Genomic DNA, 106564 nt, shown 5'->3' on the forward strand with positions numbered 1-106564 from the left:
GCCCTGTGCACCGCCTACGGTGAGGGCGCCATGGCCGACTGGAGCGCCCTGCACCTGCAGCAGGACCTGCACGCACCGCCCGGTGTGGCCGCGGCGGCGTACGCGCTGTTCGCCCTGGCCATGACGGCGGGCCGGCTGACCGGGGCCCGCCTGCTGGAGCGGTGGGGGCAGACGCGCACGCTGGTCGCGGGAGGGACCGCAGCTGCGGCGGGCATGCTCCTCGGGGCACTCGCCCCGAACGCCTGGCTCGCCCTGGCGGGCTTCGGGGCGGCCGGACTGGGACTGGCCAACATCTTCCCCGTGGCGGTCGGCCGGGCCGGGGAGCTGGCGGGCCCCGGCGGCGTGGCGACGGCGTCCACCCTGGGGTACGGCGGCATGCTCGTCGGACCGCCCGCGATCGGCTTCCTGGCGGAGTGGTCGACGCTGCCGACGGCCCTGACCACGGTGGCCGTCCTGGCCGCCGGCGCGGCGGTGCTGGCGTACGCCACGCGGAACGCCTCGGCGGCACCCGCCGCACGGGCACCGGAGGACGCGACGCGGCGGGGAGGCGCTGCACCCGTCGCCGCGGGCGCACCGGGGGCGACGGGGCCCTAGCCTCGCGCTTTCGTGAAGCGGGCTGTCCGGCGGATCATGTGCGGAGCCAGAGGCGGATTGCTGCTGCGGTGACGGTTTCCGTGGAGGACGCAGGCCGACGCGCGTGGCCCGCGCACGACCGGTCGCTCTGCTACCGGCTCACCGTCGCCGACGGGTGCCGGTTCAAGGCGCCGGCTGTTCACGCCGGGCTCCGGCGCCACCGGGGGACCACCCCCGGTGCTCTTCGTTCCGCCGTCAGGGGACTGGATCGCGGTCGCCTGGTCACGGTCCCGGACCAGCGGCCACGTCAGCGCCTCGCTCCGGTAGCACCCGGTCTCCCGCGTTCCGTCGCAGGCCAGCGCCCCGAGGAAGCCGGTCCGGCGAGGAAGGCGCTGCCCGCCTCGATGACGCAGAACGCGTTGCCGTCCGGGGCAGCGGGCACCACATGCCCGTCTTCCGGGAGTTGGCCCCCATCGATGTGCCTCGCGCCGGGTTCCGGCGCCCCGGCCACCGTGCGCCGCCGGTCGCGTCGGGGCCGTCGGCACCATGCCCTAACGCACGGCGGCCACGACCGGCGCCGCCGCCCCCGGTGGGGGCCGCGAGGTCACGGCACGAGCGTCCGTCCGGGGGAACACGGCGTCCGTTCAGCGTCGATGTCGGTGGTGCTGAATACGATCAGGGGATGCGAGCTTCAGGAACATTCACCGTTGCCGACTTCACGCCTGCGCAGGTACCCGGCCCGCAGATCGAGACCGCGGTGCCCGTGGGGGTGTCCACGATGGAGAAGAAGTTCGACGGTGAGGTGGCCGGGCGTTCGACGACGCTGTTCACCGCTGCCTTCGACCAGTCCACGGCCACGGGCACGTACCTCGCGATGGAGTCCTTCGAAGGGACCCTCCGCGACCGGGCGGGCTCCTTCAACTTCGCTCACGCCGCGACCACCCTGGGCGACGGCGGCCGTACGGACGAGTTCTTCGTCGTCGCTCCGGGCAGCGGTACGGGTGAACTGGCCGGGATCTCCGGCACCGGGGGCATGAAGGTCGAGGCAGACGGCACGCACCGGATCTGGTTCGACTACGAACTCGGCCACTAGCGCTGCACGTCGGGCACCCGTGGTGCGCGGCCGAAGTCGCCCGCCGGCCTCGTCTGGCGGCGCGGGCGCTTCGCACTCGACGGGCCGTTCGGGATATGCCCGAACGGCCTTCGCGTACCGAGGAGACCGTGCGCTTCGCCGAAGGGTCGCCAGCGTGCGGACCACCCCGACCGGAGCGGACGGGTCCCGGGAGCACCTGGTGCGCCGGGTCCCGCGAGAGCGAGCACCCGTTCTGCGCCGTCGTGCGGACGGGTGGCGGCGCGGCGGCGCTGATGCGGGGGCTCGGTCCCGACCCGATGCCCGGGTCCCGTCCTGCCGCGGCCGGTTCCGGTTCGACGGCGGCCCGGCGCGGCCCGGCGGCCCTCCCGGCGCCGCCGGTCGTCGGGCGGGCAGCGACCGGTGTCCGCACGGACCGGCCGTGCCCGTCCGCGGCGTCCGCGGCGCTCCGGCGCCGGGGAGCACCCGCCGGTGGGCCGGCGGGAGGCGGCGCCCGGGGGGCGTCAGTCGGGGGGCGCCACCGGTTCGAGCAGGCCGATCTCCGCACCGAGGCGCCCGGCGGCGTGGGCGAAGAACGCGTCGCGCTCCTCGACGAGCCGGTGGAACTGGCCGAAGAGCTCGAACGAGATCAGGCCGAAGAGCTGGGCCCAGGCGGCGACGAGGGCGCTGACGACGGCGGGCGGCAGGTCGGGGGCGAGTTCGCCGCCGATCCTGCGGGCCTCGGCCGAGAGCGCGCCGGGCAGCCGCGGCCGGGCCAGGCCCTCGCCCCGGTGGGCGTCCTGCGCGACAGCGATCAGGACGCGGCCGACCCGTGACGCGGGTCCGATGGTGTCGGCAGGGGCGGAGTACCCGGGCACGGGGGACCCGTAGATGAGGGCGTACTCGTGGGGATGCGCGAGGGCCCAGCGGCGGACGGCCGCGCAGACGGCGGTCCAGCGCCGCAGCTGGAGGCCCCGCGGCGACCCCTCGGGGGCGGCGGGCTCCGTGCGCAGGTCCTCCGCGGCCTGCTCCGCCGCGGCGCCGATCGCGTCGTAGGCGTCGATGATCAGTGCGGTGAGGAGGTCGTCGCGGCTCGGGAAGTAGCGGTAGAGGGCAGAGGAGACCATGCCCAGTTCGCGGGCGACGGCTCGCAGGGACAGCTTGGCGGCGCCCTCATCGGCGAGTCGCCTGCGCGCCTCCTCCTTGATGGCTGCGGTCACTTCGATACGGGCCCGCTCCCGGGCCCCGCGGACGGTGGTCATGCGAGACAGGTTCTCACGTTTCAGAGCAATGACCCAAAAAGAGAGCACCGCTCTTGCTTTGGAGCACTCGACTCGTGCACACTGCTCACAAGCGAGAGCACTGCTCTCGAATCGGAGCAGATCGAGGTGGCCCACCCATGTCGCAGCAGCAGCCGTACTACCGCGAGGCCGGAGCCGTCGCCCGCCGCTTCAACCGGGCCGTCGGCTGGCTGGCACGCCGTGGGATCAGCCTCCTCGGCACCGCCGAGCTCTCGGTCCGGGGCCGCAGGAGCGGCGCCATGCAGCGCGTCCCCGTCAACCAGCACGTCCACGAGGGCGTCCCGTACCTGGTGTCGGCCCGGGGGCATTCCCAGTGGGTCCGCAACATGCGTGCCGCGGGCGGGGGCGAACTCCGCGTCGGCCGCACGGTCCGCAGCTTCACCGCCGTGGAGGTGGGCGACGACGAGAAGCCCGCGATCCTGCGCGCCTACCTGAAGAAGTGGGGCTGGGAGGTCGAGCAGTACTTCCAGGGCGTCACGGCGGACGCGTCCGACGAGGAACTGCGTGCGGCCGCGCCCGACCACCCGGTCTTCCGGCTCACGGTCAGGGGGTGAGGCACCACCGGGCGGCCTCGACGCCACCGGGCGCCCGCGGCCCGGCCGGGCGGCAGGGCGGGGCGGGGCGCGCCGACCGGCACCCCGGCCCGGCGCGGCGTGGCGGCCCACCCGGCGCCGACCCGGCCGGTGACGCGGGAAGACCCCTGTGGACGGCCGACCGCGGAAGGGGACGGCCGCGGAGGGGAGGGACCGGGAGGCCGCACGTGCCGCGCGGCCGATCACCCGGCCCGCGGACCCGCGTCCGGCGTCACGGCCGGCCCTGACGCTCCCGGCGCCCCCGGCGGTGCGGGGGCACACGGGTCGGCCGCCCCGCACCCCCGCCCCTTCGTTCGACCGCGCCCGGCATGGACGGGGCCAGGGGCCACGGTCATCACGGCGCGGGGAGCGGGGGCGGGCCGCCCTCCGGGGCCCGCACGGCCTCCGCACGGCAGGCCACCGCGCGGAGGCCGGGACCCCGAGCCCAACGACGGGTCCGCCACCGCGTGCACGGGCCACCTGACGCCCTGCGCCCCCGACGGCAGGACAGGGACCGTCAGGCGGCGGCTCCGTCCCGCGGTTCACTGCCGTTCCCTGCCGTTCCCTGCGGTTCCCTGCGGACCGCCGCGGGGGCCGCCTGCCCAGGTCGTGACCCGCGCGGGACGGCACCCCTATCCGCGCCTGCCCTCCAGCAGGTCCAGGGCGCGCCGCGCCAGGGGACGGGTACGCACCAGGCCCGCGAGCGTGGTCGTACCGCGGGTGATGTCCGCGAAGGCCGTCCAGGCCGGCCGGAAGCCGGTGAGCACCGCGTGCAGCAGCCCCGGCCGGCGTTCGAAGAGGGCCAGCATCCGCCGCCCCACGGCCATCTCCACCCCGAGCCCCGCCTTGATCGCGAAGGCGTAGTTGAGCGCCTGGCGGCGCGCGTCGACGGCGTCGTGCGCCTCCGCGATGCGGACCGCCCACTCCCCCGCGAGACGCCCCGATCGCAGGGCGAAGGAGATGCCCTCCCTGGTCCAGGGCTCCAGCAGCCCCGCGGCGTCGCCGCAGACCAGCACCCGGCCCCGCGAGAGCGGGGAGTCGTCGCTGCGGCAGCGCGTCAGATGCCCCGAGGAGACGGACGGTTCGAAGCCCGCGAGGCCCAGACGCGCCACGAAGTCCTCCAGGTAGCGCTTGGTCGCGGCGCCCTCGCCGCGGGCCGAGATCACGCCGACCGTCAGGGTGCGCCCCTTGGGGAACACCCAGCCGTAACTGCCCGGCAGCGGCCCCCAGTCGATGAGGACCCGGCCGGCCCAGTCCTCCGCGACGGTCTCGGGGACGGGGATCTCCCACTCGAGGCCCAGGTCCACCTGGTCGAGCTTCACCCCCACGTGGGCGCCTATGCGGCTGGCGCTGCCGTCCGCACCGACCACGGCCCGCGCCAGGACCCTCTCCTCGCTCTCCTTGCCCTCTCCGGCCGGGGCCAGCACCACGGCGACCGTCCGGCGGTCCGGCACGCCCGGCCCGTGCTGCTCCACCCGGGAGACGGCGACGCCCGTGCGGACGACGGCCCCCGCCTTCTCCGCGTGCTGGACGAGCTGCGCGTCGAACTCCGGCCGGTTGATCAGGCCGAAGAGCATCCGCCGCGAGCGCCTGGTGCGCGCCATGCGGCCGCCGAGCGAGAAGGTGACGGCATGGACCCTGTCCTGGAGCGGCAGTTCGAAGCCGGGCGGGAGGCTGTCGCGGGAGGGGCCGATGATGCCTCCGCCGCAGGTCTTGTACCGGGGCAGTTCGGCCTTCTCCAGCAGCAGGACCCGCCGTCCGGCCACCGCCGCCGCATAGGCGGCCGACGCTCCCGCCGGGCCCGCGCCGACCACGACGACGTCCCACACCGAGCTGTCGTCAAGCTCATCTGCCGCCGCTGCTCCGGTGGCATCGTTCTCGCTGCTCACGATGTACTTCTGCTCCCGATCCGACCTGTGGCCCTAGCTCTCGACGGCATCCTACGGCGCGGTACTCCCCTACCCCCTGTGGGAGGATCGACCACACATTCGCTGTACACACATCGCACAACGTCGCACCCACAAGGAGCGTGCCCATGACCGCGAACCCGATCGCCGAGACCGTCGCCTCCCTGATGCCCCGCGCCCGCGCGGAGCTCGCCGAGCTGGTGGCCTTCGAGTCGGTCGCGGACGAGGCGGTGGCCCCGCGCAGCGAGTGCGAGGCAGCCGCCCGCTGGGTGGCGGACGCCCTGCGTGCGGAGGACTTCCGGGAGGTGGCCCTGCTGGACACCCCGGACGGCTCCCAGTCGGTCTACGGCGTGCTGCCGGGCCCGGCGGGCGCCCCGACGGTGCTCCTCTACGCCCACTACGACGTCCAGCCCAAGCTCAACGAGGCGGCGTGGCTCAGCCCGCCGTTCGAGCTGACCGAGCGCGACGGGCGCTGGTACGGGCGGGGCGCGGCGGACTGCAAGGGCGGGTTCATCATGCACCTGCTGGCCCTGCGTGCGCTGAAGGCGAACGGCGGGGTGCCGGTGACGGTCAAGGTGATCGTGGAGGGGTCCGAGGAGCAGGGCACCGGAGGACTGGAGCGCTACGCCGAGGCGCACCCGGAGCTGCTGGCGGCGGACGCGATCGTCATCGGCGACACCGGCAACTTCCGGGTGGGCCTGCCGACGGTGACCGCGACGCTGCGCGGCATGACCATGATCCGCGTCCAGGTCGACACCCTGGAGGGCAACCTGCACTCCGGGCAGTTCGGGGGCGCGGCGCCCGACGCGCTCGCGGCGCTGATCCGCGTACTGGACTCGCTGCGGGACGAACACGGCTCGACGGTGGTCGACGGCCTGCCGGCGCGTGCGGAGTGGGACGGTCTGCAGTACCCGGAGGAGGACTTCCGGCGGGACGCCCGTGTGCTGGACGGTGTCGCCCTGCCGGGCTCCGGCACGGTCGCCGACCGGATCTGGGCACGGCCCGCGGTGACCGTGGTCGGGATCGACTGCCACCCGGTGGCGGGCGCGACGCCGTCGATCCCGGCCACCGCCCGTGCGCAGATCAGCCTGCGCGTGCCGCCGGGCCAGGACGCCGCCGAGGCCACCGAGCTGCTGTACGCCCACATCGAGAAGCACACCCCGTGGAACGCCCGGGTGACGATGGAGCAGGTGGGCCAGGGGCAGGCGTTCCAGGCGGACGTCACGAGCCCGGCGTACACCTCGATGGCCGAGGCCATGCGGGTGGCGTACCCGGGTGAGGAGATGCAGAGCTCCGGCATGGGCGGCTCGATCCCGCTGTGCAGCACGCTGGCCGCGTTGTACCCGCAGGCGGAGATCCTGCTGATCGGGCTGAGTGAGCCGGAGGCCCAGATCCACGCGGTGAACGAGAGCGTGTCCCCCGGGGAGCTGGAGCGGCTGTCGGTCGCGGAGGCGCTGTTCCTGGGCAACTACGCCCGTTCGCGGCACGCCTGACACCCCGTGGGCCCACCCGTGACGGGAGCGCGGGCAGGCGGGCGCGCCGCCGGGAGGGCCCGGCACGGGCCGTGCGCCCGGGGGCCGCGCTCCCTGGGGCCCGTCGGGCCTGCGCCGGTCTCGGGGCCCGCACCGGCGCACGGTGCGGGGCCCCGTACGGGGCCGGACAGGGCCGGACGGGGGCGCGCCGGGGCCTACCCCGGAAGGACGTCCTTCAGGAACACGATGCCGTCGCCGCCGGCCAGGCGGGACGGGTCGAGCGGGGCGTAGCCGAACCAGGGCGAGCTCCGGGGCTGGAGCCGGGCGGGGTCGAGGGCCGCGGTGAGCCGCGGGGTGCCGACCAGGCAGCAGTCCTCCGGGAGCGCGTAGAGCAGTCCTTCGAGGGTGTCCGGCGGCGGGGCGTCCACACCCCGGTGGCGGATCGTGCCGAGGGCCGTCGCGAGGAAGGCGTACTGCTCGCCGAGCCGGGCGCTCACGAGCGCACCGGCGCTCCACCACTCCAGGGGCCTTCCGCCCATGCGCATGCTGCTCCCGTCCCGCTGGAGATGGGAGTTGTGGGCGTGGACGAGCGCAGGGCCCCGGGCCGCGAGGGCGAGGAGGTTGCGCGCCATCATGCGGTCCCGCAGGCCGACCAGCCGCGTCATCCGGGCGGGTGAGGTGTCGGCCATCCAGTGGTGGTAGCGCAGCAGGCCGGTGGCGGTGCGGCCGTACAGCCGCGCCCGCTCCCAGTCCTCGCGGGAGGTGACCGCGAGCAGGTGCGGCGTCTGCTCGTCGAGCAGCGCCACCAGGTCGTCGGCGAGCACCTGGAGACGGACGGCCTCGGGCGAACGGCCCACGGACCGGGCGGGGTCGGTCATCGCCGCGGGCTCGGTCCACCGCTCGTCGGGGCCGGGCAGGGAGGCGAGTTCCTCGCCGGTGCAGGGGAGCAGATCCGCCCCCACATGGGCGGCGAGGTAGCCGTGGAGTGCGGCGAGGGCCCACCCGGGGCTCGCGGCCCCGGTGATCTCCAGGGGTCCGTCGATGCCGGCGAAGCGGACCCGTTCGGGGGCGGGGCGGCCGTCGTTGTGGGCCCGCATCCAGCGAACGAGGTCCCGGTTGGCCGCACAGGCCCCCCAGCCGTGGCTGAAACCGTGTTCCATGGCCCGGTCCAGGGTGCCGGTCCCCGTGGTGACGTAGTCGTCCACGAGGAGACCGCGCAGGCAGTCGCTCTCGACGGCGACCGTCCGGTAGCCCTCCTCCTCGACGAGGTGCCGGAAGAGCTCGTTGCGCAGGTGGAGCAGCGCCTCCTCACCGTGGGTGGGCTCGCCCAGGGCGAGCAGCCGCGGCCGTACGGGGAGCAGCCCCAGGGCCGCGGTCGCCTCGAAGGCATGGACGAGGTGTTCGACGCCAATGACCATGCCTCAACGGTATCGTTGAACATTCGGTTGAGACTTTCTCCGTAAGAGCGGCGGCTTCATGGGGCGAAACCTTCAAACGGGCCGACGGCTCAGGCCGATCGATCTGGCGCGTGGTCACGGCCTGTCCACGCAGGCGGTCAGGAACTACGAGGAGGCCGGAGTCCTTCCGGCCGCCGCCCGCACGGCCCACGGCCACCGGATCTACACCCCGCTGCACGCGGCGGCGCTGCGCGCGTTCCTCGCCCTGCTGCCGGGCCACGGGCACCCCGCCGCGGCGTCGATCATGCGGGCCGTCCACCGGGGCGCGAACGACGAGGCGTTCCGGCTGATCGACGAAGGGCACGCCCGGCTGCTGGAGGACCGCAGGACCCTGGAGGCCGTGGAGAGGGCGCTGCGCGACCTGGCGCCCTCCGGGGGCGGTGCCCGGGGCCGTGCCGGTGGACCGCCCGGGCAGGGGGGTGTGTTCATCGGGCCGCTGGCCGGGAGCCTCGGTGTGCGGCCGGCGACGCTGCGCGCATGGGAGCGCGCCGGGCTGGTGCAGCCCCGCCGGGAGCCGCGGACGGGCTACCGCGTCTACGACGAGGCCGACGTGCGCGACGTCCGGCTCGCCCACCAACTCCGCCGGGGCGGCTACCTGCTGGAGCAGATCGCACCCCTGATCGCCCGGGTGCGGACGGCCGGGGGCCTGGAGCCGCTCAGGGGTGCGCTGGACGACTGGCGCGCCCGCCTCGCGGACCGGGGACGGGCGCTGCTGGCCGGGGCCGCCGGGCTGGAGGCGTACCTGCGCGAGCGCGGATGAGTGCCGCCGGCCCCCGGGGCGGCCGCTCGGCGGCCCGGCCGGGGCGGGGCTCAGCCCACCGGGACACCCGCCTCCAGGTTGAACACGATGCCCTGCTCGCGGGCCCGCAGGGCCCAGCGCAGACGCTCGTAGCGCCCGGGCGGGAGGAGATCGGCGGCCTCGTCCTCGCCGACGAAGCGCCAGGCGCGCAGTTCCGGCCCGGGGAGCCGGACGCGTGCGGCCTCCGGGGCCGGGAGCAGTCCGCCGTCGAAGAGGAGCCGCAGGCCGCCGAAGCGGGGCGGGACCGGCGCTTCCCAGTCGAGCACCAGCAGGCGCGGGGGCCGGGGCAGTTCGATGCCGAGTTCCTCCGCCACCTCGCGCACCCCCGCGCGGGCGGGCGCCTCGCCGCGCTCCACGACGCCGCCGGGGAACTCCCAACCGGGCTTGTACGTCGGGTCCACGAGCAGCACGCGGCCCGCCTCGTCGAAGAGCAGGACCCCGGCCGCGACGGTCTCGGCGGTGGGTTCGGGCGTCTGGACGATGTCGCAGGGTGCGGCGCGCCCGGTGCTGACCGCCTGCGCGATGCGCTCCGCGGCCTGGCGTGGCGAGATCCGGCCGTTGTCCACGACGTGCGCGTCGGCGGTCAGCCAGGGCAGCGCCGCCCGGTAGGGCTCGATGTGGTCGTAGGACCACTGGCGGATCCGCTGCTCCCCGTCGGGGGCGCCGGATACGTCGCGTGCGGCGATCCGCGCACGCAGGATCGTTTCATCAGGTGCCAGGAGCACATGCCGCACCGTGATCCGGCGGGCGGCGAGCGCGCCGAACACCTCGTCGCGGTACTCCTGCCTCAGCAGGGTCATCGGGACCAGGAGGACGCCGCCCAGCTCGGCGAGCAGCGCGGCCGCCGTGTCGACCACCAGGCGGCGCCAGATGGGCAGCTCCTGGACGTCGGCGACTTCCTCCCACCGCTTCTCGGGCAGCAGGTGCCGCAGGGCACCACCGACGAGTTCCGGGTCGAACAACGTGCTGTTCGGGATCAGATCGATCAGTTCGCGCGCGGTGCTGGTCTTGCCCGCTCCGAATGAACCGTTGATCCAGACGATCACGAGTCCCCCTCATCACTAGCCCGTACCGGCCCGTAGTGGTTGCCCGCACCACCCTGCCACGGAAACCCGCCATCGGAACCGGATGGCCGGACCGTGGCCGAGTGTGGCCGGGAGCGGCGCGCGCCGCCGCTTCCCGTGACACCCGGGGCGCGGCGTCGTTGAGCGGGAGAGACAAGGGGGTGCGCCCATGCGCCGCACGGTGTTGGAGAAGTTCCCGGCGGGTGACCCGCGGGGAAGCCGGCAGGCAGAGGAGTACGCCCGGCACCGCCGGAGCGAGGGCCTGGCGGCGGAGGTGGTGATGGACCTGGACTCCGACGCCTTCCTCGTCGTCGTCCCGCAGCAGCAGACCGGGGAGCGCCCCTGGTGAGACCGGCCGGCGCGCTGGCTCCCGCAGCACGCGGCCGGTCCGGTCCGGCCCCCGCCCCGGCACCCCGCTGCGGTCCGCCGCGCCAACGCCCCCGCCGGGACGCCGCCTCAGCGGGGGCAGGCGTGCCCGTCGCTGCGGTGCCCCATCCACACGGTCACGTCGCAGACCCGCAGCGCGCTCACCGTGTCCGGCAGCCCCGCCGCCTCCCGCAGCTCCAGGAGCCGGTGGTGGAGAGCACCGCCGCCGTGGCCCAGCGCCGCCCGGAGGGTCGACCAGAACGCCGGAGGGCGGCCCAGGGCGCAACGCACCACGGTGTCGTAGACCGGGAGGAGCCTGGGGCGCTTGCGGGCGAGCGTCTTGCCGGCGGTCACCCAGCCCACGCCCCGCTGCTCGGTCAGCAGCCTCCACGCCCGGGCGGCAGGCGAACCGCCGGCCACCGCCTCCGCAGGGGCGTCCGCCAGGTCGACACCGCTCGGCACCTCCCGCAGCAGGGCCGACAGCCGCTCCCCCACCGGGCCTTCCAGCAGGCCGAGTTTCAGTTCGACGGGGATCCTCACCGAAAGCGTCTCGACCGCGACCAGATCGGTGGCGGTGACGGTGTCGGCGGTGCCCGCGCCCTCCCCTCCGCCGCCGAGGTGCTCGAAGCGGGATCCGCAGAACGCCTCCTGCCCCGGGCGGAGGCCGATTCCGAAGTAGCGCCGCAGGTCGTCGACCGGCCGCGGGCCGGTGAGTTGTTCGTCCAGTCTCCTCAGCAGCTGGGCGACATGGTCGGGGCGGGGTGCCTGCATCGGGTGTTCCGTTCTGCTCGGGGTCGGGCGGACGGGCGGACGGGCGGACGGGCGGACGGGCGGACGGGCGGACGGGCGGACCACGGATACCGAAGGACCGCCGCCCGCGCAAGTACCGGACGGCGCACGGGACTCCGCACCCGGGCGGGCGCGCGGTGCGCGCGCCCGGGGTGGCCGGCGATCGGGCCGGCGCCCCGGCGCACGGCCGTCTCCGTGCGCCGGGGGCGTTCTGCGCGGGGACGTCGGACGTCCGCAGCAGCGCGCCCGGTCGGCCCGCCGCCGCGGAGCCCGTCCCGTGCGTACGGAAGGCACCGGGACCGGCAGGGCCGCCCCGGGCCCCGGACCGCGGAGCCTCCCGAGGCGGGGCGGGGGCCGCCGCCCGCTCGGGAGGCCCGGCCTTCCCCCACGGCGCGGGCCGGGGTGCCGGACCCGGCGCGGGCCGGTCTCCCGGTGCCCTGCCCTGCGTGGCGCCCTACTCCCGGGCCCCCAGGCGCGACAGGAGTTCCAGCTGCTCGGCTCCCGGGCTTCCGGGCGGCGCGGTGAACCACAGCAGGCGCTGGCGTCCGTCCTCGCTGAGAAGGTTGTGGCAGTCGAGCGCGATGGCACCGAGGACCGGGTGGACGATCCTCTTGTGGTCCATGCGGCGCACCGCCACCTCATGCGCGTCCCAGAGGGTTGCGAACTCCCGGCTGCGGCGCCGCAGCACGGCGACCATCGTCGCCACCTCCGCGTCCCGGCCGCGCCGGGCGACCGCTGCCTGGAGGTCGGACACGAAGACCCGGGAGTGGTGCGGGTGGTCCTCGGTCGGGTGGATCCCGCGGGCCCGCGGGTCGGTGAACCAGCGGTACACGAAGCTCCCCGCCGGTCCGCGGTCGGCCGGGGAGCCGCCGAGCAGGGCCCGGGCCAGGTCGTTCTCCGCCAGGGTCGCGTGCAGGTCGGTGATGACGCGCGCGGGGGTGCCGGACAGCCGGTCCAGGAGCCCGAGGAGCGCGGGCTGCACGAGCGCCGACGGTCCGTCCGCGGGCGGAGGGACGGGCCGGTCGGCGAGGTGGAACAGGTGGTCGCGCTCGTCGCCGTGCAGGCACAGGGCCCGGGCGAGGGCGCCCAGGGTCTGGGCCGAGGGCTGCACGCCGTTCTTCACGCTGCCGCGTTCCAGCTCCGTGTAGTAGTCGGCCGACAGTCCGGCCAGCTGGGCGACCTCCTCGCGGCGGAGTCCCGGGACGCGTCGGCGGGGGCCCTGGGGCAGGCCGGCCTCGGCGGGGCGGATCCGGTCGCGGCGTGTCCTGAGGAAGGCACCGAGTTCGGGAAGGTTCACCACCCCATGGTCGCCCGCGCGCCGCGGCCCATCCAGGGGGTGGCGCCCCCCGGGTCGGCACAGCCCTGGCCGCGGACGGAGGACCGGCCGATCGTGGAGGCGCGGCAGGGCGGCGGTCCGCCCTGCATCCACCACAGGAGCCTCCACATCGGAGCCGGAGGAAGGACCAGCCATGCCCTTCGCGAACTTCAAGGTCCCCGAGAAGACCCTGACCCCGCGGCAGAAGGAGGAGATCGTCACCCGCACCACCGAGCTGTACGTCGAGATCTACGGCGAACGCGCCCGCAGCACCACCCTGGTCCTGGTCGAGGAGGTCGCCGACGGTGGCTGGGGCGTCGGCGGCGACGTGCTGACGCTCGCCGCTCTCGGTGGGGCGGCACCGGCCGGCGGCGACGCCTGACCGCACCGCGGCCGTCCGGGCAGCGCCGCGCAGCCGCCCTGCCCGGACGGCCGCGCGCCCGGCGGCAGGGGGCAGCCCGGTGCCGCCGCCGGCCGGGGCGGGGCGCCGCCTCGGCCGGGAGCGGGGCGGGCCCCGCTACACCGGGGCCCGGTGCGGCCGCGGCGCCGTCAGGGCCGCGGAGGCGGCCCCGATGAGGCCGGCGTCCGTCCCGGTCCGGGCCGGGGCCACCGTGAGTCCGCGGACGAAGGAGAGCGTCGCGTAGCGGTGCAGCGCCCGCCTCAGCGGCGTGAACAGCACCTCGCCCGCCCCGGCCACGCCGCCGCCCACGACGGCGATGTCGATCTCGACCAGGGTCGCCGTGGCGGCGATCCCGGCGGCCAGCGCCTGGGCCGCACGCTCGAAGGAGGCCACCGCGGCGGGGTCCCCCGCCCGGGCGGCGGCGGCCACCGCGGCGGCCGAGGCGTCCGAGCCCGGGCCCGGGCGCCAGCCGTTCTCGGCGGCCCGCCGGGCGATGTTGGGGCCGCTCGCGATCCGTTCGACGCAGCCGCGTGCCCCGCAGGGGCAGGCGTCGCCGTCCAGGTCGACGCTGATGTGTCCGATGTGACCCGCGTTTCCGGTGGGACCGGTGTGCAGACGGCCGTCCAGGACCAGGCCGCCGCCGACTCCGGTGGAGACGACCATGCAGAGCGCGTTCCGGTGGCCGCGGGCGGCTCCGCGCCAGTGCTCGGCGGCCGTGACGGCCACTCCGTCGCCGACGAGTTCCACGGGAAGCCCGCCCGCCGCCTCCGAGACCCGGGAGACGAGCGGAAAGCCGCGCCAGGCCGGGACGTTGACCGGGCTGACCGTGCCCGCCGAGCGGTCCACCGGCCCGGCGCTGCCGATGCCCACCGCGGTGACGGCGGGCCACAGCGGGGAGGCCGCGAGGTCCGCCAGGACCTCCGCGACCGCCGCCATCACGGTGTCGGCGCCCTCCTGCGCGGGCGTCGGGCGCCGGCTGCGCAGCAGCAGCGCCCCCTCACCGTCCACCAGCGCTCCGGCGATCTTGGTGCCGCCGATGTCGAGCGCGGCGACGAGGCTGGTCTGCATCGGTGAGCGATCCCCCGGGAGGCTGTCGGACGTGGAACTCCGCGCCCAGTCTCCCCCGCCATGACAACGTTGTCCAGGCACTATGCCGGATGTCCCAGCTTCCCATACCATCGGTAGCCGTCCGCCCGCCCCCGACCCGAAGGCGCATCGTGGCCGATTCGACCCGCCCGCTCCCAGCCGGCAGCCCCAGGGGCCCCGAACCGCGGTACGGGAACCGGCCGACGATGAAGGACGTCGCGGCGCACGCCGGTGTCGGGCTGAAGACCGTCTCACGGGTGGTCAACGGGGAGCCGGGCGTCACCCCGGACACCGAACGCCGGGTCCAGGAGGCGATCGAGTCGCTCGGGTTCCGCCGGAACGACAGCGCGCGGGTGCTCAGGAAGGGCCGCACGGCCTCCGTCGGGCTGGTGCTGGAGGACCTGGCCGACCCGTTCTACGGACCGCTCAGCCGCGCGGTGGAGGAGGTCGCCCGGGCCAACGGGGCGCTGCTGATCAACGGTTCCAGCGCGGAGGACCCGGGCCGCGAGCAGGAGTTGGCCCTGGCCCTGTGCGCGCGGCGGGTCGACGGGCTGATCGTGATCCCCGCCGGCGACGACCACCGGTATCTGGAGCCGGAGATCCGGGCCGGTGTGGCCACGGTCTTCGTCGACCGCCCCGCCGGGCGCATCGAGGCGGACGCGGTCCTCTCCGACAGCTTCGGCGGTGCCCGCGCGGGCACCGCGCACCTCCTCGCCCACGGCCACCGCCGCATCGCCTTCATCGGCGACCAGCCGCGGATCCACACGGCCGCCGAGCGCCTGCGCGGCTACCGTGCGGCGATGGAGGACGCCGGAGCGCGGATCGACGACTCCTGGGTATCGCTCGGCTCGACGGCACCGGAGCGGGTCCGCGGGGCGCTCGGCGCGATGCTGGACGCGGCCGAGCCGGTGACCGCGGTCTTCGCGGGCAACAACCGGGTGACGGTCACCGTGGTCCGGCATCTCGCCGCGCACGACCGCCCGGTGGCGCTCGTGGGCTTCGACGACATCGAGCTGGCGGACCTGCTCGGCATCACGGTGATCGCCCAGGACGCGGCGGCGCTGGGGCGCACGGCGGCGGAGCGGCTGTTCCGCCGCCTGGACGGGGTCAAGGAGGCCCCGGCTCGCGTGACGCTCGAAACGCGGCTGATCCCGCGCGGTTCCGGGGAGCTGGCTCCCTCCGGCTGAGGGAGCCGCCGGGGCACGGGGAGCCGGCTCCGGTCACGGCGGATCAGCGGCACTCCGGCAACCCGCTCGGGGGGGGCAACGGCGAAGGGGTCGCCGGTGAGGGGATAGCCGGCCGGCCCGAACGCCTCGGACGAGGAAGCCGTCCGGCACCCCGGCGCCACACGCCTGCCGTCCACCGCGCAGGCATCCACCGCGGGGTCGGAGGAGCATGCGCCGGCGCCGTCGAAACGGAAGCGGACGTGGACCCGGTCGCCTTCGGCGGGCACCTGCGGGTGGGGCTCGAAAGCGCCAGTCGACGACCGTGGCCGTGACGCGGAGAGGCTGCCCGTACGCGTCCACGACCCGCACCCTGACACCGGCCTTGCCGCGCTCCGCCGTCGTGCCGGTGCAGACCCGGGACGGGGAGCCGGACGGGGCGAGAAGCGCCAGAACCGGCGGGGCGACGGCGAATACCCTTGCGGACGGCACGGAGCCGGCCTCCGGTCGGCGCGGGGCGGGGCAGTGCGTGTCCCGGGGCCCGGCAGCCGCGGGTGACGGCGACGAGCGCCTGCGGGGGCGGAGCCGGAGCGCAGAGGGGCCTGGTGAACCGGGCGGGTGGCCGAGCCGAGGAAAGGCGTCGGCCTCCGCGCGGCCCCCGGCCTCAGCGGGACGTGGCGGTGAGATCGCCGCGGCGCGGGGCCGCGAAGGCCTCCAGCTCGGCCCGGGTGAGCCCGGTGGCCCGGGCGACCTCCGGGGCGTCCAGCGCACCGCAGTCGAGGCCGCGCAGCAGGTAGGAGCTGAGGGCCTTGGCGGTGGCAGGTTCGTCCATCACGTCACCGCCCGCGCGCCCCGCGTACGCCGACAGCCGTGCGGCGGCCTGCTCGAAGCCCTCGCGGTAGAAGGCGAAGACGGCGGCGTAGCGCGTGGGCAGGTGCCCGGGGTGCATGTCCCAGCCCTGGTAGTAGGCGCGGGCCAGGGCGCGGCGGGTGAGCCCGTAGTGCAGCCGCCAGGCCTCGTGCACCCGCTCGGTGGGGCCCACCGGCAGCACGTTGGTGGAGCCGTCGCTCACGCGCACCCCGGTACCCGCGGCGGCGACCTGCATCACGGCCTTGGCGTGGTCGGCGGCGGGGTGGTCGCCGGCCTGGTGGGCGGCGCTGACGCCGAGGCAGGCGCTGTAGTCGAAGGTGCCGTAGTGGAGTCCGGTGGCCCGGCCCGCGGCCGCGTCGATCATGCGGGCGACCGTGGCGGTGCCGTCGGGGCCGAGGATCGCCTGGCTGGTCTCGATCTGGATCTCGAACCCGATCCGCCCGGCGGGCAGGCCGCGGGCCTTCTCGAACTCCTCGACGAGCCGCACCATCGCGGAGACCTGCTCGGTGTAGGTGACCTTGGGCAGGGTGAGGACCAGTCCGCCGGGAAGGCCGCCCGCGTCCATGAGGCCGGTGAGGAAGACGTCGAGGGTGCGGATGCCCCGCTCCCGGACCGCGGCCTCCATGCACTTCATGCGGATGCCCGTGTAGGGCGGGGCGGTGCCGTCCGCCCACGCCCTCGCCAGCAGGCGGGCCGCGCGGGCGGCGTCGCGGTCCTCGTCCGTGCCTCCGTAGCCGTCCTCGAAGTCGATGCGCAGGTCCTCGACGGGCTCGCGTTCGAGCTTGGCGCGGACCCGCGCGTGGACGGGCTCGGCGAGATGGCCGGGCAGGCCCAGGACGCGGGCGAAGGCGGCGGCGTCGGGGGCGTGCTCGTCGAGGGCGGCGAGTGCCGACTCCCCCCAGGTGCGGACGGTGTCGGCGGCGAACGCCTCCGCCGGGACGTAGACGGTGTGGACGGGCTGACGGGTACCGGGGTCCCCGGGGTAGCGGCGTGCGAGTTCCGCGTCCACCGCCGCGAGGGAGGCGCCGACGCCCTCGACGACCGCACCGGCGAGACTCGTCGCCACCGTCTCCTGCTGACCCATTCCCGCACCCTCCGCACATCCGTGACCTCCGCAGGGGCCACTTTCCGCTGACCGGAATCCGACTTCCACTACAACAATCTGTTGAATGAAGGTAGTCCGCGGCCGCGACCTGCGTCAATGGTGTCCCGCAACCCGCAGGGGCCGCACGGTGGAGGTCCACCGTGCGGCCCCTGCGCGGGAGGGTGCCGGTCAGCCCTTGCGGGTCTTGACCTCCTCGGTCAGCTGCGGGACGACGTCGAACAGGTCGCCGACCACGCCGTAGTCGACCAGCTCGAAGATCGGGGCCTCGGCGTCCTTGTTGATGGCGACGATGGTCTTCGAGGTCTGCATGCCGGCGCGGTGCTGGATGGCACCGGAGATGCCGGACGCGATGTACAGCTGCGGCGACACGGACTTGCCGGTCTGGCCGACCTGGTTGGTGTGCGGGTACCAGCCGGCGTCGACGGCCGCGCGGGAGGCACCGACGGCGGCACCGAGGGAGTCGGCCAGCGCCTCGATGACCGCGAAGTTCTCGGCGCCGTTGACACCGCGGCCGCCGGAGACCACGATCGCGGCCTCGGTCAGCTCCGGGCGGCCCGTGGACTCACGGGGGGTGCGGGAGACGATCCGGGTGCCGGTGGCCTTCTCGGAGAAGGACACGGACAGCGCCTCCACGGCGCCGGCGGCGGGAGCCGCCTCGACGGCGGCCGAGTTGGGCTTCACCGTGATGACCGGAGTGCCCTTGCTCACGCGCGACTTGGTGGTGAAGGACGCGGCGAAGACGGACTGGGTGGCGACCGGGCCCTCGTCACCGGCCTCCAGGTCCACGGCGTCGGTGATGATGCCGGAACCGATGCGGACCGCGAGACGGGCGGCGATCTCCTTGCCCTCGGCGGAGGAGGGGACCAGCACGGCAGCCGGGGAGACGGCCTCGTGGGCGGCCTGGAGCGCGTCCACCTTCGGGACGACGAGGTACTCGGCGAACTCCGGGGCGTCGGCGGTCAGCACCCTGACCGCACCGTGCTCGGCGAGCTGGGCGGCGGTGTCGGCGGCACCGGCACCCAGGGCGACGGCGACCGGCTCGCCGATACGGCGGGCCAGCGTCAGCAGCTCCAGGGTGGGCTTGCGAACGGCGCCGTCCACGTGGTCGACGTAGACGAGAACTTCAGCCATGGGACTTCTTCTCTCCTGCTTGCGAGGTTGAAGGGGGCGGTGGGTGGCCGAAGCCTCAGATGAACTTCTGGCTCGCGAGGAACTCGGCGAGCTGCCTGCCGCCCTCACCCTCGTCCTTGACGATCGTGCCGGCGGTGCGGGCCGGACGCTCGGTGGCCGAGTCGACCGCGGTCCAGGCGCCGCCGAGGCCGACCTCCTCGGCCTCGATGTCCAGATCGGACAGGTCCAGGGACTCGACCGGCTTCTTCTTGGCGGCCATGATGCCCTTGAAGGACGGGTAGCGGGCCTCGCCCGACTGGTCCGTCACGGACACGACGGCCGGCAGCGACGCCTCCAGCTGCTCGCTGGCCGTGTCGCCGTCGCGGCGCCCGGTCACCTTGCCGTCCTCGACCGCGACCTCGGACAGCAGCGTGACCTGCGGGACGCCCAGGCGCTCGGCGAGCAGGGCGGGCAGCACGCCCATGGTGCCGTCGGTGGAGGCCATACCGGCGATGACCAGGTCGTAGCCGGTCTTCTCGATCGCCTTGGCCAGGACCAGCGAGGTACCGAGCGCGTCGGTGCCGTGCAGGTCGTCGTCCTCGACGTGGACGGCCTTGTCGGCGCCCATGGACAGCGCCTTGCGCAGGGCGTCCTTGGCGTCCTCGGGGCCGACGGTGAGCACGGTGACCTCGGCGTCGTCCGCGTCCTCGGCGATCTGGAGCGCCTGCTCGACCGCGTACTCGTCCAGCTCCGACAGCAGGCCGTCGACGTCGTCGCGGTCGACGGTCAGGTCATCGGCGAAGTGCCGGTCGCCGGTGGCGTCGGGCACGTACTTCACACAGACAACGATCCTCAGGCTCACGCCGGCTCTCCTACTGCATCGTCTCTACTGGAATGCCTTGTGAACGCAGCATAGGCGTCCGAAGGGGCGGATCCCGGTCGGGGCGGGCCTGCGCTCCGATCGAAATATTACTCGCCAGTACACCCGTTCCGTTACCGCTAAGCAAGCGCTTTGGGCTGTGATCTCGACAACGGAACACCTGGTCAGTCCCGCAGGGCGGTGAAGCGGCCCTGGTGGTAGACCAGGGGGCGCAGCCCGCCGTGCCCCACGTCCCCGGCGAGCACCTCGGCCAGCACGACACGGTGGTCCCCGGCCGGGACCCGCGCCGTGATCCGGCAGACGAGGAAGCCCATGACCCCCTCCAGGAGCGGCACCCCCTGCGGCCCCCTGCGCCAGCGGGTGGGCGGGGCGAAGCGGTCGGCCCCGCTGCGGGCGAAGGTGGCGGCGAGTTCCTGCTGGCCCTCGGCGAGGAGGTGCACCCCCACGTGCTCGGCCTCGGCCAGGACCGGCCAGCTGGAGGAGCCGGTGCCGACGCCGAAGGAGATCATCGGGGGCTCGGCGGAGACGGAGGTCAGCGAGGTGGCGGTGAACCCGACGGGGCGCTCCCCGCGCGCCGTGATCACCGCGACCCCGGCCGCGTGGCGGCGGAAGACGGAGCGGAGCAGGTCCGCCCCGCCGGGTGCGGGGGCGCCGCCGGCGGAGCGCTGGGGCGTGACGGCGGCGGGTGCGGTGCGCGGGACGGAACGGAGGTCGGCCGACGCGGTCATGGAGGTGTCCTTCTGCGGTGGAGGCGAACTAGGCGGCAGCGGCGGCAGCCTGACAGAGCGCGCTCGCGACACGGCGGAGGTCGACATGAACCCGGCCGTGGAGAAGGATTTCCTGGTGCACGGGGATCAGCCTGACGATGATTGCGGTGTGCAGTCAAGCGCGCATCGGGCAATGGGACCCACCTCACGGCGCGTCACAGGATCCGCCCGAGCGCGGCGACGACGTCCGCGGTGCGCGGGGCACCGGCGGCCCGGGCGGCGACGCGTCCCCGGGCGTCCAGCACGAGGACCGTCGGCGTGCGCTCGATCCCGAGGCGCCGCACCAGGTGCAGCCGCGACTCGGCGTCGATCTCGACGTGCGCCACGCCGTCGACCATGGCCGCGACCGAGGCCAGGGTGCGGCGGGTGGCACGGCACGGCTGGCAGAACGCCGTGGAGAACTGCACGAGGGTGGCGCGCGCACCCAGCGGGGCCCCGAGTTCCGCCTCACCGAGCGGGCCCACCGGTGCTCCGGGGGCGCGCTCCCCCCGTGCGCCGTGCACGCCGGAGGCGCCGTGCGGGAGCCCGCCGCCCCCGGTCCCGTGCGCGGGCCGGGGCCCGCTGCCTTCCTGGTCGGCCACCGTGCGATCCTCTTCCTGTCGTGTCAGGGCACCCCCGTCAACCACGAGCGGGCGGGTCGGGATTCCCGGCAGCGTGATCCCCCGGCGGCGGAACGTGACGAGAATCTCGCCGGGCCGTGCCCCGGGGGCTGGTCTGGGGCCCGCTCATGGGGCACGATCGGCCAGACGGCCAAAACCTACGGCCGCGTAACTTCCACCGGGAGACCCCTCCCCGGGTACGACGAAAGGGTCCTCCCCAGATGGCAGAGCTCGTCTATCGGCCGGTCGTCGGCGCCGCCCTCACGATGTTCAAGGCGCTCGACCTGAAGATCGACACTCAGGGTTCCGAGCACATCCCCCGCACCGGGGGCGCCGTCCTGGTGAGCAACCACATCAGCTACCTGGACTTCATCTTCACCGGCCTCGCCGCGCTGCCGCAGAAGCGCCTGGTCCGCTTCATGGCGAAGGACTCGGTCTTCCGCCACAAGGTGTCGGGGCCGCTGATGCGCGGCATGAAGCACATCCCGGTGGACCGCAAGCAGGGCGAGGCCGCGTACCGGCACGCCCTCGACGCGCTGCGCGCGGGGGAGATCGTGGGCGTCTTCCCCGAGGCGACGATCTCGCAGTCCTTCACCCTGAAGTCCTTCAAGTCGGGCGCCGCCCGCCTGGCCCAGGAGGCGGGCGTGCCGCTGATCCCCATGGCCCTGTGGGGGACCCAGCGCCTGTGGACCAAGGGACGCCCGCGGAACTTCAAGCGCTCCCACATCCCGGTGACCATCCGCGTCGGCGAGCCGGTGGAGGCCCCGGCGGACCAGTACGCGGGGGCGATCACGCGCCGGCTGCGCGAGCGGGTGCAGGAGCTGCTGGAAGCCGCGCAGCGCGCCTACCCCGTCCGCACGAAGGACGCCACCGACACCTGGTGGATCCCCGCTCATCTCGGCGGCACCGCGCCCACCCCGGCCGAGGTGCGCGAGAGCCGCTGAGGACGCCGCGGGCGGTGCGGCGGAGCTCAGGCTCCGCGCCGCACCGCCCGTCCCGCCCGCCGGGCGGGACGGCACCTCAGGAGGCCGGGCCCGCGAGGGTGATCCGGGCTCCCGGGCTGAGGCGCTCCAGGTGCCCGGCGAGTTCCTCGGCGGCGGCGTGCAGCGCCGCCCCCTCGACCGGGGACATCCCCTCCAGCAGGAAGAGCGCGTTCCCCGACTCCGCGGTGAGACGGGTGCGCACGCCCTGGCGCCAGTTCCAGCGCCGGCAGGTCACACCCCGGTCGTCGCACCAGACGACCTCGCCGGACTCGGGCCGCTCCTCGACGGGCTCGCCCCCCGCGGTGGTGGCGAAGGGCTCGTCCCCGCGTGCGCGGACCAGGCGCATGCCGCCCTCGATGCGGTCGGCGTCCTCGCCGCCCAGCGGGACCAGGTGGGCGACGCTGACGGCGTTGTAGAGGTCCACCAGCGGGTTGATCCGCGGGAGCCCGCCGTCCGCGAGCGCGCGCCGGGCGAGCGCCTCGGCGGAGTTGCGGGTCCGGGAGGGCTTGGCACCGAACGCGGTGTACGCCCGGCGCCATGCGGCCATGTGCGGGTCCTCGTGGGGCGGGCGGCCGCCGAGGCGGTCGGCGAGCCTCCGTGCGGCGTCGTCGAGGAGGGCGGCGGTCGCGTCGCCGCCCCCGAGGGTGCCGTCGAGGTCGCGGGCCTCGACGGCCACGTACAGGAAGCCGGGCGCGAGCGCCCGCACCTCGTCGGCGACGGTGAGCGAGAGGGGCATGGCAGGCCGTTCGGTCGTAGGAGGGCGGCCCACCGGGCGGGACGCACCCCGGGGCCGGGCGGCCGGGTGCAACGGGCAAGCCCGCGGACCGCACCCTCATAGTGCCATACAGAGCACCATCCAGTGCAACCTGTTGGACTATCGCGACCCGTCGGGCCCCGGCACCGGACGGCGGCCGGCCCGCCTCCGGTGGCCCGCCCCGGGGCGGCACGAAGGGCCGCGGGGAGGCGGGCCCGGCGGACACACGGGAGGACCGGGGGTCCGTCCTCGGCACCCGGCCCGCCGCACCGCCCTCGGCGGGCGCGCACGGGCCCGGCGGACGCACCGGACGCGCTCCCCCGCACGCACGTGCGCCCGGCGGGACGTCTGCGGACATCCCGCCGGGCGCACGGTCCGTACGGTGCGGCGTACGCGGGACCGCCGCGCGGCCGTCAGGCGGCCGACTCCTCCTTGAGGGCCTGGACGAAGGCGTCCACGTCGCCCTCGCTGGTGTCGAAGGAGCACATCCAGCGCACGTCCCCGGCGGCCTCGTCCCAGAAGTAGAAGCGGAAGCGCTTCTGCAGGCGGCGGGTCACCTCCTGGGGAAGGCGCGCGAAGACCGCGTTGGCCTGCACGGGGTAGAGGATCTCCACACCGTCCACCCCGCGCACGCCCTCGGCCAGCCGCTGCGCCATGGCGTTGGCGTGGCGCGCGTTGCGCAGCCAGAGGTCCTTGGCGAGCAGCGCCTCGAACTGCACCGACAGGAAGCGCATCTTGGAGGCGAGCTGCATGGACATCTTGCGCACGTGCTTCATGTGGCTGACCGCGTCCGGGTTCAGCACCACGACGGCCTCGCCGAACAGCATGCCGTTCTTGGTGCCGCCGAGGGTGAGCACGTCCACACCGGCCGCGTTGGTGAAGGCCCGCATGGGCACGTCCAGCGAGGCGGCCGCGTTGGCTATGCGGGCGCCGTCGAGGTGCACCTTCATGCCGAGTCCGTGGGCGTGCTCGACCAGGGCGCGGACCTCGTCCACCGTGTAGACGGTGCCCAGTTCGGTGTTCTGGGTGAGCGAGACCACCTGGGGCATGGCCCGGTGCTCGTCCTCCCAGCCCCACGCCTGGCGGTCGACGAGCTCGGGGGTGAGCTTGCCGTCGGGCGTCGGCACGGTGAGCAGCTTCAGGCCGCCCATGCGCTCCGGCGCTCCGCCCTCGTCCACGTTGATGTGCGCGGACTCGGCGCAGACCACGGCACCCCAGCGGTCGGTGAGCGCCTGGAGGGCCGTCACGTTGGCGCCGGTGCCGTTGAAGACGGGGAACACCTGCGCGGAGGAGCCGAAGTGGCTGTGCATGAGCCGCTGGAGGTGCTCGGTGTACTCGTCCTCGCCGTAGGCGACCTGGTGCCCCTCGTTGGCGACCGCGAGGGCCGCCAGGACCTCGGGGTGGACTCCGGCGTAGTTGTCGCTGGCGAAGCCGCGTACGGCCGGGTCGTGGTGACGCCGGGCGTCGGTCTTCACGGGGCGGGGGTCAGCCACAGGCGCTGTCCGTTCACTTCCTCGGCGGGCCGGTCCCAGACTCCGGCGATGGCGTCGGCCAGTTCCTTCACGTCGGTGAAGCCCGCGAACTTCGCACTGGGCCGCTCCGCGCGCATGGCGTCGTGGACCAGTGCCTTGACCACCAGGATCGCAGCCGCCGCCACGGGCCCCTGCTCGCCCCCCGCCTTGCGGAAGGAGTCGGCCACGGCCAGTGTCCACGCCTCGGCGGCCGCCTTGGCGGCGGAGTAGGCCGCGTTGCCCGCGGTGGGCTTGCTGGCACCCGCCGCGCTGATGAGCAGGTAGCGCCCGCGGTCGCTGCGGGCGAGGCCGTCGTGGAAGGCGAGGGAGGTGTTCTGCACGGTGCGGATGAGCAGCTTCTCCAGCAGGGTCCAGTCCGCGGGGTCCGTCTCGGTGAACCCCTTGCTGCCGCGCCAGCCGCCGACCAGGTGCACCAGGCCGTCGACGCGCCCGAACTCCTTCTCGGTGCGTGCGGCCCACTCGCGGGTCGCCCCGAGGTCGAGCAGGTCGACGGTGTCACCGGTGACGGTGGCGCCTCCGTGTGCGTAGCGGGCCGCGTCCACGGCCTCGGCCAGGCGCTCGGCGTCCGCGTCGGAGGCCACCACGGTGGCCCCCGCCTCGGCCAGGCGCAGCAGCGTGGCCCGGCCTGCGGGGCCCGCGGCTCCCGCCACGGCGATCACGGCACCCTCGAGTGCCCCGTTGCCGTTCGTGTCCATGCTGGTCGCCTCCTGCGTCGTCGACGTCACGCGGCAGCTCCGGAAGCCTGCCCGATGCCGGCCGTCCCGACGCCCGCGGCGGCGGAGGCGGCGGTGATCCCCTTGGTGGAGGCGATCACGTGCTTCAGCTTCTTGGAGAGCGCCTCATAGAACATGCTCAGGGGAAACTCGTCCGCGAGCACGTCGTCGACCAGCTTGCGGGGAGGCAGGCTCAGGTCCAGGGCGTCGGGGCCCTTGGCCCAGCGGGAGCCGGGGTGCGGGGCGAGGTAGGTGGAGACCAGCTCGTAGGCGGCGAACCAGTGCACCAGCTTGGGGCGGTCGATGCCCTCGCGGTAGAGGGTCTCGATCTCGGCGCAGAGCTGGTTGGTGACCTGCGGCGCGCGTTCCCAGTCGATCTTGAGGGTGTTGTCGGTCCAGCGCACCACGTCGTGCTTGTGGAGGTAGGCGAAGAGCAGCTGGCCGCCGAGCCCGTCGTAGTTGCGGACGCGGTCGCCGGAGACCGGGAAGCGGAACATCCGGTCGAAGAGCACGGCGTACTGCACGTCGCGGCCGTGCTCGTTGCCCTCGGCCTCCAGCGCGACGGCCTCCTTGAAGGCGGTCAGGTCGCAGCGCAGCTCCTCCAGCCCGTACATCCAGAAGGGCTGGCGCTGCTTGATCATGAAGGGGTCGAAGGGGAGGTCGCCGTGGCTGTGGGTGCGGTCGTGGACCATGTCCCACAGGACGAACGCCTTCTCGCAGCGCTCCTGGTCGCCGATCATCTCGCGGATGTCCTCGGGCAGCTCCAGCCCGAGGACGCGCACGGCCTCCGAGGTCACGGCACGGAAGCGGGCGGCCTCGCGGTCGCAGAAGATGCCGCCCCAGGTGAAGCGCTCGGGCGCCTCGCGCACGGCGATGGTCTCCGGGAAGAGGACGGCGGAGTTGGTGTCGTACCCGGCCGTGAAGTCCTCGAAGGTGATGCCGCAGAAGAGCGGGTTGTCGTAGCGGGTGCGCTCCAGCTCCGCCAGCCAGTCCGGCCAGACCATCCGGAGCACGACGGCTTCCAGGTTGCGGTCGGGGTTGCCGTTCTGGGTGTACATGGGGAAGACCACGAGGTGCTGGAGGCCGTCCTCGCGGGCCGCGGCCGGCTGGAAGGCGAGCAGCGAGTCGAGGAAGTCGGGGACGGCGAAGCCGCCCTCGGCCCAGGCACGCAGGTCGGCCACGAGGGCGCGGTGGTAGGCGTCGTCGTGCGGGAGCAGCGGGGAGAGCTCCTCCACCGCCGCGACGACGCGCTCGACGGCGGCCTCGGCGGCCGCGCGCCCGGGTGCGCCCTCGGCGTCGAAGTCGATCGACCCGTCCGCGGACTGCCAGGGGCGGATCTCCTCGACGGCATTCTTGAGCACCGGCCAGCTCGGGTGGTCGATCACCCGCCCGTCGCGGGATATGGCGCCGTCGGCAGCGTCCTGCACAAGAATTTCCGTCATGTCACGTCCTTCACGGGAGAACCTCGCGTCCCGCCACGGTAACCGGGGGCAGTTCCTCCGGACAAGTGGCCACCTGGGAAATTCTCCTGCACAGCCGCTCGCTCGCCGCATTTTTTCCGGCGAAGCCATGGCGTGACGCATGGTTCCTGGAGACCCGGGTAGACGCCCGCCTCCACTCCGGGCCGGGGTCCGCCCGCGGCGGGCCCGGCGCTTGCCGCGGGCGGACCCGGGGGCGGGTATCGGACACCCTGCACCCGGGCGGGTACACCGCGTCACCACGCCGCTAGGCTGACTCCGGGCGGCCGGGCGGGTGGTCCGCCCTGCGGGGCCGCCGTCGACGGAAGCGGGAGAGCCGTGACGTTTCTCACCATCGGTCACCGGGGGGTGATGGGCGTCGAGCCCGAGAACACCCTGCGCTCCTTCGTCCGCGCGGAGCGGTGCGGCATGGACGCGATCGAACTCGACCTCCATCTCAGCAAGGACGGCGCACTCGCCGTGATGCACGACGCCGACGTCGACCGCACGACGGACGGGAGCGGTCCGGTCGCCGGGAAGACCCTCGCCGAGCTGCGGCGCCTCGACGCCGGCCTGGGCGAGCGGGTGCCCGTCTTCGAGGAGGTGCTCGACGCCGTCCGCTCGCCGATCCAGGCGGAGATCAAGGACGTGGCGGCCGCACGGGCCCTCGCCGAGGTGATGGAGCGCCGCGACCTGGTGCCGCGGGTGGAGGTCTCCTCCTTCCACGACGAGGCGGTGGCGGAGATCGCGGCGCTCGTCCCCGGTGTCCGCACGGTGCTCATCGCGAGCCGGTGGGAGGCGGACGTGGTCGAACGGGCGCGGGCGGCGGGCGCCGCGGCGCTCGCCCTGGACATCCGGCGCCTGACGCTGGAGACCGCGGAGCGGGCACGGGGGGCCGGCCTGCGGCTGATCGGCTGGGTGGTCAACACACCGGAGCAGCTGCGGCTGGCGCGTGCGCTGGAACTCGACGGCGTGACCACGGACTACCCCGGGATCCGCCGTACCGGCCGGTTCACCGCCTGAACCGGCCGGCGCGGCGGCAGGGAGCGGCACCGGGCGTGCACCGCCCCGGGGCGGGTCAGACGGCTGGGGCGGACTCGGCGGTGGACTCGGCGGCCGCGAGGTCCTTCACGAGGAGTTCGAAGACCAGGTCGTCACGCTGGGGGATGCCGAAGCGCTCGTCGCCGTAGGGGAAGGGGGTCGTCTCGCCCGTGCGGCGGTAGCCGCGCCGCTCGTACCAGGCGATGAGCTCCTCGCGCACGGAGATCACGGTCATGTGCATCTCGCGGACGCCCCACGCGCGCACCGCCCTGCGCTCCGCCTCGGCGAGGACCCGGCGGCCGACGCCCCCGCCCTGGATCCCCGGGCGGACGGCGAACATCCCGAAGTAGGCCGCCTCTCCGCGGTGCTCCAGCTGGCAGCAGGCCACGGTCTCCCCGTCCCGCTGCGCGAGCAGCAACCTGCTCCCCGGCGCCGTGACCACCGCGAGCACGCCCTCGGGGTCGGTGCGCTGGCCCCGGAGGATGTCCGCCTCGGTGGTCCAGCCGACGCGGCTGGCGTCGCCGCGGTAGGCGGACTCGATCAGCCGGACCAGCTCCGGCACGTCGCCCTCGGCCGCGTCCCGGTAGGTGAGCTCCGCGCTCTCCGGGGTCGTGGCGGTGTCCATGGGCGGCTCCGTTCCTGCGGGTGCCGTGCGGCACGCTGGGGCGACTGGCGCTCGCAGCCTAGCGCGCCGGCCGGGCGCCGCAGCCTCCGTCCGCCCTCGGCGGCGGCCGAGGGCGGACCGCGCGGGGCGCCGGGTGGTGTGCGTCACTTGCGCGGCCGGGCGGTCCCGCGGCCCGCCGCGCGCTCATAGGCTGGGGCCATGATGGTCTCGCTCGCGCTGCTGCTGATCGGCGCCGTGGCCGCCGTCGCCGCCCCGCGTCTGATGATGCGCGGCGACTGGGCGGAGCGCGAGCCCGTCGTCGCCCTGTGGTTCTGGCAGTGCGTGGTCGCCGCGGTCCTGCTCTCCTTCGCCCTGTCGATGACGCTCAGCGCCGCCGCCGCCTGGCAGCTGGTCCGCGGACACGTCTTCGCCCCCGCACCGCACGGCGTCGTCGAGGCCTACGCCCTGGCCGCCTACGGCCCCTGGTCGGCGGTGCTGGCGCTGGCACTGGCCTGCGGGGGCGCCTGGACGGGCGCGATGCTCGCCCGGGAGGTCGCCCGGGCGCACGCGCGTCGCCGCCGTCGCCGCCGGGAGCTGCTGGTGCGGTCCCCGCTGCTGCCCGGCGAGGAACCGGGCGAGGGGCCCCTGGTGGTCCTGGAGGAGGACCGGCCCGGAGCCTGGTGGCTGCCGGGCGCGGCCCCGCGGCTCGTCGTCACCACGGCCGCCCTGCGCCGGCTCAAGGGCCGCCAGCTCGACGCGGTGCTCGCCCACGAGCAGGGCCACGCCGACGCGCGGCACGACTGGCTGCTGCACTGCTCCTCGGCGCTGGCCGGCGGGTTCCCGCAGATCCCCGTCTTCGCCGCGTTCCGCGACGAGATGCACCGGCTGGTGGAGCTGGCCGCGGACGATGTCGCCTCCCGCCGCTTCGGGCGGCTGACGGTCGCGCTGGCCCTGGTGGAACTGAACGAGGGGCGCGGGGTGTTCGGTCCCTGCCCGAATGCCGACGCCCAACTGCCCCAGCGGGTGCACCGGCTGCTGAGCGCGGTGCCCCGGCTGACCGCCGGACGCCGGCTGCGCCTGACGGCGACGGCCGCGCTGGTACCGGTGGTTCCGCTGCTCGTGGCCTTTGTGCCGGGTTTGCGCGCGCTGGGTTAGGGCCCCGCGTTCCGCGGGGGCCAGGATCGTTCCATGGCCTCCCCCCCGCCTCCTCGCCACGACCCTCCGCCCCGGGCCCTGACGGCGCGCGGGCGGAGAGCCGCGGCCGGGTGCGCGGCGGTGCTCCTGGTCTCGGCCGGGGTGCTGACCCTGCTGGTCGCCTCGGCGTGGACCCCGCTCGTGGACCTCGACCGCGAAGTCGTCGACGCCCTCCACCGGTCGGCCGTGGCCGATCCGGGCGCGACCCGGGCGAGCCGGATCCTCACCGACTGGGTGTGGGACCCCTGGACGGTGCGGCTGCTGCTCGCGGCCGCCGTGGTCGTGCTGTGGGTGCGCCGGGACCGGGTGGCGGCCCTGTGGGCGGCGGGGGCCGGGGTGCTGGGCGCGGCGGTCCAGCAGGTGCTGAAGGCCCTCGTGGACCGCCGCCGCCCCGCCTTCCCCGACCCCGTGGACACGGCGCACTTCTCGGCCTTCCCCTCCGGCCACGCGATGACCGCCGCCCTCGGCTGCGGGCTGCTGGTGTGGCTGGTGCGCCGGTGGTCCCCGTCCCGGCGGCTCCTGGCCGCGGCGGCCGCGGCGGCGGCCGTGAGCATCGCCGGCGTCGGTCTCACCCGGGTGTACCTGGGGGTCCACTGGCCGTCGGACGTCCTGGCGGGCTGGCTGCTGGGGCTCGCGGCAGCCGCCCTCGCCGTGTACGGGGCCGAGCGGCGCACGGCGCCCCGCAGAGGCTGACCTCCCGGGCCCGGCCGCGGGGACGCCCGGGCAGAACGCAGCCGCCCGGACCGGACGATCCCCCGCGTCGCCCGGTCCGGGCAGCACACGCACCGTCGGCCCCGGGGGGCCGGCGGCGGCACGCGCTGAGTATACTGGCTCCAAGCCAGTCAACGCAGGAGTCCAGCATGTCCCCGCGAAGCGCAGAGGTCAATGAAGAACTCAGGCGCCGCTCGCGCGAGCGGCTGCTCCAGGCGACGGTGGAGCTGGTGGACGCCCGGGGGTACGAGGCCACGAAGCTGGGAGACATCGCCGACCGGGCCGGCTCGGCCCGCGGACTGGTGTCGTACTACTTCCCCGGCAAGCGGCAGCTGCTCCAGTCCGCGGTCCACCGCCTGATGCACCTGACGCTGCGGGAGGCGCTGGAGCGGGAGCCGCGGTCCGAGGACGGGCGGGAGCGGCTGGCGCGGGCCATCGACGCGATCATGGGGCTTGCGGCGGACCGCCCGGTTCTGATGCGGACGCACATGGCCGGCATCCTGCAGGCCGACGGCTTCGTGCAGTGCCCCGAGCAGCAGCAGCTGGCCGCCCTGCTGCGCGACACCGTGGAGCGCTACGGCTGCGCGGACGTGGACGTGGAGTACCCGCTGCTGAGGGCCCTGCTGATGGGGGCCGTGTTCGCGGTCCTGCTCCCGGGCGCGCCGATGCCCCGCGCGCGGCTGCGCGCGGAGCTGTTCCAGCGCTACGGGCTGGACTGGGGGCTCGGCACCCCGCCGGACGGCGGCCCGCCCGGCGGGGGCCCCTCGGGGGTACCCGCTCAGTCGTCGAAGTCGTCGAAGTAGTCGGGCTGCGTCTGGACGTTCAGCTCGTCCATCCGCACCCGCTTCGCGGGAGCGGTGCGCCGGTCGTCGATCCTGAGGACGTCGAGGCCCTTGGCGATGTCGTTCGAGTAGATGTGGCCGTTGTAGTAGTACGCGGACCACGAGCCGCCGACGACCCGGGCGGTGTCGCTGAGCGGGCCGCGCTCGAAGTAGCCGATCTCCCTCGGCCTGGCGGAGTCGGTGAAGTCCCAGACGGAGACGCCTCCCTGGTACCAGGCCTGGACCATGATGTCGCGGCCCTTGACCGGGATCAGCGAACCGTTGTGGGCGACGCAGTTCTCGGTGTCGGCCTGATGGCGGTCGATCTTGAAGTAGCTGCGGAACACCAGCTTGCGGTGGTCCCCGCGGCCCCTGATGTCGTAGATGCCGTCCGCGCCGCGGTCCGGGCCGATCTCGGCGTTGCAGGTGGCGCCACCGCCGCCGCCGAGCTCGTCGGTGAACACCACCTTGTTCGCGCGCTGGTTGAAGGTGGCCGAGTGCCAGAAGGCGAAGTTGACGTTGTCCTGGACCCGGTCGATGACCCGGGGGTTCTCGGGGTCCTCGATGTCGAAGAGGATGCCGTCGCCCATGCAGGCGCCCGCCGCGAGGTCCTTCGAGGGCAGCACGGTGATGTCGTGGCAGCCGGTGGTTTTGGAGACGCCCGGGTTGGTCGGGCCGCCCGGGTTCCCGCCGCCGTCCGGGCCGTCACCGGGGAACAGCACGGGGAAGGCGACGACCTCGGCGCGCTGCGGCGCCTTGCGGGGCACCTTGATCACGGAGATCCCGTCGTGCGGCGGCTGGCAGTCGGGGAAGGCGGCGTTCGGCGAGTACGAGGAGACGTAGACGTAGACGTTCCTGCGCTCGGGCACCAGGGTGTGGGTGTGCGAGCCGCAGGCGGTCTCGACCGCGGCGACGTACTTCGGGTTGCGCTTGTCGCTGATGTCGAAGATCTTCATGCCCTCCCAGGAGGACTTCTCCGTCGCGGGCTGGGAGGTGCTGCTGCAGGAGTCGTCGCTGCGCGAGGAGTCGGTGGACAGGAAGAGCAGGTCGCCGGAGACGCTGATGTCGTTCTGCGAGCCGGGGCACAGCACCTCGGCGACGGTCCTCGGTGAGCGCGGGTTGCGGATGTCGTAGATCGTGAAGCCGTCGTAGTTCCCCGCGAACGCGTACCGGCCCTGGAAGGCGAGGTCGGAGTTCGTCCCCCCGAGGGCGCCCTTGGGGAGGTGGGCGACGTGCTCGACGTTGCGGCTGTGGACGACCTCGTCCACGCCGGGTATCTCGCCCCCGGCGATGGCCGCGCGCGTGTCGGCGGCCAGTTCGGCGGAGGTCGCGGCCACGGCCGGTGCGTCGCCCGGGTCCGGGGTGGCCGCGGCCGGGCCCGCGGCGAGGAGCGCGGCCAGCAGCCCGGCGGCGGCCACCGCCGCGCCGAGTCCTCTGCGCCCGGCTCGGGTCGTGTGTAACTGGGTCACTGCACCCTCCTTGTCGCCGTTCGGTGTCGAACGGTTCACGGACCCCGGCAGTATGTTCCCTCGCACGGACATCTCGACAGATGGCGGCACGGTTGTCATGACGGAATCCACTCGGTACTCCTTACGCTGATGCAGCATCACGCCTCGACACCCCAAGTGGCCCAGGAGGTCATCGTGTTGACGTCCCGCAGCACCCGGCGCCCGGCACTCCCGCTCACCGCGGCCGCCCTCGTCCTCGCCGCCCTGACCACGGCGGGGTGCGACGGCGGAACGGAGGCGCCGGCCCGGGGGGCGGGTCCGTCGGTGGTGGCACCGGGCCGCCCGGGCGAGCCCGCGCGCACCCTGTCCGCCGAGGAGGCGGCGGCGGAACTGCCGGACGAGAGCCCGAACTCGGCGGACTACCGCTACGTCGCCATGATGATCGTGCACCACGAGCAGGCGCTGGTGATGACCGACCTGGCGCCCGGGCGGGTCGCCGACGACCGGGTCCGCAGGCTGGCCGAGCGCATCGCGGCCGCCCAGAAGCCGGAGATCGGCGCGATGCAGGGGTGGCTGGAGGCCCATCCGGGCACGCGCGGCGGGCACGTCCACGAGGACCACTCGGCCATGCCCGGGATGGCCACCGAGGAGCAGCTCGCCGCGCTGCGCTCCGCCGAGGGACGGGACTTCGACGAGCTGTTCCTCCGGCTGATGATCACCCACCACGAAGGGGCGGTGACCATGGCGGCCGAGGCGCTGTCCCAGGGCAACAACGTGCTCGTCGAGCAGATGGCCAACGACGTGATCGCCCAGCAGACCGCGGAAATCGGCCGGATGCGGGCCCTGTGACCCCGCCCGGCGGGCCCCGGAGGGGCAGGCGCACGCCCCCGGCGCCCCGGGCGGGCCCGTTCGACCGGACGGGCCGCCCGCCTCCCCCGGCGGGCCGTCCGGTGCCATGCTGGAGTCCCGTACGGGAAGGAGGCCCCCGTGCTGCGTGTGGCCGTGGTCGGATCGGGACCGAGCGGGGTCTACACCGCCCAGGCCCTGCTGGGCGGTGCGTCCGCGGAGGGTGTGCGCGTGCACGTCCTGGACCGCCTCCCCTGCCCGTACGGGCTGGTGCGCTACGGGGTCGCCCCCGACCACGAGAAGATCAAGTCACTCCAGTCGAGCCTGCGGGCGGTCCTGGAGGACGAGCGGATCGAGTTCCTGGGCAACGTGGAGGCGGGCGCCCCGGGGCTCGGTCCGCGGCGGCTGCTGGAGCTGTACCACGCGGTGGTCTACTGCGTCGGCGCCGCCCGCGACCGGCGCCTCGGCATCCCCGGGGAGGACCTGCCCGGCAGCCACTCCGCCTCCGAGTTCGTCTCCTGGTACAGCGCCCACCCCGACGCCCCGCGCGGTGCGGTGCCGCTGGGCGGACGCTCGGCGGTGGTGGTCGGCGCCGGGAACGTGGCCCTGGACGTGGCCCGGATCCTGGCGCGGGACCCGGACGAACTGCGCTCCACGGACCTGCCGCAGGCCGCGCTCGGGGCGCTCGCCGCCAGCCGTGTCCGCGAGGTGTGCATCGTCGCCCGGCGCGGCCCGTCCGGGGCCCGGTTCACCACCAAGGAGCTGCGGGAACTGGGCGCCCTGCCCGGCGTGGACGTCAGCGTGGAGGTGGACGACCTCGCCCCGGACCCCGGCTTCGCGGACCCGGGCGCCGTGCCGGCGCCGGTGCGGCGCAACCTCGCCGTCCTCGCGGGCTGGGCGGAGCACCCGCCCGCGGGCCGGCCCCGGCGGATCCGCCTGAGGTTCTTCCTGCGCCCCGTGGAGGTGCTGGAGCGGGGCGGAAGGGTCGCGGGCGTGCGCTTCGAGCGCACCGCGCCGGACGGGAGGGGCGGCGTCCGCGGCACCGGTCGCCACGAGGACGTCCCGGCGGAGCTGCTGCTGAGGGCGGTCGGGTACCGCGGCGCGCCGCCCGCCGGGCTGCCGTTCGACCCCGAGCGCGGGACCGTGCCGAACGCGGCCGGCCGGGTGCTGCGCGACGGGGCCCCGTCGCCCGGCGAGTACGTCGCGGGCTGGATCAAGCGGGGGCCCTCGGGTGTCATCGGCAGCAACCGCCCGTGTGCCAAGGAGACGGCGGCCGCGGTGCTCGCCGACGCCGCGGCGCTGGCCTCGCGGCCGCTGCCCGCCGATCCGGTGGCGGCCCTGCGGGCGGCCGGGCTGCGGCCGGTGCGCTGGCCGGGGTGGCTGGCGATCGAACGGGCCGAGGCGGCGCTGGGGCGGTCGCTGGGGCGCCCGGCCGTGAAGATCGCCGACTGGGAGGGGCTGCTGGGCGCGGCGGGGGCCGCCGGGCGCCGGGGGTCCGCCTGAGCGAGCGCCCGAGGGGCGGTCAGGGACCGGACGCGGGCCTCCCGCCGTTCGCGGCACGCCCCGACTCGGCGCTGTCCGCCGCGAGCACACTGCGCAGCAGCCCCGGGAAGAGGGTCTCCAGATCCTGCCGGCGCAGCGCGTTCATCTTGGCGGTGCCGCGGTAGGTCTGCCGGATCACGCCGCTCTCGCGGAGCACCCGGAAGTGGTGGGTGGTGGTCGACTTGGTGACGGGGAGGGCGAAGTCCGAGCAGGACAGCTCGCCGCTGGCCGCGGCGAGTTCACGCACCACCGTCAGGCGCATCGGGTCCGAGAGGGCGTGCAGGACGCCCTCCAGGCGGATCTCCGCGCAGTCGGGGTGGTCGAGCACTCGGGCGTTGGTCACATCGGCTCCGCTCGTCGTCCGGGCCTCCATTGTACGAGAGGTCTCGTAGTTTGACATCCACCGTAGTACGGTGACTATCGTACGAAGCGGTCGGCCGTCCGAGGCCCACCCGTCCCCGTCCCTCCCTGAACGGAGTCCGCCGTGAGCACGCTGTTCGACCCCTTCCCGCTGCGGTCGCTGTCCGTCCCCCACCGCGTGTGGATGGCCCCGATGTGCCAGTACAGCGCCGAGGTGTCCGGGCCGGAGACCGGCGTGGCCAACGACTGGCACTTCGCCCACTACGCCGCCCGTGCCGCCGGCGGCACCGGCCTGATCCTCCTGGAGGCCACCGCGGTCTCCCCCGAGGGCCGCATCAGCCCCGCCGACCTTGGCCTGTGGAACGACACCCAGGCCGAGGCGCTGGGCCGCATCACCCGGTTCCTGAAGAGCCAGGGCACCGTCCCGGGGATCCAGCTCGCCCACGCCAGCTTACGCAACCTACAGTCACAGCCACCACCTCCCACCTGCACAAACGAAAGAGCCCCGATCCGCGGCCACTGGGGGTAGCTCGCAGATCGGGGCTCGTTCGGCCCTCCGTGCCGTCCCGGAGGGAGTAGGGGGTGAGCGGACGGGGCCGGTCTGCCGACCTCACCAGCGCCGTACCCCGCCCGCCCCTTCCGTGCGCCGGCGGACGAGGTCGGCCGGCGCCACGGGTCTATGGGGTGCTGCTCTGTGGATGTGGGGATGCCTCGTCGTCAGCTCGGACCACGTAGGCGAACCCCGTGACTATGCGCCGGAACCCGCGGTGATTACTCACGCCGGCGTGACCCATGCACTCGACGTCGACCGCTCCCCCGTCTGTCGACGGGGTGGCTTTCCACGCACAGCGCAGACACTCGGCCTCGTACGTGACGTCCGTGTCCGGGTGCTGAGTGATCCGGTGCTGCACAAACCGGAGCACCTCCCGCGTCGTCATGAGCGGGCCCGTCCGTGCGGATGCCCAGCAATCTCGACCGCACACTCGGCAGCCTTCACCGGAGCGTATTCCGGCGACGACTCATCGACGTAGCGCTCCCACTGCCCGAGTAGTGCGCCGCATACGTCGCATCCTTCGGCCGCTTTCGGCGGCCTCGTCGTCGGATCCGGTAAGTGGACCGACGGAGACATCGTGCGCGACATGGCGCCCCCTCAGACATGAATACTGTCACCCGCTGTGCGCAGGCTGGCACACCTAGTGTGTAGTCGGTCACCACCGGAATGCAACCGACGTCACCGAATCTGCAAAATTGCATTTCTGTGCGCCCGCTCACCGTCGCTCTGTGCAAAGCTGTCCGTCACACAGGGCGGACAGTCCGTCAGCACCCGCGGGGAGGAGGAGAGTCGGTGAGCTACCCCACTGTGCGCCGTCGACGACTCGGAGCGGAGCTCCGGCGCCTGCGCGAAGAGAGCGGCCTGACGCTTGACGACGTCGCAGACAGGACATCCCTTCCTGCGGCGAAGGTGTCCCGCATCGAGACTGCGCGTCTCGGGATCAAGCCCGGTGATCTGGCGACGCTCCTGGAGCTCTACGGCGTCGACGACGAGGGCAAGCGGGCGCTTCTCCACGCCCTGGCGCGGGACGGTAGTCGCCGCGGGTGGTGGCAGACCTACCGCGACACCATCTCCCCCGCCTACGCGGACCTCATCAGTCTGGAGTCGGAGGCGCACTCGGTGCGCTGCTATGAGACCCACCTCATCCCGGGACTCCTCCAGACGGCGGCCTATGCACGCGCGACCATCGCCGCAATCAACATGACGTCGCCCCATGAGCACGTCGACGCGCTCACTGAGGTCCGCCAGGCGCGTCAGGCCGTCCTGACCCGTCGGGAGCCGCTGGAGCTGTGGGCGATCATCCACGAGGCAGCGCTTCGGACCCGTGTCCCCGCCGGCCCCCACGTGATGCGCGACCAACTTCAGCATCTGGTGGACCGGGCAGAGCTTCCGCATGTCTCGATACAGGTACTGCCGTTCTCCGCGGCTCCCCACCCGGGCATGGCAGGTCCCTTCACCGTCGTGCGGTTCTCCGACGCGCCGGGGATGGACGTCGTCCTTTTGGAGAGCCTGACAAGTGCGCTGTACGTGGAGGATCATGCGGAGGTGGGGCGGTACGCCAGTGCCTTCGAGCGGCTCCGCGCGGCGGCGCTTCCGGTGGACGCCTCCTCCGACCTCATCAAGGCGATAAAGGACAAGATCACATGACCATTTCTGACTCCTCGGCGACCGGCTACGAGTGGACGAAGTCGAGCTTCAGCGGCGGGAACAACAACTGCGTCGAGGTGGCGGCCGGCGCGGTTCCTGGCGCGATGCCTGTGCGTGACTCGAAGGCTCCCGCTGGCCCCGCGATCGTGGTCGGGGCTGACGCATGGTCGACGTTCGTCGACGGCCTGAAGCGCTGAGGCGCGTAGGTTCCGGAAACGCAAAGAGCCCCCTACCCGATGTGGGTAGGGGGCTCTCTCCTTCACACTCCCGCGGGCCGCAGGCCCCTGACACGCTGACACTCACGGAGGTCGACGAGGACTCCACCCTCGTCGCTCGTGAACTTCCGCACCTTCCCGTTGTACGTCCACCCGCGCACGGTGCCGTCAGTGACTCCCAGCGCGTCGGCAGCCTCGCGGTAGGTGACGAGGTAGCGGCTCTCAGGGGCCGCCTGAGGCTCGATCGGGGGTGCGTCCTCCCCTGCGGTCGCCTCGTTCGCGCTCGGCTCCGTGACGGCCTCCTGCGGCTTCGTGGAGGACAGTCCAGCCGCACCTTCCTTGGCAGCATCGCGACTCCGGTGGACGAGGAGCGTCCCGCCAAGGAAGGCTACGGCCGGCCAGCCGGCGACGACAACGCGGAGCCACCCGGGCGGGTCGCTGAGGTCCATTACGCCCGACGTCGCCACGTTGGCCCCCAGGGAGGCAGCCATGGCCGTCAGGAACCAGAACCACGCGGCAGCTCCCCCGCGCGTCCGCATCATCTTCCACGCCACCGCCAGGAGCACGTCTACACTCACCGGGTACGCCCACGCCTTCCACCCGCCCTGCCCGGCAGCCTCCGCCACGTCATGGATGTGCGCGAAGGAGAGTGCAGCCGCGATGACGGCTTGGACGAGGATGGGATCCACCTGACGGAGTCGCGTAAGCATGGTGCCTCTTTCGTGTGCATGGCTCGTGTGTGCTTGATGGGGCGGAGCCCCCGCCAGCGCAATTGGCAGGGGCTCCGGAAGTGGAAGGGTCGGTCATGCCTTCGGCATGAAGAAGCCGATGTCCCGGGGATCCGGGTGGTACGTCTTCATTGCGTCGACGGCGAAGAAGAGCGCCCCGAAGTTACGAGCGCCGGCCGTCTCGTACTCGCCGCTCTCCTCCAGCTCGTCGACGAGATCCGCCATCACCCGGTGAAGGAACGGGTGGTTGCCGTAAACGATCTCGGCGGGCTCACCGATGGCGAAGAAGTGGTCCACGATGATGCGGCACATCCGGTAGACGTGGTAGGTAAGCGGGAAGTGACGGGTGTCGTTCGCGTGCATCTCGTCCCCTCATGTGTGAGTGCCTTGCGGTGCACTCACTATGACACAGTTGGGACGTACGACACAACCCCCTACGGGCGAGATCCGTGAATCGCTTCACGCTTCTCCGTCAGGACGACGCTCCCGCCCCCGGGGAACTCCACCCTCCACCCGTCGACGGTGCGCTTCCTCCGCCACCCCTGCTCCTCCACCTGACGGAGGATGTGCCGGTGGCCGACGTCGGTGAGGTTGCCCCGCGCTCCGCACGCCAGGGTCACACGGTACCGACGCACGGCACCTCCCGCACGATGCGGCTGACGGTGACCGGGTCACCCGCGGTGTTGAACCAGACGGTTCCGGTCTGCGTCTCGACGACCACGCTCCCGAGTCCCGCGCGCTGCGCGTTGAACCGGGCCGTGTGCTCCCTGCGGTGACGGGTGAAGACGTCGCCGGCCAGGATCTGGGACGGCGGGACGGTGAGGGTGTGGCGGATGCCAGTAGGGAGGGACATGGAGGTCTCCTTCGCTGTGTGGTGGCTGCCGTCAGGCCGCAAGACCGACGGGTGCGGGGACGCCCGCATGGCGGCGAATGGCGGCGACGATGGCAACGACCTCCGGGTCCGTGGGCTGCGGAGCCCACGGACCCGCGGAGTAGCGAACCGCGCTCGTCGCCCACGCGTGCATGAACGCCTCGTACTTTGCCTGGCTGAAGATCCCAGAGTGATAAAGACCTTCAACACGCTCAGGGGACATGGTGACCATCTGTGCGGCGTCACACTCGGCGCAGCGACCCACGAAATGGCCCCTGTCTCCCTCGCAGGGCTTCGTCGCCTCCATGCCTTCGGCGTACGCGGCCAGTTCCAGCCGCTCGTGAACAACGGTCTCGTCCTGGTAGCGCCCGTAGGGGTGCCGCGTGACGCGGACCGTGGGGCCGGACTTCCAGTAAGCGGACGGGCCGAGCAGCTCGAACCTGAAGACATCGCCGTTGATCACACGCGACCACTGGCGGTGAGTGCGCGTACCGTACACGGTACCTCGGGGCTCGATGTTGACCGTCTCCGCAACCGTCGCCGGAGGAGCTGCCTTCTCATCAGCCTGCGCCTCCAGCGCCATGCGAATGATGCGCGTCGGGGAGACGCCGGCGATCTTGGCCGCCTCGTCCAGATCCGCGGTTCCATAGTGCTGGACAGTCCACCGGGTCCGGAACTCCACCTCAGCGGCGTGGCGCGCTTCCCACGTTGCGTCACGCTCCGCCCACTCCTCCGCTCGCTTCGCGTCGTTGGCGGCCTTGACGCCCGCAGCTACCTCACGAACCGTCCAGCCGGCCGCCCTAGCGGCGCACGAGGTGCCGAAGTAGGAAACCTCCCCGTCCTCCGTACCGTCGACGTCCAGCGGCATGAGGGCGACGGTCCCCTTCAGCTCGTCCCGCCCGCACAAATCACACGTGGTGACGTCGTCCGTGGTTCCGAGGATCTTGAACGCCTTCATGGATACCTCCGTGTGTGCTTTATGCCTTGCGGTGCCCTCACTATGACACAGTTAGGACGTACGACACAACTGCGGGGGAGCGACTTACGTAAACCGCTTCACGTAAGTCGACCACGCGTGGCGCTCTCGCCGACGCTGCGCCCGGCGGGCAGCTCGACGGTCCGGGCCTGGAGGCTGACCGCAGCAGCGGCAGTCACGCCCCCCGGGGCCGTAGCGGCAGAACCGACCCAGCATGCGCATTAGCTCAGCCTTCCGTGGAGGCTGCACCGGTCAGGCAGCAGTCGTGGTGCGGCTCGTCGCCCGTCAGCGGGCACTCCCAGAACTCACACTCCGCAGCGTCGCTGACGTAGTCGAAGAACTTGACGAGCTCATCGGCGAAGTTGGTGTCGGAGGTCATGGCTTCTCCTCAGTGGATAGTCGTGTGTCTTGCGTTACTTGACCCGCTCCAGGAGCGAGAACCCCGTCCCGCTCCCCTCGCACGTCTGAAGGACGAGGGCGGCCCTGCCGAAGTCGGGGATGGCACCGCCCTGGCGGTTGATCCGCATGTGGTCGTAGACCCGGTACGTTCCGGACAGCGGCCCGTCGATGACTCGCACAGTGCGGCCCACGGCGACGCGGGACAGCCACTGGTAGCCCATGTAGTTGTGCCCCGCCAGGATCTGGCCGCCGTACATCGTCAGGTGGCCGTCGTCGATGCAGCTTTGGGCGTGGCCGGTGCAGTCGCGGTAGAAGGTGATCCGGATGTCTGCGGGCGCGGTGGGGATGGCGCGCGTCCTGGACGGCGTGGCGGCCGGCTTGGCAATGCTCTCTGTCGGAGAGGGCGTGAGGGTCGCCCTCTCCCCCGCCCTCGTGGTGTGCGACGTCGGACGCGGCTCCGGCCGGTAGGGGAGCGACGAGGGCGGGGCGTCGGTGACCACGGGGACGGTACCCATGGAGGGCCAGGCATCGGGCGACTCGTCAGGCGGAGTCGGCAGAGCCACGACCAGAGCGGCGACGGTGACCGTGGAGGCTGCCACGAGGGCCGCACGGAAGGGGAGTCGGGAAGGCTTCGGCACAGCTACTTCTCCTCCTCCGGCACGGGCCCGCCCGCGCGCTTCATGTCCCTGTGGAGCTGCTCGACGGCCGCCCTGCGGTTGGTCGGGGCCGTGGTGTGGAAGCGGTCGAAGGCTGCTTTGACCTTGTCGTCGCGGGAGTTGTGGCGCACGGAGGCTCCTCGTCTACAGGCACTGGCAGATGTAGCAGAAGCCGTCTGCCGTGCAGTCCTTCACGTGCTGAAGGATTTGCTCCTCCTGGTGCTCCTCCTGGCGCTCCTCGTGGAGGATGCACTCCGCGCACGGGGCGCTGTAGGCGCAGGTGATGTTCTCGTGCGGGCATTCATGGGTGATCGTCATGGCGCAACCTCCGGCTAAGGTCTGTAGGTGTTCACTGAGTGTCCCGCCGCGGATTCGAACCGCCCGACCACCCGGCTACTGGGGGTGCCGGGTGGTCGGGCGATACCGTAGCGAGGCGGGGGGTCAGTCTTCGGGCTTCATGACGACGATCCACGCGTCCGACGATCGGTCGGCGTCCACGGAGCCGTGGGTGCCCGTGATGGTGCTGAAGCCCTTCGACGTCATCGGTACGGGGTCCTCCCCTGCCTCCCGCAGGGCGTTCAAGACAGCCGCAAGGGCGCCCCACAAGTGCTGGTTCTGCATCTCTCCTCCTTTGGCCTGCCTCCTCAGCGCGGGTAGGCCATGCCCCGCGGACGCCCCGGAGGGCGTTTCGGCTATTCGGCGCTCTGACACACCCTGTGCGAGCACGCCCATTCCGGGAGGCACTTGCGCACGTTGCGCTTCCGCCCATTCATGCAGATGTCACACGGGTCGTAGTTCGGGTCGGGCTTGCCTATGCGGGGCGGGGGGTTATTTCGTCAGGCTGACGCTGCGGATGGATGCGTTGCGGACGGCGTTGGACGCCTGCACTGCACCGAGGGCATAGGAGCGCGCAGCCTCCCGAACACCGCCCGCACGCTCGACCATGAGCGGGTACCGGTCCCGCATCTGCTCCGGGTCGACGTCCATCGTCACAACGACTCGCACCTTCATCACTCCTCCTTCAGACCCCCTGTGGGCCCTTCCGTGAACGACTATCGCACACTTAGGACGTACGACACAACCCCAAAGGGCGGGGGAACACGAATCGCTTCACGCTCCCCCGCCCCGGGGTGGCTACTCGCCGGCCAGGAACCGGGCCATGGCGATGATGTCCGCTGCCGTGTGCGGGGTGCCGGCCAGGAGTTCCTTCGCCTTCACCACGAGGTCGGCGCGAGTGAGGTCAGCAGGGCCCGGCTCGACAAGCTCCACGGAGTGGAACCATTCGCAGCCCTCCTCCCCGTCCAGGAGGACTCCGTACGGGAACGTCAGGTCGTCGCCGTCCACGCGGCACACGGTGCCGTACTGACCGGCGTACCGCCCCGGCTCGGTGACGTACTCCGACACGATCCGAACCCGGTCCCCGGGCTTGATGTCCGTCATCATCACTCACCCTCCAGGAAACGCGCCACGGCCACGAGGTCGGCGCCTGAGGCGCCTTTCGGCAGGTACTCACACGCCTTGTCCAGGAGGCTGGCACGCGGGGAGGAGGGGGCGTCGTCGGGGGCCACGACCGGGGCGCAGGCGGCGTCGGCCCCGGCCGACTCGATGAGTTCGACCTCTTCGACCCACCACGTGCCGTTGTCCGGGTCACCGTGCTCGGCGGTTCCGTCGCCGAACTTGATCAGGAACGAGGTGCCGTCGGCCTCCATCAGGATGCCCGACTTGTCGACGAACTCCCCGGTCCGGAACCTAGAGTCGTCCTTCACCACCCGTACCCGGTCCCCGACCTTGATAGCCGGCGTCACCTGCTCCTCGGGCGCGTCCTCCTCCCCGCCGTCCGTGGCGTTGGCCAGGGCCAGGAGGCCGCGAGCGAAGGTGCGGAGTTCCGCGGGGGCCACGAGCACGCCGACGACGTACTCCCTGCTGTCGAACGCCTTGATGAAGACCTCGTCGTGGGAACGCTCCGCCCAGAGGTAGTCACCGGCTCGCAGGTTGCAGGGCAGCTTCACGGGGCTTGCGGTCATGTCTCTCTCCTCAGTGGTAGGTCGTGTGTGTGTCGCGTGAATCGCTTCACGCTTCTCAGTCGTCGACGAGGAAGCCGTCCATCGCGGCGTCGCGGAGGGCCTCCACGGCGTTCCGCACGTCGTCGCCCCAGAGGACAGCCTCCGTGGTGCGAACTCCCTGGACGTCGTACTCGTCGAGCGAGGGGCAGCGGGCCATGATCGTGCTCCGTTCCTGGTGGTAGGTGTGGGTTTCACGCTGTGATGCTGTGGCGTACGGCGACTGCGCGGGCACTTGCGATGCCGGCGTGACGCAGTCCCCGCACGCGAGGGCGGGTAGCACCGATGGCGAGTGCTACCTCCTCGTCAGAGGCAGTCATCATCCCGATGCCGTAGTAGGCGCGGAGCGCGTAGGACTGACGCACCGGGATCTCCTCCAGGAGGAAGCGCGCGAGCCTCGTGCGCTCCGCGCGGTCCGTGAAGTCGGCGGAGGTGTCGGGGATGATGTCCGCGAGAGTGGCCCCCGGGTCGAACTCCGCGTCTACCGGGGTGTCGAGGGTCTCGACAGGAGCCAGGGCCTCCACAGCAGCGTGAAACGTTTCACGCGTCACGCGACGGTGCCGACTCTCGCGGGTGGCGGCCAGCTCAGCCGCCGCGCGCACGTCGTCACCGGCCTCGTGGAGAGCGCGGCGAACGGCGAGCGCCATGTCCGGCTCGACCGTCAGGGTGGTCGTCGAGCGCAGGTGCTCCGTCGCCACGGCCCTGCGCAGGGCGGGGTAGGCGTAGGTGTGGAGCGCTGCGGAGGAGGAGCCGGCGCGGTAGTCCCGCACGTGCTGCACCAGGACCGCACGCGCCTCCTGGAGGAGATCCTCCACCGCCTCCCGATCGGCCCCGCCTGCCACGTCCTTGATGATCTGACGAATCAGGGGCTCGAAGGCGGTGACGATCTCCCACATGGCGTCATTGTCTCCGCCCTGCGCGGCCGTGATCTGAGCGTCCGTGGCGAGTGCAGTGGTCATCGTGTGCGGCTCCTTCATGTGTGCCTTACCTACTCTTGTTATGTGGGGATCGAGCGTAAATGTTCGGTGCGACTTTATGTGATGTGGGTCACATGAGATCGACAGAAAGGGATAGAAAGCGTTGGCCTATGGTTCACTTCGCGGAGCACGTCGGCACGCGGAACCACAAGAGCCCCCGTCCCACGAGGAACGAGGGCTCCGTGAATCGCTTTGCGCTTCTCTTCAGGCGGGGAGCGTCTTGACCGGGATGTCCAGCGCCTCCGCGATGCCGACGTCAGCCACTGCCAGGGGGCACGCCTCCCACCCCGGGAGGCAGAAGAGGGCGGTGGCGTCGGCCAACTGAATGTCGTGCTCCACCGTCAAGTGTGCGTCAAGGAGGCCCGCTGCCTCCGCCAGATCCTCCCGCTCGTCGGGTGTGCTTTGCGGCCCTGTCACGATGATCACGGATTGTCCCCCGGGGTGTCGTGGACGTCTTCCCCCTCCCATCGGGAGAGGGCCCGGTCCATCGATGCGGATACACCACGCACGTACGCCAGGGCGTACGGGAGTTGCGCGGCGCCGGTTTTCAGTTCTCGCGCTAGAGCCTCCCGACGCTCGTCGAGCGCCGTCAGCTCCGTCGGGCGGGAGGGTCCGTGCGTCGCCTGCCGGCCGGTTCCGTCCGCATCCACGTCGGGCACGCGGCCCGGCATGGTAGCTGCGTCACACACGGCGGTCACGAGCTGACACAGGTCGTCAAGGTCTGATCGGAGACGCTCGATGAGACTGACCAGATGTGAGCCGTCTGTGGCGTGAGTTGGACTGTAGGTCACTGAGTCTCCCTGGGCAATTGCCGTGTGACGCAATGTCGACGTTGCGTGCGTACCTTTTGCCCCTGTTTGGGCGATAGGCGGAAACCACCCACCGGTAATACTTATGACGTGCGTCCCATCTGACCTGCGCTTATGACGCACGACACAAGTCACGACTTGGGGGGCGCCGTTACCTAACCGTTACATGTGTGCGTTTCGTGAAGACGTAATGCTTTGGCCTGTGCCCATCACTCGGTGGCTGCTACGTCGCGGCCCGTAGCCACGTGACCTGCCGTGAAGTCTACGAAGACCGTCAACGGTAGGTTGCCCTTAGCCCCGTTGCAGACGGCGCACGCGGGCGCGATGTTGAACACGTCGTGTACGCCCCCTTCCGCAAGCGGATGCATGTGGTCCGCCTCCGCGGGGACGTCAAGGCCGAAAGACACGCCGCAGTAGGCACAGGACCACTCGTCCAGCTCCTCCCAATGTCGCAGGACATCTCGGCGTGAAGGGCCGAAATCGGGCGCAGGGCGACGGTGAGGAGCGGCCGGCCGCGGGGCACGGAGCGTCACCACGGTGGCACGGGGTGCAAATTGCGCCACGGACCGCCCAACGGCTGTGCGCCGCGGGGCGGTTGGCGCGGTCACGCTCGGGCCTCCTCCGCGGTACGGGCTGCGTCGGGGTGGGCCGCGTACCACCCATCGTGCTCGATCATCGTCACCGCCTTCTTCATGTAGAGCGAGCCCCATGAGTAGCCGCCCACCTCCGGATCCGTGTCGAGCGGGACGCCGAAGAAGTCCATGGCCATGGCCTCCCCCACCTCCCGCGCGACGTCCTCCGCCACGTCCTCCGGCGCCGTACCGAGTACCTCGTCATGGATGGGCAGGAGGAGGTAGTCCGTCAGGCCCCGGTCGTCCATGTCAATGAGGGCCTGACACAGCACGTCGCGCGCGGTGCTCTGTACCGCGTAGTTCGTCGCGGCGTACACCCGGTCCCGGTCCAGTGGCAGGCGCCGCCCGACGGGTGTCCAGACGACGTATCCGCCCGCGCGTGCCTCGCGCTGGAGCCGCGTGGAGTACCGCTTGATCCCGCGGTACGTCCGGTCGTACGCGCCGATCGCCTTCTTCACGTCGAGCAGCGGGGCACCGGTCTGCCGGGACAGCGTGACCGCTCCGCCTCCGTACACCTTGCCGAAGCCGACCCCTTTGCACAGCTTCCGGTGAAAGCTCGTGTACTCGGGACCGTAGATGAGCTCAGCCGTGAAGCCGTGGAGGTCGCGGCCCTCCGCGATGGCGTGCTTCATGACTTGCTCGTCCGCCAGGGCGGCCAGGACGCGCATCTCCACGGCCGCGTAGTCCACGGAGAAGATGCGATGCCCCGGGTCCGGGAGGAGCGCGCGCCGGATGGTCCAGTCCCCGGAGGGGAGCTGCTGGAGCGGCGGCCCGCTGATGGACATGCGCGCGGTCCGGGCCTGGAGTGAGTTGATCTTCGGGTGGATACGGCCGGCGTCGTCCAGCCCGTCGCGCATGGCAACGCCATACGACGTCGCCCACTTCCCTGCGCGCTTCGAGCGAAGGACCGCGTCCGCCAGGGGGTTGGGCCGCCTCGTCCCGCGCGGCTGCCAGTGTTGGTCCAGGTCGGCCAGGTCCAAGAGGATCGACTTGTCCACCTTCAGAGCGCCGCTGTCAGTGGTCTCCGTTAGCGTCTCCCCCATGCCCACGAGAGCCGTCGCCACCTGCTTCGGAGCGTTCACCGACGTCACGCCGTACTGCGCGGCCTTAGCCGCGTGGAGAGCCGCCTCCTCCTCCAGCCGGCCGACGAGGGGGCGCACGTACTCCCGGTCCACCAGCATTCCGCGACGCTCCATACGGGCGCAGATGAGCATGACGCGGTGCTCGAAGTCCACGAGGGACTGACGGATGCCCGCGTCCTTCAGGCGCTTCAGGAGCACCGGCAGGAGACGGGAAACGAGGATGACGTCCAGGCCCGCGTACTGGAGGTACGTGGGGTGGTCAATGTCGATCTTCGCCCACCCTGTCGCCTTTGTCTCCCCGATGGAGCGGAAGACGGAGGTCAAGTCGCCCTGCGTGTCCGGGGCGTGCGGGTCGACGTCCCGGGCGCAGAGCTCCTTCAGCGCCAGGCCGTATCCGCCCTCGTGTCGGGGTCGCGGATCGAACAGGTGCGCGATAATCTTTGAGTCCGTCACCTTCGGGGCCAGCGTCGCCAGCGGTACCCGAAGGTGACGGTCCAGGACGAGGAGGTCAAACGCCGCGTTGTGGAAGACGAGGCACGGCAGCATCAGGAGGGCCCACCGGGCAGCCTCCTGGAGTTCCGGCCGGCCTTCCACCTGAAGGACCCACGCGTCACGCGCGTCCCCGAGTTGGACGGTGCGCAGACGATACGTCGGGGAGAACGTGTCGAGCCCCGTCGTCTCGGTGTCAGCGCCGACCATCTCTCCGGTGGCCACCTTGCGCTCGACCCATCGCCGGAACTCCTCCAGGTCCACGGCTGTCTCCGGGACGCGGGTCATGGTCTCATCGCCGGCAACGGTGTACGGCAGGTACTTCATGCCGCGCCCTCCTCTCGTGTCTGGCCGAAGATGTCTTTCGTGCTTGTATTCGGTGCCGCTCCTTCGTCGGCATCCGCGAGTTCCGTGAGGCGGTTCGCGCGACTCAGCTCCTCGTCCGTCATCAAACGAACCCCGTTGAACCCCCAACGGCCGCCCCGCTTGTCCTTCGAGTAGCCGCGGGACTCCAGCTCGACGCCGAGGGCCCAACCGGAGAGAACCTCCTTCCGGCTCAGGCCGGCGTCATCTGCCCACTCCGCGTAGGCACGTCGGATGACCATGGGAGCCACCCGGGCAGTCGGCTCCTGAACCAGGCGGGCAGTGATGAACTCCTGAAGTCGGTCTTCCGACTCGCGGTAGTCCTGCGTCGCGGCCTGGACGGAAGCAGGCTCCTCCAGCCCCGTCGCGTACCACTCCATGGCGCCGCGAACGGCCCATGCGAGGATTCCATCCGCCTCGCTCCGCAGCTTCGACGGGAGCGATGTGTCCGCCTTCGCTCCCCGGAACGTAGCTTCGAACGGGATGAGCTTCACCCGACGCCAGATCCCGGTGTCCTGCGAGAGGATGGCCGGCTTGTAGTTCCCCGCGACCATCAGGAGGAACGAGGGCACGTACGTGAACGGGTTCTGGTTCAGAAACCGGCACGTAACCGGGTCGCCTCCCGTCAACTGCTTCACGAGCGCCTCCGCCAGGCGGCTGTACTTCTCCGTTTCGCTCGCCGTCACGAGCCGCGCACCGCGGAGGGAGGCGAGCTCCGGCGACGCTTGGCCGACGGTGACGCGCTGCTCGAAGGTGCTGAACTCGGTGGACTTCGTAACGCCGCGGAACACGTGGAGGATGGCGTCCAGGAACGCGCTCTTCCCATTCGCTCCGCCCCCGTGGAGGAAGGCGAAACATTGCTCGGATGTCGACCCGGTGACGCCGTAGCCCACGAGCCTCCGCATGAAGCCGGGCAGTTCCGGGTGGTCGGGGAAAATCTGCGTCAGGAAGGTGTCCCACCGCGGGCACTCCGCCTCCGGGTGGTAGGCGACGTCGAGGCGACGCGTGATCATGTCTGCCGGTCGGTGCGCGTGGAGCCGTCCCGTCCTCAGGTTGACCGTCCCGTTCCGCACGGACAGGAGCTCACCGTCAGCGTCGAATGCAGCCGCTGACGTGGCGACCCCGGGCACCGAAGGGAGAACCTTGATGACGTCCTCGATGGCACGGTTCGTCAGCGCCTTCAGCGCCAGCCTCCGCGCACCGTCGTCACCCGACGCGATGAGCTCCGCGCCCATCTGAATCAGAGCGGCCTTCACCTCGTCATTCCCCGGCGCCCACACCGTCCCGTCCCACACGAGGAACCCGAGTCCGCGTGCGTAGCGCACTCCCCCGCCAGAGCGAGCCATGTAGTCCCGCAGGCGCACGGCAATACCGGCGTCGGTCTGGTCGAAGGCGTCGCGGGCGGAGACACCCATGGTCTGAAGCGCGGCGTCCGTGGCGGACACGTCGGACGCGTCGGGTGCGTCCTCCTCCGTCGCCGGAGCAGGTGCCGAAGGAGCCTCCTGCTCGACGACCTTCGCCGCGCGGACAGCCGCATGCAGCGCCGCGGGGAACGCCTCCATGTTCCGCTCCCTCCAATCGGTAAGGTCGTCACCGTCGTGCGGGATCTCCAGGCGACGCACCATGACGCCAGCCGTGACGAGGGCCATCGCCAGGGAGTCGGTGAATCCCGCTCCCGCCCGGTCGCGGTCGCCGGCAATGACGACGTCCAGGTCCCGCAGACCGTTGGCGAGCTCCTCCACGAGGGCCGCGTTCCGGGCGAGCCCTGCGCCGCGAATGGCCACAGCGTCGTAGCCGGCACCGACGGCCGTCAGCGCGTCGCCCGGACCCTCGCAGACAAGGACCGTGTCGAAGCCTGCGCCCGAGCGCAGAACGCCGTACTTCGCCCACGTGCGCCCGTCCAGGTTGGTCAGTGAGACCCACCGAGCGGGGCAGCGCCCGGACAGGTCACGCCCCTGAAGGCCGCGAGCCACGCCGTCGAAGCCGTAGAGCGGGACGGTCACCCGCGGGTACCGGGTGAATCCTCGGGACAGCCAGCGCTGAGGACGGGCGCCGGGGGCCGCGTAGCCCACGCCCAGATCCTCCGCGAGCTCCGGCGTGACGCCGAAGCGGTCGAGGAGGTATGTGCGTGCGGCATCCGCGTCGTCCTCCGCCAGGGCGGCCGACGTTTCGTCGACAAAGGCGCGGAGACCGGCAGTCTCGGCGATGCCCACGGACTCCGGAGCCTTCGCGGAAACAGTGCTCGCGCCCATGTCGTTGACGACGTCGAAGAGGTCCCGCTCCGTCATGCGGAGCTTGGTCAGGATGTCCGCCTTTGCGCAGCCGGTACGGCAGACGAGGAGGAGCTTTCCGCCCTCCTTCAGCGTGAGCTTCATCGACGGGTGGTTCCGGTCGTTGTGCGCGGGACAGAGGGCCAAGTGCCCGTCGTGGTCTTCCTCCACTCCGTCCAGCCGCCCCAGGATGTCTGACAGTCGCAAGGTCTCTCCTCTCGTGGGCATGCGGAAGGGGCGCCCCGGAGGACGCCCCTTGTCGCGGTGTTCGGTTGTAGTCAGTCGTCGTTCTCGACCGACGTCACGGCGACGACCTCACCGAGGAAGGCGTGGTGTTGGTCCGAATGCTTGTCGCCGTGGAGCAGTGCGTGCCGGGCCCATCGGTCCGCAGTCTCAGGCAGCATGTCGGCGGTGGTGTCGTAGACGTCGACGTACACCCGGGCTTCGATCCTCGTCTTCACGCTGCCTCCCGCAGCTCCTCGTCGATGTCGCACCACCGGTCGTAGTCAGCGTCCTGGAGAGCCTCCTCCATGATCTTCAGCCGCGTAACCAGCCGCACGTCCGTCCGCACGTCCCGCACGACGTAGCCGTCCGCGACGCCCTTCATGCGGCGCTTCACGACCGCGCATCCGAAGGGCTGACCCGCGTGAATCGCTTCACGGTTCGCCTGCGCGATGTAGTCGGCCAGTGTGATGGCCTTCTCCGCCTTCGCCTCCAGGGCGTGGAGGTAGTAGCCGGAGACGTCTCCGATGTCCTTCGCGCCCATCTGCACATTGCGGTGCGCGTCGGGGTTGTGGTGCTCGCGGAGGTAACCGACGACGAGGCTCTCCCAGGCGGTGCCTTTGCGCTTGGAGGAAGTCATCCCGTCCTCGTCTCCCTCATGAACTCCTCCGTCAGCCAGGGCCACGAGGCATACACGCATCGGGGCTTGTCCATGTCCACGGGTTCCTGGTCGGGGAGGGGCCAGACACGCACAGCGTTCGTCTCGTCGTCCATCAGAACACCGTCCGACGAACATCGAAGTGGCGGCCGTCGGCCACGAGGCCGACCACAAAGGCAGCCGCGTCCAGCTCCTCACCGTCGGTGAAGCGACGGTATTGCTCCCGGTCTCCGACGGTGGACCGCTCGTCGTTGGTGTCGTACTCCTCTGCGTCACCGTCGTAGATGTGCACCTCGATGTAGCTCACTCGTCGTCCCTCCAGGGAAGTTCGGATGCCGGCGTGCCTGACTCGACGCGGTAGAGGAGCTCCCAGCCGTCGGCCGTGCGCTCGTAGATCTCTCCGCCTCGAACCGGGCTGTGCCACCGGCCTGACGCGTCCCGGGCCTGGCCGTTGGTGAAACCGACGGCGCTCTTCGCGCGCCCCAGACCCGCGTGGTACTTCACCTCAGGCCGGCGGGACGGGACGATCGTCGCGTACGGCTCGGGCTTGAGCTTAGACCGGTACGGGGCACAGCGGGTCTCCATGTCGCTGGTACTCACGCGTCGGTCACCTCCTCCCACACCGTCGTGGCTCGCTCGACGTACTGCCGGACATTCCGAGACGCACCCCAGAGGGCCCGTCGCTGCCGGCTGAACTGCCCGCGCGCGACCCCCTGTGTGGAGTAGGGGCCCCGGAACCGCCGGGTGGTGACCCACTCGTCCAGGTACTCCGGGACGTCCGGGTTGTCTCGCCAGTGGTGCGCCGGGTTGCGCCGGGGCTGCTCGAACTCCAGGACCGCGCGGAAGGTCTCCGCCGTGTCGCCCATGTGGCGTGCCATCACGTCTCCTCTCTCATCACGTACACATCCGCCCCGCGGGTCAGAGCCACGCCGGCTGCCTCCCAGATCTTTGGGAAGTCCGGCCGCCTCGTCGCCGCGGAGCGGATGCAGATGCGGTCACCGGGGCCCGCGTCCCGGATGTCTCCGAGAGCCGGCGCCGTGGTGTCATCGACGAGGCGGAGGGTCACCTCATCTCCCGAAGGGGCCCGTAGTTCTCTACGATGAACTCCAGCGAGGAGGTTCGCTCGGACGGCGGGATGCCGTTGCAGCCTCCGCGCACCCCGTTGTTGAAGCGCGCGAACGTCCACAGCTCGTTGTCGCGGTCCGCGTACGACTTGTTCAGGTCGTACGCGACACCCTTGTAGACGTACGTGCTCGCGTCCTGCGGGTCGCTCAGCGCGCGCAGGACATCGCTCAGGGAGCCGATGTAGTCGAGTGACTCCAGCACGCCCCTCAGGCTGCTCGCCTCGTCGTCCGTGAGGGTCAGCGTGGTGACGGTCTCTTCCACCGTGCGGGTCTCGCGCTTGGCCGTGGCCATGGTCTCTCCTCAGTGTTCGACGTCGGTGCGGTAGGTGCGCTCTTCGCGAGCGCGCAGTGCGACGGCCTTAACTTTGTCCGCCGTCACCCACAAGGCTTCGGCAGCCCGGTGACCCCGGTCGTCGTACGCCCGGTCCCCCTCGTCACGGACCACGGCCGCGATCTCGTCGACGACCGCCGCACGGTAGGTCCGCAGGCCGTTGTGAATCTGCTCGTCCGTCCATCCCGCGGACCGCAGGGCCGGCCAGAACGCGCCCTCGGCGGCCTTCCGCATGATGGTGGGTTCCGGCTCCGTGAAGTCGATGGGTTCGGGCTCAAGCACGGGGACTCCTCATATCGGTCTTCCTACGCACTCAGCCCCCGGGCCACGTGGGCACCGGGGGCGAGGGTTGTGCGGTCAGTCAGTGACGCGGGTGAGGGGCCCCCACGTGGTAACCACATTGGCCAGGGAGCTGCTGCTCTCCGTCGGGGCGGCGCCGGCCGCCGTCTCCCGGGCCCTCACGACGTCACCCACGCGCTTCAGGCGCCACATGTCGCCGTCGCGGTCGCGGTAGCAGGCGCTCAGGTCGTAGGTGATGCCGTTGTGGGTGACGGTGTCGGCGGCCGGGCCGTCGAGGAGCTCGACCTCCGTCACCCACCAGGAGTCGTCGTCCCAGGTGCCGGAGGGGTCGTCGAGCTTGACGCGGTAGGGCAGGGATCGGCGCGTACCGTCCACGTCGCGAACGGTCCGCACCGTCCCCGTGCGACCGACGAACTCCCCGGTCTTGGTGCGCGGGTCGTCCCTGATCACCCGCACCCGGTCTCCGACCTTGATCTCCCGCAGCGCCGGGCGCATGACGCTCGCCATCGCGGTGAAGGTCCGCACGTCGTCCGGGTCGGCCGGCTCGTCGACGAGGCGCACGACGTACACGTCACGGTCGTCGAAGGGTCCGTACTCCACCGTGGCCACCGCGCCGGAACGGGTGGTGAGCGTGACCGTGTCACCGACGGTGAAGACGAGAGTCTCGGGAGCGGACTCCAGGTCGCTCACCTTGAACGCTCGCTCGCCGGCGTCCTGCTTCACCACGAAGAGTTCATACGTGTTGAACGCACTGCGGACCGGCCCGTAGGTGACGACTCCTTCCTCGGTTCCGAAGACGCGGACCTTGTCCCCCACCTTGAACTTCGGCTTGCTCACTGGCTCTCCTCCGTCTCCCCGATCACCACGACGTGTTCTGCGCTGACGGTCTGGACCTTCAGCGTCTTGCGTGCGACGAAGCCGGAGTCCCGGCCCGTCGGACGGACCTTCAGCATCGGGACGACGCGGCCCGTGCGTCTGTCGGTCAGCGTCTCCAGGACGACCGCCTCCGAGTTCCGGACCCGGTTGCCCCGTCGGGACGGGTAGGCGACGACGACGCCGGGGCGGATCTCCGCCCCCGTGAAGTCTGTGAGTCGGTCACGACCCATGTGTTCTCTCCTCTGTGAGTGCTTTGTGGTAGTCGGCAAGCAGCCACCGGTACGCTTCGTGCGCCTGTGCGGGCACCACTCCGTTGCCGATCTTGTGGAGGTGCTTGGATCGACTGAGTCCGGGGACGTCGGTCACCCAACCGGCGGGTAGCCACATCAGCCACTCAGCGAACCTGGCGGTCAGCCGTCGGTCTCCCCGGGGAGCTACCTCCGTCGGAATGGGAGCCGCCCGCCCGCTCAGTGCTTCCTGCCGACGAATTGCGGGCTCGAAGTCGAGCCACTCCTGACGCAGTTCCTCGCTCACCCGCTGAGTCGAGTCTCCGTTGGTCTCGTCGACGGCTCTGGGCGTCGGCAAGAGCCGCACTGCGACTCCAAGCGGAGTGCCCTGCCCGTTCCCGTTCACCCCCGTCGCGAGATTTCGCTGACGCCTCGCCTCCCACGACGCCAATGACTCCCCATCGTTGGGGTTACTCGCCGTCGGCGTCGGAAGCAGTCGGCGTCGCGAGCCCGAACCACCGGTCTCGTCGGTGGGCGGCTCCCACGTCGGAAGCACGTAGGCAGAGCCACCGGAGGTCATACCCGATCGCGGCCAAGTCAGCCGCGACGACGTCGAGCCCCCGCGAGCGGATCGCCGCGACGTTCTCCAGGAAGAGGTAGCGCGGTCGTAGAACGCGAACTGCTTCAGCGACGTTCTTCCAGATCCCTGACCTACCACCCGTGATCCCCTCCCGACGGCCCGCGGTGCTGATGTCCTGACAGGGAAACCCTGCCGTGATGATGTTGACCAAGCCGACGAGGTGTACCCAGTCGTAGGAGGTGATGTCTCCGATGTTCGGTACGTCGGGGAATCGGTGGGCCAGCACTGCCGTAGCCGCTTCATCGACCTCCGCGACGTAGGCGACGCGCTCTCCGGTGAGAGCCTCCACCGCCATCCCCAGTCCGCCGTAGCCGGCGCAGAGTTCAAGGATCGGCATCGTGTGTCTCCTCTGTGTGCGTAGAATCGCGAGTGCGCCGCTCCTCCCGAGCGCAATTCGGGAGGAGCGGCGCAGGTGTGTGCGGTCAGGCAGCCGCGGGGAGGTCGTCGGCGGCCTCCGCGTAGGCACCGAAGACCTTGACGACGGGCTTGTTGTAGCTGATCGTCTGGCCGGCCCGCGGACCCTTCTGCGGGACGTAGCTCACGTTCTCGATCGTGAGGGACGCGCGCACCGCCTGGCCCGGGTAATTGTCGAGCTCCGCGAAGAGGGGCCCGAGGGCCTCCACGAGCTTCCAGGAGCCCGAGTTGAAACGGAACCGCCCGAGTTCCGTCGCCTCCTCCAGGCGGAACGTGATGTCCACCGACGGCTTCGGCCCGCGCTGCTTGTCGGCCGCGAGCTTGCGCTCCGCGATGAGCGACGGGCAGCCGCACGCGGTACCGCGGTCCTCGTCGGGTGAGAGGTACTCGAAGCCGTCGCAGTGGTGCGTGAGACCGGCCCCCGGAACGAACTGCTTGAACGACGCGTCCACGCCGTCGGGGTCGATGATGATGCGTACGGTGGGGGCGTCGGTGAGCACCTGGAGGTTGTCCTCCTTCTCCGTATCCCACTCCTCCACGGTGCCGCCCATGCGCTCCGAGATCTTGGCCGCGACGACCGGGTCACCGGTCGTGACGCGCCACTCGTTCAGCGCCTCCGGCGTCTCCCGGCCGCCCATCTTGACGAGCCGGCCGGAGCGGAAGCGACCAACCACGTCGTCGGAGAAGGACTGTCGCTCCTTCGGAGCGGCGTCGGGGTCGGCGTCCCAGATGCGGCGCAGGTTGTTGGCCATGTGTGAATGCCTCGCAGTCTGTTGTGTGCGGTAGCGGGGTTGCCCCCTACTCTTGTTATGTGGGGATCGGGCCTGATTGTTCGGCGCTGCGGCGAAGATCTTTTGAGGTGCGTGAGTCGCTTCACGCACGTCGACGGGCGGAGAGCCAGGCGAGGCGGTAGCGGGCTGCGGCTCGCCTGTGCTTCTCCGCGGCGCGAAACGAGCAGCGCGCGACTTCGTAGATGGAGGCACGCCAGCCGTTGAAGCCGTCAACCAGGCCGTTCAGGCGCTCAATCTCCGCGTCCCGCGCAACGAGGGCCGCGATTCGGTCGCTTTCGACGGCGGAGGCGGCCATCTCGTCGTCCTCCAGCTCTACGATGCGCTCCGCCATGTCACGGGCACTCCACATCTGGTAGTAGCACTCGATGCGGTCGTCTCGACTGTGCTCGTCAGAGCTGTCGAAATCCTGCTCACCCATGCGCCAGCCTCCACATGTCCTTGTCCGTCGAAGTCACACGCTTCGGATGCAGCAGCTTCCACAGGTCTCCGGGCGTCACGTCCCCCGGGAGTCGGCCGTCGTCAAAGAGGTGCACCCCTGCGCGGAGGTACACCTCGTCTACGAGCTGAGAGCAGATCATGTGCCCTGTGTCTGCGATGAAGTCCCGCACCCACGACGGGCGGATGCGGTAGTGAGCCAGGGCGATGGAGACGTAATCGAGGAAGCTGTACGGGGTGCCGACGAGCGCCGCAGCCTCGCACTCGATGGCTCGACGCTGGTCGCCGGTCAGCGGGATCTTCCCCGACGACCATGCCACGACAGGGCTCGCCTCCTCCAGCGGGATGAGCTCCGCGCCGCCGGGCATGGCCTGGACGACCATGCCGAACCCGACGTACACGAAGGCGTGCTGCACGGGAGCCGCGTCACCTACGAGAGCCTGGCCGGCAGCGACGAAGCGGCCGGTAATGCCTTCGATGCGGGTAAGGGCGAAGTCACCCGGGAGTGGGGTCGTCACAGTGCCTCTACCTCCAACCGAATACGGAAGTCCTGCGGCTCCCCCGGGAAGGGGTCGCAGGTCTCCATCCGAACGTCGATGCTGCGCAGATCCTCCGCGATATTCAGCAGCGTGTAGCGCCGCTGAGGCATGCCCTCGCCCGCGTCATAGCCAGCCACCCACTCCGCCAAGACGTCCAGGGCGTAACCGGTGACCTCCGTCTCAACTCCGCCGTGCGTCACAGTTCCTCCGTCGTCATTCCAAGCGCGCGCAGGACGGCGCTCTGGCGACTGTCACGCGCCCGCAGTACGTACGCGTATCGATGCCACATGCGCAGCTTCTCCCGGGCCTGTTCGAGCTCCCACAGCGTGCGCTCCGAATGGTGCGTGCGCCACGAACCGCCCTCACACGAAGTGCACGATGCCGCACGACCGTGCCACGGGGTCTCGCGGAAGTCCTCACGGTCCTTCCGGCGCCGGCACAAGCCGACGCAGAGCAGCGTGTTCTTACCGCGCGGGTGCGCACGCTCGAATGCGTCGCGCACAGCGTCTGCGAGGGTGTAGGTCATGCGGCCTCCAACTTAGTGATCCGATCGCGGAAGAACGTCAGGGCCTCTTCACGCGTCCCCAGGTACGACGGCACGGTGCCGCCCGACTCCAGGTCCGTGATGCACTGGTAGTACCGGTCCAGGACCTCCCGGCGTTGCTCAGCCACCTTCTCTGCTTCGGTCTGGGCGTGGCTCTCCGGCAGCGCGTCGACGATGACGAGCCGATCCGGCCCGACGTGGACGCGGTCCTTCGAGCCGGGCCACCCGCCTCCATACGAGCGCCGGACGACCTTGACCCACACGCGCCCCGACGCGGTGAAACCGTCAATGACGCCTTCCACGAGGGCGATGGAGCGGCCCACGGGGGCGCCGTAGATGCACGTCGCCCCCTCGGTGATCTGGACTCCTCGTGCGTCTTGCGCCATCACTTCCCGCCTCCCGCTACGGCCGCCAGTGTCGAGGCGAGCCACGTTCCCGCGCACGTCTCTGCCATGGTCGGTGACCACCCGCGGGCCTCCAGGTCTCGACGCATGCCGTCAGCCGCGTCGTAGATCGGCTCCAGGCATCCCGCCATGTCGAGCATGGCCGTGGTGAGCTGCGCCTTCAGTTCCGGCGGGGTCGGTGGGCTCTGTGACTGACCGAACATCGTTTGCTGCCTTTCTGGTTGTGGTCACGCTGCTACCCCGTCTCCGCGGCCGTCAGGTGCTTCATCAGCCGCCCCCCGATCCACTCCGTGTACGCCGGAGGGATGGCCTCCGTCAGCTCCTCATGGACGTCGGTCCACGTAATTCCCATCGCCTCCTGTATCTCGGAGGCACTGCCCTTCCCACCGCCCTTGCCGTACGCGGCGATGTACGGGCCGTCGTGGTACTGACCGTGGCGCCAACCACGCACGCGCCCACGGTGCTTGACGTGCTTGGGCTTTGACGTCACCCAGTTGGCGAGCTCGAAGCGTCGGTGCCGCAGGACACCGAGACCGAACATCTCCCCACACAGGACCACGTCCGCCCGAGCCGCCGGGTTCTCGATGACTCCGGGAACGCCGGCTGCGTAGAGCAGCGGAGCCACGATCGGGTACAGGTCGACGTACCTCTCCGCCATCGCGGCGTTGGTCCCCTTGGTCAGCGAGCACTTCGCCTGGCAGGGCGGAGACGTGTGCACGGCATGGAACTGCCGGAGGTAGTCCACGTCACGCAGAACGTCCAGCGCGTCGGCCTGGACGAAGGGGAGGGGGTAGCGCGGTCGCGGCTGGATGTCCACTCCCACGACGTCGAAGCCGGCCCGCGCGTACCCTACCCCCGCCCCACCAGAGCAGCAGAAGAGATCAAGGATGCGTGGCCTGCTCATCGTCCGCCCTTCGGATCGTGGTCGCCGTGCCATGCGCGGGCCTCGTCCAGCGCCCGCATGTTCGCCAGTCGTTCACGCCACCACTGCTCGACGCGCTGACAGCCAGCCACCACCGCCGCTTCCGCCGTCGGGTAGTCGCCCGGACGCACGTACGTGTCCTGTACGCCGGAGGAGAACCACCGCCCCTGACGTCGGAGCTCCACGCGCAATAGCCCGAGGTCCGCCGGCTGGACGCGGTAGAAGTAGCCTGCGGGCAGAGGCGGGGCGCCTGCGTTGATCAGGTCGAGCATGCTCACTCGCTCTCCCCTCCCAGCCACTTGGCGACGCTCAGCACGTCGAACACCGACGGCTTCTCCATGTCCCACGCCAAACTGCCCACAAGCGCGTGTGCCGCACGGAACACATCCCCGCGGGACATGACCTCAGCCGGCGTCGCATCGGCCGTCAGAGGCGGCACAGGGCCGTCCCCGAGCGGCGTCAGCGGGCCCCACCTCTCTGCGATGTCCTCGCGCGGAGCGATGAGTCCGCGGTCGATGTCCTCCCCGGCACGTCGCACGCAGCGCACGAGGTCGGGCACGTCCGAGTCGTTGGTGGCGACGTCCGCCCAGACGTCGCCTTCGCGGTCGATGTACCTCATGTGGCTACCTCCGGGTCAATGAGGGCTGCTGCAACGTCAAGTCCCTCGTCGAACCCCGCGACGAACTCGGCGCCCTTGAACGGAGGGCGGGGAACCCAGTGACTGCGGATCTTCTCCGCCAGGGCGTGCGCGTGCCGGTTGAGGAAGTCTCGTGCGAATGTCTGCGCCGCCGACTTATCGCCCGTGATGCGGTACTCCATCGACCAGAGCTCCTCGAAGAGTTCGTCCTCCTCGATGACTGGCTTCGTGCAATCGCCAGGGCACGGGTCAAAGATGCTGTGCACTCCGGGCGGGCACTCCGTCCGGGCCGGCTCGTACCGCCAGCACGCGCGGGTGACGGGAACGAACTTACTCGCGCAGACCCAACGGCCGTCGCTGAGCTTTGTACCGTGGTCCTCGCTGAAGGCCACGATCCGAAGTGCGCGCCCGTCGACGTACACGGTGTCGTGGAGTTGGGGCTCACTCATACGTAACCTCCGGGTCAATGAGATTCGCGGCGCCCCTCGCGGCACCGCGCTCCAGTGGAAGGAGCGTGCGTGCTCCACGCTCCCAATACCGGATCCGCTCCGCGGCCTCGTGCTCCACGGCGGCGCGGAAGTCGTCGAGCGCATCGAAGATCCCCGCGTTCACGAAGCCTTCCGGCTCCATGCACGCGACGTTGATGACCTCCTGACGCGCGGCATCCGTCCTCCCCACGGCGACGACGAGGTCCCGCCCTACGCTGGGACAGTCCTCCTCCGCGTGGCTGGAGCGGATCGTCTTGCAACGCTCCGGCGGGTGCTGCGAGCACGCCGGGTCCAGGGCGTCACGGTCGACCATGCCGCAGGGCATGAGCGAGCACGGGCAAGACGCTTCGAGGTGTCCCCCGCCGTCCCATGAGCGGCTGATGTGGCGGCCCATCAGACGCACCCCCCGAACTCCGCGCCGAATCCGTGCGCCTGGCCGTCGCTCTGCGGGTTGCCGCACCCGACACATCGGGTGCTCGGATCGATGAAGTCCGCAGCCCACTCCGCCCCGTCAGCGAAGTCCGGGGAGCGGTCGGGGTGACCGTGGCGAATCTGCCGCGCGAGTCGGCTGGCGTACTCGGTCTGGATCTCCACAAGGGCTGCGTCCAGGGCGGCCAACTCGTCGGGGGTCTTGGCTCGGGCGACGAGGTCGGTCCAGGCGCTCACGCCGCCTCCTGACCGTCGCGGTACCCGGCGCTGTATCCCTCGTCGTACGAGTCGCTGCCGGTCTCGTCCTCCATTTCCGCCAGGAGAGCGCTCACGTCGTCAGCGTTCATGACGACGGTGGAAATCGTCTCCCCACGGGCGTTGCGGGTTTCGAGGTCGTACTCAATCCCGCGGGCGCGAATGGTGACCGACGAGCCGTCGGCGGTGTGGATGGTGGTTCCTCCGCGAATCATGCGTACGTCTCCTCGTCCGTCAGGTCAACAGGAATCAGGTAGCGGTCCGCGTCGCCACCAGGGCGGAACATCGCGCCCAGGTTGAAGCGGGAGATCGTGGCGAAGACGCGACGCGCAGTGTCGTCGTCGCGGCCTCCGGCGAACTGCTGAAGCGCTCGCAGGACGGCACGGAGGGCGTAGACCTCATCGCGGTATTCGTGCACGAGAGCGGCGTTCGTGGCCTCCGCGCGCTGCCTCAGGTGCTCAACGTCGGTCGCTTCGCGTGCGATGCGCTCGGAGAGCCGCTCTGCGTAACCGTCGACCTTGACGGGGTCGGCGGTCTTCTCAATCCAGTGCGCGAGCTCGCGCATGCCAGGGGTATCCATGGGCTCTCCTCTCCTACGCACTCAGCCCCCGGGCCACGTGGGCACCGGGGGCGAGGGTGAGTAACTAGCTGAGCGACTTCTTCGGAAGGTGGTGAGCAACCACGCGACCGTCGACGTAGTGAACGAACGCGTCGGGGCGGGTGCCCACCCATTTCGTGTAGACGACGGCCGTCTCAACGGGCTCGCCGTAGATACTCGGCACCGCGTCACCGTCGGTTCCGCTCCACTGCGCGGACCACCTGTTACCGCAGCACGAACAGTCACCCTCACCGTCGAAGTAGAGTCCGATGGCCTCCGCGCGCTCGTTGGCCGTCGCGTAGTCCTCCGCTTCGACGATGACATAGACGCTGATACCGGCCTCCTCGTCGACGTCGAAGCCTCCGCCGGAGTTGTTCTGGTCGTAGGTGAAGAACATGAGCGCCTCCTCAGTTGGGTTCCCTACGCACTCAGCCCCCGGCGCCGTAGCGACCGGGGGCGAGGGTCTTGCGTGAGTCGTTTCGCGCGTCTCAGAGGGGGTTGTCAGGAAGGTCCAGGGCGACCCACTCCACCGGGTCGCCGTACTCATCGAGGAGGTTCAGCTCCAGGCGGGTCGTTGGGGTCCGCGTCCCGTCGTCGAGGTAGTAGCCGGCGTCCGCGGCTGCCCGGATGGCGTCCGCGATAGCGCGTGCGTGGTCGTTGAGCGTCACGCCTCGTCCTCCTTCAGCCGATTCAGGATGCCGGCCGCCAACTCCGCGGTTTCCTGGTTGACGTAGCGGGTCACACCCCACGACTGGCGCGCGCCGTTGCACCGGCTCAGCAGCCACCCGCCGTGCTCTTCGCGCACCTCGTACCGGGCACGGTCGTTTCGTACCCGCCGCTCCTCTTCGAGCGCTTCTGCGTACTCCTCGGGGCTCACTTGACGTCGATCCTCTCCGCCTCGTCGATCTGCTCGGTGTGGATGCTGATGTCCCAGGCGCCGGCACCGTAGACGGCGTTCGGCCCACCGACCGGGATGGCCGACCAGTAGCCATTGCCTTGGTACGTCAGCGGGACGCAGATGATCCCGGACGGGAGGCGCAGGACGTGACCTCGGACGTCACGGTAGAGGCGTGCACCCTGCCAGGTGCTCTTGCGGTGGAACACTGTCTCTCCTCACTTCGGCGTCGGGCACTGAGACCGGTGGCACCCATGCGTCCAGCACCAGTTGGGGTCACGCCGCGGGTCGTCGGTCACTTCCGCGTCCCCACCGGCGCGCGGTACCCCGGCGCCTTCGTCCGCTTGACCTTCGGGCCGTCGATGTCCAGCTCAATCACCGGTCCCGGGTCGGCATCGTGGCCCTCTGCGTCCACGCGGCACGCGGCCGTGAGTGCCGCCAGGACGACGATGATCAGGAATGCAGCCGCGATGCGGGTGTGCATCATGCTCTCTCCTCTGTACGTCGAAGCGGGGCGACCGCAGCCGCCCCGCTTGCGTGTGTGCTTGGCGCTACTTGCGGCCGAAGAACTTCCGGGCGTAGCCGGTCAGCATGTTCAGGCCGACGACGAGGAGCACCGAGGTTCCGAAACCGACGGCTGGCACCGCTGCCGCGATGCTGTGTACGGCTCCCATGACGAGCATCAGGAGCCACGCCTCCAACGGAAGGAGCGCCAGCGCCGCCACGCACGCGCCCGCCACGGCCGCTCCGCTGAGCTGTCCTCGCTGAGTCACCAGTCCTGCCCTTCTGCCTCGTCGGCCATCTTGATCAGGCGCAGCGCCAGGAGGCGTGCCTCGTCGGGGGCGATGTCCGCGTGCACCACGGCGTCGTAGTCGGACACGTTGAACTTCACGCGACCGCTGAAGGCGTAGGGCTCTTCAACGCCTTCGCCGTACTTGCTCACGCTGCCCTCCTCTGCGTGCCCGTCTGCTCCAGCCCGCCGCTGGCGATCGGCCGGCCGACGACCCGCTTGGAGAGCGTCGCCTCCCAGTCGAACACCTCGCGCAGGGCCTTGAAGACGTCGAAGACCTCCGGGCCGCACTCGACGGGGACGAACTGCCATCCCTCCGGGCGGACCTGGAAAACGCCTCCGCCGGCCATCGTCGGGACCGGGATGGACGCGCCGTCGGCGGCACGGATGATGCGGTCCGCGTAGCGGTAGGCGCTGAGCTGGAGGGCCGTGGAGTCGTAGACCTTCGCGCTCGTCTTCCAGTCCAGGACGACCACGTCACCCTCCACACGGGCGATGGCGTCGAAGGAACCGGCATACCGGTGGATGTCGCTCCACACGGTCTCCTCCAGGTGGAGGAACTCGGGCTGCACATCGTCGAGGAACTCCCGGAACCAGCGGACGTGCGGCTTCACGTCGACGTGAAGGTGGCGATCGGTCACGCTCTCCCCGCGCGCCAGGCGCTCGAAGAGGTCGTGAGCGGCAGAGCCGAGGTCCGTCGCCGCGCGGCTCTTGCGCCGGTGCGCGCTCTTCAGGTAGTCGACAGCACCGGCAGGGTCCCGCTTGATGAGCTCCGAGACGATGTCCCAGTTGGTGACGGCCGCCTCCGCTGCCTCCTTCGCTGCCCAGTACTTCAGGAAGTCCTTCGGCAGCTTGTCGACGATGCTCGTCACGCCAGGGACCTTGATCGCCCCGTCATCCGGGTCCACGTAGAAGCGGGAGCCACCCCGCTTGATAGTGCTCACCCCGGCCATGCGGCCTCCTCGGTGTCGGTGAAAGTGCCTACACCTTTGTTATGTGGGGATCGAGCGAGAATGTTCGGCGCGTCCTACAAGATCTTTTACCCGCCTCGTCCGCCGGGGCTGTCCGGACAGACTGCATGCCAAAGTGGCAAACTAACCCCCTATTTCTACTTCTCTCTAACGCGTGTTAGAAGAAAATGAAACAGGGGGTTAGTTTGCCACTTTGGCCCCGGCGGAGGGGGCGGAGGTGTGCTGACGGAGGGGGCTCGACGACGCCCCTCAGCCCGTTGACCTGCGCTTTCGCGTGTGCTTGCGGAGCTGAGTGATCGTTTTCTGAAGGGCTGCGAGCTCCTCGTCCAGTTTGGCACGCTGCCCCTCGGTCATGTGCTCGTCAATGACGTCCGTGTCCATCTGCCGTACGATGTTGCCGGCAACGTGGGCCAGGCGGAGGTGGTCGGCCGTCGCCTTCACGTCGGCACCGGACGTTGCGGGCGGCTGAACCACGGCTTCCTGAGTGCCCGTCACGGTCCTCGCCTTCGCAGACTTGGGGGACGGGATGGAGGAGGCTTCCTGCGACGCCTTGACTGCCGCAACCAGGGCGCTGTTCGTGCGTCGGCTGTCTTGGAGCCGCTCCAGCGGCGACGTCTCCAGCAGCCCATGTCGGCGCAACTCGCGGGTTGTCATCTGGCGTCGCAATGTGTTCCCAATGTGGTAGCGCACTGCCGCTTTCAGCCGGTCCAGGGTCTCCCCCTCCACGCCCGAGCGTGTGTAGAGATCGGATACCTCCTGTCGGTATGCGTAGGAGGAGCCGACCATGTCCCCGTGCTTGATCCGCAGGGCGACGGACACTGCTGCAAGGTTCTTCGCGAGGATGGTGGGTTTTTCAACGACTGCGGCGTACTCTCGTGCGTAGGCCACGCCACGGGCGATCAGCGTCTCTTCCGACTCTCCCAGGATGTCAGCCACCTGGAGTTCAGCGACGTCGGACGAGGCCCTCAGAGTGGCGTCCCCTGCGTCCCGCCGGGCAACGTCTTTACTCATTACGACCTCGTTCCAGTGTGGGGGCATACCGGGGGCAGCGTAGCGTGAGACACTAAGGGTTGGCTAGGTTACCCCCGGTATCCACTCCTACTCTGGTGTGAACGGATGCATGCACACGCCGCACACGATGGGGCCGGCGGCCTCCGTTGTGCGGGCAGTCCAGATCTTCCGCGGCGTGTCGCAGTCGCAGGTCAGGGCAAGGCGCGGCGTACGCTTAGGCCGCGTCGACGACGGTACGTCGAGGTGCGGGAGTGCCTCCGGGATGACGCCCGAGAGGGTTTTCAAAGACTCGGCAAAGCGCTCTATCGTGACGGCCGACGGCTGAGGATCTGCGTACCCGCGCGGCCCGCGAGTGCGGTCAGGTGGCCACTCAAGGCCCACTTCCTCCGCGGCTGCCAGATAGGTGGCGTTGTGGTACGCGCCGCCGGTCGTCGACGTGTCCTTGTCTCCTCGCTGCCAGCACAGGATGTGTGCGGCGTCATGGAGGAGCGACGTCAGGACTGCTTCGTCGCCACGGCGGAGCGTCTCTGTGTCAACGATGATGCTGGATACCGCACCGTCCTCCTCCCTTCGCCATCGAGCCGCACTGTGGTCGCCGGCAGGCGACGACGCCACGATGATGCGTGCGGGAGGAAGCTCGGGCAGCGTGTGTCTGAGGTGGCCCCATAGGTCATATAGCGACTGAAGTAGAGGGCCGGGTGAGGTCGGCATACCGGGACTGTACGCATCATCTGTCGCACGTCACAACGCGCCCCACGGTAGATACGTGAACCGTCTTACGCGTGTCTAGAAACGCAAAAGAGCCCCCGCTCTCCCTGACAAGGGAGGGCGGGGGCTCGATGGTGCTGTCACGAGTGTGGCTGATGGGTCTAGTCCAGTGGCGAGACTTTCCGCCTCGTCGACTCTCCCACCAGCAGCGGGAGAGCGATCACGGCGCCGCCGATGACCGGCTCAGGGATGCTGACGTCCGCCACGGCGGGGAAGAGGATGCCCGCGACGGCGACGGCCGACAGGATGCCAGCGCGGACGCGGACGGGCTCCTGCGCGGCGAAGATCTGGAGGTGGCAGTAGGCGCGGAGGCCCAGGGTCCGGAGGTAGGTGCGGGTGCGCTTGAACATGAGTGCCTCTCGTTAGTAGACGCGGCTCGCGTGACGGCGGGATTCGACGCGCTCCACGTGGTCGTAGATTGCGGAGATCTTCAGGTGCAACTCCGCCACGTCACCCGCGTTGTGAACGAAGTGGTCTGCGTCCGCGGCCGTCAGCGCCCCTTCCGACTCGTGGTCCAAGTGCGGGACGTCGTGGCGGTCGACGTAGACGAGGTGGACGCCGGCTCGACGGAGGCTGGCCGCCTCGTTGGGGTACCGGACGTCGGTGATGACGGCCGGGACACCCTGCTCGTTGGCCTCCTGGACGCGCGCCATGGCGGCTCGGAGCCAGAAGTCCTCGTCAATGGCGCGGATGGAGGCGCCAAGTTCCTGGAGGATGCGGCGGACTTCAGACGCTTCCTTAGCCCGCTCCCAGCCCAGGTCGGCTACGACGGTAGACAGACGCACCGGGACGGTGTCTGCCTGTACAAGCTCCCACTCGCCGTAGACGATGTCCCAGACCTCGTCGTCCCTGTGGTCGGTGATCGGGTCCAGCCTCAGCGCCGCCTCCTTCAGCGGGTCCGCGAAGGCGATCCGCCGGTAGCCGCGGTTCTCCACGAGCCACTGACCGACGGTGTCCTTGCCGACGCGGGCGCGCCCGATAATCCCGATGTTGCCCATGCTGCCTCCTCCATCACGGTGGTTCTGTTCTTGTTATGTGGGGATGGAGGCAGAATGTTCGGCGGGGTCGGTGAGTTCTTTCAGGGATCCGAGCGCGGTGGGTGGCTGCCGATGATCAGGTGTTCGGCGTCGTGGCCGGCCTGCCACTCGCGGACGCGCGACACGTTCTCCCGGACCTCGTCCAGGTCGTCGCGGACATCGTCGATGCGGGAGTCCAGGCGGGAGCCCAGCGACTCCACAGCGTCCCGCACCGCGGACGTCACCGCGTCCCGAGTCATCTCCCCCTCTGCCTCCACCGCACCGCGGGTACGGCGGAGGAGAGGGATGTAGGCTGCGCCCACGGTGGCTATGGCCGCGATAAGAGCAACGATGATCTCTGCCACACCGTCACGCCTTGACCGTGAAGCCGTGCGTGGCGCCCAGGCGCTCCAGCGACGCCCTCCCGGGGATTCCGTCCGCCCCGGATCCGGAGTAGCCGCAGCGACGCTGCCAGGCCGCGTACGCCGTCTTCGTCAGCGAGCCGAAGGAGCCGTCAGCGGCGTAGCGTGAGGAGAGGAGGCCCTCAGCACGGAGCGCCGCCTCCACGACCGCCACGTCCGTGGGGTGCGTGGTGCCGCCCTGACGAAGGCCCGGGTCTCGACGGGCAGCCGAGATCAGATTCGACAGGTCCACGACCGGCTGCGCACCGGGGAGGGTGCCCATGAGGTGCCGGAGCGACGTCTCGCCGGGGACGCCGTCGGCGTCGGAGCCAGTGAAGCCCAACGAGCGCTGCCACCCGGCGTAGTTCACCGTGTCGGCGTCGCTCCACGTCGGCCCGGGGCCGACCCGGTACGCGGCGCCATGGCCCTTCTCCACGAGTGCGCGGCCCACGGCCGTCACGTGGTCGCCGTGCGCGCCGTAGCCGTAGACGAGGCCGCCTATGGTCGTCGTCGCGCGCGAGACGGAGGGCTCAGGAGTCGCCTTCGTCTCCCCACCGGTCGACGGGATCGAGTTGTCCCCGCCCGCCGTGAGGAGCGCGCGCACGTCGATGGCGCCCGGATCCCAGTGGTCGTTTCCGGGCACGTGGCAGTGCCCGTAGTGCCCGCCCTTCGTGGCCCACGTGATGCGGCTGCGCGAGACGTCGTCGCTGTAGGACGAGGCGAGTGCACCGGCCGGCCAGGCGTCGGGGATGCCCCACGACCGAAGCGCCCGCATGAGGGCCCGGAAGTTGGGTCCCGGCCGCCAGTAGGCGGTGAACGGCTTTCCCGCCTTCGCGAGCACCTCGATCTGAATGCAGACGCGACCGGTGCGGTTCGTCCTCGTCGACCCGTCGTTGCGCAGTGCCCGCGCCGATGCGTTCAGTGGACCGTACTGCCCCAGTCGATCGGTCATGGGGTCGTAGAGGATGTGCGGCTCCGACTGCACGCGGATGAGGTACGAGGCGACGGCGTTGAAGGCTGCGTCCCCCGCCCCGCTCTCCGTGGTGTGCCAGACGGCGCGGGGAGGGGCGGACGGAGAGTCCATCGCCCCGCCGATGCTGCCGTCTCCGAGACGCTCCGCTTCCTTGATCCAGATTTCAGCCATGCGTGGCCCCTCCCGGGTATGAAGAAGGCCCCGCAGCGGGGCCGTAGCGTTCGTGGATTGGTGGTGCGTCAGGCATCGGCGGGACTGAACTGAATGCCGTCAAGCGCGAACCAGGCCGGGTCACTGGTAGAGACTCCCCCGCCCGCTTCCGCGGAGTAGACGAGTGATCCGCTAGGCCGAACCTCGATGCGGGCTGTGTGGCGCGTGACGCCCGACACCGTTGCTCGATTCGTCGCGACGATGTACGGGCGAATCGAGCCGGGGGCCACGGCGCTCGGGATGGTCGCGAACTCGATGAGCGTTCCGGAGTCATCCAAATTTCCGTTGTTGGAACGCTTCATGAGGCCCCTAAGCTCGATTCCCCCGCCAGCCTTGTACCGCCATCCGGGCGAGCCAGAATGGGCCGCATATCCCGTTGCGTAGGTCAGCGGCTGCCACGGACCGTCAGACAACAGCAGCCACGTACCATCCCCCCGACGGCCCTCCCACCGGTCCTCGGCAATCAGGTAGGTAATCATCCCCGGAACGGGGGTTACCGGCCCTGACAACGCCGCAGAACGCGCGTTGACGTCGGCGAAACGAAGTACAGTTCGCGGCACGAGTGCGCTCAGCATCGCGTACATGGATGTTTCGATGTTCGGCGCGTCGCTCAAGAGCGGGCGCGGAATGCTCTGCTGGTATTCGTCAGATCCGGGCATGCGTTCTCCTACCGCCTCCTGATTGGGAAGGCGCGTTGTGGGATGTCAATTCAGTCGATACCGCGTCATGGCGTCGAATTCAGCGAACTTGTTTCCGCCTGGGAGGGTGCCGCTGAAGTCCCCGAGCTGAATGGTGCCGTTCGGCAGAATGGTCATCACGCCGAAGTATCCGACGGCCACTTGGACGGCTACGCGGACTTGCTTGGTGGGCCAGGTACCGGCCGGCAGAGTGGCTACCGTGGCGCCGCTCGTCACCGTCCCACTATTCGACGCAAGACCGGATAGGGACGCCGTCCCGTCGCCGTGGAGGCGTACTGCCGGCGTGTAGTAGGACGCGTGCCCGCTCCACCCGGCGGACAGCGTGAGCGACTGCCAGGCGGGGTTAGCCGTCGCCTGCGCCCCGACGATCAGCCAGTTCCCCCGCGGATCGCGGGACACCTTGACCACGTCCCCTACCTGGGGGTTGTCGTAGCTACGCAGGCGCCTGACGCGGCTCGTGGACCCCAGAGGCGTGTCTACGGTGCACGTGCCGTCAGTGTGGACGGTGGACACCGTGGCCAGGCCCCACGAGGAGGCGAGGCGCATGACGGCCCGCTCGGCGGCGCGCTGGATTGCGTCGGCCATACGTACGCGCGTCATGGTCAGACGTCCTCCTTTCCGCCCCGCAGGGTGATTCCAAAAGTGCCGTCCACCGAGAGCGGAATGGCTAGCGATTGAATCAGGAATAGCTCCTTCCGGCCGACATGGGAGACGCGTATTACGTCGCCGCCCTCCAGGGCCGGATTAGGCAGGGAGCTAATCGACGTCTGAATGTTCGGGGCGATGGCCTCAGCGAGCGCGTAGGTAGCCGCGGAAAGGCACGATCCCGACGTTGTCCAGAGCGGCGACGAAATGAACTTGGTGACCTTCCCGTATGGGCCGCCCCACATTGTGGGACTGGTTGGGTCGGTGTCTTTCGCAACGGCGCTAACGGGGGCAGAGCCTGACGCGGTGTTCTCTCCGACGGCCACAACGGCGTTTGCAACGCCCTTTCGTGACATCTGCCGGGCGGAGGAAATGAGCGTACCGCCCTCTCCCTCCGCAATCTCCCAGACAACGGGGTCGGTGAGGACGTCGGGGCGGTCAACAACGACGAATCGGTTCGTCGCGTCGACGTATATCTCCGCCTGCATTGCCTGCGCGATTTGAGCCACCGCGTCCCACCGGTCGTTGCCCGCGTCCCAATCCGCAACGGCGCACGTTGGGTTGCGCGTATCGGAGGTAAGGTTGACGATGACGGCGTCCGACAGCGTTTGACGGATGAGTGCCTCGATTGCGTCGAAGCAGCCGGAATAGCCGCGGGTGCTCGTCGGCACCTGAAAAGGGTCGTCAACCAGGTGCGCCTCCGCGGAGCCGCCCGTGACGGTCACCGGCCCGTACAGGGTGTCGCCCTGCGGCTCGTCCACGCGGAACGTGCCGAGGGGCACCCACTCCGTTGCGCCGTTGCTGTATCGGATTCCGCGCGACACGACGAGCTCCTGCCCGTATGTGGCGAGCGGATCCGTCGGCTCCCAAGGGAGATAGGACGGGTCGGCCACCGTCAGAGACAGCGTCCGCCGGATCTTACTTCCGCGGTCGACGGTGACGGCCCCGTCCAGGATGGGGAGATCCGGGACCGTCAGGTCGCCGTCGTAGTAGGCATCGACGCGCACGACCATCTGATGCGAGACGGCGAGCGTCTTCAGGAAGGCTGGAGTGACAGCGTGCACGTCACACCTCCGGCCCGATGTAGACGTCAAGCCAGGAGGCGTAACGCAGGACACCCGCCCAGTCAGCGTCCTCGGTGGAAACGTCCTCCCACGTTCGGGACGAAGACCCACTGATGCCACCGATGGGGCGATCAACCTCCGTCAGGGGCACGGCCCATGTGCGGTCACCGACGTCGCCCAGGCGGACGATGCGGCTCTCCGTGACGTCGCCCACCTGGACGTAGACGTCACGCTCGCCCCACGCTGCCGGCCACTGCACGAGAATGGTGGAGCCCGTGTCGAGTAGCCACCACATGGCGTCGCGACGCTCGGTGGTCTCGGTGACGAGCGTCAGCGTCCCTGTGCGGCCTCCACGGACGTCGCTGATGACGACGGGCAGCGTCCTGCCGCGGACCTGTGCGACGCCCTGACGGGCAACGCGGGTCCAGTCGGGTACCTGCTGCACGGTTGCCGTCGTCTGCCTGGCAGGCTGCCCGGGGTCGGTGAGGACAACGTCAGTGGACGGCGGCTCCATGAGGGTCACGGGGAGGCTGGACGTAGCGGTGTAGGACTCAGGCGACGTCCACGCCTTGACGTAGTACCGCACAGGTACACCAAGCGGTGCCTCGTAGTCCTCCACCACGGCCAGGTCACCCGTGATGGGCTCCGCGTCCAGGTCGCCCGAGTAGCCGCGGACTGACGTCATCTGGCCGCCAGCGTCGAGGCGCCATATCCCCCATGTGGTGTTCGCGTTCTGCGTCAGGCCCTGCACAGCGATCCGCGCACCGAAGGCGCCTGCGATCGGATCGGCAATGGCCGCGAAACCGCCGGGGCCGACGTAGATGTGATCCACGTTCATGACGCCGTCGGCCGGGTCGGCAGCCCACACGCGAATGGACGGAGTGAACGCTGCGGCACCCGACGGCGGGACGGCGGTTCCCACGGGGGCGTACCACCCGGCGAGTGTCCCGAGGGTCCACCGGAAGTAACTCAGCCCGAGGGGGTTGCCGCCTTCGTCCTCCCACGCGAAGCACATATCCACGACAAGCGGCTCAGCGGTTGCCGGGCGGTAGAGGTACGGTGCGATCTTGTACGGCTGCCGAGGCTCTACGGGGACAGGCGCGGTCATCTGGAAGTGCGCTGTACCGCCGGTCGGTGTGACCTCCAGGGAGGCTGAGCCCTCCCACGCCCGGGTGGTGGAGCGGGCAAGGGTGCAGCCCTCTACTACCTCCCAGTCGTCGGCGGTCACCTCCATGGACTGCGCGCCGTAGCTGATCAGCGAGCCCGTCAGAGCCGGTGCGACGAGGATCGCGATGCGGTCGATGGTCCACTCCTGCGCAGCCGCAGATGGGGAGGGACTGAATCGGATCGTCGCGGAGACTGCACCGGCGGGTGCGACACCTATCGTGGCGACGTAGGTCCAGTCTGATGTGGATGGCGACCACGTGACGGCCGGCGCCGATTCGAGGTAGGTGTCTCCGACGTCGAAGAAGCGCAGCTCCGCCACGAAGTCCGCGGCCACGGACCCCTTCACGCGTGCAGACGCGATGTACTCCGTGCCAGCCAACACGGGGACCGCGGTCGTCATGTCCGCAGCCATCGTCCCGGCCGCCGACGAAGTCAGGACGAGGCTGTACCACCCTTCCCACGACGTTGCGGTAGTGCGGCTGACGGTGCAGTTGAACGTCCCGGTCCACCCGCTGGTGTCGACCTCCACTCCGCCCGTGTTGTACGGGAGGAGGTTCCCCGTCGGGTGGTTCGGGTGGCCCATGAAGATCTGGTCCACCACGACCTGACCACCCGCGCTCACATTGTCCGCCAGCACGGTCACCGACACGTACGTAGCACCGGCCGGGGCCGTAGCGATGACGATAGTCGGGGGCGTGATCCATGCGGCCGTACCGCTAGGCATCGCCGTGGCTACGGACGTGTCTGAGCTCAGCGGCGTACCGCCTGACACCACGTCGTACCAGTCCAACCGGACCTGTGTGGTGCGCCCGGAGGCCGGCGCCACGTTTGCCCAGTAGGCGTAAGCCGTGTACTCAAGCCCCGCGGTTACCGCGACCCGCGCTGCCGTGGTGGACTGCACCGTCCCGGCGGCCGTCGCCGTCAGTTGGAGCGACGCTGAGCCGCTGTACCAGCGGGTGGTGCTCCGGACCTGCGACGTATTCGCGCCGGCCGCCCACCCGCTGGTGTCGGTCTCAATCCCCTGCGTGTTGAAGGGGAGCAGGTTGGCGACTACGCTCATGCGCCGCCACCGTCGCCGGGACCATCCCCTTCACCGGAGCCGTCCCCTCCACCTTCACCGGCGCCTTCACGCCACCCGGGGCTGTACTCGTCGCCCGGGTCGGGGGTGGGGTCCGGCAGCGGGCCGTCCGTGTAGATGGGGCCGGTGTGCTCTCCGGGCTCGGGATACTCGGGCATCAGGCCCACCTTCCTGCCGAGACGGCAGCCGCCGTCTCCTCGTCGTAGGTAGTGATTTCGGTGCGGACGATGTCCGTGATTTCGCGGTCACCGACGAAAACCCGCGCCTCGACGTGGACCGTCGGCGCTGCGGACGTCGCGGGGATGCTGCGTAGGCCCTGCGCCGCGCGAGCCATCGACATGGAGTCGCGCGAGCTGTAGACCTGCGCCGGATGCAGGAATCGCACGAGCTCCGGGCCGTTCTCACCCACCCACGCGAGCTCACCGAGGGAGGGGAAGCCGCCGGATGCGTACCCGCCAGGGCGGGTGTACGCGCGGGGCAGGGAGCCGTAGCGCGCCATCGCGTACCGCATCGAGCTGTAGATATTCGCCAGCGGGTCGACGCTGACGCCGTACAGCTTCGGCCCCACGCCGCGGAGGGTGCCGGCGTAGGCGTCGAAGGTGGGGCGGATGACCTGCATCAGTCCGACGGACGGCGTGCCGTTGCGAGCGTTGATGTCCCAGTTGTTGACTGCCCGCGGGTTGCCCCCGGACTCCTGGTTCATCCGCCGAAGCGTCAGGTCCGCGTAGCCGACGGGGTTTCCGGTCATGGAGAGCGCTCGCTGTACGACGCTGCGCCAGCGCTGCACGCCCTTGCCTCCGGAGCCTCCGCCCGCCAGGTAGGCCATGGGGTCCACGGTCTTGCCGTTGACGCGGGCCTCCAGGTGGAGGTGAGGTCCGGTGACGTTGCCCGTCGCGCCCACGCGGCCGATGGTCTGGCCCTGGCGCACCGTCTTCCCCACCGCCGTCGCCATGGACGACATGTGTGCGTAGAGCGAGGCGAGACCGTTCCCGTGGTTGATCATCACGTGGTTGCCGTACGGCCCACCGCCCGCAGCCTGGCTGATTCGTCCGCCTGCCACAGCGCGGATGGCGGTGCCGACGGCGGCCGGGAAGTCCAGGCCGGTGTGCCGGCCGGAGCGCCACATCGAGCCGCGCTTACCGAACGGCGTCCCGTATGCCGCGTTCACCGGCTTCAGCCACGAGCCTCCGCCCCCGTTGCCGCCGAAGCCCACGAGGTCCAGAGCCTTGTTCTTCAGGCCAGAGAGGATCTTCCCGGGCAGCGACGCCACTTCGCGCGCGAAGGGGTTCGTCATGATGTTCTTCAGTTGCCCGGTAATGAACTGCTTCGCCTTCCCGAATACCTTGGTGGGATGCAGGAAGTCGACGGCACCGGAGACGAACTCCCCAACCGCGTTGGTCTTGTCCTTCAGCCAGTCGACGATGCCGCCGTCCTTGAATGCCGGCATTCCGGATGCCACGAGCCGTCGAACTGCGCCTACTCCGCCCTGCCGTGCGGCGGAGTTGAGTGAGTTGATGCGGCTCGCTCCCACTGCGCGCGTCACCTCCGGGCGCATGATGGATTCACCACCGCCCACGGCGATGATGTGGTTATCCACGCCGGGGGTGTACCCGGGAACGATACCGCCAGTGTTGTAGGCGTCGAGCTTTGCGGAGTCGATAGTTCGCAGCTTCCCCGCGCCCGTGATTCCTGCTACCTTGTTCCACAGCGGGACGATAGCCCCATTGTAGATCTTGTCGATGATGAACTTCACGGGCTTCTTCGCGATATCGCGGACCTTGTTCCAGGCTTCGCCGATGACGTCACGCCCGGTCTTGAAGGAATCGCTTACGCTCTTTACCGCACGCTTGATGTTGTCAAAGGCAGGCTTGATGGCCTTGTTGTAGAGCCACGTCGCCTTATCGCCGATCCATCCGAAGATAGGGGAAAGGACTTTCTTCCACATCCATTCGCCTGCGTCAGAAAGGGCGTCGAACGCGTCCACTGCGGCGTCAAAGGCGGGCTTGATGGCCTTGTTGTAGAGCCACGTCGCCTTGTCACCGATCCAGCCGAAGATAGGCGAAAGGACCTTGTTCCAGAGCCACTTTGCCCCGTCTGCGATCCAGTCGAACGACGGACTGATTGCCTTCTTCCACAGCCACAGCGCGATGGCACCGAGCGCCTTAAAGGCCAGGTAGATGGGGGTAAGGACGAGGACGACTAGTCCGGTCAGGAGGTACTTCGCAGCCGTAGCGATGAAATCAAAGGACGGCCTGATCGCCTCCTCCCACAGCTCGACGGCAATGTCACCGACCTTCTTCATCGCCCACCAGATGCCGTCAAACGCAGGCTTCAGAAACCCATTCCAGGCTGCTGAAATTGCGGAGCCTATGGCGCCCGCCACTGTGTCGACGGTTTCCCGGAACCAATCCCAATTGTTGTAGGCGTAGATCACAGCCGCAACGAGAATTCCGAGTACGGTAACGATCGCCCGGATGATCGGGACGATGCCCGTCGCATTCAGCGCCACCGCCCAACCCGACGTCGCAATTGCCGCCAGGATTGTCACGGATTCATACAGCGCCATGGCGCCTGCGTAGGCCGCCATTCCGAGCGTAATTGCCTTCTGTGCCGCCCACAAACCCCAGATGAGCTGCACTACCTCCGGCATGTTCTCCGCCAGCCAGGAAATGGCGTCGAAGAGTGGCCCCAGGGTCTCGAACATGATTTCACTGAGGGGGCTCAGCGCCTGCGAGACGTCGAGCATGGCGCCGAATACGTCGCCAAGGAACGATGCCAGTCCCGGAGCGGTGTCCTTCACGTACTGGAGGAATCGCTCAAATTCCGGCGAGCCCTTCAGGCTGGACCCCCACGTTGCGAAGCGGGCCGTGATGCCGTCCGACTTCCGCGCGATACCATCCATGTGCGGTAGGAAGGCGTCGATGATTCCGGCGATGCCCTTGATTACGTTGCCGAAGGCAATGCCGAATCCCTCTACGGCGGGCTGCACGTTCTCCGACAGGTCCGCCTTGAAGGACTGCCAGAACGGAGTTTGCAGCTCCTGTGACGCCTTGTCCATCAGCGTCTGAATTCCGGCTGCGGCACCCTCAGCGAGGGGTGTCAGACCGGGCAGCGATGCCTTCGCACTGCTCACGGCGCGCGTGAAGATGGGCAGGGTCAGCCGCTGTAGCGACGTCTGCCACTCGTCGAATGCAGTCTTGATCCCCTGCGGGCCGGCGATGGAGTCGAAAAGCGCCCGCTGCTCGGGGGTGAGCTTCGCAAGTGCCTTACGGTACTCCTCCTGCTTGTCGGCAGCCTTCGACGTCGCTGAGATAGCGGAGAGCCGTGCGGCAGCCACGCCGCGCTCAGCACCGGCGATCGCCTCCGCGGCAGCTACCTGCGCGTTGGCCGCGTTGTCCGCGGCGTCAGCCACGCGGCGCTGAGCGTCTGCGACGTCCTGCGCGGCCTGGACCTGCGTCCGGGCGGCATCGCGCTGCGCGTTCGCTACAGCCTTCGCCTCGTCGCGCACCTTCCGCTGCGCGCTGGCCAGTCGCTCTGTTGCGTCGCGCACCTCGTCGGATCCGTCGACGCCTGCCTTCCGCTGCTTCTCCGCCTCCTTGCGGAGGTCGGCGTAGTCCTGCTTCTGGCGACGGGCGGTGTGCGCAGCCTCGTCGGCCGCGAGCTGTGCGCGTTCGCGCTGGAGGTCGGTCGCCTTGGGGTCGGCCATGACCCGCCGAAGTTCCTCCTGCGCCTCGCGCACGCGCAGGGCAGCGTCACGCTGGTCGAGGGCGCCGTCCTCCAGGCGCTGGTTCAGGTCGCGGAGTTGCTGCGCGGCAGAGCGGCGGGCGTCCGTGAGGTCGTCCTCCGCGCGCTGCGCGTCCCGCTTGGCGTCGGCAAGTGACCGCTCAGCGCGCTGGACCGACTCCGCAGCCTGGCGGCGCTGGTCGGAGGCACGCTGTGATGCCTGCGCGAGTGCGCGCTCCGCGTCCGCCACCTGGCGGTTGGCCTGCGCAACGGAGCGTGCGGCGTTGCGGTGGGCGGAGGCAAGGGATGCTTGCGCGCCCGCCATCTGGAGAGCGCGTGAGGCAGCCTGAGCCGTGGACGCTGCGCCCCGCTGTGCGGCACGATCCGCGTCCTCCTGCGCTGCTGTCTGCGCGGTGAGTGCCGCTCCCACGCCCTTGATCGCCGGGATGGAGGCCAGAGCGAAGGCGCCCACACCGGCGCCGGCAGTCGCCAGCATCGAGGTAAAAGCGCCCAGTCCGGCCGTCAGTGCCGGCCCGAGCGGGATGGCGGTCAGGACCGCGACCTGAATACCGAGCTGGAGGAGAGCGGACGTCGCGCCTGACGTGTCCGCGAGGGCTGTGATCTTGAAAAGCTTGTTGTCGTCCGCCAGGGCCTGGACTGCGGCAAGCTCCGCCACCGCGCGGGCCGTGTCCACACGGACGTCAATGTCCGCCGACTGCGCGCCGATGACGGTCAGCCGGGACTGAATCGCCTCCAGCTTGGTCAGTGCCTCTGCGGCGTCAATGTCGATGCCGATGCGCTGGTCTGACAGCGTGGCGAGCTGCGCGCGCAGGGACTGAATCTCCGCGCGAGCAGGGTCGGTGTCGGCGTCGACGTTGATCTCAGGTAGGGACGCCTGCGCCTGCGCGACGGCCTGGCGCATCTTCGCGCCGAGCGCCCCGTCCACCTCCATGCGGATGCGACCGGGCTCGGCGGTGAGCGCCTGTACCTCCGCACGCAGCTCCGCCAGAGCGGCGCGGGCGGTGGCGGTGTCAGCGCGCACCGCGATGTTCGGGTGAGCGGCGCCCAGACGTCGGAGCCGCTCCTCCAGGCGCGCTACTTCCGCCTCCGCGGCCTCCGCGCTGACGTCGATACCGATGCGCTTGTTGGAGAGCGCCTCCAGCTTGGCCCGGATGCGTGCGAGCTCTGCGTCTACGCCCGTGTCGCCTAGCTTCACGTCCAGCTTCGGCATGGCCTTGAAGGCGGCTTGGAGCTTCCGCCGCAGGGACCGGGCGAAGGCGCCGCCCGTGTCGTCGCCCTGCTTGGAGCCGGCCCGAACGGCGGCCTGGCCGCCCTGGACGACGGCCTTCGGGATGGCGATTTGGATGTGATCGCCTATGGCGTCGCCCATCGCGCGGCCTGCCTGCTCGCCCACCCGCTGTGCAGCGGGCAGGACGATGGCAGACAGCTTCTGGTGAAAACGCGGCGCGATGGGGACGACGTCCACCGCTGCTGTGCCGACGACGTCCAGGTCCGGCATCACGCCTCCTGTGGTGGTCTCATTCGCGGATCGAGTGCGCGACGCTGGTCGTCGCTGAGCTGCCGGCGTCCGCTCGACTTCGGCGGGATTCCCGGGCGGGGTGTAGGTGTGAACTCGGGCGGCTTACCGCCCGCGGCTGCGATGGCGACGGACCGGAGCATGACGATCTGGTCCTTCACGTCAGCGAGGAGAAGCTCCACGCCAGACCACGGCGCCCGGTCAGGGCGGTGGTCGCCGCTCTCCGCGGCTCGTCGGAGTTCGTCCTCCGGTACGGCTGCGAGGAGCTCCGTCTTCGTCCACGACTCCCGTGGGAGGCGGTCGATGAGAATGCGCAGGGTCCGCAGAGACAGGCCACCCCGGTACACGGCCAGGAGGTCGGTACCGGGGTAGTAGCGTGCGAAGTCCGCAGTTAGCGCTTCCTCGTGCTCCGTGAGGACGTGGAGCGTGCGCCAGACTTTCCCGGGGTCTCCCCCGTCGTCTCCATCGCAGCAGCGGTGAACTCGTTGATCTCGTCGAAGGTGGCGTCCGCCTCCACGAACTTGATGACGTCCTCCTCGTGGAGCACGCCGGTCGCCCACGTGTCGTAGTCGCCCTGGCGCAGGGCCCGGAGGTAGGAGGGGCGCCACTGGCCGACGGGCTTGACTCGGAGGGTCTCGCCGGCCAGGTCGGCGGTGCCGTAGGTCTCGGTCGCCTCACGCTCAGCGGGGGTGGTGGTCTCAGACATGCGCGGGTCTGCCTCTCAGGTTGTGGAGCTGTGGGTCTGCGCGGGTCGTTGTGGAGCTGAAGCGGGGCCCGGACCCGCGCAGATACGGGCCCCGCTGGTCGTGTTACGGCGCGGGGAAGAAGCCGCTGACGTCGACGCCGCCGTACTTGATGGCGCGCGAGACGGCCGCAGCGTTGCTGGCACCTCGGTAGAACTTGAAGGTCATCTGGACGCCCATGACGTCGGACGTCTGCGGCTGCTCGTCGCCTCGCTCCGTGACCTTGCCGTTCGGCATGTAGAGCCTCATCCGCTTGTCGCCGTCCATCGTGTCGAAGATGAAGGCGTACCGAAGGTCGCTCGGCTTGTCGGGGAGGTCGTAGGCCGCGACGTCGGTCGTCGGCTCCAGGGAGGCAATGGACACGTTGTCGTACAGCGCCCGGACCATGGGGTTCAGGCCCTCCAGGAAGGTGCACTGAACGCTCTTGACGCTCTTCGTCATGAGGGTCCGGATGGGCTCCAGGGAGCCGGCCGCCTCCACGTCGGTGGACTCGTCCTCGATCTTGAAGAGGCCGCCCTCCGTGGTGATCCACCCGAGGTTCACCCACGGGGTGTCAGGGTCTGCGAAGGCGGTCACGTTGGTCGTGCTCATCGCGGCTGCGTACACGAGGTAATCGGTTGCGCCGAACGTCAGGTCGGCGTCGCGGGTGTCTGCCATGTGCCCTCCAGGGCATACGTGAGACCCGCACGCCGGCAGGCGACGTCGGGTCGGGAAATGTCAGGTGGTCAGTCGTCCCGGGCGGACACGGTGTACGTGGCGCCTCGTCGGTGGACAGCGGGGTTCGTCCAAGGCTGCGCGGAGGGACCGGAATCGCATCGGACGTCGCTGATGACGGCTCCGTTCACCGGGCCGCGAAGGAAGAGGAGAGCGTCCCGGACCGCGTTCGCCAGGGTGCGCGCCTCGTCCGTAGTCGCCGCGAAGACATCGACGGCCACGCGGGGGTGACCGCGGAATCGGTCGTCGAAGCCACCGATCCGCTCCACGCGGACCACGGGGAGTCGGTCCTCCAGGTCGGCCGGCGTGGCTGCGCACCCGAACACGTCGAACGTGGTCTCTGCCCAGGGGGCGAGGACGGACTCAATGTCCGGCATTACACCCCCTTGGCTGCGTCAATCGTGCGCTGAAGTACCGCGTACCGCGGGACTCGCCCGTCGCCGTACTCCACGCGCCAGGCGTGCGGTGCAGTGTTGATCAGTCGGGCGCCGGGCCGGTTGTGCGGTCGACCGCGGAAGCGCACGTCCTTGTAGATCGGCAGGACGTCGAGCGACGCCTTGTATAGTCCCGGGTGCCGGTCCTCCGCCGGGTTACCAACGGGCGCGATCGACTCGGCAATACCCTTCATCCGCACAGCGGCGTCACGGCAAGGCTTCATGAGCCACGGGCGCCGGAGCATCGAGCCAATGCCCCTGTAGCTCCCGGTGTACTTGCTCTGGTTGGTCATCCGGTCACCTCCCGAAGAACCGCCTCCACATGCGCCAGAGACGTCAGCGGGAGGACGAGGGGCGTCCCCACGACTTCCCAGACGCGCCCGCCGTGGCGGATTCGGTCCGACGCGCGGACGTCCGTGCCGACGGGGGCGAGAAGCACCCTCCGCGTGATGACGGTCTCGCTGGCGTCGGTCTCCTCCGACGAGGAGCCGACGGCCACGCCGTAGGGGCTCGCCACGGTGGCGCCCGTGACGGTGATGAACTCCGGCGGTCCGGGGACATAGGAGCCGGTGGAGTCGCGCGTAGGGGCCCCGGGGCGCTCGATGACCACTGAATCGTTCATGAGCGCCGCGATCAGGCTCATACGGGCCTCCACACCAGCACGGCGGGTGCCACGTCAGGAGGCGCGATGTCCAGCATGCCAGCGCCGGACGTCAGGCCCACCGCACGGCGAAGTCGGCGTCGCTCGTCGTCGGACAGCACGACACCGGTCTCACTGTCCGCGTAGGACTGGAGCATGCCGCCCGCTTGCTCGGAGCGGAGGCCGCCCGGATTCGTGAGGATGCGAGCGGCGACCATGAGGGCCACCGTCTTCACTCCGCGGGGAGGCGGGTCCGTCAGCCGGTCGCCCACCTCCCCGTATAGCGCGTCCTCCGTCAGGTCGTGGGCTAGGTCGCATTGGTCGTCGGTGAGGGGACGTGCCGCCAGGGTTCGGAGCTCAGTCGCCGTGAACAGTGTCATCGGCGACCGCCTTCCTCCGTGGCGACGTGCGCTTGGCGGTCCGCTTCACCGGAGCGGGAGTGGGAGCGTGAATCGGTTCACGCTCCGGGGCCGCAGCCCATGCCTTCGGGTTGGTGATCTTCGACGCTGCCCACTCCGGGACTGCGTCAGCGGGGCCGAAGGCGTGGTTCGTCCCGTTGTCGTCCGTCACATGGACGATCGCAGCCAGTCTTGCCACGTCAGTGCCTCGCGTTTCGAATCAGAGGACGTCGGCCACGAAGGTCAGGTCCGGGGCCGCCACGACAGGGAGCGCGATCGCGGTCGCGCGGGTCCACACGGTCTGTGGGTCCTCGCTCTTGTAGGCGCCCACCGCAACTCCCGCGGCGTCGCCCTGGAGGCCGTACCGGGGGTCGTTCGCCTCCACGGGCACACCCCACAGGGTGCGGCCGGCAGCGTCGCCCTCCGCCGGGAGGAAGAGGATCTTGTCCTCAGGAGTGACGCGGGTGGCCACACCGTCGACGTTCACCTTCGCGTCGTAGATGACGACCGGCGGAATGTCGAAGTCACCAAGCACGGTGTTCAGCGCGTCGCGCGTCAGCACCGTCGGCGCGGAGGCGCCACCCGAGAACGCGAGTTCCCGGATCTGCTTGTTCCGACGCAGGAAGTTGTAGATCTTCCGGCTCATCAGCGTGTACGCCGGGAGGTCGCCGTTCGTGGTGTTGTAGACGTCAAGCCACGCCTGGAAGTGATCATACGCAGCCGCGTTCTCGGTGTCGCTCCACACGGTCGCAGCCGTCACGGAGTGGCCGGCCGCGCGGCCGAAGTCCACCTCCGCCTGGACGCGGTTCTCCGCGATCGTCACGGAGCCGTTGAAAAGGGCGTCGCCACGGGCGAGCTCAATGCGCGCCGCGATGGCCGCGACGAGACGGACGGAGTCGGCCTCCATCGCGTCGCGGATCTCCTCGCTCTGGGAGTCCACGTTCCGCATGCGGATCTGCTCGTACTCCCCGACCGGAATCTTCCGGCTGATGGGCGGCAGTTCGCCGCTCACGCGGGCCCCGCCGGGCCGGGCACCGATGTCCGACTCAGCGTCGTACGCCCGGAAGACGGCCGCCTCCACGAGGCCGCCCCCTCCGCGGGTGAAGCGGTAGCTGAGGTCGTTCACGGTGTTGTTCGGGAGCCACCTGTTCAGGGAGAACGTGTTCTCCTCGCGGTCCCTCAGCGCCTCACGCGCGTAGCCCGTGAGCTCCGCGGGAGTCGCGTATTCCTCGATGAGCTGCATGTGTCAGTACCTCTCTCAGACGAAGACGACGCGGGCGCCGAGATCGGTCTTGCCGGCAGCGTCGATGGCGACGGGGAGCTTCGCTTCCTTGATGAAGCAGTGCAGGAGCATCGAGCCGACGACAGTCGTCGACGCCTGGCCGCGGGAGTTCACGACGTTGACGTCCGTGAAGAGGAATCCCACGCAGGTCTCACGGCCGTCCGTCTCCGTGTTGTCGTAGGGGCCGTACTTCCCGGACGAGGTGATCTTACCCAGCGGGATGCCGGACTTGATGAAGCCCTCCGGGTAGTGGGTGCCGCTCGTGAACGTCGATACGTCGAGCGTCGCGCCGACCGGGGCGTCGGTGCCGTGGGCGGACCCCAGCCAATCCCGACGGTCCTGACCGAAGCTCTCGCTGCGGAGAGTGAGGTCCATGTGTCCTCCGAAGTGGGTTACTTGCCGTGTCGCTGGCGATAGCGCTCAGCGCCGGACGTGGTGGTCTTGCCTCCGCCGACGTCGCCCCCGCGGGGACCGCCGGAGCGGGGTGCGCCGGAACCGGCGCCATCGTTGTTGTCCTGCGTGCCGAAGAGCGCCTTCAGCGCGTCGGCGTCCGCTTCGAGCTCTTCCTTCGTCGAGCCACGCAGGCGCTCTGCCTGCGCCGGGGACAGCCCCTTCTCCGCGGCTACGCGAATGCGGAGCGCGTCGGCAACAGCGGCGTCACGAGCCTGCTCAGCCACCATGCGGGCCGCGTCTGCGGCGTCCTTCTCCGCCTGGATTCGCTGCACGTCGGTGAGCTGTGCGTCTTCGAGCTCCTTCAGCGCGGTGTCACGCTGGCGCAGCCGCTCCAGCTCCGTGGCGTCGGGACCGGCGTTCGCACGGGCCTCGTGCTTGCGGCTCTGGTGCTTCCAGTACGCGGCCTGCTGCTCGGGAGTCATCTCCGCGATGGGCGTCGCGTCCGGGTATCCGTGCTCGTTGACGGTCGGCGTGTTACCGCCTCCACCGCCACCACCGGCAGCGGGGTCGTCCTCGTAGAGGGTCCACGGGCTGGAGGCGAGGGTCAGGAGGTTGCGGCGCGCGAGGGTACGTCGAGGCATGGTGGGTCCCCTGTCGGGAGTCGTCAGCCCATGGCGGGCGTCAGGTCGGAAGTGGAATGTCGTCAGGGCCGGTGAAGCGCTGACCGGCGAACCCCAGAACGGGGCCGATCTCGCCGTGGTCGTTGGCGACGATGATCTTTCGGTAGTCGATCGCGCGTGCGCCGCGATCGGACTGCCCGGTCGCCTCCTCCACCACGCGGTGGAGCTGCTCTAGGCGGGCCTCGTCGATGATCTGGCCCGGGTCATAGTCGGCGGTCACCGTCTTGACGATGCAGTCGCAGCCGGGGTGGATGGGCGCAAGGTTGCGCTTGTGGTAGCGCTGCGTCGACGCGACGATGCACAACGCGCAGTCGTACTCACCCTGGAGCTCGCGCACGGTGTACGTGAAGCGAGGCATGTCGGCCGCCACCTCGCGCACGGTGTGCGTGCGAGCTAGCTGAAGGTCCGTCTTGAGAATCGTCTCCAGTCGGCGCGCCCCGTGGTCGAGGGCGACGTCCAGGGGCTCATCGTCGGCAAGGGACGACCACGCAGTCACGAAGGGACGCCGGTAGACGTCGGCCGGGTCCACGTCGCGGAGGGAGCGGCCCGTCACCCGGTCCATGTCGAGGGGCCGGCGGGGCGGTTGCTCGCCTAGTTCTTGGTACAGCGACTCCAGGTACGACGCCGTCAGGGCCGCGATCGTGCGCTGCCCTCCGAGGATGACTGGGAGGGCCTGACGCTGGAACCGGGCGACGTCGGCGTCACGCCAGCTATCCAGGCCGTCCCAAGAGCGACGGACGCGTCCGAGTACCGACGTCCACACGCCGGCAACCTGGGCGCCGTAGCGCTGGTCACGCCGCGTCAGGGTCATCGTCGGCCGGCCTCCGTCCGATCACGGTGCGAGGGTCGGTGGACGGTTCGTTCCCCGCCGGGGCGGGAAGTGCCGGCTGAGTCAGTGCGTCGGTCGCGCGGTCGATCTCCATGCGGCTGATCTGCGCGGGGGTATATCCGAGATCCTCCATGCGCTGACGCCACGGCACTCCGGCCGCCTGCTTCTTCACGGCTGCGTCAGCGAGCTCCGAGACCGTGCGGGACTCAGGGTCACGCCAGACGGTTTCGAGGGTGTAGTCCGCCGCACGCGCCTCGTCGCCAGCAGCCTTGAAGGCCAGACGCATGGAGTGCTGCCAGGACTCTCCGAAGTCGTCGCACTGGTCCAGCACCTTAGCGACGAGGCCGGTCTCCGCCGCCTTCAGGGCGTCACCGGACACGTTGACCACCGCTCCGATGATGTAATGCGGGGGTGTCTTGCTGATCGCTGCGAGATCCTGCACCGCGCTCTCCACAGACCGGACATACGGCGCCAGGTCGGTGGAGGAGAACTCCCCAAAGCGGACTTCAGGGTCCGCCGTCGTCCAGAGCTTCTGAATGTCGAGCTTGAACGGTTCGATCGGCTTGCCGGTGATCGGATCCTCGTCGATCTCCAGGCCCGCGGCGTACCGCTGCCTGAAGGCCCCGTACTTGGCCGCCCCCACCAGCATGATCAACTTCATGTTGATGCGGTTCTGCACGCTGAGAATGTCTTCGTGCTCCGCGAACCCATCCGGACTGATCTGCCGACGGTTCACGAACGGAACCAGAGGAACTTCCCCGAGGTCGTTCCGTCGGTAGCCGTCGCGGTCCCGTGGGAGCACGAACGCGTCCCAACCACGCAGGCTGGCGGTCCGAGCGACGAAGGTCGGGGTCTCCGTCTTCGTGACGAACTCATAAATCTGCGTCGGGGTCCAGAGCGTGGCCCTAGTGTTGCCCGTCCAGTCATCCCGCCAGAGCTTCAGACCGGCTGCAAGCTCACGGCGGCTGCCCTGCGCCCGCTCCACGGCCACCTGGCGCGGCGTCTCGTGGGTCATCACGGGCCGACCGTCGCGGTTCCGCTCGACGAGAACGAACGCCCTGCGCTGCGTCAGCGCCCCGTAGTGGACGAGGCGAGATTCCGCGACCATGGCGTTCTCGCGCCAAATGCGGTTGGCGTCTGTGTCCGCAACGCTCAGCGCCTCGTTAGTGCCGCCCGACCGAAACCCCGTCACCCGGAGTCGCTCCGCCGGGGAGTCGACGACGAGGCGCGTCCAGTTCGTGCGCGCGTCCCGCATCCATTCCGCAACCTCACCGGGATCCAGACCGGGGATGGTCGGTAGCGGAGCTTTGCCCTCCACGTATCGCTGTAGCGTGTCGAGCCCGGGTGTGATCTCTCCGTCAGAGTCGCGTGTGTCTCGCCGCTCCGACAGGAGCCGGAGCCCCAGTCGCTGAAGCCACCACCCGGGAGACTCCACCTCCGATGCATCGATAGGCACTCACGAACCTCCTCAGAAGGCGATCAGCTTGGACGAGCGCTTTTTGCGCTTCGTGATGCCAGCGGCTACCGCGTCAGCGCGGCACTCGTAGGCCAAGACGGCGCTCATCGCGGCGTCAATCTTTTTCGGGCTCTTCGCGTGCTCTTTGCCGATGCCCAGGTGATTCCGGCCCATCGGACGGCGGCGCGCGTTCTTCACGTGACGGGAGAGCGTGGCTCCGAGACGGAGTAGGCGACTGGCCTCGTCGGGGTCGAGCGACTCCGCGTGCGAGAGCGCCTTGTCGTCCACGGCCTCTATGAAACGGTCAAGCGCGTGTTCCATGGCGGTTGGCCGGTTGGTCCACCACTCCAGCGGACGGGCTTGCGTGGCGCGTACCTGGAGGCCGTCACCGTGGTCGCGCGTCCACGCGTCCACGTAGTCCTGCCAGTGCGGCGGATCGGCGTAGAAGCCGCAGACGTCGAAGCGCTCGAAGGCACGGGCCACAGAAGCGTCCACCGATTCACGGTCCACCTGCCACCCGTCGCCCTCCGGGCCTTCCGGCTTCTCCCAGCAACCGAGGAGCATCAGATGGCCGTCAGAGACTCGGCAGGCAGTCAGCGCCGTTGCGTCGTCTCGGATCGAGCCGTCAAAGCCCAGCGTCACAAGGTCCCCCGCGGCGATCTCCTCCGCGCGTCGGCACAGGGCCCACGCGTCGGGGTCCATCCATGCGTCGCTGGCGACCGTGCGGGAGTTGAGGAAGTAGCGTCGGCCGTCAGCGGAGTCGTTGCGGAGGTCGTAGAAGTCGTCTACGAGGGACTCCAGGTCCATCCACTCCATCGCGTCGCCATAGGCGTCAACGAGAGCTGCGCGGAGTTCGTCTTCGTCCTTCAGGTTCTTGCACTCGCCCCACCGATGGTCGTACATGAGGCGCGAGCGTCCGCGCTTCTTACGGCCGTCGCGGATGGCTTCGGCTTCCTCGTACGTCCGCTCTGCCACGGAGTCCTGCCCCGGGGCGAACATGGTGGTCGTTTCGAGGTACCACGTCTGCGCGCCGCGCTTCCGCTTGCGCAGGTTACGGGTCACGGTGGAATACATCCGCCGCAGCTCAGGCGTGTTGTAGAGGTGGGTCTCGTCGAAACAGACCCACGTCTCCTTGCCGCCGTCCTTCGACGAGGACGAGGCGGTTGACGGCATGATCTCTCCGCCGTCAGGGAGGATGATCCTGGTCAGCCCAACGTCAACGTTGGGGACCTGCGAGAGTAGCGACGCCTCGTCGGTCAGGTTGAAGTGGATGGTGTCGAAGACGTTGCCGGTCTGACCCTCCTCCGTCGCCATGATGCGGAGATACGGGACCTTGACCGGCCGGCCCATGGGCTCGCCAGGCTCGTAGACGTACTCAAAGCCCAGTCCCCACGGGTCGCGGTACACCTCTCCGCCCTCCGCCCAACCGTCGAAGCGGGCGGGGCCGAAGGCTTCAAAGAGGCCGATGCGGGCGCCTAGGCCCGACTTGTCGCAGCCCTTCGGGCGGGAGAAAAAAGCGGAGTCGTAGAGGAGTCGGCCCTCGTCATCGTCGACCGCGTAGCAGTCGACCACGAAACCGGTGTATTCGTCGCCGTGGCGCACAGGTTCGCCCTGGACGTCGCCAGGGCCGTGCACTACGAAGTGCTCCATCCATGCGACCGCGAGCCACCCGAGGGAGCGGGAGCGGTCATGACCGGGGGCGCGCACGATAGCGCGCGGCACGGGTGCTCCTTATCCGTCGGTCCCGGTGAGTCGCGCTCGACGGGAGTTGATGTCCGACACGTTGTCGGGGCGCTGTGCGGGCGCCTGCTGGCGCGTCGTGGGGTCGTCGACCTTCAGCTTCAGGCGGGCCCGGTCCTCCGGCGTGGCGCCGAACTTGGCCGCACGGAGGCGGACTTCAGAGGCGAACTCCCAGCGTCCCTTCGCCCACATCGTGTGGTGCATCAGGGCGGTGTCAATGAGGAACAGCCAGTCTGTGTCGGTGAAGGTCTGCGCCTGCGCCGACGTGCGCCAGGAGTTCCACCAGAGCTGAGTCATGGCGTGCCACTCGACGGTGACGCCGCCCTCTTCGCCAAGGACGCCTGGGGGCAGCTCCGGGCCGCGCAGCTCTTCGTCAGGGACGAGGACGGTATCCGGCGCCGTGGCGTTGCGCCGACGGCGCTTGGATGAGTCCTTAGGGGCGGGTCCGCGGCCGGCCATCAGTCTCCCTCCTCAGCCACCCAGACGCAACAGTGCACATCGCGTGCGTGGTCTGTCGCGTGCTCATCGTGAGACCCCGCCAGTCGCACACAGCGCTGACGTGTCTCCGGGTGCCGCTCGTGGCACTGCGTGAAGACGCCGTCCATGGAGTACCTCCCGGGTCGGACGGCAGCGCCGTCCCATGTCGGGGGCTACGCCGTCAGTTTGGAAACCACCGCGGAGAGGTCCGCGAGGATGGACGGGCAGGAGCCATGTCGGCGGCCCGTCATTGCGATGTAGCGGCCGGTCCCGTAGATCTCTACAGCCGTGCCGTCGGGGCGTCGGATGCGCCGTCCCTGCCGGACGTCAGCGCGGCCCCAGATGTGCAGTCCGTCGCCGGACGGGGACACCTCTACGTAGGTGGTGCCCGCGTCGCGGAGAATGGCTGCGGCCCACGGGGCGAGTCGCCCAGTGAGCGGGTTCAAGCAGTGGTCCAGGTCCAGGCATACGACGTCGTCCGTGTCGGACAGCACGAAGCCCAGACCGACGCCGGCCGTCGAAGAGGTGGCGTCCGTGTGCGTGCTCCACGTCTGCGGGTCCGTCGACGAGGCCGGCATGCCGCCGACCGTCAGGGGGACCTTCGCCGCGGAGCGTCGAACCCACCTGTCGCGGGTCTTCAGCTCGGTGGGAGTCGCGTCGCTCTTCGCTGCGCGGGACATCGCCTTACGGCAGCGGGGAGAGCACGTGCGTGCGTGCGAGCGCGCCATGAGCGGGAGCTCGGCGGGGCACATTGCGCACGTCCTCTTCATGGGTTCATCGTAGCTCAGGGGTGTCACACTTTCAAGCCTCCCACCTGCGGCTTCATGGCAATCGACCATGCCGGCCGGTCACACATTCCGACGCTAGGTCCGGGCTCAGTACCCCCTAGGAGGCGCTGTGCGGGCCCCTGCGGGCCGCACTCGCACGGGGGCGAGATCGCCTCATCCGCATCCCCCAGACCCGTACAGAGCGCGAGGACCAGCACCTTGACGGTCTTCAGGGTGGATGATCAGGGGTTACCCCCCTGGTGATCATGGCCGGGTGATCTTGATTGGAGATCGTTAGGCGAATCCGATCACGGTGTTGCCGGTCGCGTCCTCGTCGCCCTTGATCTCCACCGCCGACGGCACCAGGACGAGGGTCACGGTCGTCATGCTCGTCCGCCCGTCTCCCGTGTGCACCTTCGGGGCCCGTGCGAGCGTACCCACGTCGACCCCGTTCACCCGGACGCGCATGGCGAGCACACCAGAGCCTGGCTCGTGGTCAGGCTCCAGGATCTCCACCCGCGCACCGTCGCTCATCGCACCCACCGGTGCGTAGGCCGCGCCGGATAGCGCGTCAGTGCCTGCGCTTGCGGTGCCCAGTAGTCCGGAAGTCCGCCCCATGGGTTGCCACTGGCGAACGTACCGTCCGTGACGTACAGGTGGTGCACACCGCGCCTACGGGCTAGGCGTACAGCCTCTGTGACGTCCTCTGCGGCGGCTTCGTACACAAGGTGGGACATCCGCTCAGGCGGGAAGTTCTGTGTCCACTCAGGGGCGCTCAGAGCCTCGTACGCGGCCATCGTACCCTCGAAGGTGACCACCGTGTCAGCGATGTCCAGATACCCCGCCGCAGGCAGCGTGCCGCAGTTCAGAATGACGTACTCCACACCCGCCTTCCGCAGGAGAAGAACCGTCGCCCCCACCGCCTGGAGGTCCGCTTCATCCGCGCTCACACGGTCCAGGAAGACGCCCTTGATGCCGCGGGAGACCCACTCCGTCGCCTGCGTCACCACCGTGAAGTCAACGACCGCCCCGTAGTTGTGGTCCACATACCCGCAAACCGTCGCGCCGGCCGCGATGACCGCAGACGCAGCGTCCGTCAGATCCGTGTCCTCAGGATCGCCAGGGCCGCTGGACTGATTGACGACCACCCACGACACGGGCTGTCCCGGCGTCGCAAGGGCCGCCCATGCGCGGCTGTCCACCGCAGGATGCACGTAGAGCGGGATTCCCGCGGTCATCGTCGTAGAGTTCATCAGTCGTCCTCCAGGGCCGGGTGTGTCGGTCGGGGACGCTCGGTGCGGACCCTCGTCCGTGCGGCAGCAGTGCCGCCCTCAGTGGCGCTCTTGTGCTTGTGGTGCCAGCCGCAGAGAAGCTGGAGATTGGCGTCTGTGTGGTCGTCTCCGGGGACGATGTGGTCCACGTCCGTCCCGGGCTCCACACAGCGCGTGCCGTCGCTGTAGACGGCCGTACAGCGGCCTTTGTCACGCCGGATGATCCGCCGTCGGATGCGCGGCCAGTCGCGCGGGAGGCGCTGCCGGCGGGTACTTCCGGACCACGCCATATCGCCTCCTCGTGACGAGTTGTGACGTACGATTGGCGCTCCTGCGGCGCGGTTGGCGCGCCCGTTTCATGGGGGTTCGATATGCGCGTGTACGTCCGGTGGGCAGTGCTGCCCGCGGCCATGCTCGGAGCGTTGTTGACCGGCTGCTCCTCGGCGGATGAGCCGGCAGAGCCGACCGACGTCGCGGTAAGCGAAGTCGCGCCGGAAACGACGTCCGCGACACCGACGTCCGCAGACCCCTCCTCGTCCGCCCCGGTGCCGTCGGCCGGCGTCGGGGAGACCGTCACCTTCGACACGGGCGAGACGGATGAGTACGGCGAGAACTACCAGGTGACGTCTAAGCTCAGCGTCACCGTGGACAGCGTCGAATACGTGACTCCCGAGGAGATCAACACGACGAACGAGCCGGATCTTGGTCAGTTCGTGAAGGTCACTCTCACGGTCAAGAACGTCGGTGACGCAGACGCCGAGTTCGCCGGCTACGGCTCGATGTACTGGGAGGACGAGGAGACTGCCGCGCAGGGAGCCACGACGCTGGAGGGCGTCGGGGAGGGCCCGGACCTGGACACCACCTACCGCCCCGGTCAGTCCGTCACCGGGTTCATGATTCTCGACGTCGGCCGCAAGGGTGGGACCGTCGGGTACACGGGCGAGGCGGGTCCCTTCAGCGACGAGCCGGCGTTCACGATCGAGCTGCCGACTGCCTGAACACACCTCAGCCCCGCTCCCGGGAACTTTCCTCCGGGGCGGGGCTGTACCGTCGGAACGGCAGGGTTCGAACCTGCGCTCTCCCGCTCCCAAAGCGGGCGCCTTACCTCTTGGCCACGTTCCGTCGTCAGGGTCTTTGGTAGGCAGGACCGACGTCCCGAAGACTGCCTTGCTCCTCGTCAAGGATTCGAACCCCAACTTCCGGGTCCAGAGCCCGGCGTGCTACCGATTGCACCAACGAGGAATAGCCGCGCCAGTGCCGTCAGGGACGGCGCGGAGGATTGCTGCCCGGGTCCCGCCGTCGGACAGCGTGGGTTGCGTCCGGCTGAGCCGGGGCCCACCAGCAGGGCACGCGCTGATCAGTCACGCACGGGACGCCCCCTGTACCGCACGAGGGATTCGAACCCCCAACCTCCTGGACCTGAGCCAGGCGCCTCTACCAATTGGGCTACTGCGGCTTGACGCTGCGGTGGGATTTGAACCCACGATTTCACCGCCGGTTGTGTTCTTCGGCGCGCGTGTACTGCCTCACACCGCGCAACGTCGTCGCTCTCCCGTCGTCAGCACAGGCGTGACCCCTGCCTAGTTCGAGCGGCGCACGTCCTGGCTCCAGGAGGCCGGTTAGACGCGCGCAGAGCCACCGGCAGGGTTCGAACCTGCGACGTGCGCCTTACGAGGGCGCTGCTCTTCCAACTGAGCTACGGAGGCGTTGCGGGGCTGGAGCTACCTTCCCGGCGACTGTTGCCGTGGTGCACCACGTCGCACGCCGAACGCCTCCCCGCGAGGCGTACGTCCCTCCGCCCGGAGTCGAACCGGGATCACCGCGACCACAACGCGGGGCTCTAGACCATTGAGCTACGAAAGGTGCGCTCCCGCCGGCTCCCGGTCTGCCCCGGGGCACCGTCAGGGACGGCTTCCTCGTCCCCGCGGGACGAGACATCTGAAGGACGGCCAGGCCGCTCGACCACGCTCAACCCCGGAGGAGAGGGCGGGGGAGCGCAGGAGCGGCGCTGGCCGTCGAGGAGGGCTGGGAGCCGCGCCAGTCGCCGGCCGCCGCAATTTCCCTCCTACTATTGTTATGTGGGGCATGTTCGGTCTAAACGATCTTGCCCCCTCCCCCGGCGGCCCCGGGCAGACTGCATGCCAAAGTGGCAAACTAACCCCCTATTTCTACTTCTCTCTAACGCGTGTTAGAAGAAAATGAAACAGGGGGTTAGTTCGACACTTTGGCCCTCAGAATGGCCTAGCTAGGCACTCAGAGTCACACCACACCCTCAGCTCCTCACTCTCCGCAGTTATCCACAGGGCCCTGTGGAGGAGCGGGCGGCTCCGGTTGACGTGGAGGCGAGCGACGAGGGGGCGCGACGTCCGGGAGGTGAGCCCCGCGCCCCCTGCAATCCTTTACCAACTCGTTACCTAAAGGCTCTCCTGATACCGGATGTCGTCGAGCGCGTCTTCCTCCGGATCGACGTGCGTGCCGAGTTCGAACGTCAGCCGCTCCTCCGCGGGGGCCCTCCAACGCCCGGGAGGATGCACGGTGACCCTGACGCCGGTCTCCTCCAGCATGCGGCGACGGGCCGGGCCCCACTCCTCGGCCCTCCAGTCGTCGGCCCACGTGGCGTCGAGCTCCACGACTTCCTCCCGGGCGGGGATGACGGGGGTTGCCTCCAGCGCCTCCAAGCGGTCCGAGCGCGCCTGAAGCTGCGCTGCGACGGCGTCAGCCGCGCGCCCACGGAGCGAGGCGAGCCGCACGGAGAGCTCTTCGACGTCGGCCGTCAGGTCCGCGATCTCCGCCCGGTGGTCGGCTCCCGGCCGGCGGACGATCTGCGTGCGGCGCATGGGCCCGACGTGAGCGAGGAACTCCCGCTCCACGAACTCCAGGGTTCCCTTCGCGCCGATGCTGAGCGCCGGGACACCGGGCTCGTGCGCCTTCCCGGAGCACCGGAACACCTCGTGCTTCACGTCCCCCTGCTTGTACCAGTTGATGAACATGTTCCTCTCGCACACGCCGCAGACGATGATGCCCAGGAGCGGATGCCCGTCCTTCCTGCGGGGCCCGCGGTTCCCCGTCGCACGCAGCGTCAGTGCGTCCTGAAGGCTGTGCCACGTCTCGTCGTCCACGAGGGGCTCGCCCTGGAGGATGGGGGCGCCGTGCTCGTCCCTGACGACGGTGCCGTCCTTCTTCACGAGGTGCCCGCGCATGACGGGCGAGAGGAGCATCTCCCGCACCACGGTGAGGTTCCATCGGCTATCGGAGCGCTCAGGCCGGTCCGCCAGGGACGCCCGATGGTTGGCAGGCGTGATGGCCCCCATTTCGACGACCCAACGCAACACATCGGAATAGGAGCGCCCTGCGATAGCGAGGGCGACCATGTGCCGGCGGATATCCGCCGTGGAGCGGGTCGGATCCTCGTCGGCGTGCTCGAAAAGCCACCACCCTTCATTTCCGTCGGAGAACACACGGCGCCCGGGAGCGTAGCCATAGGGCACAACCCCTCCGGGCCATCGTCCGAGCGACTGAAGGTATGCAGCCGCTCCCTGGTTCCGCTCCATGATCGTCTGCCCCTCAAGCTGAGCCGCGAACGCGAGAATCAGCATGATGAGTTCAGACATGGGGGAGCTGAAGTCGAGCTCCAATTGATCGCCCCCGGGTCCGGAGGCGAAGACGAGCCTTTTCCCGTGCGTCTTGGCGTAGCGCCCCAGATCCGCCATATCGGCCATGTCGCGCACAGCACGGTCCATGCGCTGCCAGATCAAGACGTCCCATTCGTCGGGGCGCTCCAGCCAGTAGGAGAGTTCCTCCCGCTCCCACGGAGCGGACTTCAGCGCGGAGACGTCAACGTCTCGGGCCCATCCGACGAAGGTTCCTCCCACGCGTCCCCCGGCGCGGGTGATCGCACTCTCCTGCACCTCGGGGGACGTGGTGACGTCGGTGTACCGGCTGAGGCGGATGGCTCCGATCACGCGAAGTGCCCCGGCGGGGGCAGGGGTTGTACCTCTGATGTGCGGTGTCATGGGATACATGATAGTCGGTGAACCAAGCGCACGCCGGGCGGAAGGCCTCGACCGACCGGCCCTGGAAGGGCGGCGCCCCCGTCGGTCCGGACGGCCACGGGTGGCGGCCGGTCGGCCCGAGCCCGGTGGCCTTCGACACCGGCCACCCCGTGCCGGCGGAGCTCTCCGCGCAGCAGATCGAGGCGGTCGTCCGGGACTTCGCCGCGGCCGCCCGGCGGGCACTGGAGGCCGGGTTCGAGGTGGCCGAGATCCACGGGGCGCACGGCTACCTGATCGGCCAGTTCCTCTCCCCCCACAGCAACCGGCGCACCGACGCCTACGGCGGCTCCTTCGAGAACCGCACCCGCCTCGCCCTGCGGGTCGTGGACGCCGTGCGGGAGGTCTGGCCGGACCACCTGCCGCTCTTCTTCCGCATCTCCGCGACCGACTGGCTCGACGAGGGCGGCTGGACGGCCGAGGACACCGTCCGCCTCGCGCCGCTGCTCAAGGAGCACGGCGTCGACCTCCTCGACGTCTCCACCGGAGGCAACGCGGCCGGTGTCCGCATCCCGACCGGGCCGGGCTACCAGGTGCCGTTCGCCGCCCGGGTCAAGGCGGAGACCTCCCTGCCGGTCGCCGCCGTGGGCCTGATCACCGAGCCCTCCCAGGCCGCGAAGATCCTGGCCAACGGGGAGGCGGACGCGGTGCTGCTCGGACGCGAGCTGCTGCGCGACCCCTCGTGGGCGCGGCGGACCGCACGCGAACTCGGCGCCGAGGTCCACGTGCCGCCGCAGTACCACCGCTCCGTCTGACGCCCCCGTCCGGCACCCCGGCGCGCCCACGTGCGCCGGGAGCGTCCGCCGCCCGGCGATGAGTTCCCGGGCGGCCGACGGTCCCCCCTCCGAGGCACCGGCGCGCCGGGCCGCCCGCGCCACCGGGCCGACACGGGCGGCCGGGTGCAGACTGGCCGGTGTCCGCGACGACGCCGTCCTGGAGGGAGTCCGAGATGACCGAGGTACTACTGGCGGTGGGCACGCGCAAGGGCCTGTTCACCGGGCGCCGCACCAAGGGGAGCTGGACCTTCGAGGGCCCGCACTTCAACGCCCAGGCCGTCTACTCGATCGGCGTCGACACCCGGTCCGCGGTCCCCCGCCTGCTGGTGGGCGGGGACAGCTCCCACTGGGGCCCGTCGGTGTTCCACTCCGACGACCTCGGCCGCACGTGGAGCGAACCGGAGCGCCCGGCGGTGCGGTTCCCCAAGGACACCGGTGCCTCGCTGGAGCGCGTCTGGCAGCTGCACCCCGCCGCCGCTGAACCCGGCGTCGTGTACGCGGGCACCGAGCCCGCCGCGCTGTTCCGCTCCGAGGACCGCGGCGAGAGCTTCGCACTCGTGCGCCCGCTGTGGGAGCACCCGACCCGCTCCGACTGGGTCCCGGGCGGCGGCGGCGAGGCGCTGCACACCGTGCTCACCGACCCACGGGACGCGGACGCGGTGACGGTGGCCGTGTCGACGGCCGGGGTGTTCCGCTCCCGTGACCGCGGAGCGAGCTGGGAGCCGTCCAACCGCGGGGTCTCCGCCGTCTTCCTCCCGGACCCGGCGCCCGAGTTCGGGCAGTGCGTGCACAAGATCGCCCGGGACGCGGGCGACCTCGACCGGCTCTACCTCCAGAACCACTGGGGCGTGTACCGCAGCGACGACGCGGGCGCCACCTGGACCGACATCGGCGGCGGCCTCCCCTCTGACTTCGGCTTCGCCGTCGCGGGGCACCCCCACCGCCCGGACACCGCCTACGTGTTCCCCATCACCGCCGACTCCGACCGCGTCCCCGCCGAGCGGCGCTGCCGCGTCTTCCGCACCGGCGACGCGGGCGCCTCCTGGGAGCCGCTCGGCACGGGCCTCCCCCAGGGAGACCACTTCGGCACGGTGCTCCGGGACGCCCTGTGCACCGACGACGCCGACCCGGCGGGCGTCTACTTCGGCAACCGCAACGGGGAGGTGTACGCGAGCGCCGACGACGGCGACACCTGGCAGCGGCTCCTCGCGCACCTGCCGGACGTGCTCTGCGTGCGGGCGGCGGCACTGTCCTGACACGTTATACGCCGCGCCGGCCGGGGCCACCTGGACGCTGTACGAGGAGGTGTTCTCCGGCCGGGCCCCGGTACCGCCGTGTTCGCCTGCCGGCTGCCGGCGGAGACGGAGGACGCCGAGCGGGTCGGGCGGCTGCCGGCCTCCGCCCGGCATCTGCTGCCGGACGACCTGAGCCGAGGACCGTCCCGTGCGGCGGCCCCGGGGCGGGGTGTCTCCGCGCACCAGTAGAGTGACCCACCGTGACTGCGCGACCGTTGAAGGACATCGTCGAGGCGGGCTGGGCCGAGGCCCTCGCCCCGGTGGCCGGGCGGGTCGCCGCCATGGGGGACTTCCTCCGGGCGGAGATCGCCGCCGGCCGCACCTATCTGCCGCCCGGGAACCAGGTGCTGCGGGCCTTCCAGCAGCCCTTCGACGAGGTGAGGGTGCTGATAGTGGGTCAGGACCCGTACCCCACGCCCGGGCACGCCGTGGGGCTGAGCTTCTCGGTGGCACCGGACGTCTCCCCCTGGCCCCCGAGTCTGGACAACATCTTCCGGGAGATGCACGCCGACCTCGGCCACCCCCGCCCGTCGAACGGCGACCTCACCCCCTGGACACGGCAGGGGGTGCTGCTGCTCAACCGCGCCCTGACGACCGCCCCGCGCAAGCCCGGCGCCCACCGCGGCAAGGGCTGGGAAGAGGTCACCGAGCAGGCCATCCGCGCGCTGGCGGCCCGCGGCAAGCCGCTGGTGTCCGTGCTGTGGGGCCGCGACGCGCGCAACCTGCGCCCGCTGCTCGGCGACGTGCCCGCGATCGAGTCCTCGCACCCCTCCCCCATGTCGGCCGACCGCGGCTTCTTCGGCTCCCGCCCCTTCAGCAAGGTGAACGACCTGCTGGTCCGGCAGGGCGCGCAACCGGTGGACTGGCAGCTCCCGTGAGCGGCACGGCGGGCGGCGCCGCGCCCTGGGTGCTCGGTGCGGACTCGGGCGGCTCGGGGATCCGCACGGCGCTCGCCCCCGCCGGGTCGCTCGGCACGGCGGTGTCCGCGTCCTGCCGTGAACCGGTGCGCACCGGGCCCGGGGGGATCGACGCCGGGCATCTGCTGGAGCTGCTGGCCCCGATGGCACGCGGCCTGCGGGAGCGGTCCGGCGGGCCCGCACTGTCGGCCGCGGTGGTCGGCGCCGCGGGCATGGCCACGCTCGGCGGACGGCTGCGGGCGGAGCTTCCGGGAGCCCTGGAGCGGGAGTTCGGCCTGCGCCGGCTCGCGCTGGCGGCCGACGCCGTCACCGCCTACGCAGGCGCCCTGGGGCTGCGGCCCGGAGCCGTGGTCGCCGCGGGCACGGGGCTGATCGGGCTCGGCACCGATCTGCGCACCTGGCGCAGGGCCGACGGCTGGGGCCATCTGCTGGGGGACTGCGGCGGAGGGGCGTGGATCGGCCGGGCGGGCCTGGAGGCGGCGCTGCGCGCCCACGACGGGCGCCGGGGCGGCTCCGGGCCGCTGCTGGGGCGGCTGGAGGCGGTCCTGGGACCGCCCGGCGGGCTGCCGTCGCTGCTGTACCCCCGGCCCGACCGCCCTGCCCTGCTGGCCTCGTTCGCGCCCGAGGTGGCGCGCTGCGCGTCGGCGGGCGACACGGTGGCCGCCGGCATCCTGCGCCGTGCGGCGGAGCATCTCGCGGACACCGCCGAGGCCGTGTGCCCCCCGCCTTCGGGGCCCGGCGGGGGCGAGGTGCCGGTGGCCGTCACGGGCGGCCTGGTACGTCTGGGCGCACCGCTGCTGGAGCCGCTGCACGCGGAGTTGGCCCGGCGGATCCCCCACGCCCGGGTGGTCCCCGCGGCGGGGGATCCGCTGGCCGGGGCGCTGCTGCTCGCCGAGGCGCTCGCCGTCGGGGGCCCGCTGTTGCCGCAGGCCGCGGGGCTGCTGGAGGTCCATGCGGACGGTTCCGCGCGGAACCGCACATCCTCGAACGGATAAACACGGACAGATGGCGCACGACCGCCCCCTCCCCGAACGGCGGGGGGCGCGAAACCAGTAGCATGCGGCGCCATGAGCTCCTCCACAGGGCCCGCACCCGGCCTGCCCGTACGAATGCCGCGACCCCGACAGTCCGGGCGACACCGCCGCCCGGAGCCGGTGGCCGCTCCCGAGGGCGCACCCGTCCTCGTGCTCGCCGTGCCCGGCGCTCCGTCCGCGCCTGCGCGCAGTCTGGCCGAAGAGGTCGTCAGCATCGCCCGGTCCGAGCTGCCCGGCCTCGAGGTGGGCATCGGCTACCTGGACGGCGACGACGCGGAGTACCCCACGCTCGCGGCGGTGGTCTCCCACGCCGCGGCGCAGCGCAGCGACCGCTTCGAGCTCGCCAGGGCCGCCGGCCGCGAGGCCGCGGAGCCGGAGGGCCCGGCGGCGGTGGTCGTCCCGCTGCTCGCCGGTCCGGACGAGGCCCTGATGGGCAGGGTGCGGCAGGCGGTCGCGGACAGCGGGGCACCGGCCGAGCTGACGGACGTCCTGGGACCGCACCCGCTGCTGGCGGAGGCCGTGCACGTGCGCCTGTCCGAGGCGGGCCTGGCCCGGGCGGACCGCGCCCGGCTGTTCACCGTGGCGACGGCCGCGGACGGCATCGTGCTGGCGACGGTCGGCGGCCAGGAGGCTGTGCAGGCCGCGGGCATCACGGGCATGCTGCTGGCCGCGCGGCTCGCCGTGCCGGTGATCGCGGCCGCCCTGGACGAGGAGGGCTCGGTCGCCGCCGTCGCCGAGCAGCTGCGCGGCGCGGGCTCGGTGCAGCTCGCGCTCGCCCCGTACCTGGTCGGGCCGGAGCTGCCCGAGGGCCTGCTGGACGCCGCCGCCAAGGAGGTGGGGTGCGCGGCCGCGGAGCCGCTCGGGGCCTACCCCGCGGTCGGCAAGCTGGTGCTGTCGCAGTACGCGTCGAAGCTGGGCCTCGCCCAGCCGCAGGGTACGCAGCGCTGATCGGCCGGACGCGGCGGGAGCCGCGTCGGTCCTGGTTCCTCCCGGGCCCGCGGCGGGCCGCCCCGTAAGGGGCCCCGCCGCGGGCCCGGTGCCGTCCCGGGGGGCGGAGGCACCCCCCGGGACGGCGCCGGGCCGGGCTCAGCCGAAGACGACGCAGGTGGCCGCGGGGACGGCGAGGGAGCCCGCCCGCTGCGGCAGCCCCGTGGCGGGGTCGACGTCGAACCAGGTGACGTCCCCGGAGCGCTCGTTCGCGGCGTACAGGCGCCGCCCCCGCGGGTCCGCGGCCAGATCGCGCGGCCAGTGCCCCCCGCAGGGCACCGAGGCCGCCCGCCGGGCCCGCTCGGGACCGTCCGCGAGGTCGAGGACGGCGATGCTGTCGTGGCCGCGGACCGCCGCCCAGGCCCTCCGCCCGTCGGGCGCGACGACCAGGGCGGAGGGGTAGGCGTCGCCCCGGGCGCCCTCGGGCACGACCGGGATCTCGGCGACGGGCCGCAGCACTCCGGCGCGGGCGTCCCACCGGCAGACGGCGACTACGGGCTCGAGTTCGCACAGGACGAGCACATGGCCGCCCGCCGGGTGGAAGGCCAGGTGGCGTGGTCCGGTCCCGGGGCGCAGGGCCGCCTCCCCCCGGACCTCCGGCCGCCCGGAGGCGGGGTCGAGGGCGCAGACGCGCACCGAGTCCGTACCGAGGTCGACGGCGAGGATCCAGCGGCCGGTCGGGTCGGGCAGCACCTGGTGGGCGTGCGGGCCGCTCTGGCGGTCCGGGTCCGGTCCGCGGCCGCGGTGGTCGAGGACGGCGGCGGCGCGTTCGGGGGAGCCGTCGGACCGCAGGGGCAGCACGCTGACGCTGCCGGACCCGTAGTTGGCGGTCAGTACCCGGTCCAGGCCGGCGGTCAGGCTGAGGTGGGTGGGCCCCGCCCCGCGGACCGGGGCGGGGCTCCCCAGCGGGGTGAGGGTGCCGTCGCCCGCGGTGAAGGCGGCGACGGCGCCCTCGGTGGTCTCCGAGACGGCGTACAGGACGCGTCCGCCGGGCCGGACCGCCAGGTAGGACGGGTCGGCGACGGCCGCGGTGGCGTACGTCGCCGTCAGCGCCCCGGTCGCGGCGTCCACGGAGGCGGCGGTGATGCCGTGCCCGCCCGCCGAGGTGAACGATCCGATGTAGGCGTGTGCGCGCGCAGCTGCCGCCTCGGTGCCGGACACGGCTTCCCCTCTCGGCCCCTCGGTTCGCGCCGGGTCGCGCCAACCGAGCACATTAGGTCTAGACCACTATGGCCTACGGCCGCGGCGCGCGTCCCCCCGGGGGCCGGGTCGCGCGGAGGAGCAGGGGAGGCGGGCGGTGTGAGCGGGCGCGCCCGGGGTGCGCGCACCGCAGCGGTCAGGCGGGGACCAGGGGCGCGCGCGGAGACGTGCGCACCGGGGCGGCCAGGGCCGCCAGGGCCTCCTCCAGACCGTGCAGATGGCCGAGGGCGGCCTCGGCACCGGGGTGGTGGGGCAGGCCCGGGACCTGCGGGGCCGCGGGCACGGCGGGGACGGGGGCCGTGCCCGCGGGCACGGCGGGGCCGGGCGTGGCGCCCGGGGGCACCAGCGCGTGCACGGCGGCCTCCACGCGGCCGCACGCGGCCGTCAGCCGTGCGTCGTGGGAGGCGTGCGGATCGGCCGCGACGGCCGCGAGCCCCTTCGTCTCCCGCGCGCAGACGTCGAGCAGCGCGAGCACCTTCAGGGCGCGGGCCTTGCGGGCCCTCAGCGGGCTGAGCGGGTGGGTGAGCGGGGCGAGCGACATGCGGACCCGGCCGAGGAGCAGCTCCAGCTCCGCGACGTGCGGGGCCGGGTCGGCGGACGCGTCGCCGGCGAGGCGGCGGGCGGCGGCCCCGGTGCACCGGTGCACGCAGGCGACGGCGCGCCGGATCCAGGCGTCGGTGGCGGCGTGGGTGGTGACCGGCAGCACCAGCGCCACACCGATCGCCGCCCCGGCGGCCCCGACCAGCGTCTCCTCGACGCGCAGCACCAGCAGTCCGGAGTTCAGCACGCCGAGCAGCCCGTACAGCAGGCCGGCCATCATTGTCACGAAGAACATCATCCAGCTGTAGGACGGGGCGGCCGTGTAGAAGATGCCGAAGACGCAGACGGCGACGAGCAGGGCGGTCGGTGCCGGGGCCCCCGCGAGGGGGACGGCGACGAGCAGGCCCGCGGCGATGCCGACCACCGTCCCCACCACCCGGCGGAAGCCTCGCACGAGCGTCTCGCCGCGGGAGGCGGTGTTGACGAAGATCCACCAGGCGGTGCCGACCGCCCAGTACCAGCGCTCCCCCGACACCACCTGGCCTCCGGCGATGGCCACGGCGCAGGCCGCGGTGACCTGGAAGGCCTGCCGCGTGGTGGCCCGGGCCAGGCCGCGGGCGGGCGGGGCGGCGGGGGCCGCGGGCGGCGGCGTCCGGCGCTCGATGCACCACAGGCCGAAGCGGACGGCGGAGGCGGCGGCGAGGGCGAGCGCGACGGCCGCGAAGAGGGAGGGCAGCTCGGCGGGGACGGCGTGCAGGAACTGGGTGACGAAGAACATCATGAACGCGAAGATCCCGAGCGCATGGCCCCGCGGGCCGAAGCGCCGGGCGTAGGCGCCGCAGAAGACCACGGCGAGCCAGGCGGCGGCGCGCAGCAGCGGCCGGTCGTGGAGCGTGGTGGCGAGCGCCAGCACGGGGAAGCCCACCACCGGCAGCAGCGCCGTGGTGAGCGCCTGGGCGCGCACGCTGGTGTCCATGACGGTGAACAGCGCCAGCAGGGCGGCGAGGCCGCCCGTGATCGAGGCGGTGAGGGAGAGCCCGGCCAGTTCCGCGGCCGCGACGGCGAGGGAGATCCCCAGGACGGCGCGCGTGGAGACACGCAGCCGCAGCCGCCCCGGGTCCGGAGCCACGAACACCCTCTTCAGCACTGCTTCCTGCCCCCGTTCCGGCGGCCCGGTCTCCCGGACATGAGAAAGGCGCCGCGGGGTCCGCAGCGCCATTGACCTCCCCATGAGAGCATCCGCGGGGGCGGTGGCTCAACTCGCCGGCGATCGACCGGGCCATTGGCACAGCAATGGCCCGCCCGGCGGTGCCGAGGGGGTGCCAATGGCCCGCCACGGGCCCCGGCTGCCCCGGGAGGGCGGCTACCGCTGGAGGAAGGGCGCGTCCACGCCCAGCGCCCCCTCCTGCTCGGTGAGCGTGAGCGCCTCCGGGGCCACCAGCTCGCCCACGGCCCCCGTCGCGAGGGCGGCGGGGGAGGCGGAGGCGGCCGGTGCCGCCCAGGCGGCGGCCGCCACCGCGGCGGCGAGCACCGCGGCGGCGCGGAGGCGGGCGCGGGCGGGGGTGTGCGGTACGGGGTGCGTGTCCATGGCCTGACCAACGATGCGGACCGGCCGGGGGCACGCCCCCGGCCGCCCGCACGCGGGGCCCGGCGCCGGGCCACCGGGGGCCCGAGGCGCGGTATGCCGGGGCCGTTGGTACGGTCGCTGCGACCGGACAGGAGCCGGCGGCCCGAAGCGCCCCCTGGGCACGCGGGGCCACCGGCGGCGCCCCGCGGCCCTCCGCGGGGCACCCGAGAAAGGCCCCGCGCACCATGGCGGTCGACGAGCTGGACACCCGCATCCTCCGGCTGCTGATCGAGCAGCCGCGCACCAGCGTGCGCGAGTACGCCCGCATCCTCGGCATCGCCCGCGGGACCCTCCAGGCCAGGATCGACCGTCTGGAGCGGGACGGGGTGATCACCGCCACCGGCCCCCACCTGTCCCCCGCGGCCCTGGGTCACCCGGTGCTCGCGTTCGTCCACATCGAGGTGACCCAGGGCCACCTCGACGACGTGGGCGACGCGCTCGCCGCCGTGCCCGAGATCATCGAGGCCTTCTCCATCACCGGCGGCGGGGACCTGCTGACCCGGGTCGCGGCCCGCGACAACGGGCACCTGGAGGACGTGATCCAGCGGCTGATCAATCTGCCGGGCGTGGTGCGCACCCGGACCGAGATGGCGCTGCGGGAACGGGTCCCCTACCGGCTGCTGCCGCTGGTGGAGGCGGTGGGGCGGGCCGCCGGGCGGGCACGCTGAGAAGGCGCCGGGCGGTCCTGGGATGCTGGGTGGATGAGCACTGCGCGTGATCTCCCCGCGGTCGTCTTCGACCTCGACGGCACCCTGGTGGACAGCGAGCCCGCCTACTTCGAGGCGGGGCGCCGGCTGCTGGCCGCCCACGGGGTCGACGGCTTCGGCTGGGAGGAGCACGCCGCCTTCATCGGCATCGGCACCCGGGAGACGCTGCACGCGCTGCGCGAGCGCTACGGGCTCGGTGCCCCGCTGGAGGAGCTGCTCGCCGAGAAGAACCGGCTCTACCTGGAGCTGGCCCGGACCTCCGCGGCGGCCTTCCCCGAGATGCGGGCCTTCACCTCGATGCTGGCGGAGCGGGGCGTGCCGATGGCCGTGGCGTCCGGATCCTCGCGCGCGGCGATCGAGGCCGTGCTCGCGGGCGCCGGACTGGACGACCGGCTGCCGGTCCGCGTCTCGGCCGAGGAGGTGGCCCGCGGCAAACCGGAGCCGGACGTCTTCCTGGAGGCCGCGCGTCGGCTCGGCGTCTCCCCCGCGGACTGCGTGGCGGTGGAGGACGCGCCCCCGGGTGCGCGGGCGGCCCGGGCCGCGGGGATGCGGTGCATCGCCGTCCCGTACGTCGACGGCACCTTCGAAGACCCCGCGTTCCGCGACGCGGACCTGCTCTTCCCGGGCGGCCAGCGGGAGTTCACCGCCCGTGCCGCGTACGACTGGCTGACCGGCGCGGCCGCAGGCAGGCACTGACGCCCCGTAGCGCGGGGAGGGCTCCGCCCCGCCCGCCGGGGCGGACGGCCACCGGCCCGCGGGCCCCGCGACCCGCTGTGCCATACTCGGCGCGCCTGTTGCCCGTGCCGAGCCCGTGGAACCGCCCTGTGATATCCGCGTCCCCAGCGACCGCCGCGTCCGCCGTGCCGCCCGAGTCCGCACCGCGCGGGATGCCGGCCGTCCGCCGCGGCGCCGGCGCCCGCGCCGACCGGGACCCGGACGCGTGACCGGCACGGCCCTCGCCGTCCCCTACCTCGACACCGGCGCGGACCAGTTGTCCTTCGCCCTGGACCGGCCCGTGCACGAGGCGCTCGCGGTGCGCGAGGTGACGGTGGCGGGCGTCGCGGTGCAGCTCCGCCTGCTGGGCGCCTCCCACCAGGTCCTGGCCGGTCCGGTACGGGAGACCGTCGCCTGCCTCCCGGGCGTCGCGGGCGGGCTGCCGCGGACCGCGGTACGCGCCTTCGACGGCTGGACCTACCGCTTCACGGCCGTCGTCCACCGGCTGTCCGCGGAGGAGTTCTCCGCCCGGGTGGCGCGCATCCGGGGCGACGCGGACGGCCATCCGGCCGCCCTGTACGGCGTCTTCCCCGGATCCGAGGAAGCCGTCACGGCCCTGTGCGCCGAGGACGGCGGCAGGGGGCCTTCCTGGCGTACCTGGCACACCTACCCGCAGAGCCACCGGATCGTGGCGACGCACACCCGTCTGGAGGCCCGATGAGGACCGCCCGAACCACCGGCACGCCCACCGCCCGGACCGCCGGGGCGGCGCTGCTGGCCACCGCCCTGCTGGCCGGCTGCGGGAGCGGCGGGAACGAGGGCAACGCCGTGCCCTCCTCGTGGATCCGGCAGGAGTACCGCCTGGCCGGCACGGGTGGCGGCTACGTCGACACCCTGGACCCCGTGGGCGCCGTCGCCCGGGAGATCGACGCCAACACCCGCGCGGTGGACCGGCTCAGCGTCCCGGCGGGCTCCGGCACGCAGGGCGCCGAACTCCTGCGCTACCGCAACGACATCGTGGCCGTCACCCCCCTCGCGGGCGGCGGCAGCCGGATCGAGATCGACGACTACCGGACCGGCTACCACCGGTGGCGCCCCCGCGTCGGCAGCGTGTGGCCGAACCCGGACAGCGCCTCCTTCCGCGGTGGCGGCCCCGGCTCGGGCAAGTAGCCGCGGGCCCGCACCACCCCTCCTCCGTACGCCCTCCCGCCCCTCCCCCGCGGACGTCCCGAAAGGCACCCCCGTGTCACAGATCATGGAATCGGCAGGCATCTCGCTGCTCTACGGCCTGGTCGGCTTCACCGTCATGGCGGTCGGCTTCGTCGCGCTGGACCTGGTCACGCCCGGCAAGCTGGTCCATGTGGTGTGGACCGAGCGCAACCGCGGCGCCGCGGTGCTGCTGGCGGGGCAGACCCTCGCCATCGGTCTCGTCATCGACCAGGCGATCCGGGCGAGCGAGTCCGAGCAGGGCCTGGGGCTGGGGCTGCTGAGCACCCTGCTCTACGGTCTGGCGGGTGTCGCCGTGATGACACTGGTGTCGGTGGTCGTGGGGCTGCTGACACCCGGTCGCCTCGGCGAGGCCGTCCTCGACGACCAGGGCGACCGCCCGCACCCCGCGGCGTGGGTGCAGGCCGCCATGTACCTCGGCACGGCCTTCATGGTCGGCGCCGCCGTCTCCTAGCGCCGGTGGCCACCACCGCCGCGGCCCGTACCGCGGCACCGCCGCCGCCCCGCCCCGCGGCGCCCGCCCGCGGGGCGCGCTTCCTGCTCCTGCTCTCGGTGTTCCTGTGCGCCGCCTGCGGGCTGGTGTACGAACTCGCCCTGACGGCACTGGGCAGCTACCTCGTCGGCAACTCGGTGATGCAGACGTCCGTCGTGATCTCGGTCGTCGTGTTCGCGATGGGCGTGGGCTCGCTGGCGGCCAAGCCGCTCCAGCGGCGCCCGGTCGGCGCCTTCGCCGTCGTCGAGGGGCTGCTGGCGCTGACCGGCGGGCTGTCGGTGCTGGTGCTGTACGTGGCCTTCGCCTGGCTGCGCGTCTACACGCCCGCCATGGTGGCCGTCGCCTTCGCCGTCGGCCTGCTCATCGGCGCGGAGATCCCGCTGCTGATGACGCTGCTCCAGCGGATCCGCCGCCAGGAGGCGGGCAGCGCGGTGGCCGACATGTTCGCCGTGGACTACATCGGCGCGCTCGTCGGCGGGCTCTGCTTCCCTCTCCTGCTGCTGCCGGTCTTCGGCCAGTTGAAGGGCGCCCTCGTCGTCGGCGCCGTCAACGCGCTCGCCGGGGTGCTCGTCGTCGTGTGGATCTTCCGGCGGCAGATCCGGCGCAGGGTGCGGATCGCCCTGCTCGGCGGGATGGCGGCGGTACTGGCCGTGCTGGGCACCGTCTACGCGCTGGCCGACGACATCGAGGTCACCGCGCGCCAGCAGCTGTACCGGGACCCGATCGTGCACGCCGAGACCACGCCCTACCAGGACATCGTCGTCACACGGTCCCGGGCCTTCACCGGCGAGGCCGACACCCGGCTGTTCCTCGACGGCGACCTGCAGTTCTCGTCCGTGGACGAGTACCGGTACCACGAGGCGCTCGTGCACCCCGCCCTGGCCGGCCCCCGTTCCTCGGTGCTGGTCCTCGGCGGGGGCGACGCCCTGGCGCTGCGGGAGGTGCTGCGCTACGAGGACGTCCGGGAGGTGACGCTCGTCGACCTCGACCCGGCGATGACCCGTCTGGCCCGCGGCTTCGGCCCCCTGCGCGACCTCAACGGCGGCGCCCTGGAGGACCCGAGGGTGTCGGTGGTCAACGCCGACGCCTTCAACTGGCTGCGGGACGCGGGCGGCCGCTACGACGCGGTCGTCATCGACTTCCCCGACCCGGACACCGCGGCGCTGGCCAAGCTCTACTCCGTCGAGTTCTACCACCTGCTGCGCCGTGTGCTGACGCCCGACAGCCGGGTGGTCGTGCAGGGCGGCTCGCCGTTCTTCGCCCCGAAGTCCTACTGGTCCGTCGAGGCGACGGTCGCCGAGGCGGGCTACGGCACCACGCCGTACCAGGTGGACGTCCCCAGCTTCGGCAACTGGGGCTTCGTGCTGGCCCGGCCCGGTGCGGAGCCCCCGCCGCTGCGTCTGGGCGAGGGGGCGCCGCGGCTGCGGTTCCTGGACGACGCGGTCCTGCGGGCCTCGACCGTCTTCCCGGTGGACCGCCGGACCCGCCAGGTGCGGCCCAGCACGCTGATGGACCCGGTGATCCTGGAGTACACGCGGCACGAGTGGCGCGACTACTGACGCGGCCGCGGCCGGCGGTGCCCGGGGCCCTCCCGGGCGGGGCGGCCGCCGGCGGACCCCGGCGCCACCGCCCGGCCTCCCGGGGCAGGCTCCCCCGCACCCCGGGACCGGCGCGGCCGTGCTCCGGCCCGCACGGCGCCCGTGTGGGCCGCCCGGGCTCAGGCGAGCGGGGCGCTCCAGCTGAGGCGGCTGCCGCCCTCCTCGGGGACGGCGACCTCGAAGGTGCCGTGGACGGCCCGGGCACGCTCGGCACAGTTGTCCAGGCCGCTGCGGCGCCCCTGCGCGGGAATGCCGCCGCCGTTGTCGGCGACCGTCAGCCGCACCTCGTCCGCGCTGGCCTTCAGGGTCACGTCCACCCGGGTGGCGTGGGCGTGGCGGGCGGCGTTGCTGAGCAACTCCGCCAGGACCGCGACCACATGGTCGGCGATCTCGGCCGG

At 71.0% G+C, this 106564-nt stretch carries 132 protein-coding genes, 5 tRNA genes, 1 other RNA gene and 3 pseudogenes (2 of these 141 only partly in view); 31 read left to right on the forward strand and 110 right to left on the reverse strand.

Annotated elements, in window-relative coordinates; all coding sequences use genetic code 11:
• Nucleotides 1-594, forward strand: partial view of an MFS transporter gene (locus NPS70_RS16025; RefSeq protein ID WP_256524941.1) — the 3' end only. The gene continues 705 nt to the left of window position 1, outside the view; only the last 594 of its 1299 coding nucleotides appear in the window; its start codon lies beyond the left edge, outside the window; its stop codon occupies nt 592-594.
• A gap of 661 nt (nt 595-1255) precedes the next feature.
• The gene (locus NPS70_RS16035; protein ID WP_256524942.1) at nt 1256-1666 is read left to right on the forward strand and encodes a DUF3224 domain-containing protein; all 411 of its coding nucleotides are present in this window, start codon (nt 1256-1258) and stop codon (nt 1664-1666) included.
• A gap of 500 nt (nt 1667-2166) precedes the next feature.
• Here NPS70_RS16035 and NPS70_RS16040 read toward each other — a convergent pair whose 3' ends face one another.
• Entirely contained in the window at nt 2167-2904 is a 738-nt protein-coding gene (locus tag NPS70_RS16040; RefSeq protein WP_256524943.1) for a TetR/AcrR family transcriptional regulator, read from the reverse strand.
• Between the two features lie 137 nt (nt 2905-3041).
• Here NPS70_RS16040 and NPS70_RS16045 point away from each other — a divergent pair, with 137 nt between their 5' ends.
• Nucleotides 3042-3497: a nitroreductase family deazaflavin-dependent oxidoreductase gene (locus NPS70_RS16045; protein WP_256524944.1), complete on the forward strand. Its 456-nt coding sequence runs from the start codon at nt 3042-3044 to the stop codon at nt 3495-3497.
• 650 nt (nt 3498-4147) lie between these two features.
• On the opposite strand, the gene NPS70_RS16050 is transcribed toward NPS70_RS16045, so the two are convergent.
• Nucleotides 4148-5404: a geranylgeranyl reductase family protein gene (locus NPS70_RS16050; RefSeq protein ID WP_374212011.1), complete on the reverse strand. Its 1257-nt coding sequence runs from the start codon at nt 5402-5404 to the stop codon at nt 4148-4150.
• Between the two features lie 146 nt (nt 5405-5550).
• Here NPS70_RS16050 and NPS70_RS16055 point away from each other — a divergent pair, with 146 nt between their 5' ends.
• The gene (locus NPS70_RS16055; RefSeq protein ID WP_256524945.1) at nt 5551-6915 is read left to right on the forward strand and encodes a dipeptidase; all 1365 of its coding nucleotides are present in this window, start codon (nt 5551-5553) and stop codon (nt 6913-6915) included.
• Between the two features lie 194 nt (nt 6916-7109).
• On the opposite strand, the gene NPS70_RS16060 is transcribed toward NPS70_RS16055, so the two are convergent.
• A complete protein-coding gene (locus tag NPS70_RS16060) occupies nt 7110-8312 on the reverse strand; it encodes an erythromycin esterase family protein (protein WP_256524946.1) in 1203 nt (400 codons plus the stop codon).
• A gap of 58 nt (nt 8313-8370) precedes the next feature.
• Between NPS70_RS16060 and NPS70_RS16065 the strand changes: the two genes are divergently transcribed.
• Nucleotides 8371-9111, forward strand: coding sequence for a TioE family transcriptional regulator (locus tag NPS70_RS16065; RefSeq protein ID WP_256524947.1), 741 nt, complete (start codon nt 8371-8373; stop codon nt 9109-9111).
• A gap of 50 nt (nt 9112-9161) precedes the next feature.
• On the opposite strand, the gene NPS70_RS16070 is transcribed toward NPS70_RS16065, so the two are convergent.
• On the reverse strand, nt 9162-10196 hold the full coding sequence (locus tag NPS70_RS16070) for an NUDIX domain-containing protein (protein WP_256524948.1): 1035 nt from the start codon (nt 10194-10196) through the stop codon (nt 9162-9164).
• Between the two features lie 187 nt (nt 10197-10383).
• Here NPS70_RS16070 and NPS70_RS16075 point away from each other — a divergent pair, with 187 nt between their 5' ends.
• Nucleotides 10384-10563, forward strand: coding sequence for a hypothetical protein (locus NPS70_RS16075; RefSeq protein WP_256524949.1), 180 nt, complete (start codon nt 10384-10386; stop codon nt 10561-10563).
• Nucleotides 10564-10670: 107 nt separating this feature from the next.
• Here NPS70_RS16075 and NPS70_RS16080 read toward each other — a convergent pair whose 3' ends face one another.
• Both NPS70_RS16080 and NPS70_RS16085 read right to left on the reverse strand, forming a co-directional pair.
• Complete coding sequence (locus NPS70_RS16080; RefSeq protein WP_256524950.1) at nt 10671-11351, reverse strand: DUF6308 family protein; 681 nt, start codon at nt 11349-11351, stop codon at nt 10671-10673.
• Nucleotides 11352-11823: 472 nt separating this feature from the next.
• A complete protein-coding gene (locus NPS70_RS16085) occupies nt 11824-12666 on the reverse strand; it encodes a helix-turn-helix transcriptional regulator (protein WP_256524951.1) in 843 nt (280 codons plus the stop codon).
• Nucleotides 12667-12838: 172 nt separating this feature from the next.
• Between NPS70_RS16085 and NPS70_RS16090 the strand changes: the two genes are divergently transcribed.
• Nucleotides 12839-13066 carry a tautomerase family protein gene (locus NPS70_RS16090; RefSeq protein WP_256524952.1) on the forward strand — a complete coding sequence of 76 codons (228 nt, stop codon included), beginning with the start codon at nt 12839-12841 and terminating at the stop codon, nt 13064-13066.
• Between the two features lie 135 nt (nt 13067-13201).
• On the opposite strand, the gene NPS70_RS16095 is transcribed toward NPS70_RS16090, so the two are convergent.
• Nucleotides 13202-14152, reverse strand: coding sequence for an ROK family protein (locus tag NPS70_RS16095; protein WP_256524953.1), 951 nt, complete (start codon nt 14150-14152; stop codon nt 13202-13204).
• A 224-nt stretch (nt 14153-14376) separates the two neighbouring features.
• Between NPS70_RS16095 and NPS70_RS16100 the strand changes: the two genes are divergently transcribed.
• Nucleotides 14377-15357, forward strand: a complete 981-nt coding sequence (locus NPS70_RS16100) for a LacI family DNA-binding transcriptional regulator (RefSeq protein ID WP_256524954.1) — start codon at nt 14377-14379, stop codon at nt 15355-15357.
• A 640-nt stretch (nt 15358-15997) separates the two neighbouring features.
• On the opposite strand, the gene NPS70_RS16105 is transcribed toward NPS70_RS16100, so the two are convergent.
• The 6 genes from NPS70_RS16105 to NPS70_RS16125 form a co-directional block, all read right to left on the reverse strand.
• A complete protein-coding gene (locus NPS70_RS16105) occupies nt 15998-17287 on the reverse strand; it encodes an aldolase/citrate lyase family protein (protein WP_256524955.1) in 1290 nt (429 codons plus the stop codon).
• Between the two features lie 189 nt (nt 17288-17476).
• A complete protein-coding gene (locus NPS70_RS16110) occupies nt 17477-18439 on the reverse strand; it encodes an electron transfer flavoprotein subunit alpha/FixB family protein (RefSeq protein WP_256524956.1) in 963 nt (320 codons plus the stop codon).
• Between the two features lie 55 nt (nt 18440-18494).
• The gene (locus NPS70_RS16115) at nt 18495-19280 is read right to left on the reverse strand and encodes an electron transfer flavoprotein subunit beta/FixA family protein (RefSeq protein ID WP_256524957.1); all 786 of its coding nucleotides are present in this window, start codon (nt 19278-19280) and stop codon (nt 18495-18497) included.
• 182 nt (nt 19281-19462) lie between these two features.
• Nucleotides 19463-20026 (reverse strand): flavin reductase family protein, encoded by a 564-nt coding sequence (locus NPS70_RS16120; RefSeq protein ID WP_256524958.1) that lies wholly within the window; start codon nt 20024-20026, stop codon nt 19463-19465.
• A gap of 28 nt (nt 20027-20054) precedes the next feature.
• Entirely contained in the window at nt 20055-20147 is a 93-nt protein-coding gene (locus NPS70_RS28895) for a putative leader peptide (RefSeq protein WP_360647165.1), read from the reverse strand.
• 73 nt (nt 20148-20220) lie between these two features.
• Nucleotides 20221-20568 carry a thioredoxin family protein gene (locus NPS70_RS16125; protein ID WP_374212016.1) on the reverse strand — a complete coding sequence of 116 codons (348 nt, stop codon included), beginning with the start codon at nt 20566-20568 and terminating at the stop codon, nt 20221-20223.
• A 317-nt stretch (nt 20569-20885) separates the two neighbouring features.
• Here NPS70_RS16125 and NPS70_RS16130 point away from each other — a divergent pair, with 317 nt between their 5' ends.
• A complete protein-coding gene (locus tag NPS70_RS16130; RefSeq protein ID WP_256524959.1) occupies nt 20886-21608 on the forward strand; it encodes a 1-acyl-sn-glycerol-3-phosphate acyltransferase in 723 nt (240 codons plus the stop codon).
• Nucleotides 21609-21684: 76 nt separating this feature from the next.
• Here NPS70_RS16130 and NPS70_RS16135 read toward each other — a convergent pair whose 3' ends face one another.
• The 4 genes from NPS70_RS16135 to NPS70_RS16150 all read right to left on the reverse strand — a co-directional run bounded on the left by NPS70_RS16135 (nt 21685) and on the right by NPS70_RS16150 (nt 26088).
• Complete coding sequence (locus NPS70_RS16135; protein WP_256524960.1) at nt 21685-22383, reverse strand: B3/4 domain-containing protein; 699 nt, start codon at nt 22381-22383, stop codon at nt 21685-21687.
• A 431-nt stretch (nt 22384-22814) separates the two neighbouring features.
• Nucleotides 22815-23894 (reverse strand): low specificity L-threonine aldolase, encoded by a 1080-nt coding sequence (locus tag NPS70_RS16140; RefSeq protein ID WP_256524961.1) that lies wholly within the window; start codon nt 23892-23894, stop codon nt 22815-22817.
• Complete coding sequence (locus NPS70_RS16145; RefSeq protein ID WP_256525123.1) at nt 23873-24628, reverse strand: SDR family NAD(P)-dependent oxidoreductase; 756 nt, start codon at nt 24626-24628, stop codon at nt 23873-23875. The genes NPS70_RS16140 and NPS70_RS16145 overlap by 22 nt, the downstream gene beginning before the upstream one ends.
• 26 nt (nt 24629-24654) lie before the next feature.
• On the reverse strand, nt 24655-26088 hold the full coding sequence (locus tag NPS70_RS16150; protein WP_256524962.1) for a DUF6421 family protein: 1434 nt from the start codon (nt 26086-26088) through the stop codon (nt 24655-24657).
• A gap of 354 nt (nt 26089-26442) precedes the next feature.
• Between NPS70_RS16150 and NPS70_RS16155 the strand changes: the two genes are divergently transcribed.
• The gene (locus tag NPS70_RS16155; protein ID WP_256524963.1) at nt 26443-27126 is read left to right on the forward strand and encodes a glycerophosphodiester phosphodiesterase family protein; all 684 of its coding nucleotides are present in this window, start codon (nt 26443-26445) and stop codon (nt 27124-27126) included.
• 55 nt (nt 27127-27181) lie between these two features.
• Here NPS70_RS16155 and NPS70_RS16160 read toward each other — a convergent pair whose 3' ends face one another.
• Complete coding sequence (locus NPS70_RS16160) at nt 27182-27769, reverse strand: GNAT family N-acetyltransferase (RefSeq protein ID WP_256524964.1); 588 nt, start codon at nt 27767-27769, stop codon at nt 27182-27184.
• A 198-nt stretch (nt 27770-27967) separates the two neighbouring features.
• Between NPS70_RS16160 and NPS70_RS16165 the strand changes: the two genes are divergently transcribed.
• The 3 genes from NPS70_RS16165 to NPS70_RS16175 all read left to right on the forward strand — a co-directional run bounded on the left by NPS70_RS16165 (nt 27968) and on the right by NPS70_RS16175 (nt 30456).
• Nucleotides 27968-28903 carry a M56 family metallopeptidase gene (locus tag NPS70_RS16165; RefSeq protein ID WP_256524965.1) on the forward strand — a complete coding sequence of 312 codons (936 nt, stop codon included), beginning with the start codon at nt 27968-27970 and terminating at the stop codon, nt 28901-28903.
• 33 nt (nt 28904-28936) lie between these two features.
• Entirely contained in the window at nt 28937-29635 is a 699-nt protein-coding gene (locus NPS70_RS16170; protein ID WP_256524966.1) for a phosphatase PAP2 family protein, read from the forward strand.
• A 167-nt stretch (nt 29636-29802) separates the two neighbouring features.
• Nucleotides 29803-30456, forward strand: a complete 654-nt coding sequence (locus tag NPS70_RS16175; RefSeq protein ID WP_256524967.1) for a TetR/AcrR family transcriptional regulator — start codon at nt 29803-29805, stop codon at nt 30454-30456.
• On the opposite strand, the gene NPS70_RS16180 is transcribed toward NPS70_RS16175, so the two are convergent.
• Entirely contained in the window at nt 30432-31943 is a 1512-nt protein-coding gene (locus NPS70_RS16180; RefSeq protein WP_256524968.1) for a hypothetical protein, read from the reverse strand. The genes NPS70_RS16175 and NPS70_RS16180 overlap by 25 nt on opposite strands.
• A 174-nt stretch (nt 31944-32117) precedes the next feature.
• On the opposite strand from NPS70_RS16180, the gene NPS70_RS16185 reads away from it, so the two are divergent.
• Nucleotides 32118-32771, forward strand: coding sequence for a DUF305 domain-containing protein (locus NPS70_RS16185; protein ID WP_256524969.1), 654 nt, complete (start codon nt 32118-32120; stop codon nt 32769-32771).
• 138 nt (nt 32772-32909) lie between these two features.
• Nucleotides 32910-34271, forward strand: a complete 1362-nt coding sequence (locus NPS70_RS16190) for an FAD-dependent oxidoreductase (RefSeq protein WP_256524970.1) — start codon at nt 32910-32912, stop codon at nt 34269-34271.
• A gap of 19 nt (nt 34272-34290) precedes the next feature.
• On the opposite strand, the gene NPS70_RS16195 is transcribed toward NPS70_RS16190, so the two are convergent.
• Nucleotides 34291-34683: an ArsR/SmtB family transcription factor gene (locus NPS70_RS16195; protein WP_374212017.1), complete on the reverse strand. Its 393-nt coding sequence runs from the start codon at nt 34681-34683 to the stop codon at nt 34291-34293.
• Nucleotides 34684-34794: 111 nt separating this feature from the next.
• Here NPS70_RS16195 and NPS70_RS16200 point away from each other — a divergent pair.
• The 3 genes and pseudogenes from NPS70_RS16200 to NPS70_RS16210 form a co-directional block, all read left to right on the forward strand.
• Nucleotides 34795-35145, forward strand: a pseudogene (locus NPS70_RS16200) (NADH:flavin oxidoreductase/NADH oxidase); the annotation flags it as partial.
• Between the two features lie 870 nt (nt 35146-36015).
• Nucleotides 36016-36870 (forward strand): helix-turn-helix transcriptional regulator, encoded by an 855-nt coding sequence (locus NPS70_RS16205; protein ID WP_256524972.1) that lies wholly within the window; start codon nt 36016-36018, stop codon nt 36868-36870.
• Complete coding sequence (locus NPS70_RS16210) at nt 36867-37067, forward strand: DUF397 domain-containing protein (protein ID WP_256524973.1); 201 nt, start codon at nt 36867-36869, stop codon at nt 37065-37067. Before NPS70_RS16205 ends, NPS70_RS16210 begins: the two co-directional genes overlap by 4 nt.
• 62 nt (nt 37068-37129) lie before the next feature.
• Here NPS70_RS16210 and NPS70_RS16215 read toward each other — a convergent pair whose 3' ends face one another.
• The 76 genes from NPS70_RS16215 to NPS70_RS16585 form a co-directional block, all read right to left on the reverse strand.
• Nucleotides 37130-37795: a DUF2637 domain-containing protein gene (locus NPS70_RS16215; protein ID WP_256524974.1), complete on the reverse strand. Its 666-nt coding sequence runs from the start codon at nt 37793-37795 to the stop codon at nt 37130-37132.
• Nucleotides 37796-37888: 93 nt separating this feature from the next.
• Nucleotides 37889-38176: a hypothetical protein gene (locus tag NPS70_RS16220; protein WP_256524975.1), complete on the reverse strand. Its 288-nt coding sequence runs from the start codon at nt 38174-38176 to the stop codon at nt 37889-37891.
• A gap of 253 nt (nt 38177-38429) precedes the next feature.
• On the reverse strand, nt 38430-38666 hold the full coding sequence (locus NPS70_RS16225; RefSeq protein WP_256524976.1) for a hypothetical protein: 237 nt from the start codon (nt 38664-38666) through the stop codon (nt 38430-38432).
• 31 nt (nt 38667-38697) lie between these two features.
• Nucleotides 38698-39642 carry a hypothetical protein gene (locus NPS70_RS16230; protein ID WP_256524977.1) on the reverse strand — a complete coding sequence of 315 codons (945 nt, stop codon included), beginning with the start codon at nt 39640-39642 and terminating at the stop codon, nt 38698-38700.
• Between the two features lie 244 nt (nt 39643-39886).
• Nucleotides 39887-40039 carry a hypothetical protein gene (locus NPS70_RS16235; protein ID WP_256524978.1) on the reverse strand — a complete coding sequence of 51 codons (153 nt, stop codon included), beginning with the start codon at nt 40037-40039 and terminating at the stop codon, nt 39887-39889.
• A 34-nt stretch (nt 40040-40073) separates the two neighbouring features.
• On the reverse strand, nt 40074-40697 hold the full coding sequence (locus NPS70_RS16240; RefSeq protein WP_256524979.1) for a hypothetical protein: 624 nt from the start codon (nt 40695-40697) through the stop codon (nt 40074-40076).
• Nucleotides 40698-40699: 2 nt separating this feature from the next.
• Complete coding sequence (locus NPS70_RS16245; RefSeq protein ID WP_256524980.1) at nt 40700-40846, reverse strand: hypothetical protein; 147 nt, start codon at nt 40844-40846, stop codon at nt 40700-40702.
• Nucleotides 40847-40859: 13 nt separating this feature from the next.
• The gene (locus NPS70_RS16250) at nt 40860-41033 is read right to left on the reverse strand and encodes a hypothetical protein (RefSeq protein ID WP_256524981.1); all 174 of its coding nucleotides are present in this window, start codon (nt 41031-41033) and stop codon (nt 40860-40862) included.
• 123 nt (nt 41034-41156) lie between these two features.
• Nucleotides 41157-41336 (reverse strand): hypothetical protein, encoded by a 180-nt coding sequence (locus tag NPS70_RS16255; RefSeq protein ID WP_256524982.1) that lies wholly within the window; start codon nt 41334-41336, stop codon nt 41157-41159.
• A gap of 9 nt (nt 41337-41345) precedes the next feature.
• Nucleotides 41346-41409: hammerhead ribozyme type II (locus tag NPS70_RS16260), an RNA gene on the reverse strand.
• 134 nt (nt 41410-41543) lie between these two features.
• Nucleotides 41544-41720 carry a hypothetical protein gene (locus NPS70_RS16265; RefSeq protein WP_256524983.1) on the reverse strand — a complete coding sequence of 59 codons (177 nt, stop codon included), beginning with the start codon at nt 41718-41720 and terminating at the stop codon, nt 41544-41546.
• A gap of 129 nt (nt 41721-41849) precedes the next feature.
• The gene (locus NPS70_RS16270; RefSeq protein WP_256524984.1) at nt 41850-42155 is read right to left on the reverse strand and encodes a hypothetical protein; all 306 of its coding nucleotides are present in this window, start codon (nt 42153-42155) and stop codon (nt 41850-41852) included.
• A gap of 2 nt (nt 42156-42157) precedes the next feature.
• Nucleotides 42158-42739 (reverse strand): hypothetical protein, encoded by a 582-nt coding sequence (locus tag NPS70_RS16275; RefSeq protein WP_256524985.1) that lies wholly within the window; start codon nt 42737-42739, stop codon nt 42158-42160.
• A 55-nt stretch (nt 42740-42794) separates the two neighbouring features.
• The gene (locus tag NPS70_RS16280) at nt 42795-42935 is read right to left on the reverse strand and encodes a hypothetical protein (RefSeq protein ID WP_256524986.1); all 141 of its coding nucleotides are present in this window, start codon (nt 42933-42935) and stop codon (nt 42795-42797) included.
• Nucleotides 42936-42969: 34 nt separating this feature from the next.
• On the reverse strand, nt 42970-43734 hold the full coding sequence (locus tag NPS70_RS16285) for a sigma-70 family RNA polymerase sigma factor (protein WP_256524987.1): 765 nt from the start codon (nt 43732-43734) through the stop codon (nt 42970-42972).
• A gap of 222 nt (nt 43735-43956) precedes the next feature.
• Nucleotides 43957-44091 (reverse strand): hypothetical protein, encoded by a 135-nt coding sequence (locus tag NPS70_RS16290; RefSeq protein ID WP_256524988.1) that lies wholly within the window; start codon nt 44089-44091, stop codon nt 43957-43959.
• Between the two features lie 679 nt (nt 44092-44770).
• Entirely contained in the window at nt 44771-45271 is a 501-nt protein-coding gene (locus NPS70_RS28900) for an HNH endonuclease (protein WP_374212012.1), read from the reverse strand.
• Entirely contained in the window at nt 45166-47091 is a 1926-nt protein-coding gene (locus NPS70_RS16295) for a DNA polymerase (RefSeq protein WP_256524989.1), read from the reverse strand. The genes NPS70_RS28900 and NPS70_RS16295 overlap by 106 nt, the downstream gene beginning before the upstream one ends.
• The gene (locus NPS70_RS16300) at nt 47088-49604 is read right to left on the reverse strand and encodes a phage/plasmid primase, P4 family (protein WP_256524990.1); all 2517 of its coding nucleotides are present in this window, start codon (nt 49602-49604) and stop codon (nt 47088-47090) included. Before NPS70_RS16300 ends, NPS70_RS16295 begins: the two co-directional genes overlap by 4 nt.
• Nucleotides 49605-49675: 71 nt before the next feature.
• The gene (locus NPS70_RS16305) at nt 49676-49858 is read right to left on the reverse strand and encodes a hypothetical protein (RefSeq protein ID WP_256524991.1); all 183 of its coding nucleotides are present in this window, start codon (nt 49856-49858) and stop codon (nt 49676-49678) included.
• A complete protein-coding gene (locus NPS70_RS16310; protein WP_256524992.1) occupies nt 49855-50259 on the reverse strand; it encodes a hypothetical protein in 405 nt (134 codons plus the stop codon). The genes NPS70_RS16305 and NPS70_RS16310 overlap by 4 nt, the downstream gene beginning before the upstream one ends.
• Nucleotides 50260-50392: 133 nt before the next feature.
• The gene (locus NPS70_RS16315) at nt 50393-50584 is read right to left on the reverse strand and encodes a hypothetical protein (RefSeq protein ID WP_256524993.1); all 192 of its coding nucleotides are present in this window, start codon (nt 50582-50584) and stop codon (nt 50393-50395) included.
• Nucleotides 50581-50877, reverse strand: coding sequence for a hypothetical protein (locus tag NPS70_RS16320; RefSeq protein WP_256524994.1), 297 nt, complete (start codon nt 50875-50877; stop codon nt 50581-50583). The genes NPS70_RS16315 and NPS70_RS16320 overlap by 4 nt, the downstream gene beginning before the upstream one ends.
• Complete coding sequence (locus tag NPS70_RS16325) at nt 50874-51155, reverse strand: hypothetical protein (RefSeq protein WP_256524995.1); 282 nt, start codon at nt 51153-51155, stop codon at nt 50874-50876. Before NPS70_RS16325 ends, NPS70_RS16320 begins: the two co-directional genes overlap by 4 nt.
• Before the next feature lie 184 nt (nt 51156-51339).
• On the reverse strand, nt 51340-51693 hold the full coding sequence (locus NPS70_RS16330) for a phiSA1p31-related protein (protein ID WP_256524996.1): 354 nt from the start codon (nt 51691-51693) through the stop codon (nt 51340-51342).
• Nucleotides 51694-51702: 9 nt separating this feature from the next.
• Nucleotides 51703-52014: a hypothetical protein gene (locus NPS70_RS16335; RefSeq protein ID WP_256524997.1), complete on the reverse strand. Its 312-nt coding sequence runs from the start codon at nt 52012-52014 to the stop codon at nt 51703-51705.
• 75 nt (nt 52015-52089) lie between these two features.
• Nucleotides 52090-52869, reverse strand: a complete 780-nt coding sequence (locus tag NPS70_RS28715; RefSeq protein ID WP_256524998.1) for a phiSA1p31-related protein — start codon at nt 52867-52869, stop codon at nt 52090-52092.
• Nucleotides 52866-53138: a hypothetical protein gene (locus tag NPS70_RS16345; protein ID WP_256524999.1), complete on the reverse strand. Its 273-nt coding sequence runs from the start codon at nt 53136-53138 to the stop codon at nt 52866-52868. The genes NPS70_RS28715 and NPS70_RS16345 overlap by 4 nt, the downstream gene beginning before the upstream one ends.
• Before the next feature lie 467 nt (nt 53139-53605).
• Nucleotides 53606-54112 carry a DNA cytosine methyltransferase gene (locus NPS70_RS16350; protein ID WP_256525000.1) on the reverse strand — a complete coding sequence of 169 codons (507 nt, stop codon included), beginning with the start codon at nt 54110-54112 and terminating at the stop codon, nt 53606-53608.
• An 85-nt stretch (nt 54113-54197) separates the two neighbouring features.
• A complete protein-coding gene (locus NPS70_RS16355; RefSeq protein ID WP_256525001.1) occupies nt 54198-54941 on the reverse strand; it encodes a hypothetical protein in 744 nt (247 codons plus the stop codon).
• Between the two features lie 121 nt (nt 54942-55062).
• Nucleotides 55063-55398, reverse strand: coding sequence for a hypothetical protein (locus NPS70_RS16360; protein WP_256525002.1), 336 nt, complete (start codon nt 55396-55398; stop codon nt 55063-55065).
• The gene (locus NPS70_RS16365) at nt 55391-55933 is read right to left on the reverse strand and encodes a hypothetical protein (RefSeq protein ID WP_256525003.1); all 543 of its coding nucleotides are present in this window, start codon (nt 55931-55933) and stop codon (nt 55391-55393) included. Before NPS70_RS16365 ends, NPS70_RS16360 begins: the two co-directional genes overlap by 8 nt.
• Nucleotides 55930-56154 carry a hypothetical protein gene (locus tag NPS70_RS16370; RefSeq protein ID WP_256525004.1) on the reverse strand — a complete coding sequence of 75 codons (225 nt, stop codon included), beginning with the start codon at nt 56152-56154 and terminating at the stop codon, nt 55930-55932. The genes NPS70_RS16365 and NPS70_RS16370 overlap by 4 nt, the downstream gene beginning before the upstream one ends.
• Complete coding sequence (locus NPS70_RS16375) at nt 56151-56480, reverse strand: hypothetical protein (RefSeq protein ID WP_256525005.1); 330 nt, start codon at nt 56478-56480, stop codon at nt 56151-56153. Before NPS70_RS16375 ends, NPS70_RS16370 begins: the two co-directional genes overlap by 4 nt.
• Nucleotides 56477-56884, reverse strand: a complete 408-nt coding sequence (locus tag NPS70_RS16380) for a hypothetical protein (protein WP_256525006.1) — start codon at nt 56882-56884, stop codon at nt 56477-56479. Before NPS70_RS16380 ends, NPS70_RS16375 begins: the two co-directional genes overlap by 4 nt.
• Nucleotides 56884-57105, reverse strand: coding sequence for a hypothetical protein (locus NPS70_RS16385; protein ID WP_256525007.1), 222 nt, complete (start codon nt 57103-57105; stop codon nt 56884-56886). Before NPS70_RS16385 ends, NPS70_RS16380 begins: the two co-directional genes overlap by 1 nt.
• Nucleotides 57106-57137: 32 nt before the next feature.
• Nucleotides 57138-57806 (reverse strand): DNA methylase, encoded by a 669-nt coding sequence (locus tag NPS70_RS16390; protein WP_256525008.1) that lies wholly within the window; start codon nt 57804-57806, stop codon nt 57138-57140.
• Complete coding sequence (locus NPS70_RS16395) at nt 57803-58096, reverse strand: hypothetical protein (protein WP_256525009.1); 294 nt, start codon at nt 58094-58096, stop codon at nt 57803-57805. The genes NPS70_RS16390 and NPS70_RS16395 overlap by 4 nt, the downstream gene beginning before the upstream one ends.
• Nucleotides 58097-58098: 2 nt before the next feature.
• On the reverse strand, nt 58099-58443 hold the full coding sequence (locus NPS70_RS16400) for a hypothetical protein (protein ID WP_256525010.1): 345 nt from the start codon (nt 58441-58443) through the stop codon (nt 58099-58101).
• Complete coding sequence (locus tag NPS70_RS16405) at nt 58440-58910, reverse strand: hypothetical protein (protein ID WP_256525011.1); 471 nt, start codon at nt 58908-58910, stop codon at nt 58440-58442. Before NPS70_RS16405 ends, NPS70_RS16400 begins: the two co-directional genes overlap by 4 nt.
• Nucleotides 58903-59262, reverse strand: coding sequence for a hypothetical protein (locus NPS70_RS16410; protein ID WP_256525012.1), 360 nt, complete (start codon nt 59260-59262; stop codon nt 58903-58905). Before NPS70_RS16410 ends, NPS70_RS16405 begins: the two co-directional genes overlap by 8 nt.
• A gap of 80 nt (nt 59263-59342) precedes the next feature.
• On the reverse strand, nt 59343-59615 hold the full coding sequence (locus NPS70_RS16415; RefSeq protein WP_256525013.1) for a hypothetical protein: 273 nt from the start codon (nt 59613-59615) through the stop codon (nt 59343-59345).
• The gene (locus NPS70_RS16420) at nt 59612-59848 is read right to left on the reverse strand and encodes a hypothetical protein (RefSeq protein WP_256525014.1); all 237 of its coding nucleotides are present in this window, start codon (nt 59846-59848) and stop codon (nt 59612-59614) included. Before NPS70_RS16420 ends, NPS70_RS16415 begins: the two co-directional genes overlap by 4 nt.
• Nucleotides 59845-60198 (reverse strand): hypothetical protein, encoded by a 354-nt coding sequence (locus NPS70_RS16425; RefSeq protein ID WP_256525015.1) that lies wholly within the window; start codon nt 60196-60198, stop codon nt 59845-59847. The genes NPS70_RS16420 and NPS70_RS16425 overlap by 4 nt, the downstream gene beginning before the upstream one ends.
• Nucleotides 60199-60277: 79 nt before the next feature.
• Nucleotides 60278-60628: a hypothetical protein gene (locus tag NPS70_RS16430; protein WP_256525016.1), complete on the reverse strand. Its 351-nt coding sequence runs from the start codon at nt 60626-60628 to the stop codon at nt 60278-60280.
• 91 nt (nt 60629-60719) lie between these two features.
• A complete protein-coding gene (locus NPS70_RS16435) occupies nt 60720-60899 on the reverse strand; it encodes a hypothetical protein (protein ID WP_256525017.1) in 180 nt (59 codons plus the stop codon).
• Nucleotides 60896-61108, reverse strand: a complete 213-nt coding sequence (locus NPS70_RS16440; protein WP_256525018.1) for a hypothetical protein — start codon at nt 61106-61108, stop codon at nt 60896-60898. The genes NPS70_RS16435 and NPS70_RS16440 overlap by 4 nt, the downstream gene beginning before the upstream one ends.
• Nucleotides 61105-61335: a hypothetical protein gene (locus NPS70_RS16445; RefSeq protein ID WP_256525019.1), complete on the reverse strand. Its 231-nt coding sequence runs from the start codon at nt 61333-61335 to the stop codon at nt 61105-61107. Before NPS70_RS16445 ends, NPS70_RS16440 begins: the two co-directional genes overlap by 4 nt.
• A gap of 86 nt (nt 61336-61421) precedes the next feature.
• Nucleotides 61422-61613, reverse strand: coding sequence for a hypothetical protein (locus NPS70_RS16450; RefSeq protein ID WP_256525020.1), 192 nt, complete (start codon nt 61611-61613; stop codon nt 61422-61424).
• Nucleotides 61614-61677: 64 nt separating this feature from the next.
• A complete protein-coding gene (locus tag NPS70_RS16455) occupies nt 61678-61899 on the reverse strand; it encodes a hypothetical protein (protein ID WP_256525021.1) in 222 nt (73 codons plus the stop codon).
• The gene (locus NPS70_RS16460) at nt 61896-62069 is read right to left on the reverse strand and encodes a hypothetical protein (protein ID WP_256525022.1); all 174 of its coding nucleotides are present in this window, start codon (nt 62067-62069) and stop codon (nt 61896-61898) included. Before NPS70_RS16460 ends, NPS70_RS16455 begins: the two co-directional genes overlap by 4 nt.
• Nucleotides 62066-62869, reverse strand: coding sequence for a PD-(D/E)XK nuclease family protein (locus NPS70_RS16465; RefSeq protein WP_256525023.1), 804 nt, complete (start codon nt 62867-62869; stop codon nt 62066-62068). The genes NPS70_RS16460 and NPS70_RS16465 overlap by 4 nt, the downstream gene beginning before the upstream one ends.
• Nucleotides 62870-63136: 267 nt before the next feature.
• The gene (locus tag NPS70_RS16470; RefSeq protein ID WP_256525024.1) at nt 63137-63823 is read right to left on the reverse strand and encodes a hypothetical protein; all 687 of its coding nucleotides are present in this window, start codon (nt 63821-63823) and stop codon (nt 63137-63139) included.
• A 162-nt stretch (nt 63824-63985) separates the two neighbouring features.
• Nucleotides 63986-64609 carry a hypothetical protein gene (locus NPS70_RS16475; protein WP_256525025.1) on the reverse strand — a complete coding sequence of 208 codons (624 nt, stop codon included), beginning with the start codon at nt 64607-64609 and terminating at the stop codon, nt 63986-63988.
• A 158-nt stretch (nt 64610-64767) separates the two neighbouring features.
• Nucleotides 64768-65016 carry a hypothetical protein gene (locus tag NPS70_RS16480; RefSeq protein ID WP_256525026.1) on the reverse strand — a complete coding sequence of 83 codons (249 nt, stop codon included), beginning with the start codon at nt 65014-65016 and terminating at the stop codon, nt 64768-64770.
• A gap of 12 nt (nt 65017-65028) precedes the next feature.
• The gene (locus tag NPS70_RS16485) at nt 65029-65664 is read right to left on the reverse strand and encodes a hypothetical protein (protein WP_256525027.1); all 636 of its coding nucleotides are present in this window, start codon (nt 65662-65664) and stop codon (nt 65029-65031) included.
• 80 nt (nt 65665-65744) lie between these two features.
• Entirely contained in the window at nt 65745-66047 is a 303-nt protein-coding gene (locus NPS70_RS16490; protein ID WP_256525028.1) for a hypothetical protein, read from the reverse strand.
• Between the two features lie 4 nt (nt 66048-66051).
• Nucleotides 66052-67227 (reverse strand): peptidoglycan-binding protein, encoded by a 1176-nt coding sequence (locus NPS70_RS16495; protein ID WP_256525029.1) that lies wholly within the window; start codon nt 67225-67227, stop codon nt 66052-66054.
• Between the two features lie 68 nt (nt 67228-67295).
• Complete coding sequence (locus NPS70_RS16500; RefSeq protein WP_256525030.1) at nt 67296-67925, reverse strand: hypothetical protein; 630 nt, start codon at nt 67923-67925, stop codon at nt 67296-67298.
• A 45-nt stretch (nt 67926-67970) separates the two neighbouring features.
• Complete coding sequence (locus tag NPS70_RS16505) at nt 67971-68564, reverse strand: hypothetical protein (protein ID WP_256525031.1); 594 nt, start codon at nt 68562-68564, stop codon at nt 67971-67973.
• A gap of 2 nt (nt 68565-68566) precedes the next feature.
• Nucleotides 68567-69673 carry a DUF5047 domain-containing protein gene (locus tag NPS70_RS16510; protein ID WP_256525032.1) on the reverse strand — a complete coding sequence of 369 codons (1107 nt, stop codon included), beginning with the start codon at nt 69671-69673 and terminating at the stop codon, nt 68567-68569.
• 1 nt (nt 69674) lies between these two features.
• Nucleotides 69675-71900 carry a hypothetical protein gene (locus tag NPS70_RS16515; protein ID WP_256525033.1) on the reverse strand — a complete coding sequence of 742 codons (2226 nt, stop codon included), beginning with the start codon at nt 71898-71900 and terminating at the stop codon, nt 69675-69677.
• A gap of 175 nt (nt 71901-72075) precedes the next feature.
• Nucleotides 72076-77160 (reverse strand): peptidoglycan DD-metalloendopeptidase family protein, encoded by a 5085-nt coding sequence (locus NPS70_RS16520; RefSeq protein ID WP_256525034.1) that lies wholly within the window; start codon nt 77158-77160, stop codon nt 72076-72078.
• Between the two features lie 409 nt (nt 77161-77569).
• Nucleotides 77570-77884: a hypothetical protein gene (locus NPS70_RS16525; RefSeq protein ID WP_256525035.1), complete on the reverse strand. Its 315-nt coding sequence runs from the start codon at nt 77882-77884 to the stop codon at nt 77570-77572.
• Between the two features lie 103 nt (nt 77885-77987).
• Nucleotides 77988-78512 (reverse strand): phage tail protein, encoded by a 525-nt coding sequence (locus NPS70_RS16530; protein ID WP_256525036.1) that lies wholly within the window; start codon nt 78510-78512, stop codon nt 77988-77990.
• A 134-nt stretch (nt 78513-78646) separates the two neighbouring features.
• Entirely contained in the window at nt 78647-79012 is a 366-nt protein-coding gene (locus NPS70_RS16535; RefSeq protein ID WP_256525037.1) for a hypothetical protein, read from the reverse strand.
• Nucleotides 79012-79362: a hypothetical protein gene (locus NPS70_RS16540; protein WP_256525038.1), complete on the reverse strand. Its 351-nt coding sequence runs from the start codon at nt 79360-79362 to the stop codon at nt 79012-79014. The genes NPS70_RS16535 and NPS70_RS16540 overlap by 1 nt, the downstream gene beginning before the upstream one ends.
• Nucleotides 79359-79712 carry a head-tail adaptor protein gene (locus NPS70_RS16545; protein WP_256525039.1) on the reverse strand — a complete coding sequence of 118 codons (354 nt, stop codon included), beginning with the start codon at nt 79710-79712 and terminating at the stop codon, nt 79359-79361. Before NPS70_RS16545 ends, NPS70_RS16540 begins: the two co-directional genes overlap by 4 nt.
• Nucleotides 79709-80089: a hypothetical protein gene (locus NPS70_RS16550; protein WP_256525040.1), complete on the reverse strand. Its 381-nt coding sequence runs from the start codon at nt 80087-80089 to the stop codon at nt 79709-79711. The genes NPS70_RS16545 and NPS70_RS16550 overlap by 4 nt, the downstream gene beginning before the upstream one ends.
• A 238-nt stretch (nt 80090-80327) precedes the next feature.
• Nucleotides 80328-81350: a major capsid protein gene (locus NPS70_RS16555; protein WP_256525042.1), complete on the reverse strand. Its 1023-nt coding sequence runs from the start codon at nt 81348-81350 to the stop codon at nt 80328-80330.
• 15 nt (nt 81351-81365) lie between these two features.
• Nucleotides 81366-81764, reverse strand: a complete 399-nt coding sequence (locus NPS70_RS16560) for a head decoration protein (protein ID WP_256525043.1) — start codon at nt 81762-81764, stop codon at nt 81366-81368.
• Between the two features lie 17 nt (nt 81765-81781).
• Entirely contained in the window at nt 81782-82423 is a 642-nt protein-coding gene (locus NPS70_RS16565; RefSeq protein ID WP_256525044.1) for a hypothetical protein, read from the reverse strand.
• 40 nt (nt 82424-82463) lie between these two features.
• Nucleotides 82464-83273 (reverse strand): hypothetical protein, encoded by an 810-nt coding sequence (locus NPS70_RS16570; RefSeq protein WP_256525045.1) that lies wholly within the window; start codon nt 83271-83273, stop codon nt 82464-82466.
• Nucleotides 83254-84546, reverse strand: coding sequence for a phage portal protein (locus NPS70_RS16575; RefSeq protein ID WP_256525046.1), 1293 nt, complete (start codon nt 84544-84546; stop codon nt 83254-83256). Before NPS70_RS16575 ends, NPS70_RS16570 begins: the two co-directional genes overlap by 20 nt.
• A gap of 213 nt (nt 84547-84759) precedes the next feature.
• Nucleotides 84760-86469, reverse strand: a complete 1710-nt coding sequence (locus tag NPS70_RS16580; protein WP_256525047.1) for a terminase large subunit — start codon at nt 86467-86469, stop codon at nt 84760-84762.
• A gap of 9 nt (nt 86470-86478) precedes the next feature.
• Nucleotides 86479-86784, reverse strand: a complete 306-nt coding sequence (locus NPS70_RS16585) for a hypothetical protein (RefSeq protein WP_256525048.1) — start codon at nt 86782-86784, stop codon at nt 86479-86481.
• A gap of 3 nt (nt 86785-86787) precedes the next feature.
• On the opposite strand from NPS70_RS16585, the gene NPS70_RS16590 reads away from it, so the two are divergent.
• Entirely contained in the window at nt 86788-86916 is a 129-nt protein-coding gene (locus NPS70_RS16590) for a hypothetical protein (RefSeq protein WP_256525049.1), read from the forward strand.
• A gap of 221 nt (nt 86917-87137) precedes the next feature.
• Here NPS70_RS16590 and NPS70_RS16595 read toward each other — a convergent pair whose 3' ends face one another.
• From NPS70_RS16595 to NPS70_RS16605, 3 genes are all read right to left on the reverse strand, one after another.
• Entirely contained in the window at nt 87138-87734 is a 597-nt protein-coding gene (locus NPS70_RS16595) for a bifunctional DNA primase/polymerase (protein WP_256525050.1), read from the reverse strand.
• Nucleotides 87735-88025: 291 nt separating this feature from the next.
• Nucleotides 88026-88265 (reverse strand): hypothetical protein, encoded by a 240-nt coding sequence (locus NPS70_RS16600; protein ID WP_256525051.1) that lies wholly within the window; start codon nt 88263-88265, stop codon nt 88026-88028.
• Nucleotides 88262-88984 (reverse strand): spherulation-specific family 4 protein, encoded by a 723-nt coding sequence (locus NPS70_RS16605; RefSeq protein ID WP_256525052.1) that lies wholly within the window; start codon nt 88982-88984, stop codon nt 88262-88264. Before NPS70_RS16605 ends, NPS70_RS16600 begins: the two co-directional genes overlap by 4 nt.
• A 389-nt stretch (nt 88985-89373) precedes the next feature.
• Between NPS70_RS16605 and NPS70_RS16610 the strand changes: the two genes are divergently transcribed.
• Complete coding sequence (locus tag NPS70_RS16610) at nt 89374-90000, forward strand: DUF4352 domain-containing protein (protein WP_256525053.1); 627 nt, start codon at nt 89374-89376, stop codon at nt 89998-90000.
• A 52-nt stretch (nt 90001-90052) separates the two neighbouring features.
• Here NPS70_RS16610 and NPS70_RS16615 read toward each other — a convergent pair.
• The 7 genes and pseudogenes from NPS70_RS16615 to NPS70_RS16645 form a co-directional block, all read right to left on the reverse strand.
• Nucleotides 90053-90124 (reverse strand) — tRNA-Pro (locus NPS70_RS16615).
• Nucleotides 90125-90172: 48 nt separating this feature from the next.
• Nucleotides 90173-90244 (reverse strand) — tRNA-Gln (locus NPS70_RS16620).
• Nucleotides 90245-90384: 140 nt separating this feature from the next.
• A tRNA-Leu gene (locus NPS70_RS16625) sits at nt 90385-90458 on the reverse strand.
• Nucleotides 90459-90549 (reverse strand): annotated as a pseudogene (locus tag NPS70_RS16630).
• An 86-nt stretch (nt 90550-90635) separates the two neighbouring features.
• A tRNA-Thr gene (locus NPS70_RS16635) sits at nt 90636-90708 on the reverse strand.
• Between the two features lie 84 nt (nt 90709-90792).
• A tRNA-His gene (locus NPS70_RS16640) sits at nt 90793-90865 on the reverse strand.
• Nucleotides 90866-91416: 551 nt separating this feature from the next.
• Nucleotides 91417-93015, reverse strand: coding sequence for a recombinase family protein (locus NPS70_RS16645; RefSeq protein WP_256525054.1), 1599 nt, complete (start codon nt 93013-93015; stop codon nt 91417-91419).
• Between the two features lie 17 nt (nt 93016-93032).
• Between NPS70_RS16645 and NPS70_RS16650 the strand changes: the two are divergent.
• The 5 genes and pseudogenes from NPS70_RS16650 to NPS70_RS16670 all read left to right on the forward strand — a co-directional run.
• A pseudogene (locus NPS70_RS16650) lies at nt 93033-93806 on the forward strand (tRNA-dihydrouridine synthase); the annotation flags it as partial.
• A gap of 194 nt (nt 93807-94000) precedes the next feature.
• Nucleotides 94001-95083, forward strand: a complete 1083-nt coding sequence (locus tag NPS70_RS16655; protein WP_256525055.1) for an exo-alpha-sialidase — start codon at nt 94001-94003, stop codon at nt 95081-95083.
• 239 nt (nt 95084-95322) lie between these two features.
• Nucleotides 95323-96000, forward strand: a complete 678-nt coding sequence (locus NPS70_RS16660; protein ID WP_256525056.1) for a uracil-DNA glycosylase — start codon at nt 95323-95325, stop codon at nt 95998-96000.
• Nucleotides 95997-97034 (forward strand): BadF/BadG/BcrA/BcrD ATPase family protein, encoded by a 1038-nt coding sequence (locus NPS70_RS16665; RefSeq protein ID WP_256525057.1) that lies wholly within the window; start codon nt 95997-95999, stop codon nt 97032-97034. Before NPS70_RS16660 ends, NPS70_RS16665 begins: the two co-directional genes overlap by 4 nt.
• Before the next feature lie 72 nt (nt 97035-97106).
• Nucleotides 97107-98021: a sirohydrochlorin chelatase gene (locus NPS70_RS16670; RefSeq protein ID WP_256525058.1), complete on the forward strand. Its 915-nt coding sequence runs from the start codon at nt 97107-97109 to the stop codon at nt 98019-98021.
• A 138-nt stretch (nt 98022-98159) separates the two neighbouring features.
• Here the strand turns inward: NPS70_RS16670 and NPS70_RS16675 are convergent, their stop codons facing one another.
• The 3 genes from NPS70_RS16675 to NPS70_RS16685 form a co-directional block, all read right to left on the reverse strand.
• Entirely contained in the window at nt 98160-99221 is a 1062-nt protein-coding gene (locus NPS70_RS16675) for a lactonase family protein (RefSeq protein ID WP_256525059.1), read from the reverse strand.
• Between the two features lie 175 nt (nt 99222-99396).
• Nucleotides 99397-100944 carry an FUSC family protein gene (locus NPS70_RS16680; protein ID WP_256525124.1) on the reverse strand — a complete coding sequence of 516 codons (1548 nt, stop codon included), beginning with the start codon at nt 100942-100944 and terminating at the stop codon, nt 99397-99399.
• A gap of 219 nt (nt 100945-101163) precedes the next feature.
• Nucleotides 101164-101388 (reverse strand): hypothetical protein, encoded by a 225-nt coding sequence (locus tag NPS70_RS16685; protein ID WP_256525060.1) that lies wholly within the window; start codon nt 101386-101388, stop codon nt 101164-101166.
• Nucleotides 101389-101612: 224 nt separating this feature from the next.
• Here NPS70_RS16685 and NPS70_RS16690 point away from each other — a divergent pair, with 224 nt between their 5' ends.
• The 6 genes from NPS70_RS16690 (at nt 101613) to NPS70_RS16715 (ending at nt 106127) form a co-directional block, all read left to right on the forward strand.
• The gene (locus tag NPS70_RS16690; protein ID WP_256525061.1) at nt 101613-102095 is read left to right on the forward strand and encodes an Lrp/AsnC family transcriptional regulator; all 483 of its coding nucleotides are present in this window, start codon (nt 101613-101615) and stop codon (nt 102093-102095) included.
• Between the two features lie 33 nt (nt 102096-102128).
• Nucleotides 102129-102830, forward strand: coding sequence for an HAD family phosphatase (locus NPS70_RS16695; protein WP_256525062.1), 702 nt, complete (start codon nt 102129-102131; stop codon nt 102828-102830).
• 244 nt (nt 102831-103074) lie between these two features.
• Entirely contained in the window at nt 103075-103569 is a 495-nt protein-coding gene (locus tag NPS70_RS16700; protein ID WP_256525063.1) for a DUF2617 family protein, read from the forward strand.
• Complete coding sequence (locus tag NPS70_RS16705) at nt 103566-104018, forward strand: DUF4247 domain-containing protein (protein WP_256525064.1); 453 nt, start codon at nt 103566-103568, stop codon at nt 104016-104018. Before NPS70_RS16700 ends, NPS70_RS16705 begins: the two co-directional genes overlap by 4 nt.
• 73 nt (nt 104019-104091) lie before the next feature.
• Nucleotides 104092-104529: a DUF350 domain-containing protein gene (locus NPS70_RS16710; protein WP_256525065.1), complete on the forward strand. Its 438-nt coding sequence runs from the start codon at nt 104092-104094 to the stop codon at nt 104527-104529.
• Between the two features lie 5 nt (nt 104530-104534).
• Complete coding sequence (locus tag NPS70_RS16715; protein WP_308315020.1) at nt 104535-106127, forward strand: polyamine aminopropyltransferase; 1593 nt, start codon at nt 104535-104537, stop codon at nt 106125-106127.
• 158 nt (nt 106128-106285) lie between these two features.
• On the opposite strand, the gene NPS70_RS16720 is transcribed toward NPS70_RS16715, so the two are convergent.
• Nucleotides 106286-106564: the 3' end of a GAF domain-containing sensor histidine kinase gene (locus tag NPS70_RS16720; protein ID WP_256525125.1), read on the reverse strand. The gene runs 1377 nt beyond the window's last position; the window shows 279 of its 1656 coding nt (coding positions 1378-1656); its start codon lies beyond the right edge, outside the window; it ends in the stop codon at nt 106286-106288.

Source organism: Streptomyces sp. C10-9-1 (genome assembly GCF_024497955.1).
GTDB lineage: Bacteria > Actinomycetota > Actinomycetes > Streptomycetales > Streptomycetaceae > Streptomyces > Streptomyces sanyensis.

Excerpts from the sequence above, each read along its gene's own strand:
- NPS70_RS16500 (WP_256525030.1), bottom strand. The coding sequence starts at position 67,925 with ATGCCCGGATCTGACGAATACCAGCAGAGCATTCCGCGCCCGCTCTTG.
- NPS70_RS16325 (WP_256524995.1), bottom strand. The coding sequence starts at position 51,155 with ATGGCACGCCACATGGGCGACACGGCGGAGACCTTCCGCGCGGTCCTG.
- NPS70_RS16330 (WP_256524996.1), bottom strand. The coding sequence starts at position 51,693 with ATGGCCACGGCCAAGCGCGAGACCCGCACGGTGGAAGAGACCGTCACC.
- NPS70_RS16395 (WP_256525009.1), bottom strand. The coding sequence starts at position 58,096 with ATGCTCGACCTGATCAACGCAGGCGCCCCGCCTCTGCCCGCAGGCTAC.
- NPS70_RS16485 (WP_256525027.1), bottom strand. The coding sequence starts at position 65,664 with ATGGGCAACATCGGGATTATCGGGCGCGCCCGCGTCGGCAAGGACACC.
- NPS70_RS16535 (WP_256525037.1), bottom strand. The coding sequence starts at position 79,012 with ATGCCGGACATTGAGTCCGTCCTCGCCCCCTGGGCAGAGACCACGTTC.
- NPS70_RS16285 (WP_256524987.1), bottom strand. The coding sequence starts at position 43,734 with ATGACCACTGCACTCGCCACGGACGCTCAGATCACGGCCGCGCAGGGC.
- NPS70_RS16055 (WP_256524945.1), top strand. The coding sequence starts at position 5,551 with ATGACCGCGAACCCGATCGCCGAGACCGTCGCCTCCCTGATGCCCCGC.
- NPS70_RS16495 (WP_256525029.1), bottom strand. The coding sequence starts at position 67,227 with ATGGCTGAAATCTGGATCAAGGAAGCGGAGCGTCTCGGAGACGGCAGC.
- NPS70_RS28900 (WP_374212012.1), bottom strand. The coding sequence starts at position 45,271 with ATGGGGCTCGCTCTACATGAAGAAGGCGGTGACGATGATCGAGCACGA.
- NPS70_RS16605 (WP_256525052.1), bottom strand. The coding sequence starts at position 88,984 with ATGAACTCTACGACGATGACCGCGGGAATCCCGCTCTACGTGCATCCT.
- NPS70_RS16530 (WP_256525036.1), bottom strand. The coding sequence starts at position 78,512 with ATGAGCACGACCAACGTGACCGCCTTCGCAGACCCTGACACCCCGTGG.
- NPS70_RS16430 (WP_256525016.1), bottom strand. The coding sequence starts at position 60,628 with ATGTTCTTCACCTACGACCAGAACAACTCCGGCGGAGGCTTCGACGTC.
- NPS70_RS16465 (WP_256525023.1), bottom strand. The coding sequence starts at position 62,869 with ATGGCCGGGGTGAGCACTATCAAGCGGGGTGGCTCCCGCTTCTACGTG.
- NPS70_RS16610 (WP_256525053.1), top strand. The coding sequence starts at position 89,374 with ATGCGCGTGTACGTCCGGTGGGCAGTGCTGCCCGCGGCCATGCTCGGA.
- NPS70_RS16450 (WP_256525020.1), bottom strand. The coding sequence starts at position 61,613 with ATGATGCACACCCGCATCGCGGCTGCATTCCTGATCATCGTCGTCCTG.
- NPS70_RS16235 (WP_256524978.1), bottom strand. The coding sequence starts at position 40,039 with ATGACCTCCGACACCAACTTCGCCGATGAGCTCGTCAAGTTCTTCGAC.
- NPS70_RS16150 (WP_256524962.1), bottom strand. The coding sequence starts at position 26,088 with ATGACGGAAATTCTTGTGCAGGACGCTGCCGACGGCGCCATATCCCGC.
- NPS70_RS16345 (WP_256524999.1), bottom strand. The coding sequence starts at position 53,138 with ATGGGTCGTGACCGACTCACAGACTTCACGGGGGCGGAGATCCGCCCC.
- NPS70_RS16270 (WP_256524984.1), bottom strand. The coding sequence starts at position 42,155 with ATGACGGACATCAAGCCCGGGGACCGGGTTCGGATCGTGTCGGAGTAC.
- NPS70_RS16095 (WP_256524953.1), bottom strand. The coding sequence starts at position 14,152 with ATGCAGACCAGCCTCGTCGCCGCGCTCGACATCGGCGGCACCAAGATC.
- NPS70_RS16570 (WP_256525045.1), bottom strand. The coding sequence starts at position 83,273 with ATGACCCTGACGCGGCGTGACCAGCGCTACGGCGCCCAGGTTGCCGGC.
- NPS70_RS16090 (WP_256524952.1), top strand. The coding sequence starts at position 12,839 with ATGCCCTTCGCGAACTTCAAGGTCCCCGAGAAGACCCTGACCCCGCGG.
- NPS70_RS16215 (WP_256524974.1), bottom strand. The coding sequence starts at position 37,795 with ATGCTTACGCGACTCCGTCAGGTGGATCCCATCCTCGTCCAAGCCGTC.
- NPS70_RS16075 (WP_256524949.1), top strand. The coding sequence starts at position 10,384 with ATGCGCCGCACGGTGTTGGAGAAGTTCCCGGCGGGTGACCCGCGGGGA.
- NPS70_RS16400 (WP_256525010.1), bottom strand. The coding sequence starts at position 58,443 with ATGAGGTACATCGACCGCGAAGGCGACGTCTGGGCGGACGTCGCCACC.
- NPS70_RS16410 (WP_256525012.1), bottom strand. The coding sequence starts at position 59,262 with ATGGTCGACCGTGACGCCCTGGACCCGGCGTGCTCGCAGCACCCGCCG.
- NPS70_RS16385 (WP_256525007.1), bottom strand. The coding sequence starts at position 57,105 with ATGTTCGGTCAGTCACAGAGCCCACCGACCCCGCCGGAACTGAAGGCG.
- NPS70_RS16685 (WP_256525060.1), bottom strand. The coding sequence starts at position 101,388 with ATGGACACGCACCCCGTACCGCACACCCCCGCCCGCGCCCGCCTCCGC.
- NPS70_RS16295 (WP_256524989.1), bottom strand. The coding sequence starts at position 47,091 with ATGAAGTACCTGCCGTACACCGTTGCCGGCGATGAGACCATGACCCGC.
- NPS70_RS16350 (WP_256525000.1), bottom strand. The coding sequence starts at position 54,112 with ATGCCGATCCTTGAACTCTGCGCCGGCTACGGCGGACTGGGGATGGCG.
- NPS70_RS16655 (WP_256525055.1), top strand. The coding sequence starts at position 94,001 with ATGACCGAGGTACTACTGGCGGTGGGCACGCGCAAGGGCCTGTTCACC.
- NPS70_RS16255 (WP_256524982.1), bottom strand. The coding sequence starts at position 41,336 with ATGCAGAACCAGCACTTGTGGGGCGCCCTTGCGGCTGTCTTGAACGCC.
- NPS70_RS16105 (WP_256524955.1), bottom strand. The coding sequence starts at position 17,287 with ATGGGTCAGCAGGAGACGGTGGCGACGAGTCTCGCCGGTGCGGTCGTC.
- NPS70_RS16420 (WP_256525014.1), bottom strand. The coding sequence starts at position 59,848 with ATGATTCGCGGAGGAACCACCATCCACACCGCCGACGGCTCGTCGGTC.
- NPS70_RS16480 (WP_256525026.1), bottom strand. The coding sequence starts at position 65,016 with ATGTTCAAGCGCACCCGCACCTACCTCCGGACCCTGGGCCTCCGCGCC.
- NPS70_RS16515 (WP_256525033.1), bottom strand. The coding sequence starts at position 71,900 with ATGAGCGTAGTCGCCAACCTGCTCCCCTTCAACACGCAGGGGATTGAG.
- NPS70_RS16540 (WP_256525038.1), bottom strand. The coding sequence starts at position 79,362 with ATGACCAACCAGAGCAAGTACACCGGGAGCTACAGGGGCATTGGCTCG.
- NPS70_RS16110 (WP_256524956.1), bottom strand. The coding sequence starts at position 18,439 with ATGGCTGAAGTTCTCGTCTACGTCGACCACGTGGACGGCGCCGTTCGC.
- NPS70_RS16250 (WP_256524981.1), bottom strand. The coding sequence starts at position 41,033 with ATGACGATCACCCATGAATGCCCGCACGAGAACATCACCTGCGCCTAC.
- NPS70_RS16575 (WP_256525046.1), bottom strand. The coding sequence starts at position 84,546 with ATGCGGGACGCGCGCACGAACTGGACGCGCCTCGTCGTCGACTCCCCG.
- NPS70_RS16405 (WP_256525011.1), bottom strand. The coding sequence starts at position 58,910 with ATGAGTGAGCCCCAACTCCACGACACCGTGTACGTCGACGGGCGCGCA.
- NPS70_RS16380 (WP_256525006.1), bottom strand. The coding sequence starts at position 56,884 with ATGGCGCAAGACGCACGAGGAGTCCAGATCACCGAGGGGGCGACGTGC.
- NPS70_RS16545 (WP_256525039.1), bottom strand. The coding sequence starts at position 79,712 with ATGAGCCTGATCGCGGCGCTCATGAACGATTCAGTGGTCATCGAGCGC.
- NPS70_RS16170 (WP_256524966.1), top strand. The coding sequence starts at position 28,937 with ATGGCCTCCCCCCCGCCTCCTCGCCACGACCCTCCGCCCCGGGCCCTG.
- NPS70_RS16360 (WP_256525002.1), bottom strand. The coding sequence starts at position 55,398 with ATGGGTGAGCAGGATTTCGACAGCTCTGACGAGCACAGTCGAGACGAC.
- NPS70_RS16425 (WP_256525015.1), bottom strand. The coding sequence starts at position 60,198 with ATGCGCGAGCTCGCGCACTGGATTGAGAAGACCGCCGACCCCGTCAAG.
- NPS70_RS16210 (WP_256524973.1), top strand. The coding sequence starts at position 36,867 with ATGACCATTTCTGACTCCTCGGCGACCGGCTACGAGTGGACGAAGTCG.
- NPS70_RS16705 (WP_256525064.1), top strand. The coding sequence starts at position 103,566 with ATGAGGACCGCCCGAACCACCGGCACGCCCACCGCCCGGACCGCCGGG.
- NPS70_RS16220 (WP_256524975.1), bottom strand. The coding sequence starts at position 38,176 with ATGCACGCGAACGACACCCGTCACTTCCCGCTTACCTACCACGTCTAC.
- NPS70_RS16040 (WP_256524943.1), bottom strand. The coding sequence starts at position 2,904 with ATGACCACCGTCCGCGGGGCCCGGGAGCGGGCCCGTATCGAAGTGACC.
- NPS70_RS16520 (WP_256525034.1), bottom strand. The coding sequence starts at position 77,160 with ATGCCGGACCTGGACGTCGTCGGCACAGCAGCGGTGGACGTCGTCCCC.
- NPS70_RS16165 (WP_256524965.1), top strand. The coding sequence starts at position 27,968 with ATGATGGTCTCGCTCGCGCTGCTGCTGATCGGCGCCGTGGCCGCCGTC.
- NPS70_RS16565 (WP_256525044.1), bottom strand. The coding sequence starts at position 82,423 with ATGCCTCGACGTACCCTCGCGCGCCGCAACCTCCTGACCCTCGCCTCC.
- NPS70_RS16120 (WP_256524958.1), bottom strand. The coding sequence starts at position 20,026 with ATGACCGCGTCGGCCGACCTCCGTTCCGTCCCGCGCACCGCACCCGCC.
- NPS70_RS16645 (WP_256525054.1), bottom strand. The coding sequence starts at position 93,015 with ATGACACCGCACATCAGAGGTACAACCCCTGCCCCCGCCGGGGCACTT.
- NPS70_RS16670 (WP_256525058.1), top strand. The coding sequence starts at position 97,107 with ATGAGCTCCTCCACAGGGCCCGCACCCGGCCTGCCCGTACGAATGCCG.
- NPS70_RS16690 (WP_256525061.1), top strand. The coding sequence starts at position 101,613 with ATGGCGGTCGACGAGCTGGACACCCGCATCCTCCGGCTGCTGATCGAG.
- NPS70_RS16145 (WP_256525123.1), bottom strand. The coding sequence starts at position 24,628 with ATGGACACGAACGGCAACGGGGCACTCGAGGGTGCCGTGATCGCCGTG.
- NPS70_RS16585 (WP_256525048.1), bottom strand. The coding sequence starts at position 86,784 with ATGACTCAGCTCTGGTGGAACTCCTGGCGCACGTCGGCGCAGGCGCAG.
- NPS70_RS16595 (WP_256525050.1), bottom strand. The coding sequence starts at position 87,734 with ATGAAGAGGACGTGCGCAATGTGCCCCGCCGAGCTCCCGCTCATGGCG.
- NPS70_RS16130 (WP_256524959.1), top strand. The coding sequence starts at position 20,886 with ATGGCAGAGCTCGTCTATCGGCCGGTCGTCGGCGCCGCCCTCACGATG.
- NPS70_RS16600 (WP_256525051.1), bottom strand. The coding sequence starts at position 88,265 with ATGAGCGACGGTGCGCGGGTGGAGATCCTGGAGCCTGACCACGAGCCA.
- NPS70_RS16525 (WP_256525035.1), bottom strand. The coding sequence starts at position 77,884 with ATGTCTGAGACCACCACCCCCGCTGAGCGTGAGGCGACCGAGACCTAC.
- NPS70_RS16100 (WP_256524954.1), top strand. The coding sequence starts at position 14,377 with ATGAAGGACGTCGCGGCGCACGCCGGTGTCGGGCTGAAGACCGTCTCA.
- NPS70_RS16475 (WP_256525025.1), bottom strand. The coding sequence starts at position 64,609 with ATGCCGACCTCACCCGGCCCTCTACTTCAGTCGCTATATGACCTATGG.
- NPS70_RS16375 (WP_256525005.1), bottom strand. The coding sequence starts at position 56,480 with ATGACCTACACCCTCGCAGACGCTGTGCGCGACGCATTCGAGCGTGCG.
- NPS70_RS16505 (WP_256525031.1), bottom strand. The coding sequence starts at position 68,564 with ATGACGCGCGTACGTATGGCCGACGCAATCCAGCGCGCCGCCGAGCGG.
- NPS70_RS16550 (WP_256525040.1), bottom strand. The coding sequence starts at position 80,089 with ATGACACTGTTCACGGCGACTGAGCTCCGAACCCTGGCGGCACGTCCC.
- NPS70_RS16065 (WP_256524947.1), top strand. The coding sequence starts at position 8,371 with ATGGGGCGAAACCTTCAAACGGGCCGACGGCTCAGGCCGATCGATCTG.
- NPS70_RS16275 (WP_256524985.1), bottom strand. The coding sequence starts at position 42,739 with ATGACCGCAAGCCCCGTGAAGCTGCCCTGCAACCTGCGAGCCGGTGAC.
- NPS70_RS16175 (WP_256524967.1), top strand. The coding sequence starts at position 29,803 with ATGTCCCCGCGAAGCGCAGAGGTCAATGAAGAACTCAGGCGCCGCTCG.
- NPS70_RS16060 (WP_256524946.1), bottom strand. The coding sequence starts at position 8,312 with ATGGTCATTGGCGTCGAACACCTCGTCCATGCCTTCGAGGCGACCGCG.
- NPS70_RS16555 (WP_256525042.1), bottom strand. The coding sequence starts at position 81,350 with ATGCAGCTCATCGAGGAATACGCGACTCCCGCGGAGCTCACGGGCTAC.
- NPS70_RS16035 (WP_256524942.1), top strand. The coding sequence starts at position 1,256 with ATGCGAGCTTCAGGAACATTCACCGTTGCCGACTTCACGCCTGCGCAG.
- NPS70_RS16310 (WP_256524992.1), bottom strand. The coding sequence starts at position 50,259 with ATGACTTCCTCCAAGCGCAAAGGCACCGCCTGGGAGAGCCTCGTCGTC.
- NPS70_RS16390 (WP_256525008.1), bottom strand. The coding sequence starts at position 57,806 with ATGAGCAGGCCACGCATCCTTGATCTCTTCTGCTGCTCTGGTGGGGCG.
- NPS70_RS16225 (WP_256524976.1), bottom strand. The coding sequence starts at position 38,666 with ATGTCCCTCCCTACTGGCATCCGCCACACCCTCACCGTCCCGCCGTCC.
- NPS70_RS16135 (WP_256524960.1), bottom strand. The coding sequence starts at position 22,383 with ATGCCCCTCTCGCTCACCGTCGCCGACGAGGTGCGGGCGCTCGCGCCC.
- NPS70_RS16080 (WP_256524950.1), bottom strand. The coding sequence starts at position 11,351 with ATGCAGGCACCCCGCCCCGACCATGTCGCCCAGCTGCTGAGGAGACTG.
- NPS70_RS16280 (WP_256524986.1), bottom strand. The coding sequence starts at position 42,935 with ATGGCCCGCTGCCCCTCGCTCGACGAGTACGACGTCCAGGGAGTTCGC.
- NPS70_RS16560 (WP_256525043.1), bottom strand. The coding sequence starts at position 81,764 with ATGGACCTCACTCTCCGCAGCGAGAGCTTCGGTCAGGACCGTCGGGAT.
- NPS70_RS16195 (WP_374212017.1), bottom strand. The coding sequence starts at position 34,683 with ATGGAGGCCCGGACGACGAGCGGAGCCGATGTGACCAACGCCCGAGTG.
- NPS70_RS16230 (WP_256524977.1), bottom strand. The coding sequence starts at position 39,642 with ATGAAGGCGTTCAAGATCCTCGGAACCACGGACGACGTCACCACGTGT.
- NPS70_RS16695 (WP_256525062.1), top strand. The coding sequence starts at position 102,129 with ATGAGCACTGCGCGTGATCTCCCCGCGGTCGTCTTCGACCTCGACGGC.
- NPS70_RS16045 (WP_256524944.1), top strand. The coding sequence starts at position 3,042 with ATGTCGCAGCAGCAGCCGTACTACCGCGAGGCCGGAGCCGTCGCCCGC.
- NPS70_RS16160 (WP_256524964.1), bottom strand. The coding sequence starts at position 27,769 with ATGGACACCGCCACGACCCCGGAGAGCGCGGAGCTCACCTACCGGGAC.
- NPS70_RS16355 (WP_256525001.1), bottom strand. The coding sequence starts at position 54,941 with ATGGCCAACAACCTGCGCCGCATCTGGGACGCCGACCCCGACGCCGCT.